Below are 114,146 nucleotides of genomic sequence, written 5' to 3'. Positions count from 1 at the left end.
GTGATCGGGGCGGTGGCCGGGGAGTTGCAGCGCGAGCACGGTGTGGATCTGCGCACCGGGGTCATGGTCACCGCCCTGGAAGGCGACGCCGCGGGCCGGGTGCGGGCCGCCCACCTGTCCGACGGCACCAGCGTCGAGACGGACGTCGTGGTCGTGTCGCTGGGCGCGACCCGCAACACCGAATGGCTGGCCGGATCCGGGCTCGGCGCCGGGCCCCGCGGCATCGCCTGCGACGCGGGCTGCCGCGCCTTCGACTTCCGGGGCATCGTCACCGACGACATCTTCGTCGCCGGTGACGTGGCACGGTCCCCGCACCCGCTGTTCGGCTACCAGTTCCTCTCCCTCGAACACTGGGGCAACGCCGTCACCCAGGCCGAGACCGCCGCGCACAACATGATCAGCGCCAGCTCCGAGCGGCGCCCGCACATCTGGGTGCCCGCCTTCTGGTCGGCGCAGTTCGGCGTGAACATCAAGTCGGTCGGAGTCCCCGGCATGGGCGAGCAGATCATGATCACGCAGGGGTCGCGGGCCGAGCGGCGGTTCGTCGCGGCGTACGGCTACCAGGGCCGGGTCATCGCCGCCGTGAGCTTCGACAACGCGCGGTGGCTGGAGTTCTACCAGCGGCTGATCGAGACGGCCGCGCCCTTCCCGCCGGACTTCGCGACGGTGGACCGCCGCGCCGAGGGACGGGCACCGATGCCGGCCGACTTCCCCGACCCGTCACTGCCGACGCACGGCCCGACCGTGACCCTCAGCGGCTACTCACCGGCCGACCGGCGCCTCGTCTTCACCCCGTCCCGCCACTGACCGCCAGGCCCCGCAAGGCAGCACCCACAGGCAATCACCCACAGGGAATCACCCCAAGGAACCACCCCCCAAGGACCCCGTCATGACGCACGCCTCGCTGCTGCAGAGGATCACCGACTACGCCCATCGCGCCGACCCGTATCCGCTGTACGAGGAGTTGCGCAAGACGCCCGTGCTGCACGAGGAGGAGGGCGGCCCCTACCTCGTCAGTTCGTACTGGGACATCGCCGGGCTGCTCCACGACCCGCGGGTCAGCTCCGACGCCGCCAACCTCGCCGCCGCGGGCGCCGACGTCCTCGGCGGGCCGGACGAGACAGGGCTGCCGCCGAGCTTCATCCGGCTCGACCCTCCGGAGCACGACCGGTTGCGGCGGATCGCCAACCGCCCCTTCGGCCCGCCGCACAGCCCCCGCCTGCTCGACTCCCTGCGCGACGATCTCGCCGAGATCGTCTCGGGGCTGATCGACGGCTTCGGGGACGCGCGCGAGGTCGACCTGGTCGACCAGTTCGCCTACCCCTTCCCGGTGACCGTGATCTGCCGACTGCTCGGCGTGCCCCGCGAGGACGAACCGCGCTTCCGCGCCTGGGTCGACCCGATCGTCGCCAATCTGGACCCGGACACCGAGGCGGGCGAGGCCGAGCGCAGGCGCGCCGCGCAGGAGGCCCGCACCCACCTGGGCATGTACTTGGCCGGACTGGCCGAGCAGCGGCAGCGCGAACCCCGTGACGACATGCTGTCCGCGTTGGTGACGAGCCAAGGCCCGGACGGCCCCATGAGCGTGATGGAGGTGCTCAGTACCGCCGTGCTGTTGCTGATCGCGGGCCATGAGACGACGGTCAACCTGATCACCAACGGCATGCTCACGCTGCTGCGCCATCCCGAGGTCCTGCGCCGACTGCGCGAGGACCCGGACCTCGTCGTACGGATCGTGGAGGAACTGCTGCGCTACGAGCCACCGGTGCAGTTCGTGCCGCAGCGCACCTGCATCGCGGACATCGAGGTCCGCGGGGTCACCATCCCCAAGGGGTCGAGGATCTGGCTGGTCCTCGCCGCGGGCAACCGGGACCCGGAGCGCTTCAAGGACCCCGACCGGTTCGACCCGGACCGCGAGGACATCCAGCACCTCGGCTTCGGCAGCGGCATCCATAGCTGCTTCGGGGCGCCCCTGGCCCGGATGGAGACCCAGATCGCCCTCACCGCGCTGGCCCGCAGGCTCGACAACCCCCGGCTGCTCGAGGACCCGCCCCCGTACCGGCGGAACGCGGTGCTGCGCGGCCCACGCCATCTGCGCGTCGGCTTCGACGGTCTGCGCCCGGAGCGTGCGTAGGAGTCGCGTTCGTAGGAACCGTTCGTAGAAGCAAGAGGCACCCCCAGATGACAAGAGGCACCCCCGGATGAGGAGAGAGAGGTGGGAGACATGGGGCAGGACGTCTCAGGGGCTCGTGTGGTGGTGGGCGTCGACGGATCGCCGTCCTCGCACGCCGCGCTGCACTGGGCCGTGCGCTACGCCGGGCTCATCGGCGCCGCCGTGGACGCGGTGGCCGCATGGGAGCTGCCGGGGATGTACGGCTGGTCGGCGCCGGCCGTGGACGCCGACTTCGACGAGGAGGCCGCGCGGCAGGAACTGGTGCAGGAGTTGAGGGGCGTGCTCGGTGAGCAGGGAGCGGCCTCGGTCAGGGCGCTGCTGGTGCGCGGCCACCCCGCCGATGTGCTCCTGAGAGCGGCGCAGGGGGCCGAGCTGGTCGTCGTGGGGAGCAGGGGGCGGGGCGGGTTCGCGCGGGCCCTGCTCGGCTCCGTCAGCCAGCAGGTCGCCCAGCACGCCCACTGCCCCGTCGTGATCGTCCGCCCCGAGGCGGCGTCGTGACGAGGTTCACGGGCGTGCGCGCGTTGTTCACGGGCGTGCGCGCGGTCAGATCCCGTACGGAGGTCCCTCCGCCGACGGCGGCCCCGGCGGCTCCTCCAGGATGCTCCAGGCGACGGGACCGAGCAGGGCCGCCAGCCGCTGGAAGACATCGAGCAGCAGGTCGTCCACGGTCACCATCCCCACCACCCGGTGCCCGCTGAGGACCGGCAGCCGACGCACCCCCGACCCGCGGAAGGCCCGGTATGCCACATGGACGTCATCGGACACGTTCACCGTGATGACCCGCCGCGACATCAGCGCGTCCACCCGTGCCTCCCGGTCCAGGCCACCGCCCAGGCCGCGGACGGCGAGGTCGCGGTCGGTGACGATGCCCCGCAGCGACTCGCCCTCGACGACCAGCACGGAACCGACCCCGTTCGCGTCCATCTGCCGGGCCGTCTCCGCCAGGGACGTGCCGGGCGGGACGGCGACCGCCGGAGTGCTCATGACCTCCGAGACCTTCACGCGTGGACTCCCAGGGTCTGTTGCGGCATCGTGCGGGGCGTCTTCATCGGGTCCTCCTCGCATCCGGGACACAGCGCACGCGGCGGCCTCGCGCGCGCCCGACCTCACGGTGTTGCGGCGCCCGCGCCCGCCAGGCCCACGACACTCGGAGCCACCGGGAATCACCCCTCGGGAGTCACCCGAAGAGGCCCGAGCCCTCGCCCGCGCCCGCTCCCGTCCGTTCCGAGGGACCATGAGATGAGCAGACCGGTGTCGTACGGCCGAGGAGGCGGTGCGCCGTGATCACACGAGTGCGGATGCCGCACCGGCATCTCACCCGGCCGCCCGAGTCGGGGCCACCACGGGGCGGCCCCAGGCCGTCGAGGCAGCGGCGGCCACGGTCGGGCTGGCCCTGGTGGACCCTGCCGTTGGTCTGGGTGGCCTTCCTCGCCGTCCTGCTGCTCGTCCGCGCTCCGGCGGGGCCCGCGCCCGCGCATCTGACCTACAGCGACTTCGTCGGCAAGGTCGACGTCGGCCAGGTGAAGACCGTCGACATCAACGACAAGGGAGCCGTCAGCGGCACCCTGAAGAACGGTACGAAGTTCACGACGCAGCTCCCGACGGCGCTGGGCACCGGATCGCTCCAGCAGAAGCTCCAGGCCGAGCACGTACAGATCACCGCGTCCCAGGCCAGGAGCGGCGGCAACCCGCTCGTGTCGTTCGTGGTGGCCTTCCTCCCGCTGCTGCTCCTGTTCGGGTTCTTCTGGTGGATCGGCCGCCGGGCCGCGCGCTCGGTGACCGGGGGGCTCAGCGCCATCGGCCGCTCCCGGGCGAAGATCATCGAGGCCGAGCGGCCCACCACCCGGTTCGACGACGTGGCCGGGTACACCGGGGTCAAGCAGGAGATCAGCGAGGTCGTCGACTTCCTGCGCAACCCCGCGCGCTACGCGGCGGCGGGCGCCAAGGGCCCCCGCGGCGTGATCATGGTGGGGCCGCCGGGCACCGGCAAGACCCTCTTCGCGCGTGCCGTCGCCGGGGAGGCCGATGTGCCCTTCCTGTCGGTGACGGGGTCCGCGTTCGTCGAGATGTTCGTCGGCGTGGGCGCGTCCCGCGTGCGGGACCTGTTCGACGACGCCCGCAAGCGCGCGCCGTCCATCATCTTCATCGACGAGATCGACGCCGTGGGTGCCCGTCGCGCGGGCGGCGGGCGGATCGGCGGCAACGACGAACGCGAGCAGACCCTCAACCAGCTCCTGGCCGAGATGGACGGCTTCGACCAGTCCACCGGCATCGTCGTCCTCGCCGCCACCAACCGGCCCGAAGCCCTCGACCCCGCGCTGCTGCGCCCCGGTCGCTTCGACCGCCAGGTCACCGTCCCGCTGCCGAACCAGAGCGAACGCGCCGCCATCCTGCGGGTGCACGCGCGGGGCAAGGTCCTCGCCCCCGACGTCGACCTCGACACCGTCGCACGCGCGACCCCGGGCTTCTCCGGCGCCGACCTCGCCAACCTGGTGAACGAGGGCGCGATCAACGCGGTCCGGGCCGACCGCATCCTGATCGAGCCGCATGACCTCGAGGCCGCCCGCGACCGCGTGCTGCTCGGCCGCCGCGAGGAGTCCAACGCCCTGCTGCCCGAGGAGCGCCACTCGGTCGCCGTCCACGAGTCGGGGCACGCCCTGGTCGCCGCGCTGTGCGAGCACGCCGACCCCGTCGCCAAGGTGAGCGTGCTGCCCGCGGGCGTGTCGCTCGGCGTCACCGAGCAGCTCCCCGAAGCCGAACGCCATCTGTACAGCGAGGCCTATCTGACCGACCTGCTCGCGGTCCGGCTCGGCGGCCGGGCCGCCGAACTGGTCGTCTTCGGCGAGGGGTCCAGCGGTGCCGCCAACGACCTGGCCGGTGCCACCCAGATCGCCACGCGGATGGTCCGGGACTTCGGCCTGTCCGCGGCCCTGGGCCCCGTCGGCTATGCGACCGGCGGCCCGCGCTACCTCGGCGACACCGCGGAGGAGCCCCTCAGACAGCCGTACTCGGAGCAGACCCAGCGGATCATCGACCGGGAGGCCGCGCGCCTGCTGCGGGAGGCCGAGCAGCGGGCGACCGGGCTGATACGCGAGCACCGCCGGGCCCTGGACCGGCTCGCCGAGCTGCTGGTCAGCCGCGAGACCATCGACGGCTCCGCCGTCCTCGACGTGCTGCGGCAGGAGGGGCAGGAGCGGTGCAAGGGTGACGGGAACCTGGGGGAGAGCGCCGCCGACGACATCCGGCCGGTCACTCCGCCCCCCACGCCACGGGCCCGGGTGCCCGGCGAGCGGTACGGCCCCGAGCCCGACCCGGCGGTGGACCGCGAGGAACCCGGCACCGACGGCGGCCCGAGCCCCGACGAGACCCCCTGACAAGAGCCGCTCACGCGGTGTGCGGCACGGTGATCACCGTGCAGTCGGCATGGCGCAGGACGCCCTGGCTCACCGAGCCGAGCAGCATGCCGGTGAAGCCGCCGTGGCCGCGGGTGCCCACCACCAGGCCCAGCGACTGCGTGGCCGCCTCGGTCAGGATCTCCACCGGGTGGCCGCTGACGACCTCTTGACGCAACTCCACGTTCGGGAACCGCGTACTCGGCCCGGCGACGGTCTCGGACAGCATGCGCTCGCATTCCTGCCGCGCCGCCTGCATGTCGAGCGCACCGAGCAGCCGGGGGTGCCACGCGTACACCGCGTACAGCCCCGCGCCGTGCGCGGCGGCCTCCTCGAAGGCGAAGTCGACGGCCGTGGCGGAACGCTCGCTGCCGTCCACGCCCACGACGAAGTACGGGTTCGACGGGGTGATGGGCTCCTCCGATTCGGGCACGACGACCACCGGGCACTGGGCGTGGGTGATCACGGGCAGGGCCACCGAGGCGGAGCCGAACAGCTCCTTCACCCGGCTCAGGTGCCAGGACCCCAGCACCAGGGCCAGGGCGTCCCGGCTCTGCTCCCGCAGGATCCATACCGGGTTCCCCTCCGCCAGCAGCCCGGACACCTCGACCTGCGGCTGCCGGGTCTCCGTGAAGTCCACGGCCGCCTTGAGGACCCGTTCCCCCTCTTCGTGCAGGGCCTGGTTCCAGGCCTCCCAGGAGGGCGGGATCTCCCATCGCCGGAATCCGGCGGTCGGTACGCCCTCGGCGTGGACGAGGCGCAGCGGCACCCGGCGGCGTGCCGCCTCGTCGGCCGCCCAGGCCAGTGCCGAGCGGGTGCCGGGGTCGGCGTCGACTCCGGCCACGATCGGGAGGTTATCAGCCGGCAGGGTCATGGTCTCTCCAGCGGGTCGCCCCCCAGCGGTGGCCGGCGGGAGGGGCCCCGGGCCCGTCCCGTCTCTCTCATGAAAGACCCGTGTCGGCCGGGGTGCCAAGGGGGAGTCCGTCCCGTCCCCGGGTACCCGCACGGGCGTTCCTGTACGTTCGGAGGTCAAGGGCGCCGGTGGGAAGAGGACGTTCGGGTCCCCGCCATGGGCTGTTCGGCCTCGGTCTGGAGGACGTTCGCGCGACTACAGTGATGGCATGCTTACTGTCAGCGTCGGTCTCGGGGCCGAGAAGAGCGAGGTGGCCCGGAGGCGACGGGAAGGAAGCCTGTGCGTGATGAGGAACCGTGATGTCGCCGACCTGATGACGCCCACCGCCGTGAGCGTACGGCCGGGCACGACGTTCAGGGAGATCGCACGTCTCCTCGACCGGTACGGCATCACCGCCGTGCCGGTGGTCGACGACGAGGACCGGCCGATCGGCGTGGTGTCCGAGGCCGACCTGCTGCGCAAGCAGACCTCCTCGTTCGTGGGGAACACCGCCCAGGACCTGATGACGAGCCCCGCCATGGTCGCGGAGCCGGAGTGGAGCGTGGTCCGCGCGGCCCGTGTGATGGAGCACCACAGGATCAAGCGGCTGCCCGTGGTGGACGGCGAGGGCAGGCTGATCGGCGTGATCAGCCGCAGCGACCTCGTCCAGCTCTTCCTGCGCCGGGACCGCGCCATCCAGGAAGAGATCATCGAGGACATCATCGTCCGCACGCTCGGACTCGCGCCCTCCGCACTGACCGTCGAGGTCAACGACGGCCGGGTCACCCTGAGCGGCAGCGTGGAACGCAAGAGCCTGGTTCCCGTCACCGTACGGCTGTGCGAGGGTGTCGACGGCGTGGTGGACGTCGACGCCCGCCTCACCTACGACCAGGACGACACCGCGGACGACAGCGCGGGCGAGACCGCCGCGCACGGCGGGCCCCCGGCGGCCCGCAACGCGTGACACACGCGGGAAGACCGTTCGGACGAACGCCCGGCGCGGGGAGGCCCGATGCGTGAGCAGGTCGGCAGGGGGCGCCGATGACGCCCGCGACACCGGGTCCCGGATTCCGGCCCCGCACCGCGCTCGCCATGTCCCCGGACGCCGCCGCGGCCGTCCTCGACCCGGAGTCGCTCACCGCGCTCGCCGCCCTCTGCGACCTCGTACCGCCGCCCGTCCTCGACGACTTCACCGCGCCACGGGCACGGGCCGTCCTCGCCGAGGTCGACCTGCTGGTCACCGGCTGGGGCTGCCCCCCACTGGACACGGACGTCCTGCGGGCGGCGCCCCGGCTCCGCGCCGTGGTGCACACCGCGGGCAGCGTCCGCGGCCACCTCACCGACGCCTGCTGGGAGCGGGGCATCGAGGTGTCCTCCGCCGCCTCGGCCAACGCACTGCCGGTCGCCGAGTACACCCTCGCGATGATCCTGCTCACCGGCAAGCACGTCCTCGAACGCGCCCGCGCCTACCGCACCACCCGCACCCGCGAGGACTGGCTGCGCACCCCCCGCACCATCGGCAACCACCGCCGCACCGTGGGCATCCTGTCCGCCTCGCTCATCGGCCGCCGCGTCATCGAGCTGCTGCGCCCGTACGACATCGACGTACTCCTCCACGACCCGTACGTCACCGACGCCGAGGCCCGCCGACTCGGCGTCACACGCGTGGAGTTGGCCGAACTGTTCGCACGCGGCGACACCGTCAGCGTGCACACCCCGCTGCTGCCCGCCACCCGCGGACTGGTCAGCCGTTCCCTGATCGAGTCCATGCGCCCCGGCGCCGTACTGATCAACACCGCGCGCGGCGCCGTCGTCGACCAGGACGCGCTCGCCGAGGCCGCCGGGGCGGGCCGCGTCCGGGCCGTCCTCGATGTCACCGATCCCGAAGTGCTGCCGCCCGATCATCCGTTGTGGGACAGCGAGCAGGTGCTCCTCACACCTCACCTGGCCGGTTCCCAGGGCAACGAGTGGCGCCGCCTGACCGACCTCGCCCTCGCCGAGACCGCCCGCTGGGCCTCCGGCGCCGGGTTCCTGCACCCGGTGACGCGCGAACGGCTGCCGTTCCAGGCCTGAGGGCTGTTCGCGATCGGGCCGAGTGGCCGCCCGGTGCCCCGCAATTCGGGTGACCCCGCCGCCTGTCTACGAGGGCGGGGACCGGGCCTGGCCGACGATCGCAAGCGGCCGGGCACCTCTGCCCGATCGCCGTCCACCTCGTCGTCCGCCGGGAATCCGCCGGGAGCCCTTCGTGCACATCCTGCTCGTGGCCAGCGCGTTCAACAGCCTCACCCAGCGCGTCCATGCCGAACTGCGCGACCGGGGCCACACCGTGGCGGTGGAACTGGTGCCCCTCCCGGAGGGCTCGTGGCTCGAGACCGTACGGCGGCACGCCCCGGACCTCCTCCTCGCGCCGATGCTGACGACGGCGATCCCCCGCGAGGTGTGGTCCGCGTACCCGTGCTTCGTCGTCCACCCCGGCCCCGTCGGGGACCGCGGGCCGTCCTCGCTGGACTGGGCGGTCCAGGAGGGGGTGGAGCAATGGGGGGTGACGGTCCTTCAGGCCGAGGAGGAGATGGACGCCGGGGCGGTGTGGGCGTCCGTCGCCTGCGTGGTGCCGCCGGTCGCCAAGAGCGACCTGTACCGAAACGAGATCGCCGACGCGGCGCTCGCGGCCGTCCTGCTGGCCGTGGAGCGCTTCGCCTCCCGGAGCCACACCCCGCTGCCGCAGACCACCGCCCGTACCCGCCCCTACCTCGACCAGCGGGTCCGGCGGATCGACTGGGACGCCGACTCCACCCAGACCGTCGTCCGCAAGCTGCGCGCGGCGGACTCCCGGCCCGGTGTCCTGGACATGCTGTGCGGCGCCGAGTGGTACCTGCACGGCGGCCACCCCGAGGACGGCCTGCGCGGCACCCCGGGACAACTGCTCGCCACCCGGGCCGGGGCGATCTGCCGGGCCACGCGCGACGGCGCGGTCTGGATCCCCGAACTCAGACGCCGACGCACCCCCGGGCAGCCGCCCGAGGTCAAGCTCCCCGCGGTGTCGGCGCTCGGCGACCGGTTGCCCCCGCTGCCGGAACTGCCCGCGCCCCTGGAAGCGGCATGGCCCACCTGGACGGACATCCGGTACCGGGAAGAGGGGAGCGTCGGCTTCCTGTCGTTCTCCTTCCCCGGCGGCGCGATGAGCACCGCGCAGTGCCGACGCCTGCTGGACGCCTACCGGGAGGCATGCGCGCGCCCCACCTCGACGCTGGTCCTGGGCGGCGGGCGGGACTTCTTCTCCAATGGCATCCACCTCAACGTCATCGAGGCCGCCGAGGACCCCGCCGCCGAGTCCTGGACGAACATCAACGCCCTCGACGACCTCGTCGAAGCGGTTCTGAGAACCACCGACCGGCTCGTGATCGCGGCACTGGCGGGCAACGCCGCGGCAGGCGGCGTGATGCTGGCCCTGGCCGCCGACGAGGTCTGGTGCCGCACCGGCTGCGTACTGAACCCGCACTACCGGCTGATGGGCCTGTACGGCTCGGAGTACTGGACGTACACCCTGCCGCGCCGGGTCGGCGCCGCGACGGCGGGGCGCCTGCTGAGCGAGGCCCTGCCGCTGAGCGCTGTCAGCGCCCACCGCATCGGGCTGGTCGACCGCGTGATCGCCTGCGAGCCGCGCGACTTCGCCGCCGAGACCGGCCGTCTGGCGGCCCGGTCGGCAACGCTGCCGGGCACCCGGTCACGGATCGCCGTGAAGAAGGAGCAGCTCGAACTCCAGGAGAGCCGGGAGCCCCTGGCCGCCTTCCGGGAGCGGGAGCTGGCCAGGATGCACCGGACCTTCTTCGACCCCGAGGCCCCGTACCACGCACTGCGCCGCGCCTTCGTCCGCAAGGAGAAGCCCGCCCGTACGCCCGCGCATCTCGTCCTCGCCCCGCCCGCGCGCACGGCGGCGGAGCCGCACCCCGCCGCGCTCCGCGTCACTGGAACGGACCGCGATGGCATCTCGTCGCGGCCGGATGACTGATAGCAAGAAGACAGACAAGCGGCAAGAAGGCGGACAAGCAGCAAGAAGACAGGCAAGCAGCAAGAAGACAGACAGTCGAATTGCCGTTCACATCCCTTACCTCCCCGAGGAGGCGGTCCCATGACAGCGGCCACCCCGCAAGCGGCCAAGGCGAAGGGCGCCCACGGCCAGAGCGGCGACGAGACGCCCACGATCCATATCCTCTGGATCAACGCCGGGTTGAGCTGCGACGGCGACTCGGTGGCGCTGACCGCCGCGATGCAGCCGAGCATCGAACAGATCGCGCTCGGCGTGCTGCCGGGGCTGCCGAAGGTCGCCGTCCACTGGCCCCTGATCGACTTCGAATGCGGCCCGGTCCAGGGCGCGGACACGTTCATCGAGTGGTTCTTCAAGGGGGAGCGCGGCGAGATCGACCCGTTCGTGCTGGTCATCGAGGGGTCCGTACCCAACGAGCAGATCAAGCGCGAGGGCTACTGGTGCGGGTTCGGGGACAACCCCGAGACGGGGCAGCCGATCACGACCAGCGAGTGGATCGACCGGCTCGCGGACAAGGCGGTGGCGGTCGTCTGCGCCGGTACCTGCGCCACGTACGGCGGTATCCACGCCATGGCGGGCAACCCGACCGGCGCGATGGGCGTGCCCGACTACCTCGGCTGGGACTGGCGGTCGAAGGCGGGCATCCCCATCGTCTGCGTCCCGGGCTGCCCGATCCAGCCCGACAACTTCGCCGAGACGCTCACCTATCTCCTCTACCAGGTAGCCGGTTCCGCCCCGATGATCCCGCTGGACGACAAGCTGCGCCCGACCTGGCTGTTCGGGGCCACGGTGCACGAGGGCTGCGACCGCGCGGGCCACTACGAGCAGGGCGTGTTCGCCGAGCGGTACGACGACCCCACCTGTCTGGTCCGGATCGGCTGCTGGGGCCCGGTCGTCAAGTGCAATGTGCCCAAACGGGGTTGGATGAACGGCATCGGCGGCTGCCCGAACGTCGGGGGCATCTGCATCGCGTGCACCATGCCCGGCTTCCCGGACAAGTTCATGCCCTTCATGGACCAGCCGCCGGGCGCCACGCTGTCCACGAACGCGAGCGGCGCCTACGGCGTGCTCATCCGCAAGCTGCGGGCCATCACGCTCGACACGGTGGACAAGGAGCCCAAGTGGCGCCACACCGGGCGCAAGCTCACCACCGGCTACCGGCGCCCTTGGTGACGCCGCCGCACCCCCGACCCGTCCCCACCCTCCCGGACATCCCGCGCGCAGAAGGGCACGAGAGACACGATGACAGCCACGACGAAGGCAGCCCGCGACGGCAGCGGTCTGATGGAGATGTCCTGGGACCCGATCACCCGGATCGTGGGCAGCCTCGGCATCCACACGAAGATCGACTTCAAGCAGAAGCGGGTCGCGGAGTGCTACAGCACTTCGTCCGTCTTCCGCGGCTACAGCGTGTTCATGCGCGGCAAGGACCCCCGCGACGCCCACTTCATCACCAGCCGTATCTGCGGTATCTGCGGTGACAACCACGCCACGTGCTCGGTGTACGCGCAGAACATGGCCTACGGGGTGAAGCCCCCGCACCTGGGTGAGTGGATCATCAACCTCGGCGAGGCCGCGGAGTACATGTTCGACCACAACATCTTCCAGGAGAACCTGGTCGGGGTCGACTACTGCGAGAAGATGGTCAAGGAGACCAACCCCGGCGTCCTCGAACTGGCCGAACGCACCGAGGCCCCGCACGCCGCTGAGCACGGCTACCGCACCATCGCCGACATCATGCGCTCCCTGAACCCCCTCGAAGGCGAGTTCTACCGCGAGGCGTTGCAGGTGAGCCGCTACACCCGGGAGATGTTCTGCCTCATGGAGGGCCGTCATGTGCACCCCTCCACGCTCTACGCGGGCGGTGTCGGCACCGTCGCCTCCGTCCAGTTGTTCACGGACTACCTCAGCCGACTGATGCGGTACGTGGAGTTCATGAAGCGCGTGGTCCCCCTGCACGACGACCTGTTCGACTTCTTCTACGAGGCGCTGCCGGGATACGAGGAGGTCGGCCGGCGCCGGGTGCTGCTCGGCTGCTGGGGAGCGCTCAACGACCCGGAGCACTGCGACTTCACCTACGCCAACATGACCGACTGGGGACGGAAGATGTACGTCACCCCCGGCATCGTCGTGGACGGCGAACTCATCACCACCGATCTCACCGAGATCAACCTCGGTATCCGTATCCTGCTGGGCAGTTCGTACTACCAGGACTGGCAGGGCAAGGAGCAGTTCGTCACCCATGACCCGCTCGGCAACCGGGTCGACCCGCGCCACCCCTGGAACCAGCACACCATCCCGGCACCGCAGAAGCGGAACTTCGACGACAAGTACAGTTGGGTGATGTCGCCGCGCTGGTTCGACGGCAAGGACCATCTCGCCCTGGACACCGGCGGCGGCCCCCTCGCCCGGCTGTGGAGCACCGCGCTGGCCGGTCTTGTCGACACCGGCTATGTGAAGTCCACCGGCCACAGCGTGGTCATCAACCTGCCCCGCACGATGTCGAAGCCGGAGACCACCTTCGAGTGGAAGATCCCGCGCTGGAGCAACGCGCTGGAACGCAACCGCGCCCGCACCTACTTCCAGGCCTACACCGCCGCCCTCGCCCTGTACTTCGCGGAGCAGGGACTGCACGAGGTACGGTCCGGACGCACCCGGACCTGGGAGAAGTTCGAGGTCCCCGACGAGAGCATCGGCGTCGGATTCACCGAGGCGGTACGCGGTGTCCTCTCGCACCACATGGTGATCCGCGACGGGAAGATCGCCAACTACCACCCGTACCCGCCGACCCCGTGGAACGCCAGCGCCAGGGACAGCTTCGGCACCCCCGGCCCGTACGAGGACGCCGTCCAGAACACGCCGATCTTCGAGGAGAACTCCCCGGAGAACTTCAAGGGCATCGACATCATGCGCACCGTCCGCAGCTTCGACCCCTGTCTGCCCTGCGGTGTCCACATGTACGTCGGCGGCGGCAGGACCGTACAGACGATGCACGTCCCCACCGGCCTGAGCGGACTGGCCGGATGAGCGCGGCGAGTTCCGGGAGGAGTCCGGTGGACGCGGTGCGGACCGGTCGGCGCGTCGAGGAGGTGCTCGACCGACTGGCCGCCAGCGGCGACCCGGCCGTCACCGCGGCGGCCGAGGACCTGGTACGGGCCCTCATGGAGTTCTACGGCGCGGGCCTCGCCCGGATCCTCGACCTGCTGCCGCAGGACGCCCCCGTGACCGGCCTGCTCGGCGACGACCTCGTGGCGAGCCTGCTCGTCCTGCACGACCTCCACCCCGAGGACCGCGAGACCCGTGTCGCCCGCGCGCTCGCCACCGTCCGCGGCCACGACCTCGAGGTCGTGGACTTCGACGAGACGACCGGGACCCTGCGCCTGCGGACGGCCCGGGGCGCGGGCTGCGGCTGCGGCGGCGAGGCAGCGGTCCGGCAGGCGGCGGAGGAGGCCCTGGCCTGCTTCGCGCCCGAGGTCACGGTGGTCGAGGTGGAAGCCGGGGAGCGCGAACCCGTCCTGCTCCAGATCGGCACCCGCGCGGCGCCGACGAGGACGCCATGAGCGCCCCTGCCGCACCGTCGCCCGCCGCCGGGCTGCGCAGGTTCCTGGCCGAACGCCCACCCCAGCCCGAACGCTGCGGGCTGTGCGCGGCGGTGGTGGACGAGGCGCGGCACCGGCATCTCGTGGACACCGACCAGCGCCGCCTCGTCTGCGCCTGTCCGCCCTGCTTCCTGCTGATGGACCGGCCGGGCGCCACGGACGGCCGCTTCCGCGCCGTGCCGGACCGCTACCTCACCGACCCCGGCCACCACCTCGACGACCGGGCCTGGGAAGCGCTGCAGATCCCGGTCGGCGTCGTCTTCTTCTTCCGCAACCCCGCGCTCGACCGGCTGGTGGCCCTCTACCCGAGCCCCGCCGGAGCCACCGAGAGCGAACTCGAACCGGAGGCCTGGAGCACGGTCCTCGGCGACAGCCGCCTCGTCGGCCTCCTCGAACCCGACGTGGAGGCCCTGCTGTTGCACCGCGACCCCGCCGGGCGCGTCACCTGCCACCTCGTGCCGATCGACATCTGCTACGAACTCGTCGGCCGTATGCGCCTGTTGTGGCAGGGCTTCGACGGTGGCGCGGAGGCCCGCGCCGCCCTGGACGCGTTCTTCGCCCAGGTCGAGGAGCGCGCCAGACCCGTGGGCGAGGAGGACAGGTCATGACGGAACTGACCTTCTCCTGCACGGGCGTTCGCGCCGACCGCTACGCCGTCGGACCCACCCTCGTGTTCCGGCTGCGCATCACCACGCCCGACGACGACACCCCCGTGCACGCCCTCGCGCTGCGCTGCCAGATCCGTATCGAGCCTGCCCGGCGCGGCTACGAGACGGCCGAGAGCGACGGACTCGTGGACCTGTTCGGCGACCGCTCCCGCTGGGGCAGCACCCTGAAGCCGCTGGAGTTCGCCCAAGTCCCGCTCATGGTTCAGGGGTTCACCGGCCGGACCGAGACCGACCTCGTGGTGCCCTGCACCTACGACCTGGACATCGCCGCCTCCCGCTACCTCGCCGCCCTCGAAGGCGGCGAGGTCCCGCTGCGGATGCTCTTCTCCGGTACGGCGTTCACCGGAGCGGGCGGCTTCCGCGTCGAACCCGTCCCCTGGGACCGGGAGGCGCTCTTCGGGATGCCGGTCGCGATCTGGCGGGAGATGATCGAGCAGCACTTCCCCGGGTGCGGCTGGATCCGGCTGCCCCGCGCCACCATGGACGCCCTGCTGGCCTTCCGCTCGCGGCGAGCGCTGCCCTCCTGGGAGGCGACCGTACGGGCCCTGCTCGACGAGGCGGACCCTCCCGACCCGCCGAGCCCTCGCCGCACCCTCACCGGAAGGACCGCTCCGTGAGCGTGACCGCGTTCGCCCCCGAGACGGAGGCGCGCTTCGCCCACGCGCGGCAGGTGGCCGACGCCGTCCTCTTCGAGGGCTATGTGCTCTACCCCTACCGGGCCTCGTCCGCCAAGAACCGGCTGCGCTGGCAGTTCGGCGTGCTCGTACCGCCCGCCTGGGGCGCCGAGCGCGACGAACACGACTTCCAGCACACCGAGTGCCTGCTGGAGCCCCGCGCGGGCACCACCCTCGCGGTCGAACTGCGCTTCCTGCGCGCCCGCCGCAGGACGGTCCAACAGGTGCGGCCGGGCGGCGGGTTCGAGACCGTCGCCGAACTCCGGTTGCCCGACCGGGTGTTGGTCCCCTGGGACGAAGGCTGTGAGGAGCGCGTCGAGGCCGTCGTGACCATGGACTCGCTCCTGGACGGCGACGGGGTCACGATCCCCTTCACCCGCCCCGCCGGGGAGGAGAGCGAACCCGTACGGGACGAGAACGGCTTCCTGGCCGGGCGAGTGCTGCGCCGCTACGAGCAACTCGACGGCGCGCTGCGGCTGTCGGCCCGCGAACTCGACGGCCCCTACCGGGTCGTACGGCTGAGCGCCGTGGTCGAGAACACCAGCACCTGGACGCCCGCTCAGGACGAGGCCGCGGGCCGGGACGCGGCACTCCCGCGCTCCCTCGTGGCCAGCCATCTGCTGATGGGGCTGAGCACCGGGTCGTTCCTGTCGATGACGGATCCCCCCGAGTGGGCCAAGGCCGCCGTCGCCGCCTGCCGCAACCTGCACACCTGGCCCGTACTGGCCGGTGCGGTCGGTCAGGCGGATCTGATGCTGTCCTCGCCGATCATCCTGGAGGACCATCCGGCCATCGCCCCCGAGAGCCCGGGCGCCCTGTACGACGCCACCGAGATCGACGAGATCCTCGCGCTGCGCACGGCCGCCCTCACCGACGAGGAGAAGCGGGAGGCACGGGGCACCGACGAGCGGGCCGCCGCCGCCGTCGACCTCGCGGAGTCGATGCCCCCGGAGGTCCTGGAGCGCCTGCACGGGGCGGTGCGCGGCCTGCGCGAGGTGACCGGACCCGCGCCCGACGCGCCCCTGCCCGACGAGTACGGACTCCCGCCCACGGACACCCCCTGGTGGGACCCGGCGAGCGAGGCGGGCTTCGACCCGGCACACGACCATGCCGTCGTGGACGGCCGGACCGTCGCCGCCGGAAGCCGAGTTCGGCTCGACCCCGGCCTGCGGCACACCGACGCCCAGGACTTCTTCCTGTGCGGGCGCACCGCGAAGGTCGAGGCCGTGCTGCACGACGTGGACGGAACGGTGCATCTGGCGGTGACCCTGGACGACGACCCGGGCGCCGACATCCGCCGCGAGCAGGGCCGCTTCCTCTACTTCCAGCCCGACGAAGTCACCCTCCTGGAGGACGACGCATGAGCCCACCCGCGAGCGGCGGCGTCCTCGTCGCCGGGATCGGCAACATCTTCCTCGGCGACGACGGCTTCGGCGTGGAGACCGCACGCGCCCTGGCCGCGCGCCCGCGACCCGACCGGGCCGAGGTCGTGGACATCGGGGTACGAGGAGTGCACCTCGCGTACCAACTCCTCGACGGCTACGACACGTTGATCCTGGTGGACACCACCGTACGGGGCGAGGAACCCGGCACCCTCTATGTGCTCGAACCCGACACCGCCGGGACCGGGACACCGGGCGCCCCGCTGGACGGCCACCGGATGACCCCCGACGCCGTCCTCGCCCTGCTGGGCACGCTCTGCGCCCAGACCGGGGGAGAGCCACCGCGGCGCACGCTCGTCGTGGGGTGCGAACCGGCCTCGCTGGACGAGGGCATCGGCCTCAGCCCACAGGTGTCCGCCGCCGTACCCGAGGCCGTCCGACTGATCGAGGAGATGCTGTGGAGCGACGAACCCCCCGAACCCGAGCCGACGTCTGCGGTTCCCGGAACCGCGACCTGAGAAGCCGCGACTTGTTGAGAAGCCGCGACCTGAGGAGCCGCGACGTAACGAGCCGCGACGTAACGAGCCGCGACGTAAGGAGTCGCGCCGCCATCCGTGCCCCCCGGGTCCGCGAAGTGAGGGTGGTGAGGCGAGGCACCCTGTCGAGGAACATCCTCGGCGGTCTGGCAGTCGGTGCCGTGGCCGCCCTCGTCGCGCAGACCATGCCCGACATCCTGCGCTATCTGCGGATCCGCAGGATGTGACGCTCCGCGGGCGCGCGCGACGGCGCCGTGCCGTTGCGACGAACGGCGGACGCGGCCGGACGGCGACGGCGCGCCGGTCCCTCGGCCTCCGGCGCCTCACCTCTAATGGTCGTCGGCGGCTGCGTACCCACGCCCCGCCCCAGACGTCTCGCCGGGACGGAGACCGATGCACGAGATGTCCATCGCACTGGCCGTGGTCGGCCAGGTGGAGGAAGCCGCCGAACGAGCAGGGGACGTCACCGCGGTGCGCTCGGTACGGCTCCAGGTGGGCGAACTGGCCGGTGTCGTCCCCGACGCCCTGTCCTTCTGCTTCGAACTCGCCTGCGCCGGAACGGTGTTGGCGGGCGCCGAGCTGGTCACCGAAGCGGTGCCGGGCCGGGCCCGCTGCGCCCCGTGCGCCCACGAGTGGCTCGTCGGCATGCCGCCCCTGCTGAGCTGCCCGCGCTGCGGCGCGGGCACCACCGACCTGCTGGCGGGCCGTGAACTACAGATCGTCAGCGTGCACTGGGAGGACGGCCCGGCGCACGCGGCCACCCGCGAACCGATCCCCGAGGAGCGCTGAACCATGTGCCGAGTGGTCGACCTCCAGCAGGCCGTACTCGCCAAGAACGAACAGAGCGCGTACACCCTGCGCGCGGAACTGGCGGCTCGCGGCACCGCGGTCGTCAATCTGCTCTCCAGTCCCGGCAGCGGCAAGACCGCCCTGCTGGAACGCGAACTCGTCCTCGCGCGCGAGCGATCCGTGCCGGTCGCCGCGCTGACCGCCGACCTCGCCACGGAGAACGACGCGACGCGGCTGGCGCGTTCGGGCGTTCCGGTCAAGCAGATCCTCACCGACGGGCTGTGCCATCTGGAGGCCGACATGCTCGGCCGCCATCTGGACGGCTGGCCGCCCGGCGCCGCTCGGCTGCTGTTCGTGGAGAACGTCGGCAACCTCGTCTGCCCGGCCTCGTACGACCTCGGGGAGACCCTGCGCGTCGTCCTCGCCTCCGTGACGGAGGGCGAGGACAAGCCGCTGAAGTACCCCACCGCCTTCGGACTCGCCCATCTGGTCGTGGTCACCAAGACCGACATCGCCGAGGCCGTCGCCTTCGACGAGGCGACGTTCCGCGCGAACGTCGAGCAGGTCAACCCCGGGGTGGAGGTGCTGCTGACCTCGGCTCGCGCGGGCGTCGGCGTCGGCGCCCTGCTGGACCGGGCGCTGGCCGCCGCGGACGGCGCCCCCGTGCACACCCCGGTCATGGCCCGACGGCCGCACCGGCACACCCATGACCACGCGGACGGCACCGGCGCCATGGCCCCGTCCGGCTCGTGAGCGGCCCGCCGCCCCCGAGGGCCGTCGCCGCTCCGGCACCCCTGCGCCGCAAGGTCAGCGTCCACGGTGTGGTGCAGGGGGTCGGCTTCCGGCCGTATCTGCACGCTCTCGCCACCGGCCTGGGCCTGAGCGGACAGGTGACGAACACCCCCGAAGGCGTCCTCGCCGAGGTCGAGGGGGACCCCGAGGCGGTCGCCCGGTTCTGCGACCGGATCGCGCTCGACGCGCCACCGCTGGCCCGCGTGGAGGACGTGCGGTACGAGGAGATGCCCGCCACCGGCGACACCGCCTTCACCATCCTCGCCTCCCGCACGGGCGGCCCGGCCGGGACGTCGATCCCGCCGGACACCGCCACCTGCGCCGCGTGCCTGAGCGAACTGGCCGACCCCGCCGACCGGCGCCACCGCCACCCCTTCGTCAACTGCACCCACTGCGGCCCGCGGTTCACGATCGTCACCGGTCTGCCCTACGACCGGCCGCACACCACCATGGCGGGCTTCCCGATGTGCCCCGACTGCGCCCGCGAGTACGCCGATCCGGCCGACCGCCGCTTCCACGCACAGCCGGTCGCCTGCCCGGCCTGCGGCCCCCGGCTCCGACTGCTCCTGCGCCGACCGGACGGCGACGGCCCGCCGCGGCCGGTCGCCACCGCGGATCCGGTCGCCGAGGCCCGCGCGCTGCTGGCGGACGGAGCGATCGTGGCCGTCAAGGGGCTCGGCGGCTATCACCTGGCGTGCGACGCCACCGACCCCGCCGCCGTCGCGTTGCTGCGACACAGGAAGGGGAGAGGGGACAAGCCGTTCGCCGTCATGGCCCGCGGCGTCGACGACATCGAGCACCTGGTCCGGCTCGGCCCGACGGAACGGAGTCTCCTCACCGGCGGCACCCGGCCCATCGTGCTGCTGCGCCGCCGCACCGCGCCGGGGGCCCTGCGGCCCGCCGAGGCCGTCGCCCCCGGCAGCCCCGACCTCGGCGTCATGCTGCCGTACACGCCCCTGCACCATCTCCTCCTCGGTCTCCCCGGGGATGCCGAAGGCCCCCGGCTGCTCGTCATGACCAGTGGCAACGTCTCCGGCGAGCCGCTCGTCACCGACGACGAGGAGGCCCTGTCGAGGCTCGCGCACCTCGCCGACGCCTGGCTCACGCACGACCGGCCGATCCATGTGCCGTGCGACGACTCGGTGGTGCGCGTGTGCGACGGCGAGCCGCTGATCGTGCGCCGTGCCCGTGGCTGGGCGCCGCTGCCGGTGACGCTTCCGGTGTCGGTGCGGGCGGCCCTCGCGGTCGGCGGGGACCTCAAGAGCGTCCTCTGTCTCGGGGAGGGCCGCCGGGCCTGGCTGTCCGCCCACATCGGCGACATGGACGACCTCGCCACCCAGCGGGCCTTCGAGCGGGCCGCGGCCCACCTGGAGTCGATCACCCCGGTGCGGCCGGAGATGCTGGTGGCCGACCGGCATCCCGGCTATCGCTCCGCCCGGTGGGCCGTCCGCAACGCCGCAGGCAGGCCCGTCGTCCAGGTCCAGCATCATCACGCGCATGTCGCCGCCGCGATGGCGGAGAACGGACGAGACGGCAGCCGGCCGGTGATCGGCGTCGCCTTCGACGGCACGGGCTACGGGGACGACGGGGCGGTGTGGGGCGGGGAGGTCCTGCTCGCCGACTACGACGGCTTCACCCGGTTCGGGCATCTCGCGTATGTGCCGCTGCCCGGCAGTGACGCCGCGGTGCAGCGGCCCTACCGCATGGCGCTCGCACACCTGCGGGCGGCCGGGCTCGACCGGTCGGACCGGCTCGCCTGTACGGCCGCCTGCCCGCCCGACGAACTCCGCGTACTGGAACGGCAGTTGGAGCGGAACCTGAACTGTGTGCCCACCTCCAGCATGGGGCGGCTCTTCGACGCCGTGTCCTCGCTCGCGGGCGTGTGCCAGCGCGCCGGGTACGAGGCCCAGGCCGCCGTCGAGCTGGAGGCCGCCGCGCTGCGGGCACCGGCCGACGACACCACGGCCTACGCCTTCGCCCTGCGGCCCGCGCGGCCGGGCGGCGGGCCGGTCCAGGCGGATCCGGCACCGGTGCTCGCGGCCGTCGTCGACGACCTGCGCGCAGGCGTGGGACCGGCCTTGATCGCGGCCCGCTTCCACCGGGCCGTCACCGGCCTCGTCCACCGCCTCTGCGTCCTGGCGCGCGAGCGACACGGCCTCGACACCGTCGCCCTGACCGGCGGTGTCTTCCTCAACTCCCTGCTCTCTTCAGGCTGTTCGCGGGCGCTCGAAGCGGACGGCTTCACCGTGCTGCGCCACCACCTGGTGCCGCCGGGTGACGGCGGTCTGGCGCTCGGCCAGCTCATGGTGGCCGCGCGGGCCGAGGAGAACGGCGAACGTCCCTGATCGACCCCACCCCCACAGCGAGGAGAGGCCCATGTGCCTGGCGGTACCCGGCAGAGTGCTGGAGATCGAGGAACGTGACGGCACCCGGATGGCCACCGTCGACTTCGGCGGTGTGGTCAAGGAGGTGTGCCTGGAGTACCTGCCCGACCTGAAGGTGGGTGAGTACGCCATCGTCCACGTCGGCTTCGCGCTCCAGCGCCTGGACGAGGAGTCGGCGCGGCAGACGCTCGAACTCTTCGAGAACCTCGGCCTGTTGCAGGAGGAGTTCGGCGACCCCTGGGAGCAGGCCGCCGAGGCCGGGGGAGGGCTCCCGCCCGCGGCCGAGGAGGTACGCAAGTGAAGTACATCGACGAGTTCCAGGACCCGGAGCTGGCGCGCCGGCTCCTGGACGACATCCATGCCACGGTGACCCGGCCCTGGGCGCTGATGGAGGTCTGCGGCGGACAGACGCACAGCATCATCCGCCATGGCATCGACCAACTGCTGCCGACGGAGGTGGAGTTGATCCATGGGCCCGGCTGTCCGGTGTGTGTGACCCCGTTGGAGGTCATCGACAAGGCGCTGGAGATCGCCTCCCGCCCGGAGGTGATCTTCTGCTCCTTCGGCGACATGCTCCGGGTGCCCGGCACGGGACGGGACCTGTTCCAGGTGCGCGGGGCGGGCGGCGACGTACGCGTGGTCTACTCGCCGCTGGACGCCCTGCGGCTCGCGCGGCAACACCCCGACCGGCAGGTGGTGTTCTTCGGTATCGGCTTCGAGACGACCGCGCCGCCCAACGCCATGACGGTGTACCAGGCCCGCAAGCTGGGCATCGAGAACTTCAGTCTGCTGGTCTCCCATGTGCGGGTGCCGCCCGCCATCGAGGCGATCATGCGCTCGCCGGACTGCCGGGTCCAGGGCTTCCTGGCGGCCGGGCATGTGTGCAGCGTGATGGGCGTGGGGGAGTACCCCGAGCTGGCCGAGCGCTTCGGTGTCCCGATCGTGGTGACCGGGTTCGAGCCCCTCGACATCCTCGAAGGCGTACGGCGGACCGTGGCCCAACTGGAGCGCGGTGAGCACACCGTCGACAACGCCTACCCCCGTGCCGTACGGCCCGAGGGCAACGCGGCGGCCAAGGCCATGCTGGAGGACGTCTTCGAGGTCACCGACCGTGCCTGGCGCGGGATCGGGGTGATCCCGGACAGCGGCTGGCGGCTGTCCGCCGAGTACCGTGAGTACGATGCCGAGTTCCGCTTCCGGGTGGACGGCATCAAGACCCGTGAACCGGCCGAGTGCCGCAGCGGCGAGGTGCTTCAGGGCCTGCTCAAGCCGCACGAGTGCGAGGCGTTCGGCACCCTCTGCACCCCCCGCACCCCGCTCGGCGCCACCATGGTCTCCAGCGAGGGCGCCTGCGCCGCGTACTACCTCTACCGGCGCCTCGAGACCACCCCGACGCCCCGGGAGGCGAGCCCCGTTGTCTGAGACCACCGATCTGACCGCCTCCCTGGACCCGGCGGCCTGGACCTGTCCGGCTCCGCTGAGCGAGCAGTCCCGTGTCGTCATGGGCCACGGCGGGGGCGGGATGCTCTCCGCGGAACTCGTACGGGACGTCTTCGCGCCCGCGTACGGGGGCGCCGTGCTCGCGCAGGCGGGCGATGCCGCACAACTCGCGCTCGGTGGCGTGCGGTTGGCCTTCTCCACCGACTCCTTCGTGGTACGGCCGCTGTTCTTCCCCGGCGGCAGCATCGGCGATCTCGCCGTCAATGGCACCGTCAACGACCTTGCCATGAGCGGCGCGAGGGCCGCCTATCTCTCCTGCGGATTCATCCTCGAGGAGGGCGTCGGACTGGAGACGGTGAGCCGCGTCGCCGAGGCGCTCGGCGCTGCCGCGCGGGCGGCCGGTGTCGAGGTGGCGACCGGGGACACCAAGGTGGTGGAGGCCGGGCACGGCGACGGTGTCTACGTCAACACGGCCGGAATCGGCCTGATTCCGGCCGGTGTCGACCTGCGACCGCAGCGGGTCGTCCCCGGTGACGTCGTCATCGTCAGCGGTGCCATCGGTGTGCACGGCGTGGCGATCATGAGCGTCCGGGAGGGGCTGGAGTTCGGCGTGGAGATCGAGAGCGACTGCGCGGCCCTCGGCGGACTGGTCGACACCATGCTCGCGGTCACACCGGATCTGCATGTGCTGCGCGACCCCACGCGGGGCGGTCTGGCCGCCGCGCTGAACGAGATCGCCGCCGCCTCGGGCACCGGGGTCGTCATCAGGGAACGCGAGGTCCCCGTCCCGCCGGCCGTCGCCAACGCCTGCGCGGTGCTGGGCCTGGACCCCATGTACGTAGCCAATGAAGGCAAGTTGGTGGCGTTCGTCCCGCGCGAGCACGCCGACGCCGTCCTGGACGCGATGCGGACACACCCTCTGGGAACGGAGGCCCGGATCATCGGCGAGGTGGTGGAGGACCACCCGGGCATGGTGGTGGCCCGCACCGGCCTGGGGGGCACCCGGGTGGTCGACCTGCCGGTGGGGGAGCAACTCCCGCGTATCTGCTGAGCGTTGGATTCCCGTCGGTCAGCGCCAGGAAGAGCCGGGAACAGTCAGGAACAGCCAGGATGGGACCTGTCGTCAGGAAGAGCCCGAGTGGTGACCGTCGGTTTTGGGTACGCCGTAGCACGTTGTGACGGCGGAGCCTATGATCTTGGTCGCATGTCGTTGGCGGGTTCATGCCATGTCAGGTATCTGCCATACATGGCCCTCTTGTCGAGGACATGCCCCTGGTGCATTAGTTGTCGGCGGTGGATGAAACCCCATCCACTGTCGACCGAGAACCAGCGCACGGGTCGACCCCAGCTCGGCAAGCATGGGAGTCACACATTGCGCAGCACATCGAGTCACTCCAGACCAGCCGCGCGGAGAACCTCCGCGCGGCTGGCTGCGTTCACCGCGGCGGCCGTGGCCGTTCTGGGCTTCCCCATGACCCAGGCGGCCGGTGCCGCGGCAGCTCCTCAGGGCACCGCCGCCACCGCGTCGGGCCCCGAGGCGAAACAGGCCGTCGGCAATCACGGCGAGGTCACCGGCACCGTCACCGACGGCTCGGGCAAGGCGCTCGCCGGCGCCTCCGTCGTGGCCGGCTCCTACCGGGCGGTCACCGACGCCCAGGGGCACTACAACCTGACGATCCCGCCCGGTACGTATGACATGGCCGCGTACGCCTACGGCTACAAGGCCAAGAAGGCCCGCGGCGTCGTCGTCGACGCGGACGGTACCGCGACGACCGACTTCGCGCTGGACGCGGTGCCCCACCAGACCGTCACCGGCAAGGTGACCGATGGCTCCGGCCATGGCTGGCCGCTCTACACGAAGATCACCGTCAGCAATGTGCCCGGCGCCCCGATCTTCACCGATCCGTACACCGGCGAGTACAGCGTCGACCTGCCGGAGGGCGACGAGTACACCCTGAACTTCGCCCCCGTGTACCCCGGCTACGAGCCCGTCACCAAGCAGGTGGCCGTGGGTGACGCGGCGCAGGCCGTGAACGTCGCGGCCAAGGCGGACCCCACGTCGGACAAGGCACCCGGTTACGAGATCAAGCGGTCCGGTCCGACCGAGCACTTCGACTCCGCCACCGACGCCCCCGCAGGCTGGAGCGTGGTCAACGCCGACGGCACCACCGGCGGCTGGGAGTTCGGCGACCCGCACAAGCGGGGCAACAAGACCGGCGGCTCGGGCACCTTCGCCATCGTCGACAGCGACCACTACGGCAGCGGCAAGAAGCAGGACAGTTCGCTGATCAGCCCGGTCTTCGACCTGAGTGATAATGACAGCCCCGAGCTGTCCTTCAACACCGACTACAAGAACTTCTCCAACCAGGCCGGCAACATCGACGTCAGCACCGACGGCGGTACGACCTGGACCAACGTCTGGAACCGCACCACCGTCCTGGCCGGCCCGGCTCACGTCGAGGTTCCGCTGACCCAGTACGCCGGGAAGCCCAGCGTGCAGTTGCGGTTCCACTTCACGGCCAGCTACGGCTACTGGTGGCAGCTCGACGACGTGTTCGTCGGCAAGAAGACCTACGAAGCAGTCGACGGCGGTCTGGTGGCCGGTACGGTCAAGGACGCCAACACCGGTGAGGGTGTCGTCGGCGCCACCGTCGTCAACACCGACTCCCCGCAGGACAAGGCCACCACCGCGGCCACCCCGGACGACCCGGCGCTCGGTGGCAGCTTCTACTGGATGTTCACGTCCAAGACGGGTAGCCACAAGTTCACCGCCGCCAAGTCGAAGTACGGCGACGTGGACAAGACGGTGGACGTGGCGGCGGACAGCACCAGCAAGGCCGACTTCAGCCTGAGGGCCGGCAAGCTGACGGTGACCCCCAACTCGGTCGACAAGACGGTCGGCTGGGGCGGGAAGGGTACCCAGGACCTGACGGTGAAGAACACCGGTGGGGCGCCTGCCAGCCTCACTCTGACAGAGCAGCCGGGCGGGTTCACGCAGCAGGTCAAGGGCGGCGCTCCGCTCAACCTGGTCAAGGGCGACTACTCCCCGCTGGCCCTCGGCAAGGGCCAGACCTCGAACGCGGCTCCGGCTGCCGATGCCGCGGGTGACGCCTGGCAGCCGATGCCCAACCTGCCGGGCGCGGTGCAGGACAACATCGGCGCGGTGTTCGGTGGCAAGGTCTACTCCGGCTTCGGCTTCACCGGCAGTGCGGACACCAACGCGCTGTACGCCTACGACCCCGACGGCGGCGCCTGGACCAAGCTGGCCTCCGCGTCCGAAACCCGTGAGGGCAACCCGGCCCACGGCTTCATCGGCGGCAAGCTGTACGTGGTCGGCGGCTGGGGTGCGGGCGGTGACCCCGTCGCCAAGCTGGAGGTCTACGACCCGGCTTCGAACAGTTGGTCCACCAAGGCGCCCTCGCCCAAGCCGTACGCCGGTTCGGGTAGCGCGGTGCTCGGCGGCAAGCTGTACGTCGTCGGCGGCTGCACCAGTAGCTGTGGCACCAAGGACGCCACGGTCTACGACCCGGCCTCCGACAGTTGGTCGAACATCGCCTCCTACCCGGAGCCGATCTCCTGGCAGTCCTGCGGTGGCATCGACGGCAAGCTCTACTGCGCCGGTGGCAACAACGGCACCGCCTCGACCAAGCACTCCTACGTCTACGACCCGGGCACCGACGCCTGGTCGCCCGTCGCCGACCTGCCCGCCGACCTGTGGGGCTCGGCGTACAGCGTGGGCAACGGCATGCTGCTGGTCTCCAGCGGTGTGACCAGCGACAGCACCGCCATCACCAACCAGGGCTACGCCTTCGACCCGGGCACCGGAAGCTGGACCGCCCTGCCGAACGCCAACACCAGCGTCTACCGCACGGGTGGCGCCAGCGGCTTCTACAAGGTCGGCGGCAACCCCGGTGGCAGCTTCACGCCGCCGATCTCCGCCGTCGAGGTGCTGCCCGGCTATGAGCAGGGTGGCGACTCCTCCGACGTCACCTGGCTCTCCACGAGCCAGGAGTCGGTGACGGTCCAGCCCGGCGCGAGCGCGACGGTCACCGTCACGCTGGACGCCTCGGTTCCCGAGATCACCCAGCCCGGTGCCTACACCGCCGCGCTGACCGCCAAGACCGACACCCCGTACGCGAACGACAACATCAACATCACGATGCACGTCAACCCGCCGGCCACCTGGGGCAAGTACACCGGGACCGTGCTGGGCGCCGACGGCAAGGGCGGCACCGCGCCGCTCGCCGGGGCGACGGTCCAGATCGACAGTTGGGCCACCAGCTACACGCTGCGGACCGCCAAGGACGGCACCTTCGCCCTCTGGCTGGACACCCGCAACAACCCGCTCACCGTGATCGTGGCCAAGGACGGCTACCAGCCGACCGTCACCACGGTGAAGATCAAGAAGGGGGTCGCGGTCACCGGCGACTTCACGCTGAAGAAGGCGTAGTGACCCGGTTCCACTGAACACAGCGCGGGCCGGTCCCTCGGGACCGGCCCGTGTCGTATGCCGCGACAGGTGCTACGGGGGCGTGCGGCGCAGGGCCTGGACGACGGCCCAGACGACCGAGACGAGCGGCACGGCGACGATGGCGCCGATCACGCCCGAGACGATGCTGCCCGCGATCACGGAGACACCGACCACGAGAGGGTGCAGCCGGACCGCCCAGCTCATCACGACGGGGTGCAGGACATGGCCCTCGATCTCACCGACGACGACGATCAGCAGCAGCACCGCCCCGGCCGTGAGGGGCCCGCGCCCGGCGAGGGCGACGATGGTGGCCACACCGAGGGCGATGGGCGAGCCGACGAGCGGGATGAACGTGGCGAAGAACTCCAGCAGGGTGAGCGGGAGGGCGAGCGGCACCCGCAGGATGAGCAGGCCGATACCCACGAGGGCGGCGTTGAAGGCGGCCACGATGATGATGCCGCGGGTGTACCCGGCGAACGTCCGCCAGGCCGCGTGCCCCGCCCGGTCCCACACCGGCCGTGCGTCCTGGGGCAGTTGGTCGCGTGCCCAGCGCCACAGCCGTTCGCCCGAGTGGAGGAAGAAGACGGACGCGAAGAGCGCGAGCGCGATACCGGTGATCACCTCGACGACCCGGCCGAGGCCGCTCACCGCGCTGCTGAGGAGGTTCGTGCGGTGCGTGGACAGATAGTGGACGATCTGCTGCTGGAGTTCGGAGAACCTGCCGGGGCTGATCCGGAACGGCGGGCGCTCCAGCCAGTGTTCGATCTGCCGGATGCCGCCGCGGAACTCCCGGGACAGGGTGGCCCACTCGCCGGCCACCGCCTCGGCCACGAGGGCGAGCAGTCCGAGCAGCAGCAACAGGCTGCCGACCAGCGCGACGGCCACCGCGAGGGGACGGGGTGTCCACCGGCTCAGCAGATCGGTGGGCGGGCGCAGCACCGAGGCGATGATGAGCGCGAGGAACAGGGCCACCGCGATGAGCTGGAAGCGGCCGAGGATGGTGAAGACGCCGTAGACGACGGCACCGACGAGGATCAGGCGCCAGGCGTAGGCGGCGGCGACGCGCAGCCAGGGGACCACCGTGTGCCCGGCCGCACCCGAGGCGGGAGCGCGCCGGGGGCGGCGCGGGGAGGGGGACGGCCGGGTGCCGCGCGCCGGGCGCCGCCGCCTCGGTCCGGTGGCCGGACCTGCCGCATCCGCCACCACCACCTCCAGCGTCCGGACCGTCGGTCGTCTCCACAGCGCTGTCGTCTCAGCACAGAGCGTCGTCTTCTCAGCACAGTAGGGGCAAACCGGACAGGGGGCGCGATGAGCGGGCACCGGGAGGAACCTGTGGCACCCGGGGTGAGGGGTCGAGCGGCCGGTCCAGATGAGCGCGGGTCCTCGGTCGCGCGCGGCACCCAGTATCGTGAGGCCCTGAGAAGGTGCCGTCGATCCGCACCTTGACTGCGTGAAGTCGGTCGGAGGAAGCGATGAGCGGGGAAGGGCGCGTGCCGTCGGAGCAGCACCTGCCCAAGTTGCGGCTGGATGAGCTGCTCGACGAGCTGCAGGCCCGTATCGACGCGGCGCGGGGCACCCAGGACCGGGTGCACAACCTCCTGGAGGCCGTGCTGTCGGTCGGCCGGGAGCTGGATCTGCCGCAGGTGCTGCGGAGCATCGTCGAAGCGGCCGTGGTGCTCGTGGACGCGGAGTACGGCGCGCTGGGCGTCATCGGCGACGACCATATGCTCTCGGAGTTCCTCACCGTCGGCATCAGCGAGGACGAGCGCGCCCGGATCGGGGAACTGCCCTGCGGGCACGGCATCCTCGGGGAGCTGATCCGGCACCCGGAGCCGCTGCGGCTCGCCGAGCTCTCGGAGCATCCCGCCTCGTACGGCTTCCCGGCCCACCATCCGCCGATGCGCTCCTTCCTCGGCGTGCCCATCCGGGTGCGCGACCAGGTCTTCGGGAACCTCTACCTCACCGAGAAGCGCAGCGCCGGGGAGTTCGACGCCGAGGACGAGTCGGTGCTCTCCACGCTCGCGGTGGCGGCCGGTGTCGCCATCGAGAACGCCCGGCTCTACGAGGAGGCACGGCTGCGCGAGCGCTGGCTGAGGGCGAGTTCCCAGGTCACCAGCGCCCTGCTGTCGGGAGCGCCGAGCACGGGCGTGCTGGAGATGATCGTGGAGCGGGCGCAGGAGATCGCGTCCGCCGACGTCGGGATGATCGCCGAGCGGGTGCCCGGCGAGGACGTGCTCCAGCCGCTGCTCGCGGTCGGCCTCGGGGCGGAGCGCCGCCGCGGCTTCGTGATGTCCGGGCAGGACGGTTTCGTGGAGGCCGTCCTCGGCACCTCGGAGCCGGTGATCAGCGCCGACATACGCCAGGATTCCCGGATCGACCCGGGCTCGGCCCTGTGGACCGGGCTCGGACCTGTGGTCGGGGTGCCGCTGGGCGCGGGCGGCAAGTCCATCGGGGTGCTGCTGCTCGGGCGCGCGGAGAGCCGTACGCCGTTCACGGACGCCGACTCGGGCCCGCTGCTCGGGTTCGCCGGGCAGGCCGCGCTGGCGCTGGAGCTGGCCGAGCGGCGCCGGGACGCCGAGCAGATCGCGCTCTTGCAGGACCGTGACCGCATCGCCCGCGATCTGCACGACCTCGCGATCCAGCGGCTCTTCGCGGCCGGTATGACCCTGCAGAGCACACAGCGGTTCGTCGACCACCCCGAGGCCGTGGAGCGGCTGTCGCGGACGGTCGACGACCTCGACGAGACCATCAAGATCATCCGGTCCACCATCTTCGGGCTCCGCGCGCACGGCGGCGGCGGCGCCAAGGAGGAGGCCGGGCTGCGGATGCGGGTGTCCCAGGCGGTGACGGCGTCGGCCGGTTCGCTGGGCTTCAGCCCCGCGCTGCGGATCGAGGGGCTGGTGGACACCGATGTCCCCGGCGATGTGGCCGACCATGTGGTCGCCGTGCTCGGCGAGGCGCTGAGCAACGCGGCCCGGCACTCCGGCGCCCACGCGGTGGACGTCCATCTGCTGTGCGCGGACGGCGAGTTGAGGCTCACGGTGGCCGACGACGGCTGCGGGGTGCCGGAGAACGTCGCGCGCAGCGGGCTGCGGAACCTTCAGGAGCGGGCCCTCGGCCTCGGCGGCACGTTCACGCTGGGCGCACGTTGCGAGGGGAACGGGACGCAGTTGGTGTGGTGCGTGCCGGTGGCGTCGGCGGACGACTGACGGCACGGTGACCCCGGCCGGTGCCCGCTTCCTGCGCGGCGCGACGCGGTGACGGGGGCCCCTCGGGGCCGTAACCGAGGCGGAGCACCATCTGGGCGTGACCGGCCCCGCACGACCCGGGCCCGAGGCGAGCGCGCGGGCCGGGCCGGTCCAGCGCCTGGTCCAGCAGCGAGGTCCGCAGGCCGTGGGCCGTGGCCACCAGCAGGACCCGCTGCAGCGCCTGCCCGGCCCGCAGCCAGTCGATCCGCTCGTCGCCCGCGGTGGTCACCACGGCGAGCAGGGGCCGGGCCGTCACCGCGGCCGGATGCCGGTGGGCGGGCCCCGCCCGGGGAGGCGGTCCCGGCAGCCGCGCGGCGTGAGCGGCTCCGGCGGCTGCGGAGCGTATGTGCGGCTCCGCGCCGCCGGGTCGGAGTCCGTCGAGACACGGTGGTCCGCCTCCGAGGCCGGCTCCAGCAGGCGCTCGGTCTCCTCGGGCGTGGGGCGGCTCAGCAGCGCTCCCTCGGCGCGGGCGGCGGCGGCGAGTTCACCGAGCACGGCACGGGGCAGAGGCCTTCCGGAGAACGGGAAGCGGCTGCTGTGCCTGCGCCACAGGGCGTCGTACAGGCCGGGGGCCGGGACGTCCCCGCTGCCGCCGACGATCCGTACGGTGGCCAGCAGATCGGGTTCCTCGGGGCGGGGCAGCAGGCGCGTGACCGGCTCCCAGCCGAAGTGCGCCACCGCCACCCGCAGGTTGAGCACCGCGCAGCCCGCCGCGAGGTGCGGGGCGCGCCCCGCCGGGTCGGACGGGCGCGGCCCGCCGTCCGGCACGGCGCGTATCTCCAGCGTCACGGTGTCCGCGTCGAGCCGGAAGCGCCAGGGCCGCGTGGGGTGGATGCTGGGCGCGGCGACCGCGGCGGAGACCAGGGTCTCCAGGGCAGCGACGTCCAGACGCGCCGAGTTCATCGGGGCTCCTCCCCGCCCCGCGCAGAGGATCCGCGAGGCTGGTCGATGACCACTCCAGCGTCGCGTTCGGGGAGGGGGGACGAGCAGGGGCCATGCGGCCTCTCGCGGACCCTGATGACCCAAGAGGCCCGCACCCTGATGACCCTAAGGGGCCTGGGTCACCCGGACACCGGCGGTTCGAGCTGGGAGGCGAGGACCGCGGCCTGTACCCGGCGCTGGACGCCGAGCTTGGCGAGCAGCCGGGAGATGTGGTTCTTGACGGTCTTCTCCGACAGGTAGAGCTTCTTGCCGATCTCCCGGTTGGTGAGCCCGTCCCCGATCAGCGCCAGGATGTCCCGCTCGCGCGGGGACAGGCTGGCCAGTTCGGGCGCCATCGCCGGCTGCTCGGTGGTGTCCGCGCGCAGCGAGCGCATCAGCCGGGCGGTCGTCGCGGGGTCGAGCATGGACTGCCCGGAGGCGACGGTGCGCACGGCCGAGAGCAGGTCGGAGCCCCTGATCTGCTTGAGTACGTACCCCGAGGCGCCGGCCATGATCGCGTCCAGCAGCGCGTCCTCGTCGTCGAACGACGTCAGCATCAGACAGGCCAGCTCCGGCATCCGGCTGCGCAGCTCACGGCAGACGGTGATGCCGTCGCCGTCCGGGAGACGGACGTCGAGGACGGCGACGTGCGGGCGCACCGCCGGGCCGCGGGCGAGGGCGTGCTCGACCGTGTCGGCGTCGCCCACCACCTGGATGTCGGGTTCGGCGTCGAGCAGATCGGCCAGGCCGCGTCGTACGACCTCATGGTCGTCCAGCAGGAACACCCGAATCGGGTTCTGCTCGGTGAAGGTGCGTGCCTCGGCCATGAGGACCTCTCGTTTCCGGTGGAGACGGACTGCGGACCGCCCGTGCCGCGATCATCACCTGCCGAGGACCGGAGGCACTAGGGCCGACCGGCCCCAACGGTACCTCGGTGCTTCCTCGCAGGTGCTCCCACCTGGGGCTGGTCCCGGCTACGCCGTCCCGGCCGCCTCGTCCGCGAGGTCGAACTCCACGTCCACGACGCCCTCCACGGCGCGCGCCAGCCGCGCGACCACGGGCACCAGGGAGGTGTCCCCGAGGTGGCCGCCGAGCGTCACGACGCCGTCCTCCACGTCGACGCTCACGGCCGAGAGCGGCGCGGGGCAGCAGGAGCCCAGCACCCGCCGGACCTCCTCCGCGATCTCCTCGTCGCCGCGCAGGAACACCTTCAGCAGATCGCCCCGGCTGACGATGCCCTCCAGCATGCCCACGTCGTCCACGACGGGCAGCCGCTTGACCCGGGCGCGCGCCATGGTCCGTGCCGCCTGCGCGAGCGTCGCGTCGGCGCGGACGGTGACCGCCGGGGCGGTCATCAGATCGCCCGCCGTCACCGCGTCGGCCTTGGCGAGCGGGGCGTGGCCGTGCAGCCGGGCGAAGGGGCTGCTGCTCCCGCTGTCCGTCCCGGATTCGGCCGTCCCGGATTCGGCCGTCTCGGATCCGGTCAGGTCGGGCTCGTCGTCGCGGACGCCCTCCTTGGGCAGCAGGTCGGCCTCCGACACGACACCGACGACGCGGCCCTCGCCCTCCAGGACGGGCAGGGCGCTGGCCTTCCAGTCCTGCATCATCCGCACGATCTCCTTGAAGGACGCGCCGCGCCCGATGGCGGCGACCGTGTGGGTCATGACGTCGCTGACGATGAGCGGACCGCCGTGCATGACATCTCCTCGCCGTACGGATCAGCCGTACGAATCAGCCGTACGAATCAGCCCTACGAATCAACCGTCCGCCCTCCGCGTCAGCGCCCGCTGCCGTACGGGGCGTAGAGGTCCAGCAGCCGGGTCCGGGCCGAGTTCAGGCGGTGGGCGACGATCCCGCCCACCCACTGGGCGACCGCGAGGCCGAGGACGGGGTCGTCCTCGCACATCGAGCGGATCGCCGCCCCGTCGAACTCGTACGCTCGTACCGGCGTCGTCGCCTCGGCGCCCATGTGCCAGGCGTGCGGGGCGAACAGCCAGGACCAGCCGACGAGTTCATCGCGGCCGAGGGTCTCGATGACGGCGGCGCGACGGCCGGGCACATGCATGTCGAGATCGACCGTGCCGGTGCGGATGATCCAGAAGCGGTCCGCGCGCCCCCCTTCCTCGAACAGGCGTGCTCCTTGCGGGAAGGACACTTCACGGGCGGTGTGCATCAGCCGCTCGCGGTGCTCGGCGGGCAGCGCGCGCAGCATGCTGGTCGTCGTCGGAGCGTTCATCACAACCTCCTGATGCATCGGGACCCGACGTCTTCAGCGTGTCCCCGCGCCCCGGCACGGGCCATGGGCCACCCGGCCCCTCCTGATGAGTCTGTGCGGCCCTGCACACGGAGCCGTACCGTGAAGGAGGCTCGACCACGGAAGAGCCTGCACACAGGAGGTGCGCCGCATGGTCCGGTACGTCACCGCGGGGGTCGACGAGTCCGACGAGAGTCTCGCCGCCGCCCACTTCGCCGCCAGGGAAGCCATGCGCCGGGGCAGCACGCTGCGGCTCGTGCACGCCTGGCTGCCGCAGCCGAGCCCCGCCCTGGAGGTGGAGCCCACCTGGCGCGCGCTCGCGGAGCAGACCCTCGAACGGGCGGTCCGCAGCGTCCGTGCCGCGCGTCCCGAGCTGCCGCTGGAGGAGGTGCTGACGGGCGACTCCGCGGTCACCGCCCTGCTCGCGGCGGCCGAGGACTCGGAGGTCCTCGTCCTCGGCTCCCGCGGGCTCGGCCCCCTCACGGGGTTCGTGGTCGGCTCGGTGTCCCAGCGCGTCGTCGCCCGGTCCCCGCGCCCGGTGGTGCTCGTCCGCGCCGGGGAGACCCTCGTCGACGAACACCTGCCCGCCCCGGACGGGATCTCCCCCCACGAGATCCCCGAGATCCCGTACCTCGACGTCGTTCTCGGCCTGGACGTCGGGCAGCCCGCCGACGAACCGATCGGGTTCGCCTTCGACGCCGCCCGGCGGCGCGGCACGGTGCTGCGGGTGATCCACGCCCACCGCACGCCGGCCCACGCCGCCGTCGGCCGTACGGGCACGGCGCCCGAACCGGAACCGCTCGCCGAACAGGAACAGACCCTCGTCGCGATGCTGCGCCCCTGGCGCGAGAAGTTCCCCGACGTCCCGGTGACCGAGACCGTCATCGAAGGGCGGCCCGCCGTGGAACTCGTCCACGCCTCCGCCCGCGCCTGCCTCGTCGTCGTGGGGCGCCGGACGGGGGAGGCGCGCCTCGGTGCGCACGTCGGTTCCGTCGTGCACGCCCTGCTGCACCACGCCGAGTGCCCGGTCGCCGTCGTCCCGCACGCCTGACCGGCGGCGGGGCGGCCTCAGGGGGTCATGCCCCCTGGGGCGGGCAGAGCCGGACGCCGGTGACCAGGTCCGGGCGGATCCGGAACGTGTGATCCATGGTCCCGTCCACCCAGGGGCTCAACACCGAACGGAAGTAGGACAGTTCGTCCGGATCGGTCACCGGGAGCGCGTAGCCGGTGACCACGACGCTCCAGCCGAGATGGGTGACCGGGTCGATCGAGTCGGCCTCGTAGGCCACCACGACACCCCGGCCGTCCGTCTCCCGGGCCCGGGAGGTCAGGGCCGCGCCCTCGTGCGTACGGATGACCAGCTCGCCGTCGTGCAGGACATGGTTGACGGGACGGATCGTCGGCAGCGCGTGCCGGGTGAAGACGAGCCTGCCGAGGGACACCTCCCCCAACAGCCGCAGCGCCTCCACGGCGTCGATGCGGACGCTGTGACGGGGCTTCACGGCGGCGTGATCGGGGTTCTCGGTGTGCATGGCAGTCTTCCGTCGGGGCCTTGCCTCAGTAGGTCTCGCGGTCGGGGCGGCTGCCTCGCGCGACGGGCGGAGCGGCCTCCATGGAACGGCGTGTGACCCTGCTCCGGTAGGGCCGAACGGCCCTAAGGCCAGGGACGCACGGACCGTTCCGCGGGTGGCGGGCGCGCAGAAAGATCGTGTCCAGGACCGGCTCCTCGTGCGGCCGTCCCTCCCGCACCCGGCCGACGCCCGTGCCCGCCGGGGCACGGGGACGCCGCGCCCGGCGGCCACCGGCAACCCGGAGGGTCCGTTCCGAGCCGCCGCCCCGCGGGCGCACGGCGGGCGCCTCGGAACGGGCCCCACGTGAAGCCGACGCGCTCGCTGCCCGCCGTCCCCGCCCGTTCCTCTGGAGGACTGAAACCATGCGCATCGTCGTCGCTCTCGGCGGCAACGCCCTGCTGCACCGGGGCGAGCGCCCCGACGCGGAGGTGCAGCGGTCGAACATCGACCGGGTGTCCACCGCCCTCGCGGCACTGGCTCGTGATCACGAGATCGTCATCACCCACGGCAACGGCCCGCAGATCGGTCTGCTGGCCGTCGAGAGCGCCGCCGACCCCACGCTGCGCGCCCCCTACCCGCTGGACCTGCTCGGCGCGCAGACCGAGGGCCTCATCGGCTCCCTGCTCGTCCGCACCCTGCACAACGCGCTGCCGCAGCGCCGGGTCGCCGCGCTCGTCACCCACACCGTCGTCCGGGCGGACGATCCCGCCTTCCGCCGGCCGTCGAAGTTCGTCGGCCAGGTGTACTCCCCGGAACTCGCCCGGTCGCTCGCGCGTCGGCACGGTTGGCACATCGCGCGTGACACCACGGGCTGGCGGCGCGTCGTCGCCTCGCCCGCGCCCGAACTGGTCCTGGAGACCGAGACCATCCGCGACCTGCTCACCGCGGGCACGCTGGTCGTCTGCGCCGGCGGCGGCGGTGTGCCCGTCGTCGCCGACCCCGTCACCGGCGCGCTGAGCGGCGCGCAGGCCGTCATCGACAAGGACCTCACCGCGGCGCTGCTCGCCGAGGACCTGAAGGCGGACTTCCTGCTCATCCTCACCGACGTCCCCTACGTCTACGAGGGCTACCGCACCCCGGACCAGCGGCCCGTCATCGACATCACCCCCACCGAACTGCGCGGCGGCCGGTTCCCGGACGGCTCGATGGGCCCCAAGACGCAGGCCGCGGCGCAGTTCGTCGAGCGCACCGGGGGCCTCGCCGCGATCGGCGCCCTCGACGCGGCGTACGACATCGTCCACGGCAGATCGGGCACGCTCGTACGGCCCGAACTGCCGGTCGGCTGAACGTCGGAAGGCCGACGTACGCCCCGTATGGCAGGCTCGGACACCTGCCGTGCCCGATGAGCACCGTCGACGACTTGTGGAGTCATCATGGCCAAGGCCGAACACCACCGCGGCACCGCACTGACCGACGAGGAACTGCGCGCCCTCGACGCCCACTGGCGGGCCGCGAACTACCTGGCCGCCGGGCAGATCTACCTGTTGTCCAACCCGCTGCTGACCGAGCCGCTGCGGCCCGAGCACATCAAGCCGCGGCTGCTGGGCCACTGGGGCACCTCACCCGGGCTCAACCTCGTGTACACCCACCTCAACCGGGTCATCAAGACGCGAGGCCTCGACGCACTGTGCGTCTGGGGCCCCGGACACGGCGGGCCGTCCGTGCTCGCCAACTCCTGGCTGGAGGGCAGCTACAGCGAGACGTATCCGGACATCACGCGCGACGCGCAGGGGATGGCCGGACTGTTCCGGCAGTTCTCGTTCCCCGGCGGCGTCCCGAGCCATGTCGCGCCGGAGGTCCCGGGTTCCATCCACGAGGGCGGTGAACTCGGCTACTCCCTCACCCATGCCTACGGCGCCGCCCTCGACAACCCCGATCTGGTGGTCGCCTGTGTGATCGGCGACGGCGAGGCGGAGACCGGACCGCTGGCCGCCTCCTGGCACTCGAACAAGTTCCTCGACCCGGTCCACGACGGCGCGGTCCTGCCGATCCTCCACCTCAACGGATACAAGATCGCCAACCCGACCGTGCTCGCCCGCCTCCCCGAGCCCGAACTCGACGCGCTGCTACGGGGATACGGCCATGTGCCCCTCCATGTCACGGGCGACGACCCCGCCCAGGTCCACCGGGCCATGGCGGAGGCCCTCGACACCGCGCTGGACCGCATCGCCCTGCTGCAACGCACCGCGCGCGAAGGGGAGATGAAGGGCCGCGCGCCCTGGCCGATGATCGTGCTGCGCACCCCGAAGGGCTGGACCGGCCCGGCGGAGGTGGACGGCAAGCCGGTCGAGGGCACCTGGCGCGCGCATCAGGTGCCGCTGCCGGGGGTGCGCGAAAACCCCGAGCATCTGCGGCAGTTGGAGGCGTGGCTGCGCTCGTACCGGCCCGAGGAACTCTTCGACGCCGAGGGCCGCCCCCGCCCCGAGGTCCTGGCCTGCGTTCCCGCGGGTGCCAAGCGGCTGGGTGCCACCCCGCACGCCAACGGCGGCCTGCTCGTCCGCGATCTGCCCATCCCGTCCCTGGACACCTGCGCGGTGCCCGTCGACAAGCCCGGCGCCACCCTCCACGAGCCCACCCGAGTCCTCGGCGACCTCCTCGAACAGATCATGCGGGACACCGCGGTCCGGCGGGACTTCCGCCTGGTCGGTCCGGACGAGACCGCCTCCAACCGGCTCCAGGCCGTCTTCGACGCCAGTGGCAAGGCCTGGCAGGCGGAGACCCTGCCGGTCGACGAACACCTCGACCGGCACGGCCGGGTGATGGAGATCCTCTCCGAACACCTCTGCCAGGGCTGGCTGGAAGGCTATCTGCTCACCGGCCGCCACGGGCTGTTCTCCTGCTACGAGGCGTTCGTCCACATCGTCGACTCGATGGTGAACCAGCACATCAAGTGGCTGAAGACATCGAGGGAGCTGCCCTGGCGCGCGCCTGTCGCCTCCCTCAACTACCTGCTGACGTCGCATGTGTGGCGCCAGGACCACAACGGCTTCTCCCACCAGGACCCCGGCTTCGTCGACCACGTCCTCAACAAGAGCCCCGAGGTCGTCCGTGTCTATCTGCCGCCGGACGCCAACACGCTGCTGTCCGTGGCCGATCACGCCCTGCGCAGCCGGGACTACGTCAATGTGATCGTGGCCGGGAAGCAGCCGTGCTTCGACTGGCTCTCGATGGACCAGGCCCGCGTGCACTGCGCGCGCGGCGCCGGGATCTGGGAATGGGCGAGCAGCGAGAACGGCGGCGAGCCGGACGTGGTGCTGGCCTGCGCGGGCGACGTACCGACCCAAGAGGTACTCGCCGCCGCGCAGTTGCTGCGTCGCCACCTTCCCTCCCTCGCGGTCCGTGTGGTCAACGTGGTCGACATGACCCGGCTGCTGCCGCGCGAGGAACACCCGCACGGCATGACGGACTTCGAGTACGACGGCCTCTTCACCACCGACAAGCCGGTCATCTTCGCGTACCACGGCTACCCGTGGCTGGTCCACCGCCTCGCCTACCGCCGCACCGGTCACGAGCATCTGCATGTGCGCGGCTACAAGGAGTCCGGCACCACGACCACGCCGTTCGACATGGTGGTCCGCAACGACCTCGACCGCTATCGGCTGGTGATGGACGTCATCGACCGCGTACCCGGCCTGGCCGTGCGCGCCGCGGACGTACGCCAGCGGATGGTCGACGCCCGCACCCGCCACCACGCGTGGATCCGCGAGCACGGGACGGACATGCCGGAGGTGGCGGACTGGTCCTGGGGCGCGTGACGCGCATTCCACACCTTCAAGTCCCGCACACCTTGGGGAAGTTCATACCTTGAGGCTGAACCACGTCGTCTTCCCGTCGTCCGTGGGACGTACGCCCCAGTCGTCGGCCAGCGCGCGGACGAGGAGCAGGCCACGCCCCGACTCCTCGTCCTCGGCCGCGAGGCGCGGCTCGGGCAGATGGGGGCTGTGGTCGCTGACCTCGACGGTGAGATCGGTGTCGGTACGGCACACATGCAGACCGATCGGGCCCTGCGCGTGCCGCACGGCGTTGGTGAGGATCTCGGAGAGCAGCAGCCGCGTGTCGTCCTTCACGGCCGCGCACTCCCAGGCGTCGAGCGTCCGGTCGAGGAAGGCACGGCCCGCCGGTACGGACTCCGCCGCCGCGGGCAGCTCCGTGCCGGCCGTGGCCAGCGGGGCGGCGGGCAACTGCGTCAGCAGGAGCGTGACATCGTCGTGCCCGTCGGCGTCCGGCAGCAGGGTCGCGAGGACATGGTCGGCCACCGCCTCCAGGTCGGGGGCCGCGGTGGCGAGCCGGTCGAGGGTGGTGACGAGCTGGGTCACCTGGTCCTCTATGTCGCTGCCCGGGGTCTCGACCAGACCGTCCGTGTAGAGCACGAGGGTGGCGCCCCGTGCGATCGTGGTGCGGCGCTGCTCGTAGATCACACCGCCGACGCCGAGGGGCGCGTTCACCGGAGCGGGGAGCGTGCGGGCGCCCTCACCGGGGACGGCGACGAGCGCGGGCAGATGTCCGGCGGAGCAGATCGTCACCTCTCCCGCGTCGGCCGCGATGATCAGATAGCAGCAGGTCACCAACTGGTCCGGGACCTCCAGATCGGCGACGACGGTGTCCAGGGCCTGCATCAACTGACGTGGCTGCAACCCCGTCTTGGCCAACGCGTGCGAGGCGGAACGGAGTTGGCCCATGACGGCCGCCGCCTCCAGCCCGCGGCCCATCACATCGCCGATCAGTACGCCGACCCGCCCCGCGCCCAGCGGGATCAGATCGAACCAGTCGCCGCCCACCCCGGCACCCTGGGTCGCGGGCAGATAGCGGCTGGCGGTGGCGAGGCCGGGGATGGCGGGCGGTGTGCCCATCAGGCTGCGCTGCAGGGTGAGAGCTATGTGCCGCTGCTGCTCGTACAGCTTCGTCAGCTCCGCCTCGGCGCGCTTGCGGTCGCTGATGTCCCGGACGATCGCGCACGCCCCGATGACCTCACCGTCCGGAGCGCGGGTCGGCCACAGGGTCACATCGACGTCCAGCAGTTCACCGGAACGAGTGACGCGCAGTGTCTCGAAGTGCTCGACCTTCTCACCCTGGCGCAGCCGCTCCAGCAACGCGGTGATCTCGTCCCCCCGGTCGGGCGGCGCCAGGATCGCCACATGGCGCCCCAGCGCTTCCTCCGCGGTGAACTCGTACAGCCGCTGGGCCGCCGCGTTCCAGTACGTGATGCGGCCGTCGAGGGTCTTGGCGAGGATCGCGTCCTGCGAGGACTCGACCAGCGCGGCCAGCTCGTTGATCCGCTCCTCGGCCGCCTTGCGTTCGCTGACGTCGCGTACGGCGGCGGAGACGAGGAGGCCGTCGGAGGTCTCCAGGGGGCTGAGGCTGATCTCGACGGGGAACTCGGTGCCGTCCTTGCGTAACCCGTACAGGTCGAGTCCGGCGCCCATGGGCCGTACCTGCTGGTTGAGGGCGTACGCGGCCCGGTGGTCGGTGTGGTGGGCGCGGAAGCGGCCGGGGACGAGGAGTTCGACGGGGTGGCCGAGGAGTTCGTCGCGCCGGTAGCCGAAGAGCGCTTCGGTCTGGGCGTTGACGAGCCGGATCGTGCCGGTGTCGTCGACGATGACCATGGCGTCGGGTGCCGCCTCCAGCAGCCCGCGAAACCTTTCCTCAGCGGCGCCCGGACCGCCCACGCCGATCGGGGCACCACACCGGCACCTCTGCTGTCCCACCACGTGGGTGGGACAGGGCACTGTTTCGGCCACGTCGCTCACTTCCCCTCCCGCCCCCCGGCTCACCGACAAGACGCGCCATCTCAGCGCAACCGAGGTGCCCGCGCAAGGGGAACGTCGGTTTGATACCCCACATCGCCCGAACCTGTCCGCCCACGGCGAGCGGAGTGATCGCTACGGTTCCGTCTCAGTCCCGCGTACGGCCGGCCGCCGTCAGCCAGGTCACGATCCGGCCGATGTCGTCCCGGGTGACGATGCCGATCAGCCGCCCCTCGGCGTCGAGGACGAGCGCCCTGCGGTCCGTGCTCGCGTCCAGGCGCGGCAGCAGGTCCATGACCATGTCGTCGGGGCCGGTCGTCTCGACCTCGGACAGCGGGCGCATCACGTCCCCGATCGTGGTCATCGCACGCGCTTGCGGGGGCACGCGGTTGATCAGCTCGACGGTCACCAGCCCCGCCACCCGGCCGTCGGCCGACTCCACGGGGAACGCGGGGTGCCGGTAGCGGCCGTACGGGGCTTCGGCCAGGAACTGGGCGACGGTCACCGCGGCCGGGAGACTGACCGGGGAGTGCGTCATGACCCGGCTGACGGGGATGCCGTGCAGGACGCCCCGCAGTTCCGCCTGACGGGCCTCGGCCGTCGCGGCGGCGATGAGGAACCAGCCCACCAGAGCCGCCCACAGCCCCGAGAGACTGCCGCCGAGGAGCACGGCCGCGAGCCCGGCGGCCACCATGAGCCAGCCCAGCGCCCGCCCCGCGGCCGAGGCGCCACGGGTCGCCCGCAGCCGGTCGCCGCTGCGATGCCACAGGAACGAGCGCAGGATCCGACCGCCGTCGAGCGGAGCCGCGGGCAGCGCGTTGAAGACGGCCAGCAGGATGTTGATCCCGGCGAGCCAGGCCACGGCCTCCACCACCAGACCCGGCACGCGCAGGGCGTCAAGACCCACCGCGAGACCGGTGAACGCCCCGCCCAGCACCAGGCTGGTGAGCGGACCCACCGCGGCGATCCGCAGCTCCGCGCCCGGCGTCGGCGCCTCGTTGCGCAGCCGGGCGGCACCGCCCAGCATCCACAGCGTGATGCCGTCGACCTGCACGTCGTTGCGGCGCGCGACGATCGCGTGCGCGAGTTCATGGGCGAGCAGCGAGGCGAGGAACACCAGCGAGGTCAGCACGGCCAGCGCCCAGTAGGCCGCGGTCGACTGACCGGGGTGGGCCAGCGGGAAGCGCCCGCGCGCCAGCCCGAGGGCGATCAGCACGACGATGACCAGCACGCTCCAGTGCACACCCACGCGCACACCGGCGATCCGCCCGAGGGACACCGTCTCGTTCACCGCACGCCCCGCCTTCCGTCTTCCGGTGCCGCGCCGACAGAGCCGTACCCTCGTGGTCCCGCGCGTGCGGGCACGCCGGTACGGCGACACGCGCCCCGCTCTCCCATTGCACCGCGCCCCGGTGCCGCCCGCCCGTCGTTCGCCGTTCGCCCCGAGGGCGGGCGTACCGGCCCTGGACCCCGTCCGGCCGGGCGATGGGGGCCGACCGGCCCAAGCGCGCCACCGGGTGCTCGGACAAGCTGGACCGTGCAGGGCAATCCCGGCGTCGCGCCGAAGGCCCGGCCCCACCGGCGTTCGGCGGCACACCGCAAGCGAAGCCCGGGGAATCCGGGGCCCACGGGGAGAGGAAGGGGAGACCGTCATGAAGGGCTATGTCTTCCACGGCCCCGGACAGTCCGCCTGGCAGGACGTCCCCGACGCCACGATCGAGGAACCCACCGACGCGATCGTGCGCGTCGACGTCGTCACCCTCTGCGGTACGGACCTGCACATCCTCAAGGGCGACGTGCCCGACGTGCGCCCCGGCACCGTCCTCGGGCACGAGGCGGTCGGTGAGATCGTCGAGACCGGCCGGGAGGTGCACGGCGTCCAGCCGGGCGACCGCGTCCTCGTCTCCTGCATCACCGCCTGCGGTCGCTGCTCTCCCTGCCGGGAGCGTGCGTACAGCCAGTGCCGCGGTGGCGGGGGCTGGACCCTCGGCCATCTGATCGACGGCACCCAGGCCGAGTACGTCCGTGTCCCCTTCGCCGACCTCTCCGTCCACCCGCTGCCCGGTGCCCTGGACGCCAAGGACGCCGTGCTGCTCGCGGACATCTTCCCCACCGCCTACGAGGTCGGGGTGCTCAACGGGCGGGTGCGGCCCGGGGACTTCGTCGTCGTGGTGGGGGCGGGCCCCGTCGGGCTCGCGGCGATCGCCACGGCCCGGCTGCTCTCCCCGCGGCACATCCTCGCCGTGGACCTGGCCGCGCCCCGGCTGGAGGCCGCCAAGCGACTCGGCGCCGACGCCGTGGCCGACGTCCGGGAGGCCCCCGAGGAGCTGGTCCGCGACCTCACGGACGGGCTCGGCGCGGACGTGGTCATCGAGGCGGTCGGCGCACCCGAGAGCTTCGACCTGTGCACGCGCATGGTGCGCCCCGGCGGGCATCTGGCCAACGTCGGCGTGCACGGCAAGCCTGTCACCCTCCATCTGGAGGACCTGTGGAGCAGGAACCTGACGCTCACCACCGGGCTGGTCGACACCTCCTCCACCCCCACGCTGCTGCGGATGGCGGCCACCGGCCGACTGCCCACCGCCCCGCTGGTCACCCACACCTTCCCGCTGGACCGGATGGAGGAGGCGTACGACGTCTTCGCCCATGCCGCCGAGACCGGCGCGCTCAAGGTGGTCCTGGGCGGCGAGCAGCACGAACTCGTCGCGGTTCAGCCCGCGTAACCGACGGAAGACGGACTGGCACATGTACCCGAACGACGGATTCCGCGAACTCGAACGCGCCGAGTGCCTGCGCCTGTTGGCGAAGGTCCCCGTCGGCCGTATCGTCCACACCCGTCAGGCCCTGCCCGCGGTCGTGCCGCTGAACTTCCGTCTGGACGACGACGGTTCGGTGGTGGTGCGCATCTCGGCGCGCTCGGAGCTGGTGCGCGCGATCGACGGTTCGGTGGTCGCCTTCGAGGCGGACGAGATCGATGCGGGCGCGCAGTCCGGCTGGAGCGTGGTCGTCACGGGTGCCGCCGCGGTGGTGACCGACCCGGCCGCCTGCGAGCGACTGGCCCGGACCGGCCCGCAGTCCTGGGCGCCCTCACCGCAGGAGGTCTTCGTACGCATCCGGCCCGAGTTGGTGACGGGTCGTCAACTCGTGGGCGGGCGAACCCTGTACGGGGTGGATCTGCCCTCCTGAGTCGCGCGCGGGCAGCGACCGGGATCAGCGCCGCCCCAGATCGAAGTCGGGAGGGAACCTGCTCAGGACCCAGATGGTGATGAGGTCCAGGGCCATCACGCTGATCGACCACAGTGGATAGTGCGGGATGAACATGAACTGGGTGATCAGGCTCACCGCCGCCGCGGCCACACCGGCACCCCGGCCCCATGCCTTGCCGGTCAGGACGCCGAGCCCCGCGACGATCAGCGCGACACCGACCACGAGATGGATCCAGCCCCAGGCCGTCAGGTCGAAGCGGTACTCGTACGGGGGTGTCCCGCCGTACAGGGTGTCGCGTGCGACGGCGGAGACGCCCTGGAGGAGGCTGAGCACACCGCTCAACTCCAGCATGAACCCGGCGAACCGGTACACCCCGTGCACCCGACCGGGGTCGGCGGGCGCCGGTCCCGGTCGCGCCCTGCCTGGCGTCTCTGTCATGCCGTCACCTTCCTGAACCGTGCGGCCCTCGCCGCACACCGCTGTGCCGGCCGCGCTGCGCCGACAGACACAGGCGCGGATCCAGCCTTGCCCGGCTCCCCTCGCGCCGCGACCTCACGAACCCGTCCGGGTGATGTGGCCGCGGGACGCCCGGCGGCCCGCCGGATCAGTAGCGTTGGGCCTTGACGAGACGGGGCGTCAGCGGCGGTTCGGCGGGTTGGCGGGTGAACGCGACGGGCTGCGCCTTGTGGCCGGGCGCGAGGTTCTCCGCACCGACGAACTGCGTCTCCAGCACCCGGCCGTCCGCGTTCTCGAAGTCGATCTGCACGGCGTAACTGGCCTTGTGGTGGGTCTTGTTCATGATGGTGACCAGCACGGCGAGCACGCCCCCGGTCTGGGACTTGGGCAGCCCCTTCATGCTGACGTCGGCGTGCGCGTTCCCCCCGCCGTGCACATGCGAGAGTTCCTTCTTGGCGGCTGCGGCGGCGTGGGCCGACTGGGCGGACACCGACGCCTCGAACTCCGAGGCGCGGGCCTCGGCGGAAGAGGCTCTCGCCTTCGCGGAGGAGATCGCGGCGGACGCGGAGGAGGCCAGGGCGGAAGGCACTTCCCCGGTGAACGATGCCGTGTTCGGGGGAGTGGGCCGCTCGGTGGGCGAAGGGGCTTGACCGCCATGGGCGCACCCGGTCAGCACAACGGCCGCAAGAGTGCAGACCACAGCGGCCGACAGCGGAGCGCCAGGGCCTGTACGGCGAGGTGCCGTGCCGGGCGTCGCGACGCGGGCGGGCAACTCCGTGCAGGCCCCAGGGCTCGGTGGGGGAGTGCGGACCGAGGAACGGCAGGGCATGGGCTCTCTTCCTTCGGGCAGGGGCACGTTCGAGACCAATCGTCGGTGCTGTGCCGCCACCCCGCGACTCGACCGCCGTCACTCTCGGGAGGTGGTTCGAGCGGTCCTCGACAGGAGGGCGCGCGGCCGTCGTACGCCCGGCCCAGGGCCGATCGGCCGCACATCGGGACCTGCGGGCCCTGCTGTCACCGCCCCCGGAACAGCACAGTGAGGGTGTCATCGAAGGAGGCCCGCTCATGTCCCCTGCCGTCGCCGTCGGTCTGGACGGTTCGCCCGAGAGCCTCGCCGCGGTCGACTGGGCCGCTCGTGAAGCGCTGCTCAGCCGAGCGGAGTTGAGAATCGTGCACGCCGGGGACCAACCCCCGTACGACCACGAGTCGGTCCCCCGGCCCGCACACATGCTGCTCGACGTCCGGGACTCGCTGATGGATCGTCACCCCGGCCTCCCGGTCGCCGTCCACCAGGTCCCCGGACCGGCCGCCTCGGCCCTGTCGGCCGTCGCGGACGAGGCCCGGCTGATGGTGCTCGGCACACGCGGGCCGGGCCGGGCGGCCGGGCTGCTGCTCGGTTCCGTGGCCCGCGCCGTGGTGGCCCGCGCCCAGCACCCCGTCGTCCTCGTACGCGCCGGATTCGCCGCCACGGACGAGCACATGGCCGATCCGCTCGACGCCGCCGCACCGCACGACGACGTCGTCGTCGGGCTCGACCTGCGCGATCCGCACGACGCGGTCCTCCGGTTCGCGTTCGACGCGGCCTCCCGCCGGGCCGTTCCCCTGCGCGTCGTCCAGGGCCGCAGGCACCCGGCGGACCGGGTCACCGTCACCGCCCTGCGCGTCTGGCGGGAGAAGTTCCCCGACGTCGAGGTCATCGAACAGTGTGTGATCGGCACGGCGGGCTCGCATCTGGCGGACGCCTCCCACGACGCCTCACTCGTCGTCGTGGGCCGCAGAAGGCGCCCGGCGCCGGTCGGCCCGCACATCGGCCCCGTGACGCACGCGGTCCTGCGCCACGCGGTGGCGCCGGTCGTGGTGGTCCCGCACGAGTGACCTGCGACCCCGGGGGCAGCGGGGCTACGCTTGCCGGACGCGGCCTGTTCGAACGAGAGCCGGTCGGAACGCGAGGCGGGGCCACTCGGCCCAAGCTTCCGCCCGGCCGATGCCCCCACGCTGGCTTCCTGAGCACCCGTTCCACACCGCACCTGTCCCCCTCTGAGCCCCACCGGAGGACACACCATGCAGCGCACCCCCCACCTCGTCGGCGATGTCATGACCAGTGAGGTCGTCGCGCTCCGCCGCACCGCGACGTTCAAGGACATCGTCAGGGCCATGCGGCAGCGGAAGGTCAGTGCCGTGCCCGTCCTGGCGGAGGACAACCGGGTCGTCGGGGTCGTCTCCGAGGCCGACCTGCTCCGCAAGGAGGAGTTCCGCGACATCGAGGACGCCGATCTGCCCCGGACCCGGGTCCGCTCGACCGAGCGCCTCACCGCCGAGTATCTGGAGCGCCTCGCCCACCTCGCCAAGGCCGACGCCGTGACCGCCGGGGAGTTGATGAGCGCGCCGGCCGTCACCGTCCGTGCCGACGCGACCGTGGCCCAGGCCGCCCGCACCATGGCCCGCGCCCAGGTCAAGCGGCTGCCCGTCGTCGGCGACGACGACGCGCTGCTGGGCATCGTCAGCCGCGTCGACCTGCTCAAGGTGTTCCTGCGGGACGACGAGGACATCGCCGAGGAGATCCGGTACGACATCGTCGCCTCCCTCGTCCCCGCCCCGCTGGAGCCGGTCCGGGTGGAGGTGCGCGACGGCGTCGTGAAGCTCACCGGTCGGGTCCGGGACACCTCCCTCGTGCCCGTCGTCACCCGCCTGGTGCGAGGCGTCGAGGGCGTGGTGGACGTGGACTGCGCGCTCATGGGACCGCCCCGCCGCCCGGACCTCGATCCCGACCTCGAGGAAAGGTGACGACCGATGAGGACGACACCTCGGAGGACGGGGGCGATACGGCTGTGGCGGTGGCGAGCCAATCCGCTGAAGCGCCGCAGTGACCGTGTGGAGGGATGGATCATCCTCACCACCTGGCTCGTCGCTCTCCTGACCGGGGTGCTCGGTGGCCTCGCGACGACGGTGGCGGTGGAACACGGGCTGGCCGCCCGCCGCGCCGGGACGCACCGGGTGACGGCCGCGCTCACCCAGGACGCGACGGCCTCCGCACAGGCGGGGGCCGTCCACACCGACGGCGGTGCGTGGGCGAAGGTGCGCTGGAAGGCCCCGGACGGCTCCCCGCGCACGGCCGTGACCCGGGTCGACGCCGATCTGAAGGCGGGTGCCCCGGTCACCCTGTGGACGGACCGTTCCGGCGAGATGGTTCCCCGCCCGGCCACCGCGGAGCAGACCCGGACCGAGGCGAGGCTGGTCGGCGCGCTGGTCGGGCTCAGCGCCGCGGGCGGTGTGCTGGTCTGCGGGCGGCTGGTCCGCGCGCGCCTGGAACGGCAGCGCATGGCGGACTGGGACCACGAGTGGGAGCTGGTCGAGCCGAGGTGGCGCCGGACGCCCGGCTGACACCTGTCGGCGCGGTTCACCCTTCGCCGGTCGGCGAGATATGGCAGTCCACGTCCACCACGCCCTCCACACCCCGTACGAGGCGGATGGTCACCGGGATCAGGGCGGCCTCCCGGATCGTGCCGGTGAGGGTGACGACGCCCTCGGTGACGATGATGTGGACCGGCTCCACGGGCGCGGGGAAGAGGACGTCCACGATCTCGCGCCGCACCTCGTCCGCGATCTCCTTGTCCGGCCGCAGGAACACCTTGAGCAGATCCGCGCGGCTGACGACGCCCTCCAGCATGTCCTGGTCGTCGACCACCGGAAGCCGTTTCACCTTGCGCTGGGCCATGATGCGGGCGGCCTGGGCGAGGGTGCTGTGGGCGTGGACGGTGATCGCGGGTGCGGACATCAGGTCCCCCGCCGTGAGCGCACCGGCCTTCGCCAGGTCCGACATGCGCCGAAGCTGGGTGTGCCGGTCCGGGTCGCTGTCGCGGAACTCCTCCTTGGGCAGCAGATCGGCCTCGGAGACGACCCCGACCACCCGGCCCTCGCCCTCCAGTACCGGAAGGGCGCTGACCTGCCACTGCTCCATCAGCCGGACGATGTCCTTGAACAGGGCGTCACGGCCGACGGCGACCGCGGTACGCGTCATCACGTCGCTCACGAGGTGCGGGGTGCCGGGCACGGTCTCCTCCACGGGGGTCGAAGGCGTACGGCGGGACGACGACCGGCGGGGGCCGGCGCCGGGACACGGTCAGGCCGTGTCACCGCTGCCGTAAGGGGCGTACAGGTCGAGCAGCCGGGTACGGGCCGCCTGCAGCCGGTGCGCCACCACGGCCCCCACCCACAGGGCGATCGCACGGCCGAACTCCGGGTTCTGCGCGCACAACTCCCGTACGGCCACCGCGTCGAACTCGTACGCCCGCACCGGACTCGTGGCCTCGGCGCCGAGTTGCCACACATAGGGCTTGAAGTGCCAGGACCAGCCGACCAGTTCGTCATGCCCGAGGGTGTCGATGACGGCGGCCCGGCGGCCGGGCACATGCAGGTCCAGGGCCACGGTCCCGGTCCGTACGATCCAGAACCGGTCGGCACGCCACCCCTCCTCGAACAAGCGGCTGCCCGCCTCGAAGGAGACCTCGCGGGCGATCCTCATCAGCCGCTCGCGGTGCTCGGCCGGGAGAGCCGCGGTCATGGTCGTGACAGACGCCATCGCTCGTGTCCCTTCGTACGAGGACGCGGTGTCGAGCCCGCGTCGCCGCACGGCGGGAAGGGCCCCATCCGCTTCTCGCGGATCCCGATTGCGCGGTGCGCGGCCGTGGGCCGCTTCCCCGCGCCAGTTCCGGGTCCTTCCCGTCACCTCCAGCACACCACGCGAACGCCCGAACCACCAGCCGATCCACCCCCACGCTCCCGTAGGGCACCGCTCGCCCCGCATGGGCCGAAGGTCCCCGCCAGGGGCCGAACCGCCCCTCCTGCCACCCCGCCACGGATGCGACGGTGAAGACGGACCACGATGGTGAAGACGGACCGCGACCGTGAAGACGGATCACGACCGTGAAGACGGATCCGATCGACTTCCCGCCCTGCGAAAGGCGGTGGACGGCATGGAGCTGCCCCTGGTCGTGGGTGTCGACGGATCGGGCTTCGGCCTCATGGCGGTCGACTGGGCGGTGGACGAGGCGGCCCGGCACGGTCTCCCGCTCCGGCTGGTGCACGCCTCCCTGTGGGAACGCTACGAAGGCGCCACCGCGTCGAGCGACCCGCAACCCGCCACCGAGAAGGACATGGCGGAGAAGATCGTCGCCTCCGCCGCGGAACGCGCCCGCCGCCGCGACCCCGCCGTCCGGCTGAGCACGGACATCCTCCCCGAGGAAGCGGTGACCGCCCTCCTGCGCGAAGGCAGCCGCGCCTTCGCCCTGGTGACCGGCACCCGGGGCCGCAGCGAACTGACCGGACTGCTCCTCGGCTCGGTGAGCCTGGCCGTGGCCGCCCGCGCCCCCTGCCCCGTGATCGTCGTGCGCGGCGACCGGACGGGCCTGGCCGGTGACCACGATCGGATCCTGCTGGGCGCCGGGGAGCCCGACACCGGCGGCGAGGCGGTGCGCTTCGCCTTCCGCGAGGCCGAGGTACGCAAGTGCGTCCTCGACGTCGTACGGGCCTGGCACCGCCCCGCCTACGAGAGCACCGATCTCGCCGTGTCCACGGCGGAAGCGGCACACCGGCACGAGCAGGAGGCGGCCGACCACCTCGACGCCCTGCTCCGGCAGGCGATGACGGACCACCCCACGGTCCGGGTACGCCCCGCCACGGCCGAAGGGCCCACCCGTACCGTGCTGGTGAAGCGCTCGGCCGCCGCCGACCTCGTCGTCATCGGGTCCCGGCCGGTCCACAGCCACCTCGGCCTCCGGCTCGGCCGGGTGGGCCACACGCTGCTGCATCACGCGCAGTGCCCGGTCGCGGTCGTACCCCAAGGGGAGTGACCATGGTGCGGCAGGCGCCGGAGCCGTCGCGGACGGCCCCGGAGAACTGCTCATGGGAGGAACGCCTCAGTGACGGTCTGGACCTGGCAGTACGAGGGCTACAACCCCCTGGACGAACGCGTGCGGGAATCCTTGTGCGTGCTGGGCAACGGCTATCTGGCCACCCGCGGGGCGCTGCCCGAGTGCACCGCCGACGACGTGCACCACCCGGGCACCTATGTGGCCGGCTGCTACAACCGCCTCACCTCACGCGTGGCCGGACGCCAGGTGGAGAACGAGGACATGGTCAACCTCCCGAACTGGCTTCCGCTCCGCTTCCGCCTCGCCGGACAGGAGTGGCTCACCCCGGACACCCAGGCCGTGCTCGACCACCGGCAGGTGCTGCATCTGTCCTCAGGGATGCTGGAGCGCCGCACGCGCTACGGGCTCGGCGGGGGCCGGGCGCTGTCCGTACGCCAACTGCGCATCGCGCACATGGCCGACCCGCATCTCGCCGCCCTGCGCACCGAGCTCACGGCCGAGGGCTTCGACGGCGTCCTGGAGGTCGAGGCCGCCCTCGACGGGGGAGTGGCCAACACCGGCGTGGCCCGCTACCGGGACCTGGCGGGCCGCCATCTGGTCCACGTCCACAGCGGCACCACGGCCCCGGACACGGTGTGGCTGCGCTGCCGCACCCGTACCTCCGACATCCGGATCGGCCTGGCCTCCCGGCTGACCGCCGACGCGCCCGTCACCAGCGAGCACCCGCACCCGCGCGCCGTCCAGCGGGTGAGCCTCGACCTGGCCGCGGGCCGGACCGCCACCGTCGACAAGGTCGTCGCCCTGCACACCTCCCGCGACCCCGCGATCAGCGACCCCCTGTGCGCCGCGATCGCCCGGGTCGCCGAAGCGCCCGGCTTCGACGCGCTCCTGGTGCCCCACCGCACCGCCTGGGACCAGCTCTGGCGCCGCACCGGCCTGGACGTCTCCGGGGAGGCGGGCCGCATCCTGCGGCTGCACCTCTTCCATGTGCTCCAGACCCTCTCGCCGCACACCGCCGACCTCGACGTGGGCGTACCCGCCCGAGGACTGCACGGCGAGGCCTACCGCGGCCATGTCTTCTGGGACGAACTGTTCGTGCTGCCCTACCTCAACCTGCACTTCCCCGAGGTCTCCCGCGCCCTGCTCCACTACCGCCACCGGCGCCTGGAACGCGCCCGCGCCGCGGCACGCGCGATCGGCCGACGCGGGGCGCTCTACCCCTGGCAGAGCGGCAGCGACGGCCGCGAGGAGACCCAGGAACTGCACCTCAACCCCCGCTCCGGACGCTGGCTGCCCGACAACTCCCGCCTCCAGCGGCACGTCGGCTCGGCCGTGGCGTACAACGTGTGGCAGTACAGCGAGGCCAGCGGCGACGCCGAGTTCCTGCACACCAAGGGGGCCGAGATGCTCCTGCAGATCGCCCGCTTCTGGGCGGACTCGGCGACCTGGGACGAGAACCTCTCCCGGCACCGCATCCGGGGCGTGGTCGGCCCCGACGAGTACCACGACGCCTACCCCGACGCGCGCGAGCCCGGCCTCGACGACAACACGTACACCAACGTGACCGCCGCCTGGGTGCTCACCCGGACCCTGGACGTGCTGCGCACCCTCCCCGAACCCCGACGCCGCGAACTCGTCGAACGCACCGAGCTGGACGAGGGCGAACTCGAACGCTGGGAGGAGGTCTCCCGCACCCTCCACGTCCCCTTCCACGACGGGGTCATCAGCCAGTTCGACGGCTACGGCGACCTCGCCGAGCTGGACTGGGACGGCTACCGCGAGCGCTACGGCGACATCCGGCGCCTGGACCGGATCCTGGAGGCGGAGGGCGACACCGTCAACCGCTACCAGGCCTCCAAGCAGGCCGACGTCCTGATGCTGGGCTATCTCTTCCCGCCGGACGAACTCCGGTTCCTCTTCGGCCGGTTGGGGCACTCACTGGACGACGACACCTGGCGGCGCACCGTCGACTACTACCTGTCCCGCACCAGCCACGGGTCCACGCTCAGCGGCCTCGTCCACAGTTGGGTCCTGGCCCGCGCCCGACGCACGGGCGCCTGGGAGTTCTTCCAGGAGGCGCTGCGCGGCGACATCGCCGACCTCCAGGGCGGCACCACCGGCGAGGGCATCCACCTCGGCGCGATGGCCGGCACTCTCGACCTCGTCCAGCGCGGACTGACCGGCCTGGAGACCCGCGACGGTACGCTCCGGCTCGACCCCGCGCCGCTGCCGGAACTGTCGTCGTACGGGTTCGCCATCCGCTACCAGGGCCACTGGGGCGTACGGCTGACGCTGGAGCACGGCTCGCTCCAGATCGCGGTGCCGTCCTCCGACCGTTCCCCCATCGACATCCGTATGGCGGACCGCGCGGTGCCTCTGGAGCCGGGGGAGACCTGTCTGCTGCTGCTCCGGGACTGAAGGGCTCCGAGGGCCTGAGGGGTACGGCGACGGGGTGCGGCGATGGGGTAGGGCGACGGGGTGCGGCGATGGGCCGGACGGTCCCCCGGCGAGGCTCGTCAGCCCATGCCCTCCGCGTGCCCCGGCGCCATGCTGGGAGGGGAACGAAGAGCACGGGAGGTGGACGTGGAAGCCAAGCTGTCGCCCGTCGTCGCCGGTGTCGACGGATCCGCCGAGAGCCTGTCAGCCGCCGAGTGGGCGGCGCGCGAGGCGCTGCGCCGAGGCCGTCCGCTGCTCCTGGTGCACGCCTTCCGCCGCCATCCCCGGCAGCAGGCGGACGCGTCCGAGAACGGTGCCCCGCCGCGCGACGTCCTGCGCGCGGCGGCCGAACACCTCCGCCGCGCCTGCCCCGGCGTCCGCGTGGCGGACGAGCCGGTCGAGGGCCCGGCCCCCGAGGCCCTGCTGCGGGCCGCCGAAGACGCGGAGCTGCTGGTGGTGGGCTCACGCGGGCTCAGCGGCATCAAGGGCTTGCTGGTGGGCTCGGTCGCCCTCGCCGTGGTGGCCGACGCGACACGGCCCGTCGTCCTCGTACGCGCGGGGGAGCAGACCGAGGACGAACCGGCGGACGGCACAGGCCCGCCCACCGGCTGCCCGGACGTCGTGCTCGGCATCGATGTCGCGGACCCGTGCGACGAGGTCATCGAGTTCGCCTTCGAGGCCGCCCGGCTCCGCAAGGCCCGGCTGCGGGTCCTGTACGCCTGGCACGCGCCGTCCCCGTTCGGCCTCGGTAACGGTGACATCGGCCTGGTGAGCGGCGCCGAGCGGGCGGCGGAGTGGCTGCGCTTCCTGTCCGCCGTGCTCCACCCCTGGCGGGAGAAGTACCCGCGCGTGGAGGTCCTGGAGTCGGTGCTCGCGGACAAGCCGTCCACGGGGCTCGTACGGGCCGCGTCGTCGGCGAGTCTGCTGGTCGTGGGCCGCCGACGACGGCTGACCGCGCGGGCCGACGGCTCGCACACCGGCCCCATCACCCACGCGGTGATCCGCCGCGCCGGCTGCCCGGTGGCCGTCGTCCCGCACGCGTGAGTCAGGCTGTCGCGCGGCCGTCAGGGTGTGGCGGGACCCGCCATCTCCACGATGTCGTCGGAGGCGACGTCATGCAGCCGGATGGCGAGATCCTCCAGCGCGCGGCTGACGGCGAGTTCGTCCCCGATCTCGGGGATCGGCCGGTCGACCGGATTGCGCCGGGCCTCGCCTCTGCCGGTGACGGTCGACGTGTCGCGCGTAGTCAGCACGGCGCGCGCGTGGGTGTCGTCGCCTTCCTCGGTGATGTAGATCTGCACGGTCCAGTTCTTGGCTTCCATCGTGATCACTTCCGTGCGCCGCAGGAGCCGTTTCCTGTCTCTCAGCGTGCACCCGTCCCCGGAGCCGGACCAGCCGGGCCGCCGCGCGACTCCCGCCCGGGGACGTCACTCGAACCGTGACGTGTCGCCCGCCCCCCTGCGGACGATCTCGGCCTCGCCGCCGGAGAAGTCGATGACCGTCGTCGGCTCGGTGCCGCAGTCGCCCGAGTCGATCACGGCGTCCACGAGGTGGTCGAGCCGCTCCTTGATCTCCCAGCCCTGTGTCATCGGCTCCTCCTCACCCGGCAGGAGCAGCGTGCTGGACAGAAGCGGTTCGCCGAGTTCGGCGAGCAGCGCCTGCGCCACGACGTGGTCGGGGATGCGGACGCCGACCGTCTTCTTCTTCGGGTGGAGCAGCTTGCGCGGCACCTCGCGGGTCGCGGGGAGGATGAACGTGTAGCTGCCGGGGGTCGACGCCTTGATCGCGCGGAACACGTCGTTGTCGAAGTACACGAACTGGCCGAGCTGGGCGAAGTCCCGGCACACCAGCGTGAAGTGGTGGCGGTCGTCGAGATCGCGGATCGCGCGGATGCGTTCCATGCCGTCGCGGCTGCCGAGGCGGCAGCCCAGCGCGAAGCAGGAGTCCGTCGGATAGACCACGAGCGCGCCGTCCCGGATGCTCTGGGCGACGTGGCCGATCGTGCGCGGCTGGGGGTTGTCGGGGTGAACGTCGAAGTACTTCGCCATCCGCCGAGTGTCGATCACGGGGGACCGCACTGTCCACGCGACGGGGCCCGGAGCACGCGTACGGGGCAGCGGGGCGCGGCGGCTGTGGCATGGCTGTGGCTATGTCTATGGCTATGTCTATGGCCTGTGGCTAGGCGTTCGCCGTGGCCGGCTCCGGATACCCGGTCAGCGCCTCCCACCAGTCGCCCGCGAGGGCGACCGCCGCGGGCGGCAGGACACGCGGGAGGGCGCGTGCGTCGCACAGGCTGGGTACGGGCATCACCGGGACGAGCGGGGCGCGGTCGGCGACGCGGGCCCGTTGCGAGAACCAGATGATCTTGCCCCCGGTACCGGCGGCGCAGCAGCCCCAGCCGTTGCTCAGCGCCGCGATCTGCGTCAGACAGCCCTTCGGCGCGGAGTGCGGCCGGATGTCCGGCTCGCTGTCCTGGATCGCGGTGATGAGGTGCTGACCGTTCCACCACATCTCGAGCGTGGTGTTCTTGTCCTCCGCGTGTTCGTCGATCGTGCGCAGCAGCGCTTCGGCGCACTGGCAGACGGGCTCGGCGAGCGTCTCGATGTCCCAGTAGCGGAGGTGGGCGGCGAGGATCCGCCCGATCTGCCCGATACGCTCCGGACTCACCTCTACATCGAGGTGGTAGTAGCAGGGTGCTGCGTTCTTCATCGTCGTTGGCTCCTCACCGGCAAGCTCGCGCTTCGCATCGCCCTTCCGGGCCTCTCGTCGCCCTTCTCGGCCGAGCCCATGCACGAAGCGTGAGCGGTCAGCGCTTCTGAGTCAGTACCAGGGTGCGAGTGCTACTCCATTCGTGCAACACGAGCCACATGCACCTCATTTGGTTCATATCTGAACAGGACGCTGCGTGTCGCTGCGTGCACCATGAGTGAAGGTTCGCGCGTGTCGTCACGGATCGGTACTGGTCCGTGCACGGCCTTCCCCTGCCTTCCGCCGTGGCCCCGCGAACCGTCCGGGACGGGCTTGGACCGAGTGAGTGGCAAGCGAGTGGGAGGTGACCGGCGTGACCCTGATCGGACGCATCCCGATCCTGGACGTCCGCCCCGCCGTCGACGGAGGCAGGCGCCCGGCCAAGGCGGTCGAGGGGGAGACCTTCCAGGTCACCGCGACGGTCTTCGGCGAGGGCCAGGAGATCGGCGCCAATGTCGTCCTGCTGGACCCGCGAGGACGCCCCGGCCCCTGGACACCGATGCGCGAACTGGAGCCCGGCACCGACCGCTTCGGCGCCGAGGTGACACCGGGGTCGGTCGGCAGATGGACGTACCGGGTGGAGGCGTGGAGCGATCCGGTCGCCACCTGGCGGCAGCACGCACGCATCAAGATCCCCGCGCGGATCGAGGTCGCACTCGTCCTGGAGGAGGGTGCGGACCTCTACGAACAGGCCGCGGCGGGGGTGCCCGACGGGCCGCGAAGAGAGGTCGTACGGGCGGCCGTTCGCGCCCTGCGTGACGAGTCCCGGCCGCCGCTCGCCCGTCTCGCCGCCGCGCTGTCCACGGAGGTGGGGGAGGTGCTGTCCCGGTATCCGCTACGGGAGCAGGTCTCGTCGTCGGACGCGCTGCCGCTGCTGGTGGAGCGGGAGCGGGCACTCGTCGGAGCCTGGTACGAGTTCTTTCCGCGGTCGGAGGGAACGCCGGAGCAACCGCACGGGACGTTCCGGTCGGCGGCGCGGCGGTTGCCGGCGATCGCGGAGATGGGCTTCGACGTCGTGTATCTGCCGCCGGTGCATCCGATCGGGGTGTCGTTCCGCAAGGGGCGGAACAACGCGTTGGTGGCGGAGGCGGGGGACGTGGGAGTGCCGTGGGCCGTGGGTTCGCCGGAGGGCGGACATGACGCCGTGCACCCGGAGTTGGGGTCGTTGGAGGACTTCGACCACTTCGTGGAGCGGGCGCGGAGCGCGGGGCTCGAGGTGGCGTTGGACTTCGCGTTGCAGTGTTCGCCGGATCATCCCTGGGTGCTGAAGCACCCGGAGTGGTTCCGGCAACGGGCGGACGGGTCGGTGGCGTTCGCGGAGAATCCGCCGAAGAAGTACCAGGACATCTATCCGGTGTTCTTCGACGCGGACATGGACGGGCTGGTGGCGGAGACGCTGCGGGTGCTGCGGTTCTGGATGGAGCGGGGGGTACGGATCTTCCGGGTGGACAATCCGCATACGAAACCGGTGGTGTTCTGGGAGCGGGTGCTGGGGGAGATCGGCCGGACGGACCCCGATGTGGTGTTCCTGGCGGAGGCGTTCACCCGTCCGGCGATGCTGCGCACGCTGGCGCAGATCGGGTTCCAGCAGTCGTACACCTACTTCACCTGGCGGAACACGAGGCGGGAACTCATCGAGTACATGCGAGAGTTGACGGGGGAGTCGGCGGCGTATCTGCGCCCGAACCTCTTCGTGAACACCCCCGACATCCTGCCCGCCTACCTCCAGGACGGGGGCCGGGCGGCGTTCGAGGTACGGGCGGTGCTGGCGGCGACGCTGTCGCCGTCGTGGGGGATGTACTCGGGGTACGAGCTGTGCGAGAACGAGGCGTTGGAGCCGGGCGGGGAGGAGTACGCGGACTCGGAGAAGTACCAACTGCGGCCCCGCGACTGGGAAGCCGCCGGGCGCGAGGGCCGCAGCATCGCCCCGTTGATCGCGCGGCTGAACGCGATCCGCCGGGAGCATCCGGCCCTGCGCAGACTGCGGAATCTGCATTTCCATGACGCGGACAACGACGCGGTGATCGTCTACTCGAAGTGCTCGGGTGCGGATGTGGTGGTGGTCGTGGTGAACCTGGATCCCCACCACACCCAGGAGGCGACGCTCTCGTTGGACATGCCGCGGCTGGGCCTGGACTGGAAGGACTGCGTGCCGGTGCGCGACGAACTCACGGGCGCCGTCCACCAGTGGGGCCGGTCCGCGTATGTGCGTCTGTGTCCGGGCAGCGGCCCGGCGCATGTGCTGACGGTCGTCCGACCGCCGTCCGCGCCCACGTCCTTGTCGTCACCGTCGATCGGAGGGTCACCCACACGATGATCGTCAACGAGCCCGTCCCGGACACCTTCGAGGACACCCCCGCCGTCGACCGTGACCCGCAGTGGTTCAAACGGGCCGTCTTCTACGAGGTCCTGGTCCGTTCCTTCCACGACAGCAACGGCGACGGCGTCGGCGACCTCAAAGGGCTGACCGACAAGCTGGACTACCTGCAATGGCTCGGTGTGGACTGCCTGTGGCTGCCCCCGTTCTTCACCTCGCCCCTGCGCGACGGCGGTTACGACGTCGCCGACCACACCGCCGTCCTGCCGGAGTTCGGGGATCTCGCGGACTTCGTGGAGTTCGTGGACTCCGCGCACGCCCGCGGTATGCGCGTGATCATCGACTTCGTCATGAACCACACCAGCGATCAGCACCCTTGGTTCACGGCCTCCCGTACCGACCCCGACGGCCCCTACGGCGACTACTACGTCTGGGCGGACGACGACAAGCAGTACTCCGACGCGCGGATCATCTTCGTCGACACCGAGGCGTCCAACTGGACCTTCGACCCGGTGCGCCAGCAGTACTACTGGCACCGCTTCTTCTCCCACCAGCCCGACCTGAACTACGAGAACCCGGCTGTGCAGGAAGAGATCCTCGCCGCCCTCAGGTTCTGGCTCGACCTCGGTATCGACGGCTTCCGTCTGGACGCCGTCCCCTACCTCTACCAGCAGGAGGGCACCAACTGCGAGAACCTCCCCGCCACCCATGAGTTCCTGAAACGAGTGCGCAAGGAGATCGACGCCCACTACCCCGACACGGTCCTGCTGGCCGAGGCCAACCAGTGGCCCGAGGACGTCGTCGACTACTTCGGTGACTATCCGAGCGGCGGCGACGAATGCCATATGGCGTTCCACTTCCCCGTCATGCCCCGCATCTTCATGGCCGTGCGCCGCGAATCGCGCTACCCCGTCTCGGAGATCCTCGCCAAGACCCCCGCCATTCCCACCAATTGCCAGTGGGGCATCTTCCTGCGCAACCACGACGAACTCACGCTGGAGATGGTCACCGACGAAGAACGCGACTACATGTGGGCCGAGTACGCCAAGGACCCCCGTATGCGCGCGAACATCGGGATCCGCCGCAGGCTGGCTCCGCTGCTGGACAACGACCGCAACCAGATCGAGCTGTTCACCGCGCTGCTGCTGTCCCTGCCGGGCTCCCCGATCCTCTACTACGGCGACGAGATCGGTATGGGCGACAACATCTGGCTCGGCGACCGCGACGCGGTACGCACCCCGATGCAGTGGACCCCCGACCGCAACGCGGGCTTCTCCTCCTGCGATCCCGGCCGCCTGTACCTTCCCACGATCATGGATCCGGTCCACGGTTACCAGGTGACCAACGTGGAAGCGTCGATGTCCTCCCCGTCCTCCCTGCTGCACTGGACCCGCCGTCTGATCCAGATCCGCAAGCAGAACCCGGCGTTCGGGCTCGGTTCGTACACGGAACTGCCCTCCTCCAATCCGGCCGTCCTCGCCTTCGTCCGCGAACATGGCGACGACGTGGTGCTGTGCGTCCACAACTTCTCCCGGTTCGCCCAGCCCACCGAACTGGACCTCGGCCGCTTCACCGGCCTGCACCCCGTCGAACTCATCGGCCAGGTCCGCTTCCCCGCCATCGGTGAACTCCCCTATCTCCTCACCCTCGCAGGCCACGGCTTCTACTGGTTCCGCCTTCGCACACACGTCCCCAAGGCCACCAAGGTGAACTTGTTCGTGGGCGGTTGATCCATCGCCGCTGATCCGTCGGCCGCCACGGAAAGGACGCGACGCCATGCCGACGACCGAGACCGCAACGCTCCGCCAGGACAGCAGCATCAGCGCACTGTTGCTGCCCTGGCTCCCCGGTGTGCTGCGCGCATGGCTGCCGCGGCAGCGCTGGTTCGCCGGCAAGGGCCGCCCCGTCACGGATGTGGCGCTGCTGTCGGTGACCGAACTCGCCCCGGGCTGCCTGCACATACTGATACGCGCCGACTACGCCGAGCAGCCGGGGGTCCGTGCTCCGGACACCGATCCGGCGCACGACTGCTACCAACTCCTCCTCGGCATGGGAGAGTCGGTTCCCTCCCGGCTCTCTCCCGCCGTCCTCGGACGCGTGAGCGAGGGGCCGTTGGCCGGACTCCTGGTGTACGACGCCCTTTTGGACCCGCGTCTGGCGTCCTTGCTGCTGGAGCGGTTGCGCACCCCGGGCACCGTGGGCGCGCTGCGCTTCGAACGCGACCGGAGGACGACGATCCCCACCGGACTCGCTCCGCGTCTCATCGAGGCCGAGCAGTCCAACTCCTCGCTGGTGTACGGAGACAGCTACATCCTGAAGGTCTTCCGCCGGATACGCCCCGGCATCAACCCCGACCTGGAGGTGCCCTGGGCCCTGGCCCGGCAGGACTGCACCCGCGTCCTCGCCCCGGTGGCCTGGTTCCGCACCTCGAACCCGTGGGCCGCGACGCTCGGTGTGCTCCAGCCCTTCCTGCGCGGTGCCGCCGACGGATGGACCCAGGCGCTCGACGCGCTCGCGTCCGGGCGGGAGTTCACCGAAGAGGCGTACGAGATGGGGCAGGCCACCGCCGAGGTGCATCTCGCGCTCGCCGCCGCGTTCCCCGTCGCGTCACAGAGCGCGTCCGAGAACGGGCCCCTCGCCGCCGCCATGGCCGAGCGCCTCCGCGACGCCATCCACGCCGTACCCGAACTGCTGCCGTACGCGGCGGGGTTGCGCTCCGCCTTCACGGAGCCGGCCGCGCTCGACGCACCCCGACCCGCACAGCGCATCCACGGCGACCTGCACCTGGGCCAAGTGCTGCGGGCCGAACGGCAATGGCACGTCATCGACTTCGAGGGCGAACCGGCCCGCCCGCTGCCCGAACGGCGGCGCGTCCAGTCCCCGGTACGCGATGTCGCGGGCATGCTCCGCTCCTTCGACTACGCGGCCCACGCGCGAAAGCCATGGCGCCCCGAGTGGGCCCTGCGGTGCCGCGAGGCGTACTGCGCGGGCTACGCCGTACAAGCGGGCTGGGACCCGCGGGCGGAAGCCGCGTCGCTGCGCGCGTACGAGACGGACCGCGCCGTGTACGAGGTCCTGTACGAAGCCCGCCACCGCCCCGACTGGCTGCCCGTGCCGATGGCGGCGATCGCACGCCTCGCCGAACGCCCCGGCCTGAGGAGACCGACACCGTGACCCCTCCCACCGCCACCCGACCGCCTCTCGTCTCAGCACAGTTGGGCGAGAACACGGCACCGGCACCCGCGCCCCCCGCGGACCGCGAGCGACTGCTGGCGGGCGGCCACCACGACCCGCACGCGGTGCTGGGCGCGCACCTCGTACCGGGTGGTGTGGCCTTCCGCGTCCTGCGCCCGTGCGCCCTCTCGGTGACGGTCGTCATGGACGACGCCTGGTCCGAACTGCACGACGACGGCGACGGCTTCTTCTCCGTGCTGCTGCCGCTGCGGGACATACCCGAGTACCGCCTGCTGGTGGCGTACGAGGGCACCGTGCTGGAGACCGAGGACCCCTACCGCTTCCTGCCCGCGCTCGGCGAACTGGACCTACATCTCATCGGGGAGGGCCGCCACGAGGAGCTGTGGCAGGCGCTCGGCGCCCACCCGATGACACACCAGGGCGTACCCGGCACCCGCTTCACCGTCTGGGCCCCGAACGCACAAGGGGTCAGGATCTGCGGGGACTTCTGCCACTGGGACGGCACGGGCTGTCCGATGCGTTCGCTCGGTTCGAGCGGGGTGTGGGAGCTGTTCGTGCCCGGCGTCGGGGACGGCGCACTGTACAAGTTCGACATCACCTGCCCCGACGGTACGCACACCGTCCGCGCGGACCCCATGGCCCGTCGCACCGAGGTCCCCCCGGCCACCGCGTCGATCGTGACGAGCTCGTCGTACACATGGGGCGACGGTGACTGGATGGCGCGGCGCGGCGAGCTGCCCGTGCACGAGGCGCCGTTCTCCGTCTACGAGGTCCACCTCCCCTCCTGGCGCCCTGGTCTGACATACCGTCAACTGGCCGACGAGCTCCCGGCGTACGTGCGCGACCTCGGCTTCACACACGTGGAGCTGATGCCGGTGGCCGAGCACCCCTTCGGCGGCTCCTGGGGCTACCAGATCACCGGGTTCTACGCCCCCACCGCCCGCCTGGGCACCCCCGACGACTTCAGACACCTCATCGACCGGCTCCACCAGAGCGGGATCGGTGTCCTCATGGACTGGGTCCCGGCTCACTTCCCCCGCGACGAGTGGGCCCTGGCCAGGTTCGACGGCCGACCCCTGTACGAACACCCCGACCCCCGGCGCGCCGCCCACCCCGACTGGGGCACCCTCGAGTTCGACTACGGCCGACGCGAGGTGCGCAACTTCCTGATCGCCAACGCCCTGTACTGGTGCGAGGAGTTCCATGTCGACGGCCTGCGCGTGGACGCCGTCGCCTCCATGCTCTACCTCGACTACTCCCGCCCGAGCGGCGAGTGGACCCCGAACCAGCACGGCGGCAACGAGAACCTCGACGCCGTCGCCTTCCTGCGAGAGCTGAACGCCACCGTCTACCGCCGTCACCCCGACATCGTCACCCTCGCCGAGGAGTCCACCGCGTGGGACGGCGTCACCCGCCCCACCCACCATCAGGGCCTCGGCTTCGGCCTGAAATGGAACATGGGCTGGATGCACGACACCCTCGTCTACCTCTCGAAGGACCCCGTACACCGCAGACACCACCACGACGAGCTGACCTTCTCCATGGTGTACGCGTACAGCGAGAACTACCTGCTGCCCCTCTCCCACGACGAGGTCGTCCACGGCAAGCGGTCACTGGTCGCCAAGATGCCCGGCGACTGGTGGCAGCAACGTGCCACCCTGCGCGCCTACCTCGCCTGTACGTGGGCCCACCCCGGCAAGCAACTCCTGTTCATGGGACAGGAGTTCGCCCAGCCCACCGAATGGTCCGAAGCCCATGGCCCCGACTGGCACCTCCTCGACCCCGCCCATGGAGCCGAACCCGACCACCGCGGCATCCGCGACCTCGTCCGCACCCTCAACACCCACTACCGCGCACGGCCCGCCCTGTGGCAACGCGACACCCACCCCACCGGCTTCCGCTGGGTGGCGGTCGACGCGGCGGACGACAACGTCCTCGCCTTCCTCCGCTTCGACGCACAGGGCACACCCTTGCTGGCCGTCTCGAACTTCTCCCCGGTCGTCCGCCACGACTACCGCCTCGACGTCCCCACGTCCGTCCCCGCCTGGCACGAACTCCTCAACACCGACGCCGCCCCCTACGGCGGCAGCGGCATCCGCAACCCCGGCCCACTGAGGCCGGACGACCGGCAGGGGCACCTCCACCTCACCCTCCCGCCCCTCGCCACCCTCTGGCTGTGTCCCGCACGGCCGTCACACCCCGACGCCGCGGGACCCCCCTGAGTCACGCACGCAAGGAAGCTGTTTGGTGCCGTGAATGCCGGGAATGGGCCCTTCAGTGCTTCGGACAGGAGGCACGTCCGTGGGAGCTGGCCCCACCAGAGCCCGGGTGTGTCCTGTGTGTCCGGTGGTGCGCGCTCCCATGGTGACGGTCCAGTCAACCTGCTGAGGGGCAGCACATGCGCACCACGGCAAGAGCGAAGCAACACCCGCACGACGACGCCCCCGACACCACGGAGGCCTTCTCACGGCTCCGCGGCCTGTGCGAGGGCGCGGAGCGGCAGGCCCTGCGCGACGAGATCGTCCGGTCATGGCTCCCCATGGCCGAGCGCATCGCCCGGCGCTACCGGGGCCGGGGCGAGGCGGTCGAGGATCTGTGCCAGGTCGCGGCCCTGGGCCTCGTCAAGGCGGTCGACCGCTATGAGCCGTCGCGGGGGTACGCCTTCGAGAGCTATGCCATCCCCACCATCACCGGTGAGATCAAGCGGCACTTCCGTGACCACATGTGGGTCCTGCATGTGCCCCGCCGCGTCCAGGACCTGCGGAACCACGTGCGTACGGCCGCCAAGGAGATCGCGCACGCGACCCCGGGGCACAGTCCCACCGTCGCCGAGATCGCCGAGCACACACAGCTCAGCGAGGACGACGTCCGCGTCGGCCTGGAGGCCATGGACAGCTTCACCGCGCTGTCCCTGGACGCCGAAGTGGCGGGAAGCGACGACGGATACGCGCTCGGTGACGCACTGGGCGAGTCCGACTCCGGCTACGACCTGATCGTCGACCGCGAGGCCGTCAAGCCCTGTCTGCGTTCCCTGCCCGAGCGTGAGCGCACCATCCTCTACCTGCGCTACTTCCGCGGTATGACCCAGAGCCGCATAGCCAGTCGGCTCGGCATCTCGCAGATGCATGTGTCGCGGCTGCTCAGCGGGTGTTGCGCGCGGATGCGCGAGGAGGCGCTCACCGACTTCGGCTGAGCGCGGTACGGGGAGCGGGCGGTTCGGGGAGTGGAAGGGGCACGCATGCGGCCGTCCAGGCCGGTCTTCAGCCGGACGGCCGTCTGCGGTGGGCTCACTGCCGAACCCTCCCGGGAACGGTTGGGCCAGTGCGCCGTCGCCTTCCGGAGTATCCGCGTGAGGGCATTTGAAACGCTGTCAGCGGGGAGGAGGGTGGTCCGGAAGCCGGGTCGGGCCGTACCGGTCGAGCGTGTCCTCCAGGATGACGCGGAGGTCGTACGGCAGATCACCCTGGTGCCCCCAGACGAGCATCATCTCCGCCACGTTGCGCAGCTTGATGTTCGCGCGCTGTGAGACCTCCCGGAGCACCTCCCACCCCTGGTCCGGGGTCACATGTCCGAGCGCCATGAGCATGCCGATCGCCTGGTCCACGACCGCGTGCGAGGTGACCGCCTCCTTGAGCTGGGCGACCTCCTCCTCCAACTGGAAGATCCGCTCCGCCTCCCGGCCGGTGGGGTCGGGCTCGGGCTCACTGCTCCCCGGACGGGCGTTCACGGTCATCGTCCCTCCGGGGTGATCGGGATGGCGGGGTGTCGGGATATGGCGTGGTGGCCGGTGAGGGCCGGGCGGTGATCGGCGAGGGCTGGGCTTCGCCTCCATCGTCACCACTCGCGCAGGGGAGTGCGAGCCGGGGGAGGGCGCGCGGGACGCACCCGCTGTGCCGATGCATGCCCCGGAAGGGTCACCAAGACGAGCGCGCGCCCTTGCCCAGCCGGTGCAATGGACGCGTGACCGCGCCCCCGGACGACTGCCTGGCCCGCAACGAGTGGCTCTGCGGCGCGTATCTGCGCACCCGCCGCCACATCGTCCTCGACGCGGTGCTCCAGCATCTTCAGCTCACCACCGCGTCCGTGCTGATCGGGCTCGTGCTAGCGGTCCCGCTGGCCCTGCTGGCCCGCCGCTGGGGCTGGGCCGCCGGTCCCGTCCTCGCCAGCACCACGGTCCTCTACACGATCCCGTCCCTGGCGATGTTCTCGTTGCTCCTGCCCCTGTACGGGCTGTCGGCCACCCTCGTCGTCGCCGGTCTCGTGCTCTACTCGCTCACCCTGCTCGTCAGGAACATCCTCGCCGGGCTGCGCGCCGTCCCCGAGGAGACCCGGCAGGCCGCGCGGGGCATGGGGTACGGGCCGATCCGGCTGCTGCTCACCGTCGAACTGCCGCTCGCGCTGCCCGCCGCCATGGCCGGCCTGCGCATCGCCACCGTCTCGGCGATCTCCCTGGTCACGGTCGGGGCGATCGTCGGCTTCGGCGGGCTCGGGAACCTGATCTACGCCGGGATGAACACGTACTTCAAGGCGCAAGTACTGACGGCGTCCGTGCTGTGCGTGGTGATCGCGGTGGCGGCCGACCTGCTGCTGCTCGGTGTGCAGCGGCTGATCACGCCCTGGACGAGGGCCGCGCGCGGATGACGACTCTGGTCGACGCCTGGGCCTGGCTCGGCGACCCCGCGCACTGGGCGGGGGACGACGGCATCCGGCACCGGCTGCTGCAACATCTCGCCCTCACCGTCGTCTGCCTGGCGCTGAGCTGCGCGATCGCGCTGCCGGTCGCCCTCGTCCTCGGCCACCTCGGCAAGGGCGGCGCGCTCGCCGTCAACCTCTCCAACGCGGGCCGGGCCGTGCCCACCTTCGCCGTGCTCGTGCTACTGCTGCTCACCCCGCTCGGCCGGTGGGGCGAGGGCCCGACCGTGGTGGCCCTCGTCCTGTTCGCCGTGCCACCGCTGCTGACCAACGCGTACGTGGGCATGCGCGAGGTCGACCGCGGTGTGGTGCGCGCGGCGCGGGGGATGGGGATGACCGGTCGGCAGACGCTGTGGCGCGTCGAGGTGCCCTTGTCGCTTCCGATGATCCTGAACGGGGTACGGATCGCCGCGGTCCAACTCGTCGCGACCGCCACCATCGCCGCGCTGGCGGGCGGCGGCGGACTGGGCCGGATCATCACCGCGGGCTTCAACCTGGCCAGTACGCCCCAAGTCGTCGCCGGGGCCGTGCTCGTGGCCGGGTTCGCACTGGTCGTCGAGGGGATCTTCGAGGCCGTGGAACGCCTGGCGCCGCATCGGCGACGGGGGCCGTGATGCGACGGTACGCGGCGGTCGTCTCCCTGTTCCTGCTCGCCGGTTGCACCACCGGCCCCTCCCTGGAGACCCGTGGCGAGGTCACCGCGCCACCCGGCGACAGCGGCCGACTGACGGTGGGATCGGCAGGGTTCACCGAGAGCGACCTGCTCGCCCATATGTACGCGCTGCTGTTGCGCCAGGCCGGATACCGGACGTCCGTGCTGACCGTCGCCAATCGCGAACTGTACGAACCGGCTCTGGAATCAGGGCAGATCGACGTCGTCGCCGAGTACGCGGCCACCTTCGCGGACTGGCTCGCGGCCAAGAACGACGGCCCCGACGCCGCGACCGTAGGATCCCCCGACCTCGCCACCACCATGAAGGCCCTGCGGAAGCTGGCCGCGCCCCGCGGGCTCACCGTGCTCGACCCCGGCCGGGCGGAGGACCGCAACGCCTTCGCCGTGACACGGGAGTTCGCCCGCCGGCACCACGTGAGGACCCTGAGCGACCTCGGCAGGTCGGACCTTCGGGTACGGCTGGCGGCAGGCGACGAATGTGTCCGACGGCCGTCCTGCGCACCGGGGTTGAAGAAGACCTACGGCATCCGCGTCACGGGGGTGGACCCCAAGGGCGTCGGCACCACCCAGGCCAAGCGCGCCGTCCAGAGCGGACGGGACCAGATGCTGCTCACCACCACGACGGACGCCACCTTGGACGAGTTCGGCCTCGTCCCGCTCGCCGACGACAAGCACCTCCAGAACGCCGACTACGTCGTCCCGGTCGTCAACCGCTCCCGCGCGGGCGACGCACGCGTCGCCAAGACGCTCGACGCCCTCAACACCACTCTCCGCACAGGGGACTTGGCGTCGATGAACCGGCAGGTGGACAGTTGGCGGCGACTGCCGGAGGACGTGGCCCGCACCTATCTGAAGGACAAGGGCCTGCTGAGGTGAGAACGCCGGATATGAAAACGCCGGCCCCATTCCGGTGAGCCGGCGTTTCCCGGTGGTGGATGGCGCTGTCACCACTCGTCGTAGTAGTCGTAGTCGTCGTCGTAGTGATGGCCGCGGCCGTAGTCATGGACCACCCGGAAGCTGCCCACGACACCGTCCTCGCCGAACAGCCCACCGTACGCACCCTTGTGGACCCGGTTGGCCGCTACGCCGAAGGTCTCGCCGTGAGGGCCGACCGTGGCGACCGGGCCGCCGTTGTCGCAGGTGAACCCGCGGAAGACCTCCACGGTCTTCTTGCTGTCGTTGAAGACGCTGAAGCTGGTGGACCCCAGCCCGCTGACCGCGGTGATACAGCCGTCCACATGGGCGGAGTAGCTCCGCTCGTTGAAGTAGATCCTCTCCCTCCTGTGCCTGTGACGGCGACCCTCGTCGTCGTGGCCGTCATGTCTGTCGCGGCCTTCATGGCCGCGCCCTTCGTGTCCGCCGCGGCCTCCATGGCCTCCGCGGTCGCCGCCCTCTCCGCCGCGGCCACCCTCACCGCGACCTCGATCGCCTCCTTCGCCGCCGCGGCCTCCTCGGCCACCTCCTTCCTCTCTCTTGCCGCCCACGCTCTCGACACCGGGGTGGGCGGGGGCTGCCTTCTGGGCGGGCGGAGCGGCCGGCAGAGCGGGAGGGGCGGCCTGGGCGTGCGGCGCGGCCTGGTGGGCAGGCGGGGCAGCCGGATGGACGGGCGGCGCGGCCTGGGCGGGTCTGTCGTTCTCGCTCGTCGCGTAGGTGATGCCGGTGGTGGTCAGGACCGCAGCGCCTATGACGGCGGCGGCCACAAGCTTGTGCCTGGGCATATCACTTCTCTCTGTCTCAGAGACGCCGGCCGAGCAGCCGATCTGCGACGAACGTACTTAAGGCCCTATGTGCTGTCATATCGGGTATGGCCACGGTGTGATGTCGAGGGACCGGACGGGTGCAAACACATCACTGCTCGCATGACACCGCCCCGATACCGCGTCGGTGAGACCGCCTCAGCTCACGCCTTCGCCACCGAGTCGAACGACACCTGCCCTCGCGCGACACCCCGCGCGTCCGCGTCGACCGAACGGCGCAGTGCCTCGTGCAGCGTGGCCGGGGTCAGCACGCCGAGGAAGTGCGCCCCGTCCAGGACCGCCACCCAGCCCGCGTCCTGCTGGAGCATCAGCCCGAACGCCTGCCTGAGCGGGGCGCCCACCGGCACCCAGGCATCCATCCGGCGGGCGTGATCGCCTACCGAGCCCCCCGTGCCGAGCGCGTCGATGCCGACCCAGCCGTGCAGATCACCCGCGGTGTCCAGCACCACCGCCCAGCGTGCCCCCTGGGCGCGCAGCCGGGCCGCCGCCCGGTCGGCGGGTTCGTCGGGCCGTGCGAGCGGTGGCTGTTCCAGGTCGCCCGGCTCGACGGCGGTCACCGACAACCGCTTCAGCCCGCGGTCCGCCCCCACGAACTCGGCGACGTACGGCGTGGCGGGGGCACCGAGCACCGCACCGGGCGTGTCGAGCTGCTCGCCGCGCCCCGGCCCGTACACCGCGATCCGGTCACCGAGCCGTACCGCCTCCTCGATGTCATGCGTGACCAGCAACACCGTCTTGCGGACGGCCGCCTGCATCCGCAGGAACTCGTCCTGCAACTGCTCGCGCACCACCGGGTCGACGGCCCCGAACGGTTCGTCCATCAGCAGGACCGGCGGATCGGCGGCCAACGCCCGTGCCACACCGACGCGTTGGCGCTGCCCGCCCGACAACTGGTCGGGGTAGCGCGGCCCGTACGTCGTCGGGTCCAGGCCCACCAGATCGAGCAGCTCGGCGGCCCGCGCCCGTGCCCGCGCCCTCGTCCAGCCGAGCAGGAGCGGCACGGTCGCCGTGTTGTCGAGGACGGTACGGTGCGGGAACAGGCCCACCTGCTGGATCACATAGCCGATCCGCCGCCGCAGCCGCACCGGATCGACGGTCGCGACATCCTCGCCGTCCACGAACACACGGCCCGAGGTCGGTTCGACGAGCCGGTTGACCATCATCATCGTGGTCGTCTTGCCGCAGCCGGACGGCCCGACCAGCGTGACCAGTTCACCCTCGGCGACCTCGAACGACAGCTCGTCCACGGCCGCCGTGCCGTCCGGATACCGCTTGGTGACCCGCTCGAACCGGATCACGCCGACCTCGCGGGACCGCTACGCCAGGACATCGGGCTCGTCCCGGCCGTTCACCAGCACCACTTCGAGAGTGCGTGGTCCATGCACCCCCTCGACCCGGTCCAGTTCGATGTCGCTGGTCGCCGAAGGGCCGGAGATCCAGGTCGACGGGCGTACCGGGTCGAGGCGTTCCAGGGCGTGGGGCACGGAGGAGACGACCTGCTCCGGAACACGTACGACACAGATGTGGTGGTCCGGGACCAGGGTGATACGGCGGCGGCCCTGATCGGGGCCGCCGTCCAGCACGAGTGTGCCGGTCTCGGCGACGGCCACCGCGCAGCCGGTGACCACGCTGTCCACCTGGTCCAGGTCGTACGGGGTGTCCTCGGCCCGGTCCGGCACCTGCTCCGCGGCGCTCTCCGCGAGCCATCCCGCATCCAGGCCCATCGGTACGACCACGGTGCGCGCGCCCCGCTCGGCGAGCAACTCGGCGATCTTCGCCGCCAGTTCACCTTCGGTGCAGCGGTGCACGAGCGCCCGGTAGTCCGCCAGGTTCTCCGCGAGCAGCGTCACGTTCTCCTCGGCCGTGCGCGCGCCGTGCTCCCGCTGGTACTCCCGGCGCACGGCCCGCTCGTACGGAGGTTCGTCGTCCCGTACGTCCGCCAGTGCCCGTCGCACCCGGCCCAGGATCACATCCCTGCTGCTCACTTGGCCTCCTCTCCGCCGTGGCCGCGCTGCCACCAGTCCCTGAACGGCTCCGCGGGCACCGTCGGCAGGTCCCGGCTCGCGCTCCACGCCCGGCCCGGTCCCGGCAGGGTCCGCGGATGGAAGCGGCGCGAACGCGACGCCAGCCGCTGGCCCGTACGCAGCACCCCCGGGTGCCCGAAGGCCCACTGGGCCGCCCGCATCGCCGCCCGCTCGGCGGCATGGCCCTTCGCGGGCTTCAGGACGACCTTGTTGCCCGCCCGGGTCACCGGCCCGCCCTGCACGACCCGCTCCCGCAGATGTACGAGCACCTCGGGGATGTCGATGGCCACCGGGCACACCTCGTAGCAGGCGCCGCACAGCGAGGACGCGTACGGCAAGGAGGCATCGATCTCGCTCTGCGTGCCCCGCAGTTGGGGAGTGAGGATGGCGCCGATGGGGCCCGGGTAGACCGAGCCGTAGGCATGGCCGCCCGCCCGCTCGTACACCGGGCAGACGTTGAGACACGCCGAGCAGCGGATGCAGCGCAGCGCCTGGCGGCCGACCTGGTCGGCGAGCGCGTCGGTGCGGCCGTTGTCCAGCAGCACCAGATGGAAGACGCTCGGCCCGTCCCCGTCCGTGATGCCGGTCCAGGTCGAGGTGTACGGGTTCATGCGCTCGGCGGTCGAGGAGCGGGGGAGTGTCTGCAGGAACACCTCCAGGTCCCGCCAGGTCGGCACGATCTTCTCGATGCCGACGACCGAGATCAGTGTCTCGGGGAGGGTGAGGCACATCCGCCCGTTGCCCTCCGACTCGACCACCACCAGCGTGCCCGACTCGGCGACCATGAAGTTGGCGCCGGAGATCCCGACCTTCGCGCGCAGGAACTTCTCCCGCAGATGCAGCCGGGACGCCTCGGCGAGTTCCGCGGGCGAGTCGGACAGCCCCTGCGGGGCCGGGCGGCCCCAACGACCCATCTCGGAGCGGAAGATGTCCCGGATCTCGCCGCGATTGCGGTGGATCGCCGGGACCAGGATGTGCGAGGGGCGGTCCTTGCCCAACTGCACGATCAGCTCGGCGAGATCGGTCTCGTACGCCCGGATGCCCTCCGCCTCCAGCGCCTCGTTGAGCCCGATCTCCTGCGTGGCCATCGACTTGACCTTGACGACCTCCGACTCGCCGGTGTCCCGCACGAGTTCGACGACGATCCGGTTCGCCTCGTCCGCGTCGGCGGCCCAGTGGACCGTGCCGCCCGCCGCCGTCACCGACTCCTCCAACTGCTCCAGACAGCGGTCGAGATGACGGAGCGTATGGTCCTTGATCCGCCGCCCCGCCTCCCGCAGCTCGGCCCAGTCGGACAGCTCGTCGACCGCCTTGGCGCGCTTGGCGCGGATGGTGTGGGTGGCGTGGCGCAGATTGCCGCGCAGGGTCTGGTTGCCGACCACCTCGTGCGCGGCCTTCGGGAACGCCGGCATCCCGACGAACATCCCGCTCATGCGATCCGTCCCTTCACCTTCATTCGGGCGACGATGTTCACCGCGGCGGCTCCTGCTCCGTGCTCGCCAGGATCTCCGCGATGTGCACCGGCCGCATCCCGACGCGCAGCCGCGCCATCGTCCCGCCGAGGTGCATCAGACACGCGTTGTCGGCCGCGCACAGCACCTCGGCGCCCGTGGACTCGGCGTTGCGCACCTTGTCCACCCCCATGGCCGCCGAGACGTCCGGGTTCTTCACGGCGAAGGTGCCCCCGAAGCCGCAGCACTCGTCGGCACCCGGCAACTCGACCAGCTCCAGTCCCCGTACGGCTTCGAGCAGCCGCCGGGGCCGGTCCCCGAGCCCCAGGCTGCGCAGCCCGTGGCAGGTGGGGTGGTAGGTCACCCGGTGCGGGTAGTACGCGCCGACGTCCGTCGCCCCGAGCACGTCCACCAGGAACTCCGTCAGCTCGTAGGTCTTCGGGATCACGGGCGCCAACCGGGTCGCGAGGGTGTCCCCGCGCCCCTCGGCCCGTGCCCGCGCGCCCAGCCGCGGATACAGCTCCCGCACCATCGCCCCGCAGGAGCCGGACGGCGTCACGATCGCGTCGTACTCCCGGAAGACGTCGGCGTACCGCAGGGCCAGCGGCTCGGCCTCGTGCCGATAGCCCGTGTTGTAGTGGGCCTGCCCGCAACAGGTCTGGCCCGGCGGGAAGTCGACCTCGACGCCCAGCCTGGTCAGCAGCCTCACCACCGCGCGCCCCGTGTCCGGATAGAGCGTGTCGTTGACACAGGTCAGGAACAGAGCGACACGCATCGCGGCTCCTCGTGAGCTGGTGGTCGGTCATCAGGTGCGGTTCGGGTGCGGGTATCAGGTTCGGGTGCGGGCATCAGGTTCAGGCGCGGGCATCAGGTGAGTGCAGGGTTGACTACTGCTCTGTGGGGGGCGTGCGTAAAACCGGTTTCGCTCGATCGTGTGATCATCATCTTCCGGCCGGGTGTCCGCAAGGGGCCGGGCCGGTGCCTCCCCGGACGCGGACGCCGCACCCCCCATGTGCTGAACTGGGACGCGACCCGCCGTCCGCCCGTCCCGGGAGCCCAGTTGAGCCACACCTACCGCCAGCCCGGAGTCGTCCTCACCGACCGCCGCTTCACCGTGCCCCTCGACCACGACGACCCTGCCGGGGAGACGATCGAGCTGTACGCGCGCGAGGTCGTCGCGGGCGACAAGGCGGACGACGACCTGCCCTGGCTGCTCTACCTCCAGGGCGGGCCCGGATTCGGCGCGCACCGCTTCGTCGGCAAGCAGGCCTGGCTCGGCCGCGCCCTTCAGGAGTACCGGGTCCTCCTGCTCGACCAGCGCGGCACCGGCGCCTCCACCCCCGCCAACCGGCAGACGCTCCCGCTGCGCGGCGGCCCCCGCGCCCAGGCCGACTATCTGACACACTTCCGCGCGGACTCCATCGTCCGCGACTGCGAGGCCATCCGCTCCGGGCTCACCGGCGGCGCCCCCTGGACCGTCCTCGGTCAGAGCTTCGGCGGGTTCTGCACCGTCAACTACCTCTCCACCGCCCCCGAGGGCCTGCACACCGCCCTGATCACCGGCGGCCTGCCCTCCCTCGACGCCCACGCGGACGACGTGTACCGCGCCGCGTACCCGCGCATCGAGCGCAAGGTGGCCGCCCACTACGCCCGCTACCCGCAGGACGTCGAACGCGCGCGCCGTATCGCCGAGTACCTGCTCCAGCACGAGCCCGTGCTCGCGAACGGCTACCGGCTCACCGTCGAGGCGTTCCAGTCCCTCGGCATCCTCCTCGGCAGCGGCGACGGCAGCCACCGCCTCCACTTCCTGCTCGAGGACGCCTTCGTCCGCACCCCGCAGGGCCTCGCGCTCTCCGACGCGTTCCAGGAGCAGGTGCAGACCCTGCTCTCGTACGCGGCCAACCCGCTGTACGCGCTCGTCCACGAGCCGATCTACGGCCAGGACGAGCGCCCCACCGCCTGGTCGGCGGAGCGCGTACGCGCGGAGTTCCCGCAGTTCGACGCGGCGAAGACGCTGACCGGCGACGGACCCGTGCTGTTCACGGGCGAGACGGTGCACCCCTGGATGTTCGACACCGACCCGGCGCTGCGCCCACTGCGCGAGACCGCGGACCTGCTCGCCGAACGCACCGACTGGACACCGCTGTACGACCGCACCCGGCTCGCCGCCAACGAGGTACCGGTGGCCGCGGCGGTCTACCACGACGACATGTACGTCGACACGGCCCACGCCCTCGAGACGGCCCGCGCGATCCGCGGCCTGCGCACCTGGGTCACCGACGAGTTCGAGCACGACGGGGTCCGCGCGGGAGGCCCGCGCGTCCTGGACCGGCTGCTGGCGTTGGTCCGCGACGAGGTCTGACGGCGCGAAGGAGGGCCGGACGGCGAGGGGTTAGGGTGATGTCATGGACACAGCCCCTGCCGACCGGCCCGAACTGCGCGCCGACTGCGGCCGTTGCTTCGCCCTGTGCTGCGTCGCGCTGCCCTTCGCCGCCTCCGCGGACTTCGCGATCGACAAGGCCGCGGGCACGCCCTGCCGCAACCTCCGGGACGACTTCCGGTGCGGTGTGCACACCGAGTTGCGCCCGCGCGGCTTCTCCGGCTGCACGGTCTTCGACTGCTTCGGCGCCGGACAGCAGGTCTCCCAGGTCACCTTCGGCGGACAGGACTGGCGCTCGGGCGACCGGGAGCACGCCCGGCGCATGTTCGACGTCTTCCCCGTGATGCGCGGACTCCATGAACTGCTCTGGTATCTGACCGAGGCGCTCACCCTGCCCGACGCCCGCCCGGTCCACGCCGACCTGCGCCGCATGCGGGAGAAGACCGAGCGGCTCACGCTGCGCACCCCGGACGAACTGCGCGCACTGGACTTGGACGCGCATCGCCAGGAGGTCAATGTGCTGTTGCTGCGCACCAGCGAGCTGGTACGGGCCCCGGTCGGGCGGCGGAAGAAGGACCGGCGGGGCGCCGACCTCATCGGCGCCCGGCTCAAGGGGGCCGACCTGCGCGGTGCCAGTCTGCGCGGCGCCTGCCTCATAGCCGCCGACCTCACGGGCGCCGACCTGCGCCGCGCGGATCTGACAGGCGCCGACCTGCGTGACGCGAACCTCACCGACGCCGATCTGTCGGACGCGGTCTTCGTGACCCAGCCCCAGATCAACGCGGCTCGCGGCACCGCGGGCACCCGACTCCCGGCCACCGTCACCTGCCCCGGCCACTGGACGACGTAGCCCCGACGACGCGTCCCGCCGAGCCGCATCGCTCGGTCATCGTCAGGAACGGTGCTTCCGGCCCGGGAGCAGCCTCCGCAACCGGGCGAGCAGAGAGCGCCGCGCATGCTCCCCCAGTCGACTCAGAAGCGGAACCTGCTGGCGGTGCCGCTGCCCGCCGCGGTCCAGCTCCTCGAGCAGCCGCCGTGAGCGGTGCTCGATGTCCATCTCGTCCAGGATGCGGTTGACCTCGGCCAGAAGGGCGCCGTGGAACTGCCACTGGCGCACATCCCGCTGGACCTCCGCCAACAGCAGCTCGGCCAGCGTGTCACGGGTCGCGCACGCCGTGGCCAGTTCCTCGGCGAGCCGGGCCTCCGCGGACTCGGCGCTGCGGCTGACATCGGTGGTGACGAGCACGGCGAAGCTCACCACCGCATCGCCGATCTCCGAGAGCAACCGCTCCAGCGTGGTCCCGACCCGCGGCGAGAGCAGCGGCTCGGCGCCGCGTTCCTTGGCCAGATCGGCAAGGCTCCGGGCGATGACCCGCAGTACCACCGTGACGATCTCCAGCGTGTCGAGCCCGGTCCGCAGCACGATCCGGTGCAGCAGCCCTTCGCGGACCCGGGGGTTGAGCTTCAGACTGTCCTCGGCCTGCCGCAGCGCCGCGTCCACCACGATGATGTCGTGGTCGAGCCGACGCGCCTCGTACAGCCGTGCCGTCGCCTCCGACACGGGCGTACGCCCCGCGGCCTGCTCTCCGATGCGCAGCGTCAGTTGCCGTACCTGGCGCGCCAGCCCCTCGATGGACGCGCCTGCCGCGCTCACCCACACGGGGGGCGCGAAGAACAGATTGGTGCCGAGGCCGACCACCGCGCCGATCAGGGTCTCCAGGACCCGCGCCCAGGCCGTGCTGCCCACCTGGGTCACCCCGAGGACCAGCATGGCGCTGATCGCCACCTCGGGCACGAACTCACTGACCCGTACGAGATGTCCGACGGCCAGCGAGGCCAGGATGATCAGGGCCAGGCTCCACCAGGTCAGACCCACCAGGATGCTGAAGCCGATGGCGATGACGACACCGGCCACCACCGAGTTCACCCGGCGCACGCTCGTGGTGATCGTGGAGTAGAGCGTCACCTGGACCACGAGCAGGGCGGTCAACGGAGCGGTGAGCGGCGCCCGCTCGGGACTGAGATGCAGCGCGATCACATACGCGAGGGTCGCGGCAGCGGTCGAGCGGACCGCCTGGACCACCTCGGGTTCCTGGCCCCACTTCCCGATCCTGGCGGCCGTCCGCGCCCAGCCCTCACGTAGGTCTCGCATCCCTAGGGCCATTCCCTTCCGGGCGGGCATCGAGCGTAGGCCGGAGGGATGGACCCGGACGCGAGGACCGGGAGCCCGGGGGCAGACCCCCGGGCCGGACCTCGGGGCTTCCCCCGTGCCACCGGGAGGAGAGCAGGATGGTTCCACCGTCCGCCGTACGCGAGTCTCGGATCATGCAACGGCAACGAACCGTACTCGTATCGGCCCTGCTCATCAGCCTGGCGACCGTGGCGGCAGGCGCGCCTCCGGTCGCGGCGGCGACCCCGGCGCACGCGACCGCGGACGCCTCCGACGGCCCGGTCGTGAGCGCCATCGAACGAGGCGCCCACCCCTTGCGCACCGTCGAACCGGGCGGCGACACCGCCGATCTGCGCCCCCTGGACCGCATGATCGGTGACGCCCGCGTCGTCGGCCTGGGCGAGGCCACCCACAGCTCCCATGACTTCTTCGCTCTCAAGGAACGCGTCTTCCGCCATCTGGTCGAGACCAAGGGCTTCCGTACCTTCGCCCTGGAGGCCCCCTGGAGTACAGGGCTGCGCCTCAACGACTATGTGGTGCACGGCAAGGGCGACCCGCGACGGATCATGCGGGAGGAGTTCCAGCGGGACTATCTGTGGTGGAACAACACCGACTACCTCGCGCTCATCGAATGGATGCGCGCCTACAACCTCCGGCATCCCGACGACCCGGTGCAGTTCATGGGCGACGACACGGCCTGGGCGGGTCCCGAACTCTATGACGCGGTCACGGACTATGTGGGCCGCACCCACCCCGAACTGAGCGCCCGCTTCGAGGAGCTGTACCGGGGCCTGCGTCCCACCGTCGCGACGGGGGCGTATATAGAGCAGTACATGAACAAGCCCCTGGAGGAACGCCAGGAGATGGCAGACCGCACGGGCGAGGCGCTGCGGCTGCTGCAGCGGCAGTCGCCGGGCGCGGACCGGGAGACGTACGAGTGGGCCGTGCAGAACGCGACGGTCCTCGACCAGACCGCCCGGCAGTACGCCTTCGACTTCGACACGCCCGCGGGGATCGCCGGGTGCATGCGCTACCGGGACTCGGTGATGGCGGCCAACGTGGTGTGGTGGCAGCGGCACACCGGCTCCAAGGTGCTGCTGTCCGCGCATGACGCCCACGTCGGATACCAGCCGTACCGGCCCGACAAGTACCCGAAGATGCAGGGCGCCTTCCTGCGCGACAGCCTCGGCTCCGACTATGTCAGCGTGGGGACCACCTTCGACCGGGGGTCCTTCAACGCCACCGGTCCGGACGGTGCCATCCACCGCTGGACGCTGGGGCCCGCCGGGCCGGCCAGCAACGAGGCGACCCTCGACCGGGTCCGGTACCGGGACTACGTCGTCGATCTGCGTACGGTCGGCTCACCCGCCCGTGCGTGGCTGGCGCAGCCCCGGCCGACCCGCGCCATCGGCACCGAATACCCGGACGGCCCGGACGACATGGCGCTCGTCGGCCAGTACGACGTCCTCGTCCATCTGCACCGCGTGGAGGCGGCCCGACTTCGGGACCGGTAGCGGCGAGACCGGCGACCGCGGGGCTGCGCCCCTGAGTGTCAGGCGGACAGCTTGTCGAGGAAGGCGGACAGATTGCCCATCATGCGGGCGATCTGTTCGTCCATGGTGAGGCTCTCCTCGAAACGGCCGCCGGCCTCGGGCTTCTTCTTCCCCCGTATGTAGAGGGGGCAGGAGAGATCCGTGCACATGTAGATGCCGACCGAATTGCCCTCGCGCCCGGCCGCGCCCGCCTTGCGGGCCGTCATCAGCGAGACGCCGCTGCCCGGATGGGTGGTCAGACAGAGCGAGCACAGACTGCGGTGCAGGAAGCCGCGCTGCGAGGCCGGGAAGCGCAGGGCGACGCCGACGAGCCGGTCCGCGCGCTCGGTGACGAGATAGCTGCGGTCGGGCGCCCCCGGATCCCGCCAGCCGAGGAAGTCCAGGTCGTCCCAGGGGCGTTCGTCGAGATCGCGAGGGATCGACAGGCGTTTCGCCTCTCCCTTCGAGCAGTTGATGAAGGAGGTACGGATGTCCTGCTCGGACAGCGGTCTCATGACAAGTCCTTCGTGAGGATCGAGACGGAGCCTGGATCGAGACGGAGCGGAGCCCGGATCGAGGCGGAACCTGGAGGGGCCGGCGCCCAGAGGGGTTAGAACCTAGAGGGGCTAGCCATATGGCTAACCTACTCGGCCTCATCGGAGCAGGGCCAACGAATTTGCCCTTGTCGATCGGTTCCGGCCGTAGCTAATATTCCAACATGTCTTGGGGAAATGACTCGCTGGTCTCGCTGCGTGCCCTCGCCAATCCCTTGCGTATCCGCATCGTGTCCCTGCTGACCGGCGCCGCCATGTCGGCGACGGAGGTGGCCGAGGAACTCGGGCTCGCCCACGCTTCCGCGAGTTACCACCTGCGGCAGTTGGCCGCCGCGGGCTTCCTCAAGCGCGTCGAGGAGGATGCGGACCGGCCGGGCCGGTCGCGGCGAGGACGGTCGAACATCCGCTATCGCTACGACCCCACCAGCGTCGAGCGGTTGGACCGCTCCAGTGGTCAACGACTGCTGCAGGAAGCGCTGTTGACCGACCTTCGGCGACGTCTCGACGCGATGACGCGCCAACGCTACAGCGCCGATGCCGAGGTCTGGCTTCCGCAGGAGGACTGGGCGAAGGTCCGCGACCTGGTCGCTCAGGCGGTGGAGGTGTTGCAGGGCAGCGCCCGGCCGCCGCGAACGGAGGGGACCGTGCACGTCAGTCTCACGGCGCTGCTGTTCGAACTTCCCGACGGCCGTGAGTGACAGAGCACGGCTGCCTCGGCATCACCATCCCACCCGTCACCGAGGAGCGCTCATGCCCCCACTCTCCTTACCCGGCATACCGTCGGCCGAACTGACCTCCTACGCCGACCTCGTCATGAACGTCGCGGCACCGGTCACCCACGACGACCTCGTCCTGATCAACGCCGAGATCGAGCACGCACCCCTGGCGCGGGCACTCACCGAAGCCGCCTATGCGCGCGGCGCCCGATACGTGGACATCTGGTACTTCGACCCGTACGCCAAGCGCTCCCGGATCCGCCACGCGGACCCGGAGACCCTGCACGAGGTACCCTCCTGGCTCGACCATCGCCATGACGCGCTCGGCGCGCGGAAGGGGGTGATGATCACCATCCGCGGGGAGGCCGACCCCGATGTCCTCGCCGATCTCGACCCCGCGTCGGCCGGTCTGGACCGCATGCCCAACCTGTTCTCCCGGTACCGACTGCAACGCGACAACCTCGTCTGCTGGTCGGCCGTCGTCTGCCCGACCCCGTCATGGTCCCGGCATGTCTGGGGGGAGGAAGACGTGCCACGGCTGTGGCACCACCTCAAGCACTTCCTCCGGCTGGACCAGCCCGACCCCAGCGCCGTCTGGCGCGAGCGACTCGCCGAACTCCGTACCCGGGCCGACCGACTGAACGAACTGTGCCTGGACACCGTGCACTTCGCAGGGCCAGGGACGGATCTGACCATCGGTCTCATCCCTCGCGCGAGCTGGACGCCCGTGGGCTTCGAAGCCGCCGACGGCCGCTTCTTCGTGCCCAACCTGCCGTCCGAGGAGGTGTTCACCACGCCGGACCGCCGACGCGTCGAGGGCACGGTGCGCGCCACCCGCCCGCTGGCCGTCGCCGGATCGGTGGTCCAGGACCTGGAGTTGACGTTCACCGACGGCGTGGTCAGTGACGTACGGGCCCGTGCCGGTGCGGACGTCGTACGAGCCCACCAGGCCACCGACGCGGGCGGCGCGCGGCTCGGCGAGGTCGCGCTCGTGGACGGCTCGTCACCGATCGGCCGGTCCGGGGTCACCTTCATGGAGACCCTGCTGGACGAGAACGCGACCTGCCATCTGGCCTGGGGATTCGGGCTTCCTCAGGCGCTTCCCGGCGCATCGGACCTCAGCGGCGAGGACCTTGACGCGCTGGGCGTGAACTCCTCGTCCGTCCATACCGACTTCATGGTCGGCGGACCCGAGGTCACCGTGACGGGCAGAGACCGAAACGGCCGCCGTGTGGTCATCCTCGAGGAGGACGAGTGGCGGCTGTGACCGGGGCGTCCGGGCGTCCGGCTCAGGCGGACCAGGGGACGCGGCAGATGTGAGGTGCCATGCCCTCCGGGCACAGCGAATGGAGCACCGCCTTGCGGATGGCCCGCCACGTCTTCAAGGAGCACTCCAAGTCGACGCGCAGCTCCACTGGTTGCCGCGCACCGCTGCTCTGGCCGGGATGTTCCACGGCCCACTGCTCGGCCAGGTGGTCGTACGCGTCGGCCGTCGTCAACTCGCCTCCGCAAAGGGTGACTTGGACCGACTTCCGGACGACACGGGCGCTGTGCGAGCCCACCGCCTCCGCCACGAGCCCGCTGACCCACGCCAGCCCCTGCTCGTCCGCGTACAGGCCGAACCTCAGGGTGCGTGTCCGCATGGCGCCGACTCCTCGTGTTCTTCCGCGTGATCATCCGCTGTCGCGGTGCCTCGCATCGTAGCTCCGGGCGTTGTCAGACCCTCGCTCTAAGGTGGCGGCCATGGAGATCACAAGCGCGCCGCAGGTAAGGCTCGAGCCCTGGGCGGAGGGCGACTTCTGGCTGCTGCGCAGGACCAACAGCCCCGAGATGACCGAGCATGTGGGCGGTCCGGAGACGGAGGAGCAGCTCGTCTCACGGCATCAGCGCTACCTCACCCCGGAGGCCGGGCAGATGTACCGGGTCACGCTGGCCGACACCGGCGAGACGGTCGGGTCCATCGGGTTCTGGGAGCGCGTCTGGCAGGGCGCGACCGTGTGGGAGACCGGGTGGGGAGTGCTGCCCGAGTTCCAGGGGCGGGGCCTTGCCGCGCAGGCGGCCCGTGCCGTGACGGAGGCGGCGCGGGCGGCCCGTACGCACCGCTGGCTGCACGCCTTCCCGAGCACGGACCACCCCGCCTCGAACGCGGTCTGCCGCAAGGCGGGCTTCCGGCTGCTCGGACCGGTGCGGTTCGAGTACCCGAAGGGGCACTGGATGGAGTCCAACGACTGGCGGACGGACCTGGAGCCGGGCCGGGGCTGAACGGCACGTCCCGCGACCGAACGGCACACCGCGCGGGCGCGGCCCACAGGGCTACGCGCCCTCCGTCGGCCGGTCCGCGAGGGCCTCCACCTCCGCCTCCAGCTCGCTGCGCACCCGGTCGTGCGCCTTCGCGTACGCGGTGATCTCGGCCTGGACATCGCGGTCGAGATCCCGCCAGGCGCGGAACGCGGTCTCGTACGTATCGGTCTGCTGCCTGGTCCACGGGGTGGTGGCGGGCGGGCCGTATGTCTCGCGAAGCTCGGCGGCTTTCGTGTACGCCTCACTCGCCGCGCGCTGCATCTCCACGAGTTCGTCCAAGGTCGTCGCCACGGCCGGGATACTAGGCGGGCACGCGCGGGCCCGGTTCCGCGACCCGCGCGACAGTGAGGGAGATCGACCGGTCGGCCCTGAAGCACGCCCGCATCGGGCGCGCCGTCGATTTCGGTGACGCAATTCGCGCTCGCGCCTTCGGGGATCTCCTCGAACGCCTCAACTCCACTATTTCCACGTGAAGTTGATTCAATTCTTCAGTATTCGGCATTCGGTATTCGGCAGGAGCGAGCGGGCGGTATCAGGGTGTGCGCGATCGTCTCGCTCACTCCGGCCGGTCGAGGCGCCCGGAGGGCCCCTGTACAGCGCTTCCTTGTCCGGGGCCGGGAGACCGACGCGACACGGCGACCCCGCTGTTGGACCATATTAGTGAATTGTTAGCGTGAATACGCCATGCGAGGCACACCTCTCCCTCCACGGCCGAGCTCGACACAACCTGCGAGCCGATATCAGACGAAGGAGCGAGCCCAAAGTGAAGGCTGCACGCTACTACGACCGCGGTGACATTCGTATCGAAGACATCCCGGAGCCCACTGTCGAACCGGGCACGGTCGGTATCGACGTCGCGTTCTGCGGAATCTGCGGCACCGACCTGCACGAGTACCTCGACGGACCGATCTTCGTCCCGCCGGCCGGCCACCCGCACCCGGTCTCGGGCGAGTCCGCCCCCGTGACGCTCGGCCACGAGATGTCCGGTGTCGTGTACGCGGTGGGCGAGGGCGTCGAGGACCTGAAGCCGGGCGACCGCGTCGTCGTCGAGCCGTACATCCTGCGCCCCGACGTCGACACCAGCGAGAACAACCCGACCTACCACATCTCGACCGACATGAACTTCATCGGGCTGGCCGGCCGCGGCGGCGGGCTCTCGGAGAAGATCGTCGTCGAGCGCCGGTGGGTCCACCCGGTCGGGGACGTCCCACTGGACCAGGCGGCCCTCATCGAGCCGCTGTCGGTCGCGTACCACGCGTTCCAGCGCTCGGGCGCGAAGGCGGGCGACTTCGCCCTCGTCGGCGGCGCCGGCCCCATCGGCCTGCTCACCTGCGCCGTGCTCAAGGCGATGGGCGTCGAGGTCGCGGTCAGCGAGCTCAGCTCGCTGCGTCGGCAGAAGGCCCTGGACACGAAGGTCGCCGACCATGTCATCGACCCCGCCGTGACCGATGTCGTCGAGGAGGTCAAGCACCTCACCGGCGGCAAGGGCGCGGACGTCGCGTTCGAGGCCACGTCCGTCAACGTCGTCCTCGACACGCTGTTCGACGCCATCAAGCCGGGCGGCGTCATCACCGTCATCTCCATCTGGGGCAAGCCGGCGTCGATCGACATGCAGAAGCTCGTCCTCAAGGAGGTCGACCTGCGCGGCACGATCGCCTACGTCAACTCCCACCCGCAGACCATCAAGCTCGTGCAGGAGGGGCGCGTCGACCTGGCGCCGTTCATCACCAAGACGATCGCGCTGAACGAACTCGTCACCGAGGGCTTCGAGACCCTGATCCACCACAACGAGACGGCCGTCAAGATCCTGGTGGACCCCCGCCTCTGACCCCTGACGGTCCTCCGGGACGCGCCCTCACCGGGCACTCCGCCGAAGGCCGGGTGAAGGCCGAGCGAAGAGCCGAAGACACCCGCACGGGCCCGTAAGGGGCCCGTGCTGCGCTCGCGGGCCCCGTGGTCCTGGCGAAGAATGAGGGGCACGCCGTGGCCTGCCCACCGGGCGCCAGGGTCCCGGCGCTCGGGCCGACCCCGCGAGCCCGGCCCGAGCCCGCCGAGGAGGCCCCATGTCCCTGGCAGACCGGCTGCGCCGTTGGCCCGTACGGCGCCAGTTCACCGGAGACGACCGCACCGGACGGGGCGCCGCGGTGACGTCCTCGCGCACAGAGCGGCTGCGACCGCGCACGGACACCGCCGAACGGGTGGTGTCCTCCGTCTGTCCCTACTGCGCGGTCGGCTGCGCCCAGCAGGTGTACGTCAAGGACGAGAAGGTCGTCCAGATCGAGGGCGACCCGCGTTCCCCGGTCAGCCGGGGCCGACTGTGCCCCAAGGGCTCCGCGACCCTCCAGCTCACCACCGGCCCGGCCCGCCGCCACCAGGTCCTCTACCGCCGCCCCCACGGCACGGACTGGGAGCCCCTCGACCTGGAGACGGCGATGGACATGGTCGCCGACCGGGTGATCCGCACCCGCCGCGAGACCTGGGAGTGGGAGCGCGACGGCCTGCGCACCGCCCGCACGATGGGCATCGCCAGCCTCGGCGGCGCGACCCTCGACAACGAGGAGAACTACCTCATCAAGAAGCTGCTGACCGGCCTCGGCGTGGTCCAGGTGGAGAACCAGGCCCGGGTCTGCCACAGCTCCACGGTGGCCGGTCTCGGCACCTCCTTCGGGCGTGGCGGCGCCACCACCTTCATGCAGGACCTCCAGCACTCCGACTGCATCGTCATCCAGGGCTCCAACTACGCCGAGTGCCATCCGGTGGGGTTCCAGTGGGTGATGGAGGCCAAGGCGCGCGGCGCCCGCATCATCCATGTCGACCCGCGCTACACCCGTACGAGCGCGCTCGCCGACCTGCACGTCCCGATCCGCGCGGGCTCGGACATCGCCTTCCTCGGCGGGATCATCAACCATGTCCTCACCGAGGAGAAGGACTTCCGCGAGTACGTCCTCAACTACACCAACGCGGCCACGTTGGTGAGCGAGGACTTCCGGGACACCGAGGACCTCGACGGTGTCTTCTCCGGGCTCGACGAGGAGAAGCGGCACTACGATCCGCACAGTTGGCAGTACGAGGGCGTGGAGGTCCAGCAGCCGACCGGTGACATCGACGCGCAGTACGAGGAGCGCGTGCACCACATCGGCGGACCCGAGGCCCACGGCTCCGGCGGCGCCCCCACCGGCCACCACGCGCCGACCGACCCGACGCTCCAACATCCGCGCTGCGTCTACCAGATCCTCAAACGGCACTACGCCCGCTACACCCCCGAGATGGTCGAGGAGATCTGCGGGGTGCCGCGCGAGACCTTCCTGCGGGTGTGTGCGGACCTGACCGCCAACTCGGGTCGGGAGCGCACGAGTTCGTTCGTGTACGCGGTCGGCTGGACCCAGCACACCACCGGCGCGCAGTTCATCCGCGCGGCGAGCGTGCTGCAACTGCTGCTCGGCAACATCGGCCGCCCCGGCGGCGGCATCCAGGCGCTGCGGGGCCACGCCTCCATCCAGGGCTCCAGCGACATCCCGACGCTCTTCAACCTCCTGCCCGGATACCTCCCGATGCCGCACGCGCACACCCATATGAGCCTGGACGACCTGGTCGCGGTGAGCAGTACCGAGAAGGGCTTCTGGGCGCACATGCGGGCGTACTTCGTCAGCCTGCTGAAGGCCTACTACGGCGACGCGGCCACCGCCGAGAACGACTTCTGCTTCGACCACCTGCCGCGGCTGACCGGCTCCCACTCGACGTACGACACTGTGCTGGCCCAGCTCGACGGTGTCTGCAAGGGCTACTTCCTGATGGGGGAGAACCCGGCCGTGGGATCGGCCAACACCCGCCTCCAGCGCCTCGGGATGGCCAAGCTCGACTGGCTGGTGGTGCGCGACTTCTCGCTCATCGAGTCCGCGACCTGGTGGCAGGACGGCCCGGAGATCGAGAGCGGCGAACTGCGCACCGAGGACATCGGCACCGAGGTGTTCTTCTTCCCGGCCGCCGCGCACACCGAGAAGTCCGGCTCGTTCACCAACACCAACCGCTGGGTGCAGTGGCACTACCAGGCCGTCGAACCCGAGGGCGATGCCCGCAGCGACCTGTGGTTCATGTACCACCTCGGCCGCCGGATCAAGGAGCGGCTGGCCGGCTCCACCGACCCGATGGACCGGCCGGTCCTCGACCTGACCTGGGACTACCCGGTCAGCGGGCCGCTTCGGGAACCCGTCGCGGACGCCGTCCTCGCGGAGATCAACGGGCATGGCCCGAACGGCGAACCGCTCGGCGCCTACACCGAGTTGAAGGACGACGGCTCCACGGACTGCGGTTGCTGGATCTACTGCGGGATCTACGCGGACGGCGTCAACCAGGCCGCCCGCAAGAAGCCGCACACCGCACAGGACTGGGTGGCCGCCGAGTGGGCCTGGGCCTGGCCCGCCAACCGCCGCATCCTCTACAACCGCGCCTCCGCCGCCCCCGACGGCACCCCCTGGACTGAACGCAAGAAGTACCTGTGGTGGGACCCGGACGAGGGGAGGTGGACCGGCTACGACGTCCCCGACTTCGTACCGGACCGCGCCCCGGACCATGTCCCCGACCCGGACGCGACCGGACCCGACGCGCTGCGCGGCGACGACCCGTTCATCATGCAGGCCGACGGCAAGGGCTGGCTGTTCACGCCCGCGGGCCTGGAGGACGGCCCGCTGCCCACGCACTACGAGCCCCAGGACTCCCCGTTCCCCAACGCCCTCTATCCGTCCACCCCGCGCAGCCCCGTACGGCATCTGATGCCTCACGAGGGCAACCGCTACCACCCGAGCGGCGACGAGGCGGGCGCCGAGGTGTTCCCGTACGTGGTCACCACACACCGGCTGACCGAGCACTTCACGGCGGGCGGGATGAGCCGGTGGTCGGAGTATCTTTCCGAACTCCAGCCGGAGTTCTTCTGCGAGGTCTCGCCCGCGCTCGCCCGGGAACGCGGCCTGGAGCACGGCGGTTGGGCCACGATCGTCACGGCGCGGGGTGCGGTCGAGGCGCGGGTGCTGGTGACCGAACGGATCCGCCCCCTACGGGTGCAGGGCCGTACGGTCCATCAGATCGGACTGCCCTTCCACTGGGGCCCCAACGGCCTGTCCACCGGGGACGCGGCCAACGAACTCGTCGCCATGGCCCTCGATCCCAATGTCCACATCCAGGAGGACAAGGCGCTCACCGCCGACGTCCGGCCGGGCCGCAGGCCCCGCGGCCCTGACCTGCCGCGGCTGGTCGCCGACTACCGCAGACGGGCCGGGATCACCGAGACGACCGGGACGGAGACCAGGACATGAGCGAGGAACGGGTCGGCTTCTTCACCGACACCTCCGTCTGCATCGGCTGCAAGGCGTGCGAGGTGGCCTGCAAGGAGTGGAACGCGCTTCCCGAGGACGGGTTGTCCCTGACCGGCATGTCGTACGACAACACGCAGGCGCTCGGCGCGTCCACCTGGCGGCACGTCGCCTTCATCGAGCAACTCCCGTCAGGAGATGGGCAGTCGGCGGCCGACGGCGACGGTCGGATGCGCTGGCTGATGTCCTCCGACGTGTGCAAGCACTGCACTCACGCCGCCTGCCTCGACGTCTGCCCGACGGGCTCGCTGTTCCGTACCGAGTTCGGCACGGTGGTCGTGCAGGAGGACATCTGCAACGGCTGCGGCTACTGCGTGCCCGCCTGCCCGTACGGCGTCATCGAGCAACGCCCCGCCGACGGACGGGCGTTCAAGTGCACCATGTGCTACGACCGGCTCGGCACGGGCCTGGAGCCCGCCTGTGCGAAGGCATGCCCCACGGACTCCATCCAGTTCGGCCCGCTGGACGAGCTGCGGGAGCGGGCCGCGCTGCGCGTCGACCAGTTGCACGAGGCCGGGGTCGCCGACGCCCGGCTGTACGGCCACGATCTGGCGGACGGGGTCGGCGGCGACGGCGCGTTCTTCCTGCTCCTCGACGAACCCGAGGTGTACGGCCTGCCCCCGGACCCCGTCGTCACCACCCGCGACCTGCCGACGATGTGGCGCCACGCGGGCGCCGCGGCCCTCTCCGTACTGGGCGGCCTCGCGCTGTCGTTCGCGATGGCGGGCAGGGGCGCGAAGGCCGGACGAAGCGTGAGGGCGGGACGGGGCGCGCTGGTCGGCTGGGGCGTGACGGTGGGACGGGGTGCGATGGCCGGATGGGGTGTGACGGCGGGAAGAGGCGCGATGGTGGGCAGAGGCGCGACGGTCGGACGGGGCGCGATGGTGGGCCGGGCCGCGATGGCGGGAAGGAGGCGGCGATGACCCGCACCGAGAGCGGCCCGGCCCCGAAGGGCGGGAGACGACGGGGAGACCAACCCATGGTCCCGCGCGCCGACTTCGACTCCTACTACGGGCGGCCCGTCATCAAGGCGCCGTCCTGGGGAGCCGTGGACATCGCCGGGTACTTCTTCCTCGGCGGGCTCGCCGGAGCCGGTTCGACGCTCGCGGCGGGCGCCCATCTCACCGGCCGCCCCCGCACGGCGACGGCGATGAAGGTGTCCTCCCTCGCCGCCGTCTCACTGTCCGCCGCCGCGCTCATCCATGACCTGGGCAGGCCGTCCCGCTTCGCGAACATGCTCAGGGTCCTCAAGCCGACCTCGCCGATGAGCGTCGGCTCATGGCTGCTGTCCGGCTACGGCCCGGCGGCGGGCGTGGCCGCGGCGAGCGCCGTGACCGGGCGGCTGCCGCGCACGGGCGCCCTGGCCACCGGAGCGGCGGCGCTGCTCGGCCCGGCCGTCGCCTCGTACACGGGCGTCCTCGCCGCGGACACGGCCGTGCCCGCCTGGCACGGCGCCCACCGTGAACTGCCCCATCTCTTCGCGGCATCCGCGACGGCCGCCGCCGCGGGCATGGCCCTGGCCGTCGGCCCGACGCGGGAGAACGGCCCCGCCCGGTACGCGGCCGGGCTGGCCGCGCTCGCCGACCTGGCGAGCGCCACGGCCGCCGAGCGGAGTCTCGGCATGGTCGCCGAGACCTGGCGGCAGGGACGCGCGGGCTTCCTGCTGCGGACGGCCCGGGTCCTGACCGTCTCCGGCGCCGTGGGCGCCGCGGTCCTCGGCGGGCGCCGCCCCGCGGCGATCGCCTCCGGCCTGGCGCTGCTCGCCGGTTCGGCCTGCACACGCTTCGGGGTCTTCGCGGCCGGGATCGCCTCGGCGAAGGACCCGCGGTACACGGTGCTGCCGCAGCGGGAGAGGGCCGAGGCGCGGGCGGACACCGGCCCCGGCGGGTGATGACGTCCGAGGTAATCGACCGCCGTCCCGGCGCGCGACAGGATGGAGACATCCCCAGCAGCCGATGGCGAGAGGACCTTCCCATGCCGTACTTCGAGAGCCCGACCGATGGCACCCGCCTCCACTTCGTCGACTACGGTCCGGCCGACGGTCCCGTGATGGTCTTCGTGAACAGCGCGTACTTCTCCACCGAGATGTGGGAGTACCAGACGCTGCCCCTCGCTGCCGAGGGATACCGCTGCGTCGGGCTCGACCGGCGCGGCCACGGGCGCTCCGACGACGTGTGGGGCGGCTTCGACCTGGACACGCTCGCCGACGACGTGCAGGGCCTGATCGAGCACCTGGACCTGCGGGACCTCACCTTCGTCGCGCACTCGGTCGGCACAGCCGAGACCGTGCGGTGCCTGACCCGGCACGGCTCCGCGCGAGTGGCCCGCGTCGTCCTGGTCGGCGGCATGGTGCCCGGTGTCGTGCGCTCGGAGCGGAACCCGGACGGGTGGGCCCCGGAGGCCGCCCAGGCGGGCAACGCCGCCTTCCAGCACGACCGCGCGGCCTTCTTCGCCGACGGCGCCCGTGACTTCTTCGCCCTGGACCGGCCCGGCAACGAGCTCTCGGACGCCTATGTGCAGTACATGGTCCGGCTCTGCCACGCCTCCACGGCCCGCGCCGGCACCGCGCTCGGCCAGGTCATCGCCGCCCTCGACGTCAGCGAGGAACTCACCGCGATCGACCTGCCCGTCCTCGTCGTCCACGGCACCCATGACACCTCCGCGCCCTTCGAACTGACCGGCAGCCGCAGCGCCGCGCTCCTGCCGAACAGCGTGCTCAAGGTGTACGAGAACGCCGGCCACGGCCTCTTCGCCACCCACGCCAAGCAACTCAACGCCGATCTGCGGAAGTTCATGGCCGAGGCGTGAGACGACGGGGACCGGCCGCAGGCGTGCCCACCCTCCGCAGCAGGTCCACTGTCGGCGGCAGCGGACCGGTGTCCTCCAGGGAGTCTCTCTCGGGCGCTGTCACCCGGCCGGGCGAACCGGGCGGGCGGGGTTCCGCGCCCTTCCCCGCGGCCGGACCGGCCCGCCCGAACGCTCCGTCCGGCCGCTGCGTCACCCCGAAGCGCAATACGCTCGAGACATGACCGAAAGCGCGAGCCCCCACATCTCTCACCCCCGGGTCATGGTGCTGGGGGTACAGCCCGCCAAGCCGCCCTTCCGGATCGTCGAGATCGACGGCGAGATGGTCGCCAAGGCGCGGTCACTGGCCGAGGTCCTGGAGGTCGCGGCCGAATGCGGCATCACGATCCATGACGCCGACGACCCCGACGTGGTCCGCTGGGTGGGCGGCGACAGCCTGACCTGGGAGCCGCACTAGACACCTGCCTGCCGGGCGCTAGCTGCCGGTCGGCTCCAGGACGAAGACGGGGATCTCACGGTCGGTCTTCTTCTGGTAGTCGGCGTACGGCGGATAGGCGGCCACCGCCCGCTCCCACCACACCGCCTTCTCCTCGCCCGTGACCTCGCGGGCAGTCATCTCCCGGGGCGCGGGTCCGTCCTGCAGCTCCACGGTGGGGTGCTTGGTGATGTTGTAGTACCAGACGGGGTGCTTGGGCGCGCCGCCCTGCGAGGCCACCACGGCGTAGCTGCCCTCGTGCTCGACCCGCATCAGCGGCGTCTTGCGGATCTTGCCGCTCTTCGCGCCCAGGGTGGTCAGGATGATCACCGGGAGCCCCGTGTCCCGGAGCGTCGTCCCCTTGGTGCCGCCGGAGCTCTCGTACAGCTCGACCTGGTCGCGTACCCACTGTTCCGGACTGGGTTCGTACTCACCCTCAAGAGGCATGGCATCCGTCCCATCGTCGTGTACGGCTGTTGTCTCGTCCGTCCCGCCACGGCCCCGTAACTCCGGGTGCGGGACCACACGTTCCAGGATTCAACACCAGCCGCCCCGCGATTCATCCCACCCCGCACCCGGCGCGCGCCGTCCGCGCGCGCCGTCCGTGCGCGCCGCCTCGCGCGCCGGGCCGGGACCGGCCAAGTGCCCTCCGCGCCCGTGCACCGTTTCCCGCCACCCGGGCCGGGTGGCATCCCGGGTGGTGTCCGCGCGAGAGGCGCCTGCGCGGGCAAGCGAATTACCATGGTCGGGCCGGGTGCGCGTGACGCGTCCCGGGCATGTGCTGTCGGCATGAACCCCTCTGCCGACAAGATGTTTCGGCCATAGACGGCATCCGGTGGATCCGGCTGGACGTCGGGTGGCCCTGTAGGTGCCTCAGGCATCTAATGGTGATCGGCAAGAGCGAATCTTCGCGAGCGAGGTCATCCATGACGAAACCCGCCCCCACCGTGTCAGAACCCGTCGCGTTCCCCCAGGACCGCACCTGCCCCTACCACCCGCCCACCGCCTACGACCCCCTGCGCGAGGGGCGGCCCCTGACCCGGGTCACCCTGTACGACGGACGCGACGTCTGGGTGGTCACCGGGCTCACCGAGGCCCGCGCGCTGCTGGCCGACCCGCGCCTGTCCTCCGACCGGACCCACCCCCACTTCCCGATGATCACCGAGCGCTTCGCCGCCATCCGCGAGCGCGACCGCAGGATCGCCCTCGTCGGCCGGGACGACCCCGAGCACCACAGCGAACGCCGCATGCTGGTCCCGAGCTTCACCCTCAAGCGCGCCACCGCGCTGCGCCCGCAGATCCAGGAGACCGTCGACCGGCTCCTCGACGCCATGGAGGCCGCGGGCCCGCCCGCAGAACTGGTCGGCGCCTTCGCGCTGCCCGTGCCGTCGATGGTGATCTGCTCGCTGCTCGGCGTGCCCTACGCCGACCACGAGTTCTTCGAGGAACAGTCCCGTCGGCTGCTGCGCGGCCCGACCGCGGCCGACACCCAGGACGCCCGCGACCGCCTGGAGGCCTACTTCGGCGACCTGATCGACCGCAAGCGCGCGGAGCCGGGGGAGGGCCTGCTCGACGAGCTGATCCAGGAGCAGTTGCACGACGGGGCGCTGGACCGGGACGAGCTGATCTCCCTCGCCGTGATCCTGCTGGTCGCCGGGCACGAGACGACGGCCAACATGATCTCGCTGGGCACCTTCACCCTGCTCAGGCACCCCGAGCAGCTCGCCGAACTGCGTACCGACCCGAGCCTGATGTCCGCCGCGGTCGAGGAGCTGCTGCGCTTCCTGTCGATCGCCGACGGGCTGGTGCGGGTCGCCACCGAGGACATCGAGATCGCGGGGACGACGATCCGGGCCGGGGAGGGCGTCCTGTTCTCCACGTCCGTCATCAACCGCGACACCGCCGTCTTCCCCGAGCCGGACACCCTGGACTGGCACCGTTCGGCCCGCCACCACGTCGCCTTCGGGTTCGGCGTCCACCAGTGCCTCGGCCAGAACCTGGCACGGACCGAGCTGGAGATCGCGCTGCGCTCCCTCTTCGCACGGCTGCCGGGCCTGCGGCTGGCCGCCCCGGCGGACGAGATCCCCTTCAAACCGGGCGACACGATCCAGGGGATGCTGGAACTCCCCGTGACCTGGTAAGAGGCTGCGACCATGACTCGCGACATCACCATCACCATCGACAAGGACGTATGCGTCGGAGCGGGCCAGTGCGCCCTCACCGCGCCGGGCGTCTTCACCCAGGACGACGACGGCTACAGCGAAGTGCTGCCCGGCAAGGAGAACGGCGGCGGTGACCCGTTGCTGCGGGAGGCCGTGCGCGCCTGCCCGGTCAGCGCCATCTCGCTCTCCGAACAAGGAGGATGACGGAGACCCGGCGACGGGACGGATGCCCGGCGGCGAGCTGGTCCGGCCAGCCCGCCGCCGGGCTCTGTGTTCCGGGCGCGGGGCCGCTTCAGGGATCGTTCAGTAGGGTGCGCTCGTGACCGAACACGCCACGAAACCCTTCCTGTACGTCGTCGTCTGTGCCGCGGGCGTCGCGCGGGACGTCGGCGAGCTGATCGACGCCGCGCTGGAGCGGAACTGGGAGGTCGGCGTCATCGCCACCCCGCTCGCCCTCCGCTTCTTCGACACCGACGAGGTCGAGGAGCGCACAGGCCATCCGATCCGGTCCGCCTGGCGCGCTCCGGGCGACCCGCGACCGTTCCCCGACCCCGACGCGGTCATCGTGGCCCCGGCCACCTTCAACACCGTCAACAAGTGGGCCGCGGGCATCGCCGACACCCTCGCGCTGGGCACCCTGTGCGAGGCGTACGGGCTCGGTGTCCCGATCGCCGTCCTGCCCTGCGTGAGCGAGGCGCTGACCGCCCACCCCGCCTACCGGGCGAGTGTCGAACGGCTCAGCGGCATGGGCGTCCGGTTCGGCGACCCGCACTCCGGAGAGGCGGGCGAGCCGGGCACCCGCCCGGAGTTCGACTGGGTGCGCGCCCTGGACCTGGTCACATCAGGCACCTGAACCGCCGCTGTCACCGGCCGAGCTGCGGCAACGAGAAAGCGACCGTGCGTCGGGCTACCCTGTCGAAAGTTTCGAGAAGGTCGCCAACGGGCTTGTGAGCAGGGTCTCCTGACGGCGCGTCAGCTCGTTGCTGCGCTCTTCGGTGGTGCGGTGCTCTGCCGTACCACCAGATGCGTCGCGAGTTCGATCCGCAGGGCCGTCCTGCCGGGGTCGTGGGGGCGCAGCAGCATGCGGGCCGCCTCCTCGGCCATCTGGCGCAGCGGCTGGTGGACCGTGGTCAGTCCGGGGCTCGACCACTGGGCGAGCGGGACGTCGTCGTACCCGATGACCGACAGGTCCTCCGGCACGCTCAGGCCCTTCACCCGCGCCGCCTCCAGCACGCCGAGCGCCTGGAGGTCGCTTCCGGCGAAGACGGCGGTCGGCCGGTCCGGGCGCTCCAGCAGCTCCATGGCATGGGTGAAGCCGCCCTGCACATGGAAGTCGCCGAAGCGCACAAGGTCCGGGTCGACCTCCAGACCGGCCATCGCCAGCGCCGAGCGGTAGCCGTCGAGGCGGGCGAGCGAGCACATCATGTCCTCCGGGCCCGTGATGATGGCGATGCGCTCGTGGTGGTGGTCGGTGAGATGGCGCGTGGCCGCGAGGCCACCGGCCCAGTTCGCGGAGCCCACGGAGGGCACGTCCGGATCCGGGTCACCGGCCGGGTCGACGATGACGAACGGGATGGCCCGTGACCGCAGTTGCTTCTTCACCTTGTCCGGCAGAGCGGAGAAGACCAGGACCACGCCCAGCGGGCGGCGTCGCAGCACCCCCTCGATCCAGTCGGGCGCGGGAGCGTGCCGGGTGCCGCTCTCGGTGAGGACCACGCTCGCCCTGTTCTCCTTCGCGACGTTCTCCACACCGCGGATGAGTTCCATCGCCCAGATGCTGTCCAGTTCGTGGAAGACCAGCTCGATGAGCGGGGACTGGGGTGCTCCCTGGGCCCGGCGGCGATAACCGTGGGTGTCGAGGAGTTCTTCGACTCTGCCGCGGGTCGCCTCGGAGACATCGGAGCGTCCGTTGAGGACTTTCGAAACCGTCGACAGGGACACGCCGGCCTGCTCGGCTATGGCGGCCAGGGTCACCCGGCCCTCGACTTCGTCGTTTCCACGCATGTCCGAAGGATAGGTCACGAGCCGCCGGTAACGGTTTGGTCGCGCGTCTGCACGCCCGTTGACCCCGTGGAGTGCCGCCCCTACTGTCCGACAGCAGCGACTTTCGGCAGTGGTGTCGAAAATTTCGAAAGGTATGCGATGAAGATACGCGCGCGGTTGCCCCGTCTGCTCGCCGGTGGCGTGACGCTCGGCCTGACGCTGAGCCTTTCGGCCTGCGGGGGCGGAAGCGGCGGCGGGTCCTCGAACGACGGGAAGATCCATGTGCTCGTCTACGGGGACACCAACAACAAGGTCGAGAAGCAGATCGTCGAGACCTTCAACAAGACGTCGGACGTCAAGGCGGTCCTCGACACCATCCCCGGCGCCGACTACCAGCAGAAGCTCCAGACGATCATCAGCACGCCGCAGGCCCCGGACGTCTTCTTCAACTGGGGTGGCGGCAGCATCAAGCCGTTCGTCAAGGCCGACCTGCTGATGCCGCTGGACGACTTCATCAAGGACGACCCGGGCCTGAAGTCCAACTTCCTGCCGTCGGTGTTCAACAACGCGACCGTCGACGGCAAGCCGTACGGCATCCCGATGCGCGGCACCCAGCCGGTCATGCTGTTCCACAACAAGAAGGTGCTCGACGACGCGGGGGTGCAGCCGCCCCGGACCTGGGACGAACTGCTCGACGCGGTCAAGAAGTTGAAGGCCAAGGGGGTCACCCCGATCGCCCTCGGCGCCGGCGACCAGTGGCCGACGCTGATGTGGTTCGAGTACCTCTACGACCGGGTCGCGGGCCCCGAGCTGTTCCAGAAGGCCCTCGGCGGTGACAAGAGCGCCTGGGAGAGCCCGGAGAGCAAGAAGGCGCTCGGCATGATCAAGCAGCTCGTCGACGCGGGCGCCTTCGGCTCCAACTTCGACTCCGTGAAGTACACGAACGGCGCCTCTCCCGCGCTGGTGGCCCGCGGCAAGGCCGGGTTCGAGCTGATGGGGTCGTGGTACTACTCCCAACAGCAGGACGGTGACAAGGACTTCGCGGCCAAGGGCCTCGGCTACACCGCCTTCCCGTCCGTCCAGGGCGGCAAGGGTGACCCGACCGACATCGTCGGCAACACCAACAACTACTACTCGGTGCTGAAGAAGACGAAGCACCCCGAGGCCGTCGCCAAGTTCCTGAAGCTCATGTACTCCGACGAGTTCGTCAAGGCGCAGTTGGGCCTCGGCAACCTGCCGACCACCACCAACACCGAGAAGTTCCTGGACGGTTCGACCAACCCCGCCTACTCGCACTTCCAGTACGACCTGGTGAAGAAGGCCCCCTCGTTCCAGCTCTCCTGGGACCAGGCCTACCCGCCCGCCGCCATGACGCCCATCTACCAGGCCGTGCAGCAGTTCTTCAACGGCCAGACGGATGCGGGCGGGTTCATCAAGGCCATGCAGGCCCTCCCCACCGAATGATCCCTGATGACCACACAGTTGACGCGTAATCAGCCCGCCGCCGGGTCCCGTGGGACGGCCCGGCGGGGGTCGGACAGCTCCTCCGCCGCCCGGGTCGGGCGCCCCGGCTTCGGCTGGGCGCTCCCCGCCACGGTGTTCTTCGCGCTCTTCGCCATCGTCCCGCTGATCATGGTGGCGGTGCTGTCCTTCATGAGCTGGGACGGCCTCGGCTCACCCGAGTTCGTCGGGATGGACAACTGGTCCCGGATCCTCGACGACCCGGTGATGATCAAGAGCGTCTGGCTGACCTTGCTGGTCACCGTGCTGGGCGTGGCCATCCAGACCCCGCTGAGCATCCTGCTGGGCGTCTGGGCCGCGGGGCAGCAGCGCAACCGCGCGGTGCTGTCGGTGATCTACTTCATCCCGCTGCTGCTGTCCGCCACCGCCGTGTCGGTGCTGTGGCGGGCGCTGCTCGACCCGAACTTCGGCATCCCGGCCCAGGCCACCTGGCTGTTCGGCGACGGCAACCTGTTCGGCAAGCAGGCCACCGCGATCGGCGTACTGGCGTTCGTGAGCACCTGGCAGTTCACCCCGTTCCACACGCTGATCTACCAGGGAGCCGCCCGCGCCATCCCTCACGTGCTGTACCAGGCGGCCGAGATCGACGGGGCGGGGCGCTACCGCCAGTTCTTCCACATCACCCTGCCGCAACTGCGCAACTCGGTCATCACCTCGATGATCCTGATGATCGTCGGCGGGCTCACGACGTTCGAGACCGTCCTCATCCTGACCCAGGGCGGGCCGGGGACGGACACGACGATCAGCGCGTACTACATGTACCAAAAGGCGTTCAAGGGCTTCGACTTCGGCGCCGGAGCCGCCATCGCCCTGGTCCTGGTCGTCGCGGCGACGGTCATCTCACTGATCGTCGTCCGCGTGTCCGGCTACGACAAGATGCGCAGCTCCATGGAGGGTCTGTCATGAGGCGACGCCCCAACTACCTGGCCGGCGTGGGCTCGTTGGTCTGGCTCTTCCTCGTCGGCCTGCCGCTGTACGTGATGCTCGTGGCGACGGTGCAGTCACAGTCCGACTACTCCCGGAACGGTCCGCTGTCCTTCCCGCGCAGCATCACGTTCGACAACTTCACGCAAGCCTTCGACGCGGGCTTCGGCCAGTACTTCCTCAACACGCTGATCGTCACCGCGTGCGTGGTCGGTGTGGTGCTGCTGCTCGTTCCGCCGCTGGCCTACGCGATCGTCCGCAGCCGCTCGCGGGTCACCACCCAGCTCTTCCGGTTGTTCCTGCTGGGACTCGCCATTCCGGCGCAGGCCGTGATCGTCCCGATGTTCTATCTGATCAGCAAGGCCGGTCTGTACGACAACCTCCTCGGGGTCGTCCTGCCGACCGCCGCGTTCTGTCTGCCGATGTCGGCGCTGATCCTCAGCGGCGCGATGCGGGACATCTCCCCGGAGCTGTTCGAGGCCATGGCCATGGACGGTGCCACGCCCCGGCGGATGTTCTTCCAACTGGTGCTCCCGCTCTCGCGGGGCGGACTGTCCACGATCGTGGTGTTCTCCGCGCTCCAGGCATGGAACGGCTTCCTGTTCCCCCTGGTCCTGACCCAGTCGGAGTCCACCAAGCTGATCACCCTGGGCCTCTACAACTTCCAAACCGCACATGGCATGAACGTCCCCGGACTGCTGGCAGCCGTGGTGTTGTCCATGGTGCCCGTCCTGCTCGTCTACCTGTTCGCCCGTCGCGCCCTGGTTCAGGGACTCATGGGCGTCGGAGGAAAGTGACCGCCAACGTGGCAGTTGAGATCACCCCCGAAACCCCCGTCTGGAACGACCCCCGTCAGGACACGGACACCCGGGTGTCCGCCCTGATCGAGGCCATGACCCTCGAGGAGAAGATCGGCCAGCTCTACGGTGTCTGGGTCGGCGCGTCCGACGACGGGGGCGAAGTGGCCCCCCACCAGCACGACATGGAGGAGGCCGTCGACCTCGACGCCCTTCTGCCCACCGGCCTCGGCCAGTTGACCCGCCCCTTCGGCACCGCCCCCGTCGACCCCGCGCTCGGCGCGCTCTCCCTCCTGCGCACCCAGGCACGCATCGCCTCCGCGAACCGCTTCGGCGTCCCGGCCGTCGCCCACGAGGAGTGCCTGGCGGGCTTCGCGGCCTGGAAGGCCACCGCCTACCCCGTGCCGCTGTCCTGGGGCGCCACCTTCGATCCCGGCCTGATCCGCCGCATGGCCGCCGCCATCGGCCACGACATGCGCTCGGTCGGCGTGCACCAGGGCCTCGCCCCGGTGCTCGACGTGGTCCGCGACGCCCGCTGGGGCCGGGTCGAGGAGACCATCGGCGAGGACCCCTACCTCGTCGGCAGCATCGCCACCGCCTACGTCCAGGGACTTCAGTCAGCGGGGGTCGGCGCCACGCTCAAGCACTTCGTCGGCTACGCGGCCTCGCGCGCCGGACGCAACCTCGCCCCCGTGAGCGCGGGCCCCCGCGAGCGCGCCGACATCCTGCTCCCGCCCTTCGAGATGGCCGTGCGCGAGGGCGGCGCCCGCTCCGTCATGAGCGCCTACAACGACGTCGACGGCATCCCGGCGGCGGCCGACGAGGAGCTGCTGACCGGTCTGCTGCGCGACACCTGGGGCTTCGACGGCACCGTCGTGGCCGACTACTTCGGCATCGCGTTCCTGCACACCCTGCACGGCGTCGCGGGCGACTGGGCCGACGCCGCGAAGGCCGCGCTCAGCGCCGGAGTCGACGTCGAACTGCCGGGCGTCAAGACGTTCGGCGCCCCGCTCGTCGAGGCCGTCACCACCGGCCGGGTACCGGAAGCCCTCATCGACCGCGCCCTGCGCCGAGTGCTCGCCGACAAGGCCCGCCTCGGTCTGCTGGACGCCGACTGGAGCCCCGTCCCGCCCGCGCTCGCCGACGCCGACCTGGACGACCCGGACGCACTGCGCGGCACCGTGGACCTCGACACCCCGCAGAACCGGGACCTGGCCCGCGAAGTCGCCGAGCAGGCGGTGGTCCTGCTCTCCAACGACGGCACACTGCCGCTCGCGCGACCGCGCCGTATCGCGCTGGTCGGCCCCAACGCCGAGGCACCGACGGCCGTCCTCGGCTGCTACTCCTTCCCCCTGCACGTCGGGGTCCACCACCCACGGGTCCCGCTCGGCATCGACCTGCCCACCCTGCGCGACGCCGTGGCACGCGAGTTCCCCGACGCCGAGATCACCGTGGCGCGCGGTACCGGCGTCGACGACGGCGACACCTCCGGCATCGAGGAGGCCGTCCGCGCGGCCGGTGACGCCGATGTCGTCCTCGCGGTCCTGGGCGACCGCGCGGGACTGTTCGGACGCGGCACCAGCGGCGAGGGCTGCGACGCCGGCTCAATGGCCCTGCCCGGAGCCCAGCAGCACCTGCTCGACGCCCTCCTGGACACGGGCACCCCGGTGGTGACCGTGCTGCTCGCCGGACGGCCGTACGCGCTCGGGCGCGCCGTGGACGAGGCCGCCGCGATCGTGCAGTCCTTCTTCCCGGGCGTCGAGGGCACCCCGGCGCTCGCTGGGGTGCTCAGCGGCCGGACCAACCCCTCCGGACGGCTTCCCGTCAGCGTGCCGCGCGGCCCGGACGCCCAGCCCGCCACGTATCTCGGTGCCCGGCTCGCCCAGGCCAGTGATGTGTCCACCGTCGACCCGACCCCGGCCTTCGGCTTCGGGCACGGGCTGTCGTACACCTCCTTCGTCTGGAGCGACCTCGTCGTCGAGGAGGAGGAGACGGGTACGGACGGCGCGTTCCGTCTGGCGTTCACCGTGCGCAACACGGGGGAGCGGCAGGGCAGCGAGGTCGTGCAGCTCTATCTGCACGACCCGGTCGCCTCGGTCGTGCAGCCGGTGCAGCGCCTCATCGGCTACACGCGGGTGCCGCTGGCCCCCGGCGAGGCGCGGCGGGTGCGGGTGACGGTGCCCGCCGACCTCGCCTCCTTCACCGGCCGCGACGGGCGGCGCGTGGTCGAACCGGGTGCGCTGGAACTGCGCGTGGCCGCCTCCAGCGCGGAACCCCGGCTGACCGCGACGCTCACCCTGACCGGTCCCGAGCGGCAGGTGGACCACACCCGGCGGCTCCACGCCGTCTTCACCCAGGAGCCCCACTCGGCCGAGTGAGACCCGAGCGATACTCGGGCGAGACCCGAGTGAGCCAACGACGGCCCGGACCGGCCCGACCGGTCCGGGCCGTCGCCGTACGTCAGCGGTCCCCCGCCCGGCGGTCCCCCGACCGCCCACCCAGACTTGACAACCCCCCACTCAAGTTTTATTCAGGCTAGTAAGGCAGTCAGCCACCAAGCCTCCACCCCACAGCCCACGAGGGCGTCCCGCCGGGCCGTGTCCGGCATCGCGGACGACGAGGAGGGAGAAGCCCCCATGGCACGTCCGGTCGGAATCGACCTCGGTACCACGAACTCGGTGGTCTCGGTCCTGGAAGGCGGCGAACCCACCGTCATCACCAACACCGAAGGCGCCCGCACCACACCGTCGGTCGTGGCCTTCGCCAAGAGTGGCGAGGTGCTCGTCGGCGAGGTCGCCAAGCGGCAGGCGGTGACCAACGTCGACCGCACCGCGCGCTCCGTCAAGCGGCACATGGGCGACGCGTCCTGGCGCTTCCCGGACACCGGCGACATCGACGGCAAGACGTACACCGCGCAGGAGATCTCCGCGCGCGTGCTCCAGAAGCTGAAGCGGGACGCCGAGGCCTATCTGGGCGAGGACGTCACCGACGCGGTGATCACCGTGCCCGCGTACTTCGACGACGCCCAGCGGCAGTCCACCAAGGAGGCCGGGGAGATCGCCGGACTGAACGTCCTGCGCATCATCAACGAGCCGACGGCCGCCGCCCTCGCCTACGGGCTCGACCGCGGCGACGAGCAGACCGTCCTCGTCTTCGACCTCGGCGGCGGCACCTTCGACGTGTCCCTGCTGGACATCGGTGAGGGCGTCATCGAGGTGAAGGCCACCAACGGCGACACCCATCTCGGCGGTGACGACTGGGACCAGCGCGTCGTCGACCATCTGGTCAAGCAGTTCAAGAACGCCTACGGCATCGACCTGTCCAAGGACAAGATGGCGGTGCAGCGGCTGCGCGAGGCCGCCGAGAAGGCCAAGATCGAGCTGTCCTCCGCCACCGAGACCACCATCAACCTGCCGTACATCACGGCCTCCGCCGAGGGCCCGCTGCACCTGGACGAGAAGCTGACCCGCGCCCAGTTCCAGCAGTTGACGGCGGACCTCCTGGAGCGCTGCAAGGAGCCGTTCCACCAGGCCATCAAGGACGCCGGGATCAAGCTGTCCGGCATCGACCACGTGATCCTCGTCGGCGGCTCGACCCGGATGCCCGCGGTGACCGACCTGGTCCGCGAGCTGACCGGCAAGGAGGCCAACAAGGGCGTGAACCCGGACGAGGTCGTGGCGGTCGGTGCCTCGCTCCAGGCGGGTGTCCTCAAGGGTGAGGTCAAGGACGTCCTGCTCCTCGACGTCACGCCGCTGTCCCTCGGTATCGAGACCAAGGGCGGCATCATGACCAAGCTGATCGAGCGCAACACCACGATCCCGACCAAGCGGTCCGAGATCTTCACCACGGCCGAGGACAACCAGCCGTCCGTGCAGATCCAGGTCTTCCAGGGCGAGCGCGAGATCGCGGCGTACAACAAGAAGCTCGGGATGTTCGAGCTGACCGGTCTGCCGCCGGCCCCGCGCGGTGTCCCGCAGATCGAGGTGTCCTTCGACATCGACGCCAACGGCATCATGCACGTGACGGCGAAGGACCTCGGCACGGGCAAGGAGCAGAAGATGACCGTCACCGGCGGCTCCGCCCTGCCCAAGAACGACATCGACCGCATGGTCCGCGAGGCCGAGGCGCACGCGGAGGAGGACCACCGCCGCCGCGAGGCCGCCGAGGTCCGCAACCAGGCCGAACAGCTCGTCTACCAGACCGAGAAGCTCATCAGGGACAACGAGGACAAGGTCCCGGCCGACGCGAAGAGCGAGACGGAGAGCGCGCTGGCCGAGCTGAAGGAGAAGCTCAAGGGCGAGGACACAACGGAGATCCGTACGGCCACGGAGAGGGCAGCCGCCGCGGCCCAGAAGATCGGCAGCGCCATGTACGAGCGGGCGCGCGCCGAGAGCGCCACGACAGCGGAGCAGGCCACCCCCACCGAAGGCGGAGGCGGCCAGGACGAGGACGAGGTCGTGGACGCCGAGGTCGTGGACGACGACGACACACCACGGGCGGGCTGACCATGGACCGGAGCCGGCCGCAGAGCGCGGAGTTGCGCCGTCTGCTCGACGAGCGCACCGCCGACCTGCAGCGGGTGAAGGCCGAGTACGACAACTACCGCAAGCAGGTACGGCGCGACCGCATGGCGGTGCGCGAGATCGCCGCGGAGAACGTCCTGCGCGCGCTGCTGCCCGTGCTGGACGCGGTCGAGGCGGCGCGTCGCCAGGGCGACATGTCCCCTGGCCTGAAGGCCCTCGCGGACGTCCTGGAGACCCAACTGGGCTCCGTGGGACTGCGGACCTTCGGCGAGGAGGGCGAGCCCTTCGACCCGCACCGGCACGAGGCCGTCACCCATGTCGTCGCCCCGCACGCCGACCGTGCGCTCTGCACCGAGATCCTCAGCCACGGATACCAGGTGGGGGAGCGGCTGTTGCGGCCCGCGCGCGTCACGGTCACCGGCCCGCCACCGCCCCCCGCCGACGTGTCGGCCACGGACGGCCCCACGTCGACGGACGGGCCCACACCGTTGGGCGGGTCTACGTCGAAGGGTGGGTTGACGCCGTTGGCGGAGTGAGGTCGATGCCGTCGTCGACCAGCACGGCCGCGCCGTCGAAGCGCCCCGCCTTCAGATCGGCCAGGGCGCGCTGCGCCTGGGACAGCGGATAGGGGTGCGTCGTCGCCCGTACGCCGTAGCGCGCCGCGAGGTCCAGGAACTCCTGGCCGTTCTCGCGTGTGTTCGAGGTGACGCTGCGCAGTTCCTTCTCGTAGAACAGCTCGCTCTCGTAGCGCAGCACCGGGACGTCGCTGAGATGGATGCCCGCGACCGCCAGGACACCGCCCCGGTCCAGCGCCCGCAGTGCCACCGGTACGAGGTCACCGACCGGCGCGAACAGGATCGCCCCGTCCAGCGGCTCCGGCGGCGCGTCATAGGCGCCGCCCGCCGACGCGCACCCGAGAGCCAGCGCGAGCCGCTGTGCAGCCTCGTCACGCGTGAGGACATGCACGGTCGCGCCCTGGGCCAGCGCGACCTGCGCGCACAGATGGGCGCTGCCGCCGAACCCGTACAGCCCGAGGCGCCCGCCCGGTGGCAGCGACGTCCGCAGCAGCGCGCGGTAACCGATGATGCCCGCGCACAGCAGGGGCGCGAGCGCCACGTCGGCCACGCCCGCGGGCAGCGGGTAGGCGAAGGCGGCCGGGACGGTCGTGTACTGCGCGTACCCGCCGTCCGCGTCCCAGCCGGTGTACTCGGAGCGCGGGCACAGGTTCTCCGCCCCGCGGAGGCAGTACCGGCACGTGCCGTCCGTACGGCGCAGCCACGCGCCGCCCACGCGCTCGCCGACCGCCCAGTCGCGCACGGCCGCTCCCACCCCGGCCACCACGCCCACGATCTCGTGTCCGGGCGTCACCCCGGGCCGCCGCACCGGCAGGTCGCCCTCGGTGACATGCAGATCCGTACGGCACACACCGCACGCCCGCACCCGTACCAGCAGTTCGTCGGGGCCCGGCACCGGGTCCGGCCGCTCCACGAACCGCAGTGGCTCCCGCTCGACGGGACCCGGCCGGTCCAGCACCCATGCGCGCATCGCCCGCTCCGTTCCGTCCGGGACCGAGACCTGTTCCGGTGACTCGTTCCAGTGTCGGACAGGACCGCCGCTCGGCGCGCGACGCGGCGCGGCCGTGGCTAGCGTGAGGAGCGAAGAGCCCCGACCGGCGAGACCGGCGAGACGGAGAGGGTCGAAGGCCATGGCGGTACCACCCGAGGGAATGCCCTGCTGGGTCGACGCGATGTTCACCGATGTCGAGGGGGCCAAGAAGTTCTACGGGCATGTCCTCGGCTGGACGTTCGGCGAGGCCTCGTCCCAGTACGGCAACTACACGCAGGCGTACGCCGACGGCAAGGCGGTCGCCGCCGTCGTCCCGCCCATGCCCGGCCAGGAGGGCCAGTCCGCCTGGTGCCTGTACTTCGCCACCGCCGACGCCGTCGCCGCGGCGCGGACGATCGAGGAGCACGGCGGCGACGTGCTCATGGAGCCGATGCAGGTCGGCGACTTCGGCACGCTGGCACTGGCCCGCGACCCCGGCGGAACCGTCTTCGGTGTGTGGCAGGCGCACGCCCACGAGGGCTTCGAGGCGCGGGCCGTGCCCGGAGCGTACTGCTGGGCCGAGGTGTTCACCCGCGAGCCCGAGAAGGCGGACGCGTTCTTCCCGGCCGTCTTCCCGTACCGCGTCAAGCAGATCCTGGACCAGTCGATCGACTTCCGCCTCTACGAACTCGACGGGAACCCGGTGCTCGGGCGGATGCGGATGACGGGCGACTTCCCGCCCGAGGTGCCCTCGTACATCAACGTGTACTTCAGCGTCGCCGACTGCGACGCGGCCGTCGAGCAGGCGGTCACGCACGGCGGCGTCCTGAGGTACGGGCCGATGACCAGCCCGTTCGGCCGGTTCGCCGCGCTGAGCGATCCGCAGGGCGCCGCCTTCTCGGTCATCGACATCACGACCGCTCGGGGCGAGACACCGAAGGCCGTCGACGTGCCCTGAGCGGGCCGATGGGGAATTCGGGCGGTGGCCGGGAGCGTGGCATGATCGTGGCATGCCTGAACGTGTTGTGGCCGCCTGCGACGGGGCGTCGAAGGGAAACCCGGGACCCGCCGGATGGGCCTGGGTCGTCGCCGACGACGCGGAGACCCCCAGCCGCTGGGAGGCCGGTCCGCTGGGCCGGACGACCAACAACGTGGCCGAACTCACCGCCCTGGAACGCCTGTTGACGGCGGTCGACCCGGATGTCCCGCTGGAGATCCGGATGGACTCCCAGTACGCGATGAAGGCCGTCACGACCTGGCTGCCCGGCTGGAAGCGCAAGGGCTGGAAGACCGCCTCCGGCAAGCCCGTCGCCAACCAGGAACTGGTCGCGCGGATCGACGGTCTGCTCGACGGCCGCCAGGTCGAGTTCCGCTACGTCCCGGCCCACCAGGCCGACGGCGACCGCCTCAACGACTTCGCGGACCGCGCCGCCAGCCAGGCGGCCACGGTCCAGGAAGCGGCGGGCAGCGCGTACGGGTCTCCGGAGCCGCTGCCCTCGTCGCGACCGGCGGTTCCGGCTGCCCGCCGTGGCACGGCCCCCGCCAAGCGCGCCTCCGGCAGCCGCACGATCAAGGCGAAGTTCCCGGGCCGCTGCGTCTGCGGACGGTCGTACGCGGCGGGCGAGTCGATCGCCAAGAACACCCAGGGCTGGGGCCACCCGGAGTGCCGCACGGCCGCCGACTGACTCCCGGCGGGCGGGGCGCCTCGGGTCAGGGCACGCGGGCCACGCCCACGTAGATGGAGGACTCCTCCGCCTGCGGGGCGGGCGTGTCCGTGTCCTGGTGCCAGGCGGGGGCGGTCACCAGACCGGGGTCCACGAGGTCGAGCCCGGCGAAGAAGCGCAGGACCTCCGCATGGCTGCGCAGCGCCAGCCTGATCCCGCCCTTGCCGTAGTCCCCGGTCGCCCGGCCCGCAAGTTCCGGGTGGAAGTCGCCGGTGCCGTGGGTCAGGACGAGATGGCTGCCGGACGGCAGGGCGTCGACCAGGGTGCGGACGATCCCGTCGGCGTCCTCGTCGTCGGGGATGAAGTGCAGCAGCGCGATGAGGGACAGGGCGAGCGGCCTGCCGAAGTCGAGGAACGCGCGTGCGTGCGCGAGGACCTCCGCGGGGCGGCGGACATCCGCCTGGATGTAGTCCGTGGCCCCTTCCGGCGTACTGACCAGCAGTGCTTCCGCGTGGCGCAGCACGATGGGGTCGTTGTCGGTGTAGGCGACCCGGCACCGAGGGTTCACGCCCTGCACGATCTGGTGGAGGTTCGGCTCGGTGGGGATACCGGTGCCGACGTCCAGGAACTGGTCGATGCCGCGTCCGGCCAGCCAGCGCATCGCGCGGTGCATGAAGGCACGGTTCAGCCGCGCGTCCCGGAAGGCGTTCTCCGGTAACCGGGCCGCCATCTCCTCGTCGACCGCGTAGTGGTCCTTGCCGCCCAGCAGACAGTCGTAGACGCGCGCCGGATGCGGCTTGCCGGTGTCGACGCGAACGTCGGGGGTGCCCTGTGCCATGTCGTTGCTCCCGTACCGAGGGGTGTGGTGCGTGCCGATGGTGGGTGGTGCGTGCGGGAGCAAGCAAACCGTTCGTGCACGGGCGGCACAAGGCCGATGCCCCGGCAGACCTGCCCCACCTGCCTCACCGGCCCGCCCCCCAGGAAGGAAATACGACCAAGTCTTTGCCTTGGATCTCCCGGATCCAGAAGGTGAATGACCATTCACCTGGGTAGGGTGAATCGTCATTCACCCGCGATTCACCCCTGCCTCTGGAGCGCCCATGGCCCCGATACCCGTACCGCCGGACCGATCCACCACCCCCGACGAGCCGGTCGACCGGCCAGGGGTGCGGGAGCGGGCGGCGGTCCCGGTACTGGCCTTCGGCGGCATCCTCATGGCCGTCATGCAGACGGTCGTCGTCCCGCTGCTGCCCGATCTGCCCCGGCTGACCGGCGCCTCGGCGGGCGCCGTCTCCTGGATGGTGACCGCCACACTGCTGTCCGGCGCCGTACTCACCCCGGTGCTCGGGCGCGCCGGTGACATGTACGGCAAGCGGCGGGTGCTGCTGGCCGCCCTCGGGCTGATGACGCTGGGCTCGGTGCTCTGCGCCCTCTCGTCCGACATCGGCGTGCTCATCACGGCGCGCGCCCTGCAGGGCGCGGCAGCCGCGGTCGTCCCGCTCTCGATCAGCATCCTGCGGGACGAACTGCCGCCCGAGCGCACCGGATCCGCGGTCGCGCTCATGAGTTCCACCGTCGGCATCGGGGCGGCGCTCGGCCTGCCGCTGGCCGCGCTCGTGATCCAGTACGCGACCTGGCACACCATGTTCTGGGTGACCAGCGGTCTCGGTGCCGTCGGCCTGCTGCTCGCCTGGTGGGCGGTCCGCGAGTCGCCCGTGCGCGCCCCCGGCCGCTTCGACGTCCTCGGCGCGCTGGGCCTGGCCGCCGGCCTCGTCAGCCTGCTGCTGGCCGTGTCGCAGGGCGGCCAGTGGGGGTGGGGGAGCCCTCGCATCCTGGGCCTGTTCGTGGCCTGCGTGCTGATCCTGACCCTGTGGTCCGTGCAGCAGGTGCGCGCCGAGCGGCCCCTGGTCGATCTGCGCCTGGCGTCCCGCCCGCGCGTCGCGCTGCCCCATATCGCCGCCCTGCTGGTCGGCTTCGGCTTCTACGCCAACTCCCTGGTGACGGCCCAGCTCGTCCAGGCGCCCAAGGCCACCGGGTACGGGCTCGGCCTGTCCATCGTGGGCAGCGGACTGTGCCTGCTTCCCGGCGGTGTGACCATGCTGCTGTTCTCGCCGCTCTCGGCCCGTATCTCGGCGTCCCGCGGCCCGCGCGTCACCCTCGCGCTGGGGGCCGCCGTCCTGGCGCTCGGCTATGCCGTCCGGATCGCCGACAGCCGCGACCTGTGGATGGTCATCGTGGGCGCGTCGATCGTGGCGACCGGCACCACCCTCGCCTACTCGGCGCTGCCCACGCTGATCCTGGGCGCGGTACCGGCCGGGCAGACCGCGTCCGCGAACGGCGTCAACGTCCTGATGCGCACGATCGGTCAGGCCGTCTGCAGCGCCGCCGTCGCCGCGATCCTGGTCCACCACACGAGTCTCGTCGGGGGCACCCCCGTGCCCACGCTCCACGGCTATCTGCTGACGTTCGCGATGGCGGGTACGGTCGCCCTGGTGGCCTGTGCCGCCGCCCTCACCATCCCCAAGGACCGTGCCTCGGGTGGCACCCGTCGCGCCAGTGTTCGTACGGAAGCCGCGCGCGACGAGGCGCTGGAAGGAGCGTGACCCCATGACCACCCCGTCCGTCACCGCCCCCGCGGGCCACCCTGCGGAGCCGGACCGCTCGACCGGGGCGGGACCGGGGCCCGGGGCAGCCGAGGCGCCCCGCGGCCCCGCCCGCCGTGACGCCGAGGCGACCAAGGCCGCGATCCTGCGGGCCGTGCGCCACCTCCACGCCCGGCACGCGCAGGCGGACATCACGCTGAAGGCGGTCGCCGAGCGGGCCGGGGTCAGCGCGCCCCTGATCCTGAAGTACTTCGGCAACAAGGACACGCTCTTCGCCCAGGTCATGTCCTTCGAGGAGGACGCCGTGGCGCTGCTGGACGCACCGCTCGCGGACCTCGGCCGCCACATGGTCCGCCATGTTCTGGTGAGTCAGACCGAGCAGGGCGCCGACCCCGTCCTGCGTATCGTGTTCGCGCCCCTGCACCGCGAGCGGGGCGAGACGCTGCGCACCAACTTCCGCGCCCAGGTCGGCGATCGCCTCGCCGCCCGGCTGAGCGGCCCGGACGCGGGCCTGCGCGCGGAACTGGCGGTGAGTGCCCTGCTGGGCCTGAGCGTGATGTTCGGCATCGTGCGCGGCCCTCATGTGCGTACCGCCGACATCGAGGACATCGTCGAACGCTACGGTCCGCTCGTCCAGGCCCAACTGACCTCCTGAGCCGGGCCGTTCACCGGTGGTGAGGGCCCTTCGCGGTCAGTTCTCCTTCTGCGGGGTCAGCTCGCTGGGCCGGACGACCACGAACCCCTCACCCTCCAGCTTGAGTTGGACGGCCTCGCCCGAACCACCGCGCAGCATCGAGCCGATGGACTGCGACCGGCTCAACGAGGTGTGCAGCGCGGCCGTCCAGCCCACCACCGCGTCGGTGTCGACGTACACGGGCTGCTGGGGCGAGACGGGGATGACCAGCGGCGAACCCTCGCAGATCAGCCCCAGTTCGCCCTGCCCGCTGAAGACGCTGTTGAACAGTCCGCCGCCGGTCATCCCGGCGCCCTTCACCGTGCGGATCTGGTACGACAGGGAGGCGTCGAAGCACAGGACGTTGCGGCCGTTGACGGTGAACTCGTCACCCGGCTCGATCTCCACGATGAAGCAGTTCTGCGCCTCGTGCGCGAACCAGGCCTCGCCCTGCCCGCGTACGGTCATGAGCGGTAGCCCCTCACCCGTGACCGCCCGCTTGAGCATCCCGCCCACGCCCTGACCCTTGCGCTCGAACCGGAGGCTGCCGCGGTAGGCGACCATCGCCCCCTGCCGCGCGAGCATCTCACCGTTCACGACATAGCGAATGGACTTGGCGTTCTGTATCGACATACCCGGCGCGATGGCCGGCTGGACCATGTGTTCATGGGAGAACAGGTACCCCTTCATGGGGGCATCCTGCTCCTGGAGGGTGGCCCGTGCCAAGATCACCGATGTACGGATACGGCAACGACGCGGCCCGCGCGCCGCGTTGGTGTGGACGCACAAGGGCCGCCGCGCCGGGGTGGCGCGGCGGCCCTTGTCCGTGGGAACGGGTTCAGCCCCTGATCTCGCTCCAGGCCTGTACCCAGTCGGAATACGGCACGCACTTGACGTTCGTCCGACCGTCGAGGCACTGCTCGATCGGCGTCGTCCAGAACGCGATGTCCTTCCAGTAACTCTCGTCCATGGCGTGGAAGGTGTCACAGAAGGTCGGGTCGCTGGTCTCGTCGCAGGACTTGATGTTGGCCGGAGCCTCACCGAAGTACTCGGCGATCTGCGCGTTGACCTTCGGCGAGATGACCCAGTTCATCCACTTGTAGGCGCAGTTGGGGTGCTTCGCCTTGGCGGAGATCATCCAGGTGTCGGACCAGCCGGTCGCACCCTCCTGGGGCAGCACGGCCTTCACCTTGGCGCCCTCGCTGGCGGCGAGGTTGGCGATGACCTGCCACGTGGTGCCGACCACGGAGTCACCGCTCTTGAAGGCGGAGACCTCCTTGAGGTAGTCACCCCAGTACTCACCGACGTTCGGACGCTGCTTCTTGAGCAGGTCCACGGCCGCGTCGAACTGCTGCTGGTCGAGCGCGTACGGGTTGCGGATGTGCAGCCCCGGCTTCGTCTCGCTCAGATAGAGCGCCGCGTCCGCGATGTAGATCGGGGAGTCGTACGCCGTGACATGGCCCTTGTGCTTCGAGGCGTCGTCGAAGACCGCGGACCAGGAGGTCGGGGCGGGCGAGACCTCCTGCGTGTTGTACATGAGCAGGTTGGCGCCACGGCCGTGCGGAATGCCGTACATGGTGCCGTTGTAGGAGTTCCAGTCCTGTTTCTTCAGACCGAAGAACACGTCCTTGTAGTTGGGTACCAGGTCCGTGTTCACCGGCGCCGCCTCACCGGAGGCGATGAGCCGGAGGGAGGCGTCACCCGACGCCGAAGCGGCGTCGTAGGCACCGGACTTCATCAGCTTGACCATCTCGTCCGAGCTGGCCGCCACCTTGGAGTTGACCCGGCAGCCCGTCTGCTTCTCGAACGGGGTGACCCAGTCGACCTTCGGGTCCGTGGAGCCGTCCTCCACATAGCCCGCCCAGTTGATCAGGTTGACCTGTCCTTCGGGCGTGCCGAGCTTCGACTGCGCCTTCAGGTCCGGGGGGTTGAAGCCGTTGGACGAGCTGGAGTCGCTCGAGTCGGCGAATAACCCGCAGCCGCTCACGAGCAGAAGGGAGCAGACGGCGGCTGTCGCTCTGAACGACTTGGTGAACAACGATCTGCTGAACAAGGAAATCTCCACGACGGGGGGGAGTGGGGGACGGTGCGGGGGGTGACAGTGGGGGAACGGGGGGAGTCGGGGACGGGGGCTGCGGGGACGGTGCTGCGACGGGGGGCGGGGGACGGGCAGGCCACCACGCGGACGACGGGCGCGGAGCTGGTCCGCGAACGGCACCGGTGGCGGGATGGTGCGGTGACCAGGGCGACTCCGGACGCCGTGGATCGCAGTGGCGTACTCGGACGATGCTCCAGGCCGGCGGGCAGGCCAAACAGCCCGCCCAGAAGTCCGCCTGGGTGACAGGGTGCTGCCTCCGGCGGACGGCGTGGCCAACACCTTACGGAGCGTCGCTATTTGGATCAACTTTGAGCATCCCTTGGGCAGTTGACCTGGGGGGCAACGTGCGACGCGGTAAAGAGGCCGTATACGGTCGCCGTCATGTCCGACTCCCCGCGGCAGCCCGGCTTCCTGCCCTGTCTCACCCCCCCCCCCGCCCCGACGGCCCCCGGCACGGCCGTGGGAGAGGGGAGCAGCCGCCTCGCGGGCGCGGGAACGGCGACGCTCGACCCGGTCACCGAAGCCGCCGTGGCGGCCCAGGTGCGCTCCACCCTGGAGGCCGTCTTCGACGCCGTCGCCCGCACCCGGGCCGATGTCGCCGCCTTGCTCACGCGGGTCGCAGCCCAGGGCCGCCGCCCGGCGACCGCCGACCTCGCCGCGCTGCGCCCCGGACTCCATCTCCACCTGGCCCGGCAGGAGTTGGTCTCCGGCGTCGGCTTCGTCGCCGCACCGGGACTGCTCGGTGACGTACCGGCCTGGCTGGAGTGGTGGCAGACCAGCTCCAGTGGTGGCGTACGGCCGCTGCTGCCCGACCTCGACCCGCGGCAGTCCGCCTACTCCGACTACACGCACTGGGACTGGTTCACCCTGCCCCGCGACACCGGACACCGCGCGGTCGCGGGCCCGTACGTCGACTACCTGTGCTCGGAGGAGTACAGCCTCACCCTGTCCGCGCCGGTCCACATCGAGGGCCGGTTCGCCGGGGTCACCGCGGCGGACGTGTACCTGCGGCACTTCGAGGCGGCCGTGATGCCGCTGCTCCGCGCGCTGCCGGAACCGGCCCATCTCGTCAACGCCCGTGGCCGGGTGGCCGCGTCCGCCGACCCGGCCCATCTGGTCGGCTCGCTCACCAAGGGCCCCGACTTCGGCGCGCTGCTCGCCGCGGGCCGCCCCGGCCACCATGGCCGACTGCGCCTGGTCCCGTGCGACGGCATCCCCCTGGTCCTCGTCATGACAGAGCGCTGAACCGGGCCGACCCCGACAGCCAACAGCCAGGATCAATTCCCCCAAGGGGTAATTTCCGCCAAATGGGGTTACTTTCATGACATGAATACGGCGAGCTTGGAACTACTGGCTGTCTCCAGTCAGCAGCTAGGCGTGTTCGCCGCCTTCATCGGCGGCATGTTCGTCTCGGCTGCGCTGATCTGGGCCGTGCGGCTCGGAATGTCCATCCGGGACCGGGAGTTGCCCCCGCCCGATCCGGAGGAGCAGCCCCATCTGCCCCCGACCGGACCGGTCCATGAGACGCGGGAGGTCAGGGAGCCCGACGAAGTGCCCCACGCGACACAGGAGAGCGAGCGGCTGATGCCGTACGAACTCCACCACGCGCCCAGCAGGCGGGGTGAGCACCAGGAGCGCAAGCGCTGGCACCCCGGCTCCAGCGGCTCCTTCGGCAGCGGTGGACCGGGACACGTCTGACCGGAAGCGGGGGGTGCGCCGAGCGCCGGGCTCACGGCAGATCGGCCGCGGCGTCCTCCGGCGCGAGATCCGGACGCAGCCGCAGCCAGGACGGGTGCCTGAGCCGACCGGACCGGGTGCGCGAGACATAGCGGACCTCGCCCACCAGCCTGGGCAGCACCCAGTGCACCTCCGGCATCCGTGGTTCGGGGTCGAAGGGGCACGTGTGCGACTCCGTGGCCAGCAGCAGCCGACCGAGTTCGGCGCGCTCGTTCTCGCTCCAGCCCGTCCCCACACGGCCGACGTACCGCAGTCGCCCCGCCTCCCGCTGCCCCACCAGCAGCGCTCCGGGCAGTCCCGACAGTCGTCCGCGCCCCGGAAGCCAGCCGCCGACGATCACATCCACGGTCTGCGCGTTGCGGATCTTGATCCAGGAGCGGGAGCGCACCCCCGGCTCGTACACCGAGTCGACCTTCTTGCACACCAGCCCCTCCAGGCCGTTGTCCCGCGTCGCCTGGAGCGCCTGCGCGCCATGCCCGACGAGAGCGCCCGGCGTCGACCAGTAGGGCCCCGTCAGCGCGAGCCCCTCCAGCGCCTGCCTCCTGCGCAGATACGGGAGCGCGGTGAGGCGGTGCCGCAGGAACATCACGTCGAACAGCACGAGATGGACGGGTGTCTGCGTCGCCCGGCGCGCCGCCAGTGCGGGGGACCGGGCGAGCCCCATGCGGGACTGCAGCCGCTGGAAGTCACCCCGGCCCCGCTCGTCGAGCGCCACCACCTCCCCGTCCAGGATCGCGGGCACCCCGCCCAGGGCCCCGCCCAGAGGGTGCAGCTCGGGGTAGGCGTTCGTGATGACCTCGCCCGAGCGGGCACGCAGTTCCACGGTGCCGTCGCCGGGCAGATAGACCACCACGCGCTGGCCGTCCTGCTTCGTCTCGTACGCCCACCGCTCGTCCTGCCCGGCGGGCGGCAGCGTGCCGGGGGTCGCGAGCATGGGGGCGATCAGCGGCAGTCTCACGGGTCGGTTCTCCGCTCGGGCAGGTTCATGACTGGTTCATGGCTGGTTCAGGACTGCTTCAGGGCTGCTTCAGAGACAGGTTCATGGCAGGTGCAGCGCGGGCGATGTGATGTGTGCCACGTGCATCATCTTCGTCCTCGCACGCCCGGAAGGATCGTGGCTGCGCACGGCTTGATCAATGATCAAGCAAGGCAAAACTCTGTTCACGGAACGTTCCGCGTATTTGACACTTTGTCGCGCGCACGGATAGGAATCAGACGCGAAGCGGAGGTGGAGTGTGCGCGAGCCCCATGTGATCGGCGACTGGCAGGAATGCGCGGACGCGCATGCCGGTCTGCGTGTCCGCGTGCACGGCCTGGAAAGGGTGGAGCCGCCGCACGGGCGCGACGACGCCGCGGAAGGGTTGATCTATTTCCGCTTCCGGGTGACGGTGGAAAACCGCATGGTGAACGCCGTCGGCATCCATCTCGAAGACGGTCAGGTCGATGTCCGCACGGGCTCCGACGGCGAGAGCGCATTTCTCGACTGGCGCAACTCGCAATTCATCGAGGGCTTCGATCTCTATCCACTGCGCCGCGCCACGGCCGTCCTGTACGCCGCCGCCCCGGAATCCTGTCTGCATCTCATCGATATTCAGGTGCAGGTGAAGGCGGACGACGAATGGGCCGACCGGTATCTGTGGTCCGGAGACATGACCGCGACCTACGGCCTGCCCGGCACAGGCGGCGCCCGAGCCGACGGACTGGCCGAGCATCTGGCCGGACAGATCGGCGTCTTCCTGCGCGAGCAGGCGGAACGCGGACGCGGCTGAGCGCCCGTACTTCCCGTCCTTCGCCCGTACTTCTCGTACGTCCTGCC

Annotated in this window: 105 protein-coding genes (1 of these 105 running past the window's edge); 70 read left to right on the top strand and 35 right to left on the bottom strand. The window is 71.3% G+C overall.

Annotated elements, in window-relative coordinates; all coding sequences use genetic code 11:
* The 3 genes from NGF19_RS15920 to NGF19_RS15910 form a co-directional block, all read left to right on the top strand.
* Positions 1-807, top strand: partial view of an NAD(P)/FAD-dependent oxidoreductase gene (locus NGF19_RS15920; RefSeq protein ID WP_252425562.1) — the 3' portion only. Its footprint begins 588 nt before the window's first position; 807 of the gene's 1,395 nt are visible here — the last part of the coding sequence; the start codon falls outside the window, past its left edge; it ends in the stop codon at positions 805-807.
* 82 nt (positions 808-889) lie between these two features.
* Positions 890-2,134 carry a cytochrome P450 gene (locus NGF19_RS15915; RefSeq protein ID WP_252425560.1) on the top strand — a complete coding sequence of 415 codons (1,245 nt, stop codon included), beginning with the start codon at positions 890-892 and terminating at the stop codon, positions 2,132-2,134.
* A 90-nt stretch (positions 2,135-2,224) separates the two neighbouring features.
* The gene (locus NGF19_RS15910; RefSeq protein ID WP_252425559.1) at positions 2,225-2,671 is read left to right on the top strand and encodes a universal stress protein; all 447 of its coding nucleotides are present in this window, start codon (positions 2,225-2,227) and stop codon (positions 2,669-2,671) included.
* Positions 2,672-2,716: 45 nt separating this feature from the next.
* Here NGF19_RS15910 and NGF19_RS15905 read toward each other — a convergent pair whose 3' ends face one another.
* On the bottom strand, positions 2,717-3,157 hold the full coding sequence (locus NGF19_RS15905; RefSeq protein ID WP_252425558.1) for a CBS domain-containing protein: 441 nt from the start codon (positions 3,155-3,157) through the stop codon (positions 2,717-2,719).
* A 296-nt stretch (positions 3,158-3,453) separates the two neighbouring features.
* On the opposite strand from NGF19_RS15905, the gene ftsH reads away from it, so the two are divergent.
* Entirely contained in the window at positions 3,454-5,547 is a 2,094-nt protein-coding gene (gene ftsH, locus NGF19_RS15900; protein WP_252425557.1) for an ATP-dependent zinc metalloprotease FtsH, read from the top strand.
* A gap of 10 nt (positions 5,548-5,557) precedes the next feature.
* On the opposite strand, the gene NGF19_RS15895 is transcribed toward ftsH, so the two are convergent.
* Positions 5,558-6,439, bottom strand: a complete 882-nt coding sequence (locus NGF19_RS15895; protein WP_252425556.1) for a universal stress protein — start codon at positions 6,437-6,439, stop codon at positions 5,558-5,560.
* Between the two features lie 325 nt (positions 6,440-6,764).
* On the opposite strand from NGF19_RS15895, the gene NGF19_RS15890 reads away from it, so the two are divergent.
* The 18 genes from NGF19_RS15890 (at position 6,765) to NGF19_RS15810 (ending at position 27,216) form a co-directional block, all read left to right on the top strand.
* Positions 6,765-7,421 (top strand): CBS domain-containing protein, encoded by a 657-nt coding sequence (locus NGF19_RS15890; RefSeq protein WP_252425616.1) that lies wholly within the window; start codon positions 6,765-6,767, stop codon positions 7,419-7,421.
* 77 nt (positions 7,422-7,498) lie between these two features.
* Positions 7,499-8,530, top strand: a complete 1,032-nt coding sequence (locus tag NGF19_RS15885) for a hydroxyacid dehydrogenase (RefSeq protein ID WP_252425555.1) — start codon at positions 7,499-7,501, stop codon at positions 8,528-8,530.
* 172 nt (positions 8,531-8,702) lie between these two features.
* Positions 8,703-10,466, top strand: coding sequence for an enoyl-CoA hydratase-related protein (locus NGF19_RS15880; RefSeq protein ID WP_252425554.1), 1,764 nt, complete (start codon positions 8,703-8,705; stop codon positions 10,464-10,466).
* A gap of 120 nt (positions 10,467-10,586) precedes the next feature.
* Complete coding sequence (locus tag NGF19_RS15875; protein ID WP_252425553.1) at positions 10,587-11,675, top strand: NADH-quinone oxidoreductase subunit B family protein; 1,089 nt, start codon at positions 10,587-10,589, stop codon at positions 11,673-11,675.
* A gap of 69 nt (positions 11,676-11,744) precedes the next feature.
* A complete protein-coding gene (locus NGF19_RS15870; RefSeq protein WP_252425552.1) occupies positions 11,745-13,529 on the top strand; it encodes a nickel-dependent hydrogenase large subunit in 1,785 nt (594 codons plus the stop codon).
* The gene (locus NGF19_RS15865; RefSeq protein WP_252425551.1) at positions 13,526-14,062 is read left to right on the top strand and encodes a NifU-related iron-sulfur-binding protein; all 537 of its coding nucleotides are present in this window, start codon (positions 13,526-13,528) and stop codon (positions 14,060-14,062) included. Before NGF19_RS15870 ends, NGF19_RS15865 begins: the two co-directional genes overlap by 4 nt.
* The gene (locus NGF19_RS15860) at positions 14,059-14,709 is read left to right on the top strand and encodes a DUF5947 family protein (protein WP_252425550.1); all 651 of its coding nucleotides are present in this window, start codon (positions 14,059-14,061) and stop codon (positions 14,707-14,709) included. Before NGF19_RS15865 ends, NGF19_RS15860 begins: the two co-directional genes overlap by 4 nt.
* Positions 14,706-15,386: a DUF6084 family protein gene (locus tag NGF19_RS15855; protein WP_252425549.1), complete on the top strand. Its 681-nt coding sequence runs from the start codon at positions 14,706-14,708 to the stop codon at positions 15,384-15,386. The genes NGF19_RS15860 and NGF19_RS15855 overlap by 4 nt, the downstream gene beginning before the upstream one ends.
* Positions 15,383-16,807: a hypothetical protein gene (locus tag NGF19_RS15850; protein ID WP_252425548.1), complete on the top strand. Its 1,425-nt coding sequence runs from the start codon at positions 15,383-15,385 to the stop codon at positions 16,805-16,807. The genes NGF19_RS15855 and NGF19_RS15850 overlap by 4 nt, the downstream gene beginning before the upstream one ends.
* The gene (locus NGF19_RS15845; protein ID WP_252425547.1) at positions 16,804-17,343 is read left to right on the top strand and encodes a hydrogenase maturation protease; all 540 of its coding nucleotides are present in this window, start codon (positions 16,804-16,806) and stop codon (positions 17,341-17,343) included. The genes NGF19_RS15850 and NGF19_RS15845 overlap by 4 nt, the downstream gene beginning before the upstream one ends.
* A 125-nt stretch (positions 17,344-17,468) precedes the next feature.
* The gene (locus tag NGF19_RS31125) at positions 17,469-17,588 is read left to right on the top strand and encodes a DUF6893 family small protein (RefSeq protein WP_372505663.1); all 120 of its coding nucleotides are present in this window, start codon (positions 17,469-17,471) and stop codon (positions 17,586-17,588) included.
* Between the two features lie 166 nt (positions 17,589-17,754).
* Positions 17,755-18,150, top strand: a complete 396-nt coding sequence (locus tag NGF19_RS15840) for a hydrogenase maturation nickel metallochaperone HypA/HybF (protein WP_252425546.1) — start codon at positions 17,755-17,757, stop codon at positions 18,148-18,150.
* 3 nt (positions 18,151-18,153) lie between these two features.
* Positions 18,154-18,903, top strand: a complete 750-nt coding sequence (hypB, locus tag NGF19_RS15835; RefSeq protein WP_252425545.1) for a hydrogenase nickel incorporation protein HypB — start codon at positions 18,154-18,156, stop codon at positions 18,901-18,903.
* Positions 18,900-21,287 (top strand): carbamoyltransferase HypF, encoded by a 2,388-nt coding sequence (gene hypF, locus NGF19_RS15830; protein WP_252425544.1) that lies wholly within the window; start codon positions 18,900-18,902, stop codon positions 21,285-21,287. The genes hypB and hypF overlap by 4 nt, the downstream gene beginning before the upstream one ends.
* A gap of 31 nt (positions 21,288-21,318) precedes the next feature.
* A complete protein-coding gene (locus NGF19_RS15825; RefSeq protein WP_252425543.1) occupies positions 21,319-21,627 on the top strand; it encodes a HypC/HybG/HupF family hydrogenase formation chaperone in 309 nt (102 codons plus the stop codon).
* Positions 21,624-22,748: a hydrogenase formation protein HypD gene (gene hypD / locus NGF19_RS15820; protein ID WP_252425542.1), complete on the top strand. Its 1,125-nt coding sequence runs from the start codon at positions 21,624-21,626 to the stop codon at positions 22,746-22,748. The genes NGF19_RS15825 and hypD overlap by 4 nt, the downstream gene beginning before the upstream one ends.
* Complete coding sequence (hypE, locus tag NGF19_RS15815; RefSeq protein ID WP_252425541.1) at positions 22,741-23,817, top strand: hydrogenase expression/formation protein HypE; 1,077 nt, start codon at positions 22,741-22,743, stop codon at positions 23,815-23,817. The genes hypD and hypE overlap by 8 nt, the downstream gene beginning before the upstream one ends.
* Before the next feature lie 399 nt (positions 23,818-24,216).
* Positions 24,217-27,216 carry a carboxypeptidase regulatory-like domain-containing protein gene (locus NGF19_RS15810; protein ID WP_252425540.1) on the top strand — a complete coding sequence of 1,000 codons (3,000 nt, stop codon included), beginning with the start codon at positions 24,217-24,219 and terminating at the stop codon, positions 27,214-27,216.
* 72 nt (positions 27,217-27,288) lie between these two features.
* On the opposite strand, the gene NGF19_RS15805 is transcribed toward NGF19_RS15810, so the two are convergent.
* On the bottom strand, positions 27,289-28,446 hold the full coding sequence (locus NGF19_RS15805; protein WP_372505662.1) for an AI-2E family transporter: 1,158 nt from the start codon (positions 28,444-28,446) through the stop codon (positions 27,289-27,291).
* A gap of 263 nt (positions 28,447-28,709) precedes the next feature.
* Here NGF19_RS15805 and NGF19_RS15800 point away from each other — a divergent pair, with 263 nt between their 5' ends.
* On the top strand, positions 28,710-30,446 hold the full coding sequence (locus NGF19_RS15800) for a sensor histidine kinase (protein ID WP_252425539.1): 1,737 nt from the start codon (positions 28,710-28,712) through the stop codon (positions 30,444-30,446).
* Here the strand turns inward: NGF19_RS15800 and NGF19_RS30980 are convergent.
* From NGF19_RS30980 to NGF19_RS15780, 5 genes are all read right to left on the bottom strand, one after another.
* Positions 30,370-30,741, bottom strand: coding sequence for a hypothetical protein (locus tag NGF19_RS30980; RefSeq protein WP_308288489.1), 372 nt, complete (start codon positions 30,739-30,741; stop codon positions 30,370-30,372). The genes NGF19_RS15800 and NGF19_RS30980 overlap by 77 nt on opposite strands.
* Positions 30,738-31,388: a hypothetical protein gene (locus tag NGF19_RS30975; protein WP_308288488.1), complete on the bottom strand. Its 651-nt coding sequence runs from the start codon at positions 31,386-31,388 to the stop codon at positions 30,738-30,740. The genes NGF19_RS30980 and NGF19_RS30975 overlap by 4 nt, the downstream gene beginning before the upstream one ends.
* 158 nt (positions 31,389-31,546) lie before the next feature.
* Entirely contained in the window at positions 31,547-32,233 is a 687-nt protein-coding gene (locus NGF19_RS15790) for a response regulator (RefSeq protein ID WP_252425538.1), read from the bottom strand.
* Between the two features lie 147 nt (positions 32,234-32,380).
* On the bottom strand, positions 32,381-33,103 hold the full coding sequence (locus NGF19_RS15785) for a CBS domain-containing protein (RefSeq protein ID WP_252425537.1): 723 nt from the start codon (positions 33,101-33,103) through the stop codon (positions 32,381-32,383).
* A gap of 80 nt (positions 33,104-33,183) precedes the next feature.
* The gene (locus NGF19_RS15780) at positions 33,184-33,642 is read right to left on the bottom strand and encodes a cyclic nucleotide-binding domain-containing protein (protein ID WP_252425536.1); all 459 of its coding nucleotides are present in this window, start codon (positions 33,640-33,642) and stop codon (positions 33,184-33,186) included.
* Positions 33,643-33,811: 169 nt separating this feature from the next.
* On the opposite strand from NGF19_RS15780, the gene NGF19_RS15775 reads away from it, so the two are divergent.
* Positions 33,812-34,711 carry a universal stress protein gene (locus tag NGF19_RS15775; protein ID WP_252425535.1) on the top strand — a complete coding sequence of 300 codons (900 nt, stop codon included), beginning with the start codon at positions 33,812-33,814 and terminating at the stop codon, positions 34,709-34,711.
* 25 nt (positions 34,712-34,736) lie between these two features.
* Here the strand turns inward: NGF19_RS15775 and NGF19_RS15770 are convergent, their stop codons facing one another.
* Positions 34,737-35,192, bottom strand: coding sequence for a pyridoxamine 5'-phosphate oxidase family protein (locus NGF19_RS15770; RefSeq protein ID WP_252425534.1), 456 nt, complete (start codon positions 35,190-35,192; stop codon positions 34,737-34,739).
* 401 nt (positions 35,193-35,593) lie between these two features.
* Between NGF19_RS15770 and NGF19_RS15765 the strand changes: the two genes are divergently transcribed.
* The gene (locus tag NGF19_RS15765; protein WP_252425533.1) at positions 35,594-36,517 is read left to right on the top strand and encodes a carbamate kinase; all 924 of its coding nucleotides are present in this window, start codon (positions 35,594-35,596) and stop codon (positions 36,515-36,517) included.
* A gap of 87 nt (positions 36,518-36,604) precedes the next feature.
* A complete protein-coding gene (locus NGF19_RS15760) occupies positions 36,605-38,986 on the top strand; it encodes a phosphoketolase family protein (RefSeq protein WP_252425532.1) in 2,382 nt (793 codons plus the stop codon).
* 42 nt (positions 38,987-39,028) lie between these two features.
* Here the strand turns inward: NGF19_RS15760 and NGF19_RS15755 are convergent, their stop codons facing one another.
* Positions 39,029-40,897, bottom strand: coding sequence for a PAS domain S-box protein (locus NGF19_RS15755; protein WP_252425531.1), 1,869 nt, complete (start codon positions 40,895-40,897; stop codon positions 39,029-39,031).
* Between the two features lie 226 nt (positions 40,898-41,123).
* On the bottom strand, positions 41,124-42,266 hold the full coding sequence (locus NGF19_RS15750; protein ID WP_252425530.1) for a site-2 protease family protein: 1,143 nt from the start codon (positions 42,264-42,266) through the stop codon (positions 41,124-41,126).
* Between the two features lie 361 nt (positions 42,267-42,627).
* Between NGF19_RS15750 and NGF19_RS15745 the strand changes: the two genes are divergently transcribed.
* Both NGF19_RS15745 and NGF19_RS15740 read left to right on the top strand, forming a co-directional pair.
* Positions 42,628-43,698, top strand: a complete 1,071-nt coding sequence (locus NGF19_RS15745; protein WP_252425529.1) for an alcohol dehydrogenase catalytic domain-containing protein — start codon at positions 42,628-42,630, stop codon at positions 43,696-43,698.
* A 22-nt stretch (positions 43,699-43,720) separates the two neighbouring features.
* Positions 43,721-44,161 carry a pyridoxamine 5'-phosphate oxidase family protein gene (locus NGF19_RS15740; RefSeq protein WP_252425528.1) on the top strand — a complete coding sequence of 147 codons (441 nt, stop codon included), beginning with the start codon at positions 43,721-43,723 and terminating at the stop codon, positions 44,159-44,161.
* Between the two features lie 24 nt (positions 44,162-44,185).
* On the opposite strand, the gene NGF19_RS15735 is transcribed toward NGF19_RS15740, so the two are convergent.
* Positions 44,186-44,620 (bottom strand): DUF7144 family membrane protein, encoded by a 435-nt coding sequence (locus NGF19_RS15735; RefSeq protein WP_252425527.1) that lies wholly within the window; start codon positions 44,618-44,620, stop codon positions 44,186-44,188.
* Positions 44,621-44,786: 166 nt separating this feature from the next.
* Positions 44,787-45,227 (bottom strand): hypothetical protein, encoded by a 441-nt coding sequence (locus tag NGF19_RS15730; RefSeq protein WP_252425526.1) that lies wholly within the window; start codon positions 45,225-45,227, stop codon positions 44,787-44,789.
* Positions 45,228-45,703: 476 nt separating this feature from the next.
* Between NGF19_RS15730 and NGF19_RS15725 the strand changes: the two genes are divergently transcribed.
* From NGF19_RS15725 to NGF19_RS15715, 3 genes are all read left to right on the top strand, one after another.
* Positions 45,704-46,513 carry a universal stress protein gene (locus NGF19_RS15725; protein ID WP_252425525.1) on the top strand — a complete coding sequence of 270 codons (810 nt, stop codon included), beginning with the start codon at positions 45,704-45,706 and terminating at the stop codon, positions 46,511-46,513.
* A 186-nt stretch (positions 46,514-46,699) separates the two neighbouring features.
* Positions 46,700-47,422 (top strand): CBS domain-containing protein, encoded by a 723-nt coding sequence (locus NGF19_RS15720; RefSeq protein WP_252425524.1) that lies wholly within the window; start codon positions 46,700-46,702, stop codon positions 47,420-47,422.
* Between the two features lie 6 nt (positions 47,423-47,428).
* Positions 47,429-48,019 carry an Rv1733c family protein gene (locus NGF19_RS15715; RefSeq protein ID WP_252425523.1) on the top strand — a complete coding sequence of 197 codons (591 nt, stop codon included), beginning with the start codon at positions 47,429-47,431 and terminating at the stop codon, positions 48,017-48,019.
* A gap of 16 nt (positions 48,020-48,035) precedes the next feature.
* Here the strand turns inward: NGF19_RS15715 and NGF19_RS15710 are convergent, their stop codons facing one another.
* Positions 48,036-48,656, bottom strand: coding sequence for a CBS domain-containing protein (locus tag NGF19_RS15710; protein ID WP_289735095.1), 621 nt, complete (start codon positions 48,654-48,656; stop codon positions 48,036-48,038).
* Between the two features lie 102 nt (positions 48,657-48,758).
* The gene (locus tag NGF19_RS15705) at positions 48,759-49,217 is read right to left on the bottom strand and encodes a Crp/Fnr family transcriptional regulator (RefSeq protein ID WP_252425521.1); all 459 of its coding nucleotides are present in this window, start codon (positions 49,215-49,217) and stop codon (positions 48,759-48,761) included.
* Between the two features lie 394 nt (positions 49,218-49,611).
* Between NGF19_RS15705 and NGF19_RS15700 the strand changes: the two genes are divergently transcribed.
* The 3 genes from NGF19_RS15700 to NGF19_RS15690 all read left to right on the top strand — a co-directional run bounded on the left by NGF19_RS15700 (position 49,612) and on the right by NGF19_RS15690 (position 53,988).
* Complete coding sequence (locus NGF19_RS15700) at positions 49,612-50,487, top strand: universal stress protein (RefSeq protein ID WP_252425520.1); 876 nt, start codon at positions 49,612-49,614, stop codon at positions 50,485-50,487.
* A 69-nt stretch (positions 50,488-50,556) separates the two neighbouring features.
* Positions 50,557-52,926, top strand: a complete 2,370-nt coding sequence (locus tag NGF19_RS15695) for a glycoside hydrolase family 65 protein (protein WP_252425519.1) — start codon at positions 50,557-50,559, stop codon at positions 52,924-52,926.
* Positions 52,927-53,091: 165 nt separating this feature from the next.
* The gene (locus NGF19_RS15690) at positions 53,092-53,988 is read left to right on the top strand and encodes a universal stress protein (RefSeq protein WP_252425518.1); all 897 of its coding nucleotides are present in this window, start codon (positions 53,092-53,094) and stop codon (positions 53,986-53,988) included.
* A gap of 20 nt (positions 53,989-54,008) precedes the next feature.
* Here NGF19_RS15690 and NGF19_RS15685 read toward each other — a convergent pair whose 3' ends face one another.
* From NGF19_RS15685 to NGF19_RS15675, 3 genes are all read right to left on the bottom strand, one after another.
* A complete protein-coding gene (locus NGF19_RS15685) occupies positions 54,009-54,266 on the bottom strand; it encodes a DUF1876 domain-containing protein (protein WP_252425517.1) in 258 nt (85 codons plus the stop codon).
* A 105-nt stretch (positions 54,267-54,371) separates the two neighbouring features.
* On the bottom strand, positions 54,372-54,992 hold the full coding sequence (locus tag NGF19_RS15680; RefSeq protein ID WP_252425516.1) for an L-threonylcarbamoyladenylate synthase: 621 nt from the start codon (positions 54,990-54,992) through the stop codon (positions 54,372-54,374).
* 130 nt (positions 54,993-55,122) lie between these two features.
* A complete protein-coding gene (locus NGF19_RS15675; RefSeq protein WP_252425515.1) occupies positions 55,123-55,653 on the bottom strand; it encodes a pep a2 in 531 nt (176 codons plus the stop codon).
* Between the two features lie 352 nt (positions 55,654-56,005).
* On the opposite strand from NGF19_RS15675, the gene NGF19_RS15670 reads away from it, so the two are divergent.
* The 5 genes from NGF19_RS15670 (at position 56,006) to NGF19_RS15650 (ending at position 64,397) form a co-directional block, all read left to right on the top strand.
* On the top strand, positions 56,006-58,009 hold the full coding sequence (locus tag NGF19_RS15670) for an alpha-1,4-glucan--maltose-1-phosphate maltosyltransferase (RefSeq protein ID WP_308288487.1): 2,004 nt from the start codon (positions 56,006-56,008) through the stop codon (positions 58,007-58,009).
* Positions 58,006-59,739 carry a maltose alpha-D-glucosyltransferase gene (treS, locus tag NGF19_RS15665; RefSeq protein WP_252425514.1) on the top strand — a complete coding sequence of 578 codons (1,734 nt, stop codon included), beginning with the start codon at positions 58,006-58,008 and terminating at the stop codon, positions 59,737-59,739. Before NGF19_RS15670 ends, treS begins: the two co-directional genes overlap by 4 nt.
* A 46-nt stretch (positions 59,740-59,785) precedes the next feature.
* Positions 59,786-61,183, top strand: a complete 1,398-nt coding sequence (locus tag NGF19_RS15660; protein WP_252425513.1) for a maltokinase N-terminal cap-like domain-containing protein — start codon at positions 59,786-59,788, stop codon at positions 61,181-61,183.
* On the top strand, positions 61,180-63,426 hold the full coding sequence (gene glgB, locus NGF19_RS15655) for a 1,4-alpha-glucan branching enzyme (RefSeq protein ID WP_252425512.1): 2,247 nt from the start codon (positions 61,180-61,182) through the stop codon (positions 63,424-63,426). Before NGF19_RS15660 ends, glgB begins: the two co-directional genes overlap by 4 nt.
* 176 nt (positions 63,427-63,602) lie before the next feature.
* A complete protein-coding gene (locus NGF19_RS15650) occupies positions 63,603-64,397 on the top strand; it encodes a SigB/SigF/SigG family RNA polymerase sigma factor (RefSeq protein ID WP_252425511.1) in 795 nt (264 codons plus the stop codon).
* Positions 64,398-64,574: 177 nt separating this feature from the next.
* On the opposite strand, the gene NGF19_RS15645 is transcribed toward NGF19_RS15650, so the two are convergent.
* A complete protein-coding gene (locus tag NGF19_RS15645; protein WP_252425510.1) occupies positions 64,575-64,937 on the bottom strand; it encodes an ANTAR domain-containing protein in 363 nt (120 codons plus the stop codon).
* A 227-nt stretch (positions 64,938-65,164) separates the two neighbouring features.
* On the opposite strand from NGF19_RS15645, the gene NGF19_RS15640 reads away from it, so the two are divergent.
* Genes NGF19_RS15640 through NGF19_RS15630 form a run of 3 tightly spaced genes read left to right on the top strand, consistent with a single transcriptional unit; the run spans position 65,165 to position 67,445 of the window.
* Positions 65,165-65,845, top strand: a complete 681-nt coding sequence (locus NGF19_RS15640; RefSeq protein WP_252425509.1) for an ABC transporter permease — start codon at positions 65,165-65,167, stop codon at positions 65,843-65,845.
* Positions 65,842-66,510 carry an ABC transporter permease gene (locus NGF19_RS15635; protein ID WP_252425508.1) on the top strand — a complete coding sequence of 223 codons (669 nt, stop codon included), beginning with the start codon at positions 65,842-65,844 and terminating at the stop codon, positions 66,508-66,510. Before NGF19_RS15640 ends, NGF19_RS15635 begins: the two co-directional genes overlap by 4 nt.
* The gene (locus tag NGF19_RS15630; protein ID WP_252425507.1) at positions 66,510-67,445 is read left to right on the top strand and encodes an ABC transporter substrate-binding protein; all 936 of its coding nucleotides are present in this window, start codon (positions 66,510-66,512) and stop codon (positions 67,443-67,445) included. The genes NGF19_RS15635 and NGF19_RS15630 overlap by 1 nt, the downstream gene beginning before the upstream one ends.
* A gap of 68 nt (positions 67,446-67,513) precedes the next feature.
* Here NGF19_RS15630 and NGF19_RS15625 read toward each other — a convergent pair whose 3' ends face one another.
* From NGF19_RS15625 to NGF19_RS15605, 5 genes are all read right to left on the bottom strand, one after another.
* A complete protein-coding gene (locus NGF19_RS15625) occupies positions 67,514-68,287 on the bottom strand; it encodes a hypothetical protein (RefSeq protein WP_252425506.1) in 774 nt (257 codons plus the stop codon).
* A gap of 182 nt (positions 68,288-68,469) precedes the next feature.
* Positions 68,470-69,624, bottom strand: coding sequence for an ABC transporter ATP-binding protein (locus NGF19_RS15620; RefSeq protein WP_252425505.1), 1,155 nt, complete (start codon positions 69,622-69,624; stop codon positions 68,470-68,472).
* Between the two features lie 18 nt (positions 69,625-69,642).
* Positions 69,643-70,311 carry a LutC/YkgG family protein gene (locus tag NGF19_RS15615; RefSeq protein ID WP_252425504.1) on the bottom strand — a complete coding sequence of 223 codons (669 nt, stop codon included), beginning with the start codon at positions 70,309-70,311 and terminating at the stop codon, positions 69,643-69,645.
* Positions 70,308-71,783: a lactate utilization protein B gene (locus NGF19_RS15610; protein WP_252425503.1), complete on the bottom strand. Its 1,476-nt coding sequence runs from the start codon at positions 71,781-71,783 to the stop codon at positions 70,308-70,310. Before NGF19_RS15610 ends, NGF19_RS15615 begins: the two co-directional genes overlap by 4 nt.
* 37 nt (positions 71,784-71,820) lie before the next feature.
* Positions 71,821-72,576 (bottom strand): (Fe-S)-binding protein, encoded by a 756-nt coding sequence (locus NGF19_RS15605; RefSeq protein ID WP_252425502.1) that lies wholly within the window; start codon positions 72,574-72,576, stop codon positions 71,821-71,823.
* Positions 72,577-72,861: 285 nt separating this feature from the next.
* On the opposite strand from NGF19_RS15605, the gene NGF19_RS15600 reads away from it, so the two are divergent.
* Together NGF19_RS15600 and NGF19_RS15595 are read left to right on the top strand one after the other, a co-directional pair.
* The gene (locus tag NGF19_RS15600) at positions 72,862-74,163 is read left to right on the top strand and encodes an alpha/beta fold hydrolase (RefSeq protein WP_252425613.1); all 1,302 of its coding nucleotides are present in this window, start codon (positions 72,862-72,864) and stop codon (positions 74,161-74,163) included.
* A 43-nt stretch (positions 74,164-74,206) separates the two neighbouring features.
* Positions 74,207-75,031, top strand: coding sequence for a pentapeptide repeat-containing protein (locus NGF19_RS15595; protein WP_252425501.1), 825 nt, complete (start codon positions 74,207-74,209; stop codon positions 75,029-75,031).
* 42 nt (positions 75,032-75,073) lie between these two features.
* Here NGF19_RS15595 and NGF19_RS15590 read toward each other — a convergent pair whose 3' ends face one another.
* Positions 75,074-76,333: an FUSC family protein gene (locus tag NGF19_RS15590; protein WP_252425500.1), complete on the bottom strand. Its 1,260-nt coding sequence runs from the start codon at positions 76,331-76,333 to the stop codon at positions 75,074-75,076.
* Positions 76,334-76,506: 173 nt separating this feature from the next.
* On the opposite strand from NGF19_RS15590, the gene NGF19_RS15585 reads away from it, so the two are divergent.
* Complete coding sequence (locus tag NGF19_RS15585; RefSeq protein WP_252425499.1) at positions 76,507-77,865, top strand: erythromycin esterase family protein; 1,359 nt, start codon at positions 76,507-76,509, stop codon at positions 77,863-77,865.
* Between the two features lie 38 nt (positions 77,866-77,903).
* Here the strand turns inward: NGF19_RS15585 and NGF19_RS15580 are convergent, their stop codons facing one another.
* Entirely contained in the window at positions 77,904-78,398 is a 495-nt protein-coding gene (locus tag NGF19_RS15580; RefSeq protein WP_252425498.1) for an FBP domain-containing protein, read from the bottom strand.
* A gap of 203 nt (positions 78,399-78,601) precedes the next feature.
* On the opposite strand from NGF19_RS15580, the gene NGF19_RS15575 reads away from it, so the two are divergent.
* Both NGF19_RS15575 and NGF19_RS15570 read left to right on the top strand, forming a co-directional pair.
* Entirely contained in the window at positions 78,602-79,135 is a 534-nt protein-coding gene (locus NGF19_RS15575) for an ArsR/SmtB family transcription factor (protein ID WP_252425497.1), read from the top strand.
* A 52-nt stretch (positions 79,136-79,187) separates the two neighbouring features.
* Positions 79,188-80,420, top strand: coding sequence for an aminopeptidase (locus NGF19_RS15570; RefSeq protein WP_252425496.1), 1,233 nt, complete (start codon positions 79,188-79,190; stop codon positions 80,418-80,420).
* 22 nt (positions 80,421-80,442) lie between these two features.
* On the opposite strand, the gene NGF19_RS15565 is transcribed toward NGF19_RS15570, so the two are convergent.
* Positions 80,443-80,796, bottom strand: coding sequence for a hypothetical protein (locus NGF19_RS15565; RefSeq protein ID WP_252425495.1), 354 nt, complete (start codon positions 80,794-80,796; stop codon positions 80,443-80,445).
* Between the two features lie 100 nt (positions 80,797-80,896).
* On the opposite strand from NGF19_RS15565, the gene NGF19_RS15560 reads away from it, so the two are divergent.
* The gene (locus NGF19_RS15560) at positions 80,897-81,415 is read left to right on the top strand and encodes a GNAT family N-acetyltransferase (protein ID WP_252425494.1); all 519 of its coding nucleotides are present in this window, start codon (positions 80,897-80,899) and stop codon (positions 81,413-81,415) included.
* A 51-nt stretch (positions 81,416-81,466) separates the two neighbouring features.
* On the opposite strand, the gene NGF19_RS15555 is transcribed toward NGF19_RS15560, so the two are convergent.
* On the bottom strand, positions 81,467-81,745 hold the full coding sequence (locus NGF19_RS15555; RefSeq protein WP_252425493.1) for a hypothetical protein: 279 nt from the start codon (positions 81,743-81,745) through the stop codon (positions 81,467-81,469).
* Positions 81,746-82,217: 472 nt separating this feature from the next.
* On the opposite strand from NGF19_RS15555, the gene NGF19_RS15550 reads away from it, so the two are divergent.
* The 6 genes from NGF19_RS15550 (at position 82,218) to NGF19_RS15525 (ending at position 90,082) form a co-directional block, all read left to right on the top strand.
* Positions 82,218-83,282: a 2,3-butanediol dehydrogenase gene (locus NGF19_RS15550; RefSeq protein ID WP_252425492.1), complete on the top strand. Its 1,065-nt coding sequence runs from the start codon at positions 82,218-82,220 to the stop codon at positions 83,280-83,282.
* A gap of 235 nt (positions 83,283-83,517) precedes the next feature.
* Positions 83,518-86,763, top strand: a complete 3,246-nt coding sequence (gene fdh, locus NGF19_RS15545) for a formate dehydrogenase (RefSeq protein WP_252425491.1) — start codon at positions 83,518-83,520, stop codon at positions 86,761-86,763.
* Positions 86,760-87,743, top strand: a complete 984-nt coding sequence (locus tag NGF19_RS15540; RefSeq protein WP_372505661.1) for a 4Fe-4S dicluster domain-containing protein — start codon at positions 86,760-86,762, stop codon at positions 87,741-87,743. Before fdh ends, NGF19_RS15540 begins: the two co-directional genes overlap by 4 nt.
* 56 nt (positions 87,744-87,799) lie before the next feature.
* Entirely contained in the window at positions 87,800-88,711 is a 912-nt protein-coding gene (gene nrfD / locus NGF19_RS15535) for an NrfD/PsrC family molybdoenzyme membrane anchor subunit (RefSeq protein ID WP_372505665.1), read from the top strand.
* Between the two features lie 83 nt (positions 88,712-88,794).
* The gene (locus NGF19_RS15530; RefSeq protein ID WP_252425489.1) at positions 88,795-89,628 is read left to right on the top strand and encodes an alpha/beta fold hydrolase; all 834 of its coding nucleotides are present in this window, start codon (positions 88,795-88,797) and stop codon (positions 89,626-89,628) included.
* A gap of 217 nt (positions 89,629-89,845) precedes the next feature.
* Positions 89,846-90,082 carry a hypothetical protein gene (locus tag NGF19_RS15525; RefSeq protein ID WP_252425488.1) on the top strand — a complete coding sequence of 79 codons (237 nt, stop codon included), beginning with the start codon at positions 89,846-89,848 and terminating at the stop codon, positions 90,080-90,082.
* Positions 90,083-90,100: 18 nt separating this feature from the next.
* Here NGF19_RS15525 and NGF19_RS15520 read toward each other — a convergent pair whose 3' ends face one another.
* Complete coding sequence (locus NGF19_RS15520; protein ID WP_252425487.1) at positions 90,101-90,547, bottom strand: nitroreductase family deazaflavin-dependent oxidoreductase; 447 nt, start codon at positions 90,545-90,547, stop codon at positions 90,101-90,103.
* A gap of 479 nt (positions 90,548-91,026) precedes the next feature.
* On the opposite strand from NGF19_RS15520, the gene NGF19_RS15515 reads away from it, so the two are divergent.
* From NGF19_RS15515 to NGF19_RS15505, 3 genes are all read left to right on the top strand, one after another.
* Entirely contained in the window at positions 91,027-92,241 is a 1,215-nt protein-coding gene (locus NGF19_RS15515; protein ID WP_252425486.1) for a cytochrome P450, read from the top strand.
* Positions 92,242-92,253: 12 nt separating this feature from the next.
* On the top strand, positions 92,254-92,466 hold the full coding sequence (locus tag NGF19_RS15510) for a ferredoxin (RefSeq protein WP_252425485.1): 213 nt from the start codon (positions 92,254-92,256) through the stop codon (positions 92,464-92,466).
* A gap of 115 nt (positions 92,467-92,581) precedes the next feature.
* The gene (locus tag NGF19_RS15505; RefSeq protein WP_252425484.1) at positions 92,582-93,115 is read left to right on the top strand and encodes a flavoprotein; all 534 of its coding nucleotides are present in this window, start codon (positions 92,582-92,584) and stop codon (positions 93,113-93,115) included.
* Between the two features lie 119 nt (positions 93,116-93,234).
* On the opposite strand, the gene NGF19_RS15500 is transcribed toward NGF19_RS15505, so the two are convergent.
* The gene (locus NGF19_RS15500; protein ID WP_252425483.1) at positions 93,235-94,266 is read right to left on the bottom strand and encodes a LacI family DNA-binding transcriptional regulator; all 1,032 of its coding nucleotides are present in this window, start codon (positions 94,264-94,266) and stop codon (positions 93,235-93,237) included.
* Between the two features lie 138 nt (positions 94,267-94,404).
* Here NGF19_RS15500 and NGF19_RS15495 point away from each other — a divergent pair, with 138 nt between their 5' ends.
* From NGF19_RS15495 to grpE, 6 genes are all read left to right on the top strand, one after another.
* Positions 94,405-95,709, top strand: a complete 1,305-nt coding sequence (locus tag NGF19_RS15495) for an ABC transporter substrate-binding protein (RefSeq protein WP_252425482.1) — start codon at positions 94,405-94,407, stop codon at positions 95,707-95,709.
* A 6-nt stretch (positions 95,710-95,715) separates the two neighbouring features.
* Positions 95,716-96,672 carry a carbohydrate ABC transporter permease gene (locus NGF19_RS15490; protein WP_252425481.1) on the top strand — a complete coding sequence of 319 codons (957 nt, stop codon included), beginning with the start codon at positions 95,716-95,718 and terminating at the stop codon, positions 96,670-96,672.
* The gene (locus tag NGF19_RS15485) at positions 96,669-97,487 is read left to right on the top strand and encodes a carbohydrate ABC transporter permease (protein WP_252425480.1); all 819 of its coding nucleotides are present in this window, start codon (positions 96,669-96,671) and stop codon (positions 97,485-97,487) included. Before NGF19_RS15490 ends, NGF19_RS15485 begins: the two co-directional genes overlap by 4 nt.
* A complete protein-coding gene (locus NGF19_RS15480; protein ID WP_252425479.1) occupies positions 97,484-99,865 on the top strand; it encodes a beta-xylosidase/alpha-l-arabinosidase in 2,382 nt (793 codons plus the stop codon). Before NGF19_RS15485 ends, NGF19_RS15480 begins: the two co-directional genes overlap by 4 nt.
* Before the next feature lie 258 nt (positions 99,866-100,123).
* The gene (gene dnaK, locus NGF19_RS15475) at positions 100,124-101,992 is read left to right on the top strand and encodes a molecular chaperone DnaK (RefSeq protein WP_252425478.1); all 1,869 of its coding nucleotides are present in this window, start codon (positions 100,124-100,126) and stop codon (positions 101,990-101,992) included.
* A gap of 2 nt (positions 101,993-101,994) precedes the next feature.
* Complete coding sequence (grpE, locus tag NGF19_RS15470) at positions 101,995-102,546, top strand: nucleotide exchange factor GrpE (protein WP_252425477.1); 552 nt, start codon at positions 101,995-101,997, stop codon at positions 102,544-102,546.
* Here grpE and NGF19_RS15465 read toward each other — a convergent pair.
* Positions 102,509-103,555: a zinc-binding alcohol dehydrogenase family protein gene (locus tag NGF19_RS15465; protein WP_252425476.1), complete on the bottom strand. Its 1,047-nt coding sequence runs from the start codon at positions 103,553-103,555 to the stop codon at positions 102,509-102,511. The two genes, grpE and NGF19_RS15465, sit on opposite strands and share 38 nt — an antisense overlap.
* Before the next feature lie 160 nt (positions 103,556-103,715).
* Here NGF19_RS15465 and NGF19_RS15460 point away from each other — a divergent pair, with 160 nt between their 5' ends.
* Together NGF19_RS15460 and NGF19_RS15455 are read left to right on the top strand one after the other, a co-directional pair.
* Positions 103,716-104,513 (top strand): VOC family protein, encoded by a 798-nt coding sequence (locus NGF19_RS15460; RefSeq protein ID WP_252425475.1) that lies wholly within the window; start codon positions 103,716-103,718, stop codon positions 104,511-104,513.
* A 52-nt stretch (positions 104,514-104,565) separates the two neighbouring features.
* Entirely contained in the window at positions 104,566-105,240 is a 675-nt protein-coding gene (locus tag NGF19_RS15455; RefSeq protein ID WP_252425474.1) for a ribonuclease H family protein, read from the top strand.
* A 25-nt stretch (positions 105,241-105,265) separates the two neighbouring features.
* On the opposite strand, the gene NGF19_RS15450 is transcribed toward NGF19_RS15455, so the two are convergent.
* Complete coding sequence (locus NGF19_RS15450) at positions 105,266-106,057, bottom strand: SAM-dependent methyltransferase (RefSeq protein WP_252425473.1); 792 nt, start codon at positions 106,055-106,057, stop codon at positions 105,266-105,268.
* 262 nt (positions 106,058-106,319) lie between these two features.
* Between NGF19_RS15450 and NGF19_RS15445 the strand changes: the two genes are divergently transcribed.
* Positions 106,320-107,822, top strand: a complete 1,503-nt coding sequence (locus tag NGF19_RS15445; protein ID WP_252425472.1) for an MFS transporter — start codon at positions 106,320-106,322, stop codon at positions 107,820-107,822.
* Positions 107,823-107,826: 4 nt separating this feature from the next.
* On the top strand, positions 107,827-108,477 hold the full coding sequence (locus tag NGF19_RS15440; RefSeq protein ID WP_252425471.1) for a TetR/AcrR family transcriptional regulator: 651 nt from the start codon (positions 107,827-107,829) through the stop codon (positions 108,475-108,477).
* Positions 108,478-108,513: 36 nt separating this feature from the next.
* On the opposite strand, the gene NGF19_RS15435 is transcribed toward NGF19_RS15440, so the two are convergent.
* Positions 108,514-109,185, bottom strand: coding sequence for an AIM24 family protein (locus NGF19_RS15435; RefSeq protein WP_252425470.1), 672 nt, complete (start codon positions 109,183-109,185; stop codon positions 108,514-108,516).
* A gap of 148 nt (positions 109,186-109,333) precedes the next feature.
* Positions 109,334-110,548, bottom strand: a complete 1,215-nt coding sequence (locus NGF19_RS15430) for an ABC transporter substrate-binding protein (protein ID WP_252425469.1) — start codon at positions 110,546-110,548, stop codon at positions 109,334-109,336.
* 426 nt (positions 110,549-110,974) lie between these two features.
* Here NGF19_RS15430 and NGF19_RS15425 point away from each other — a divergent pair, with 426 nt between their 5' ends.
* Positions 110,975-111,838 carry a cache domain-containing protein gene (locus NGF19_RS15425; RefSeq protein WP_252425468.1) on the top strand — a complete coding sequence of 288 codons (864 nt, stop codon included), beginning with the start codon at positions 110,975-110,977 and terminating at the stop codon, positions 111,836-111,838.
* An 81-nt stretch (positions 111,839-111,919) separates the two neighbouring features.
* Entirely contained in the window at positions 111,920-112,291 is a 372-nt protein-coding gene (locus tag NGF19_RS15420; RefSeq protein ID WP_252425467.1) for a DUF6479 family protein, read from the top strand.
* A gap of 31 nt (positions 112,292-112,322) precedes the next feature.
* Here NGF19_RS15420 and ligD read toward each other — a convergent pair whose 3' ends face one another.
* On the bottom strand, positions 112,323-113,288 hold the full coding sequence (ligD, locus tag NGF19_RS15415) for a non-homologous end-joining DNA ligase (RefSeq protein ID WP_252425466.1): 966 nt from the start codon (positions 113,286-113,288) through the stop codon (positions 112,323-112,325).
* 277 nt (positions 113,289-113,565) lie between these two features.
* Here ligD and NGF19_RS15410 point away from each other — a divergent pair, with 277 nt between their 5' ends.
* Positions 113,566-114,099: a hypothetical protein gene (locus tag NGF19_RS15410; RefSeq protein ID WP_252425465.1), complete on the top strand. Its 534-nt coding sequence runs from the start codon at positions 113,566-113,568 to the stop codon at positions 114,097-114,099.
* Positions 114,100-114,146 lie beyond the last annotated feature (47 nt).

The sequence above is a fragment of the Streptomyces macrolidinus genome, from assembly GCF_023887685.1.
In the GTDB taxonomy this organism is placed as follows: Bacteria; Actinomycetota; Actinomycetes; order Streptomycetales; family Streptomycetaceae; genus Streptomyces; species Streptomyces macrolidinus.
Note: the sequence above shows the minus strand (reverse complement) of the source record. Positions and strands in the feature narration are given on the sequence as shown.

Excerpts from the sequence above, each read along its gene's own strand:
- NGF19_RS15915 (WP_252425560.1), top strand. The coding sequence starts at position 890 with ATGACGCACGCCTCGCTGCTGCAGAGGATCACCGACTACGCCCATCGC.
- NGF19_RS15910 (WP_252425559.1), top strand. The coding sequence starts at position 2,225 with ATGGGGCAGGACGTCTCAGGGGCTCGTGTGGTGGTGGGCGTCGACGGA.
- NGF19_RS15905 (WP_252425558.1), bottom strand. The coding sequence starts at position 3,157 with ATGAGCACTCCGGCGGTCGCCGTCCCGCCCGGCACGTCCCTGGCGGAG.
- NGF19_RS15895 (WP_252425556.1), bottom strand. The coding sequence starts at position 6,439 with ATGACCCTGCCGGCTGATAACCTCCCGATCGTGGCCGGAGTCGACGCC.
- NGF19_RS15890 (WP_252425616.1), top strand. The coding sequence starts at position 6,765 with ATGAGGAACCGTGATGTCGCCGACCTGATGACGCCCACCGCCGTGAGC.
- NGF19_RS15885 (WP_252425555.1), top strand. The coding sequence starts at position 7,499 with ATGACGCCCGCGACACCGGGTCCCGGATTCCGGCCCCGCACCGCGCTC.
- NGF19_RS15875 (WP_252425553.1), top strand. The coding sequence starts at position 10,587 with ATGACAGCGGCCACCCCGCAAGCGGCCAAGGCGAAGGGCGCCCACGGC.
- NGF19_RS15870 (WP_252425552.1), top strand. The coding sequence starts at position 11,745 with ATGACAGCCACGACGAAGGCAGCCCGCGACGGCAGCGGTCTGATGGAG.
- NGF19_RS15865 (WP_252425551.1), top strand. The coding sequence starts at position 13,526 with ATGAGCGCGGCGAGTTCCGGGAGGAGTCCGGTGGACGCGGTGCGGACC.
- NGF19_RS15860 (WP_252425550.1), top strand. The coding sequence starts at position 14,059 with ATGAGCGCCCCTGCCGCACCGTCGCCCGCCGCCGGGCTGCGCAGGTTC.
- NGF19_RS15855 (WP_252425549.1), top strand. The coding sequence starts at position 14,706 with ATGACGGAACTGACCTTCTCCTGCACGGGCGTTCGCGCCGACCGCTAC.
- NGF19_RS15845 (WP_252425547.1), top strand. The coding sequence starts at position 16,804 with ATGAGCCCACCCGCGAGCGGCGGCGTCCTCGTCGCCGGGATCGGCAAC.
- NGF19_RS15840 (WP_252425546.1), top strand. The coding sequence starts at position 17,755 with ATGCACGAGATGTCCATCGCACTGGCCGTGGTCGGCCAGGTGGAGGAA.
- hypB (WP_252425545.1), top strand. The coding sequence starts at position 18,154 with ATGTGCCGAGTGGTCGACCTCCAGCAGGCCGTACTCGCCAAGAACGAA.
- NGF19_RS15825 (WP_252425543.1), top strand. The coding sequence starts at position 21,319 with ATGTGCCTGGCGGTACCCGGCAGAGTGCTGGAGATCGAGGAACGTGAC.
- NGF19_RS15800 (WP_252425539.1), top strand. The coding sequence starts at position 28,710 with ATGAGCGGGGAAGGGCGCGTGCCGTCGGAGCAGCACCTGCCCAAGTTG.
- NGF19_RS30975 (WP_308288488.1), bottom strand. The coding sequence starts at position 31,388 with ATGAACTCGGCGCGTCTGGACGTCGCTGCCCTGGAGACCCTGGTCTCC.
- NGF19_RS15790 (WP_252425538.1), bottom strand. The coding sequence starts at position 32,233 with ATGGCCGAGGCACGCACCTTCACCGAGCAGAACCCGATTCGGGTGTTC.
- NGF19_RS15785 (WP_252425537.1), bottom strand. The coding sequence starts at position 33,103 with ATGCACGGCGGTCCGCTCATCGTCAGCGACGTCATGACCCACACGGTC.
- NGF19_RS15780 (WP_252425536.1), bottom strand. The coding sequence starts at position 33,642 with ATGAACGCTCCGACGACGACCAGCATGCTGCGCGCGCTGCCCGCCGAG.
- NGF19_RS15775 (WP_252425535.1), top strand. The coding sequence starts at position 33,812 with ATGGTCCGGTACGTCACCGCGGGGGTCGACGAGTCCGACGAGAGTCTC.
- NGF19_RS15770 (WP_252425534.1), bottom strand. The coding sequence starts at position 35,192 with ATGCACACCGAGAACCCCGATCACGCCGCCGTGAAGCCCCGTCACAGC.
- NGF19_RS15765 (WP_252425533.1), top strand. The coding sequence starts at position 35,594 with ATGCGCATCGTCGTCGCTCTCGGCGGCAACGCCCTGCTGCACCGGGGC.
- NGF19_RS15760 (WP_252425532.1), top strand. The coding sequence starts at position 36,605 with ATGGCCAAGGCCGAACACCACCGCGGCACCGCACTGACCGACGAGGAA.
- NGF19_RS15745 (WP_252425529.1), top strand. The coding sequence starts at position 42,628 with ATGAAGGGCTATGTCTTCCACGGCCCCGGACAGTCCGCCTGGCAGGAC.
- NGF19_RS15740 (WP_252425528.1), top strand. The coding sequence starts at position 43,721 with ATGTACCCGAACGACGGATTCCGCGAACTCGAACGCGCCGAGTGCCTG.
- NGF19_RS15735 (WP_252425527.1), bottom strand. The coding sequence starts at position 44,620 with ATGACAGAGACGCCAGGCAGGGCGCGACCGGGACCGGCGCCCGCCGAC.
- NGF19_RS15725 (WP_252425525.1), top strand. The coding sequence starts at position 45,704 with ATGTCCCCTGCCGTCGCCGTCGGTCTGGACGGTTCGCCCGAGAGCCTC.
- NGF19_RS15720 (WP_252425524.1), top strand. The coding sequence starts at position 46,700 with ATGCAGCGCACCCCCCACCTCGTCGGCGATGTCATGACCAGTGAGGTC.
- NGF19_RS15715 (WP_252425523.1), top strand. The coding sequence starts at position 47,429 with ATGAGGACGACACCTCGGAGGACGGGGGCGATACGGCTGTGGCGGTGG.
- NGF19_RS15710 (WP_289735095.1), bottom strand. The coding sequence starts at position 48,656 with ATGACGCGTACCGCGGTCGCCGTCGGCCGTGACGCCCTGTTCAAGGAC.
- NGF19_RS15705 (WP_252425521.1), bottom strand. The coding sequence starts at position 49,217 with ATGGCGTCTGTCACGACCATGACCGCGGCTCTCCCGGCCGAGCACCGC.
- NGF19_RS15700 (WP_252425520.1), top strand. The coding sequence starts at position 49,612 with ATGGAGCTGCCCCTGGTCGTGGGTGTCGACGGATCGGGCTTCGGCCTC.
- NGF19_RS15685 (WP_252425517.1), bottom strand. The coding sequence starts at position 54,266 with ATGGAAGCCAAGAACTGGACCGTGCAGATCTACATCACCGAGGAAGGC.
- NGF19_RS15680 (WP_252425516.1), bottom strand. The coding sequence starts at position 54,992 with ATGGCGAAGTACTTCGACGTTCACCCCGACAACCCCCAGCCGCGCACG.
- NGF19_RS15675 (WP_252425515.1), bottom strand. The coding sequence starts at position 55,653 with ATGAAGAACGCAGCACCCTGCTACTACCACCTCGATGTAGAGGTGAGT.
- treS (WP_252425514.1), top strand. The coding sequence starts at position 58,006 with ATGATCGTCAACGAGCCCGTCCCGGACACCTTCGAGGACACCCCCGCC.
- NGF19_RS15660 (WP_252425513.1), top strand. The coding sequence starts at position 59,786 with ATGCCGACGACCGAGACCGCAACGCTCCGCCAGGACAGCAGCATCAGC.
- NGF19_RS15650 (WP_252425511.1), top strand. The coding sequence starts at position 63,603 with ATGCGCACCACGGCAAGAGCGAAGCAACACCCGCACGACGACGCCCCC.
- NGF19_RS15645 (WP_252425510.1), bottom strand. The coding sequence starts at position 64,937 with ATGACCGTGAACGCCCGTCCGGGGAGCAGTGAGCCCGAGCCCGACCCC.
- NGF19_RS15635 (WP_252425508.1), top strand. The coding sequence starts at position 65,842 with ATGACGACTCTGGTCGACGCCTGGGCCTGGCTCGGCGACCCCGCGCAC.
- NGF19_RS15630 (WP_252425507.1), top strand. The coding sequence starts at position 66,510 with ATGCGACGGTACGCGGCGGTCGTCTCCCTGTTCCTGCTCGCCGGTTGC.
- NGF19_RS15625 (WP_252425506.1), bottom strand. The coding sequence starts at position 68,287 with ATGCCCAGGCACAAGCTTGTGGCCGCCGCCGTCATAGGCGCTGCGGTC.
- NGF19_RS15610 (WP_252425503.1), bottom strand. The coding sequence starts at position 71,783 with ATGAGCGGGATGTTCGTCGGGATGCCGGCGTTCCCGAAGGCCGCGCAC.
- NGF19_RS15605 (WP_252425502.1), bottom strand. The coding sequence starts at position 72,576 with ATGCGTGTCGCTCTGTTCCTGACCTGTGTCAACGACACGCTCTATCCG.
- NGF19_RS15595 (WP_252425501.1), top strand. The coding sequence starts at position 74,207 with ATGGACACAGCCCCTGCCGACCGGCCCGAACTGCGCGCCGACTGCGGC.
- NGF19_RS15590 (WP_252425500.1), bottom strand. The coding sequence starts at position 76,333 with ATGCGAGACCTACGTGAGGGCTGGGCGCGGACGGCCGCCAGGATCGGG.
- NGF19_RS15585 (WP_252425499.1), top strand. The coding sequence starts at position 76,507 with ATGCAACGGCAACGAACCGTACTCGTATCGGCCCTGCTCATCAGCCTG.
- NGF19_RS15580 (WP_252425498.1), bottom strand. The coding sequence starts at position 78,398 with ATGAGACCGCTGTCCGAGCAGGACATCCGTACCTCCTTCATCAACTGC.
- NGF19_RS15575 (WP_252425497.1), top strand. The coding sequence starts at position 78,602 with ATGTCTTGGGGAAATGACTCGCTGGTCTCGCTGCGTGCCCTCGCCAAT.
- NGF19_RS15570 (WP_252425496.1), top strand. The coding sequence starts at position 79,188 with ATGCCCCCACTCTCCTTACCCGGCATACCGTCGGCCGAACTGACCTCC.
- NGF19_RS15565 (WP_252425495.1), bottom strand. The coding sequence starts at position 80,796 with ATGCGGACACGCACCCTGAGGTTCGGCCTGTACGCGGACGAGCAGGGG.
- NGF19_RS15560 (WP_252425494.1), top strand. The coding sequence starts at position 80,897 with ATGGAGATCACAAGCGCGCCGCAGGTAAGGCTCGAGCCCTGGGCGGAG.
- fdh (WP_252425491.1), top strand. The coding sequence starts at position 83,518 with ATGTCCCTGGCAGACCGGCTGCGCCGTTGGCCCGTACGGCGCCAGTTC.
- NGF19_RS15540 (WP_372505661.1), top strand. The coding sequence starts at position 86,760 with ATGAGCGAGGAACGGGTCGGCTTCTTCACCGACACCTCCGTCTGCATC.
- nrfD (WP_372505665.1), top strand. The coding sequence starts at position 87,800 with ATGGTCCCGCGCGCCGACTTCGACTCCTACTACGGGCGGCCCGTCATC.
- NGF19_RS15530 (WP_252425489.1), top strand. The coding sequence starts at position 88,795 with ATGCCGTACTTCGAGAGCCCGACCGATGGCACCCGCCTCCACTTCGTC.
- NGF19_RS15525 (WP_252425488.1), top strand. The coding sequence starts at position 89,846 with ATGACCGAAAGCGCGAGCCCCCACATCTCTCACCCCCGGGTCATGGTG.
- NGF19_RS15520 (WP_252425487.1), bottom strand. The coding sequence starts at position 90,547 with ATGCCTCTTGAGGGTGAGTACGAACCCAGTCCGGAACAGTGGGTACGC.
- NGF19_RS15515 (WP_252425486.1), top strand. The coding sequence starts at position 91,027 with ATGACGAAACCCGCCCCCACCGTGTCAGAACCCGTCGCGTTCCCCCAG.
- NGF19_RS15510 (WP_252425485.1), top strand. The coding sequence starts at position 92,254 with ATGACTCGCGACATCACCATCACCATCGACAAGGACGTATGCGTCGGA.
- NGF19_RS15500 (WP_252425483.1), bottom strand. The coding sequence starts at position 94,266 with ATGCGTGGAAACGACGAAGTCGAGGGCCGGGTGACCCTGGCCGCCATA.
- NGF19_RS15495 (WP_252425482.1), top strand. The coding sequence starts at position 94,405 with ATGAAGATACGCGCGCGGTTGCCCCGTCTGCTCGCCGGTGGCGTGACG.
- NGF19_RS15490 (WP_252425481.1), top strand. The coding sequence starts at position 95,716 with ATGACCACACAGTTGACGCGTAATCAGCCCGCCGCCGGGTCCCGTGGG.
- NGF19_RS15485 (WP_252425480.1), top strand. The coding sequence starts at position 96,669 with ATGAGGCGACGCCCCAACTACCTGGCCGGCGTGGGCTCGTTGGTCTGG.
- dnaK (WP_252425478.1), top strand. The coding sequence starts at position 100,124 with ATGGCACGTCCGGTCGGAATCGACCTCGGTACCACGAACTCGGTGGTC.
- grpE (WP_252425477.1), top strand. The coding sequence starts at position 101,995 with ATGGACCGGAGCCGGCCGCAGAGCGCGGAGTTGCGCCGTCTGCTCGAC.
- NGF19_RS15465 (WP_252425476.1), bottom strand. The coding sequence starts at position 103,555 with ATGCGCGCATGGGTGCTGGACCGGCCGGGTCCCGTCGAGCGGGAGCCA.
- NGF19_RS15460 (WP_252425475.1), top strand. The coding sequence starts at position 103,716 with ATGGCGGTACCACCCGAGGGAATGCCCTGCTGGGTCGACGCGATGTTC.
- NGF19_RS15455 (WP_252425474.1), top strand. The coding sequence starts at position 104,566 with ATGCCTGAACGTGTTGTGGCCGCCTGCGACGGGGCGTCGAAGGGAAAC.
- NGF19_RS15450 (WP_252425473.1), bottom strand. The coding sequence starts at position 106,057 with ATGGCACAGGGCACCCCCGACGTTCGCGTCGACACCGGCAAGCCGCAT.
- NGF19_RS15445 (WP_252425472.1), top strand. The coding sequence starts at position 106,320 with ATGGCCCCGATACCCGTACCGCCGGACCGATCCACCACCCCCGACGAG.
- NGF19_RS15440 (WP_252425471.1), top strand. The coding sequence starts at position 107,827 with ATGACCACCCCGTCCGTCACCGCCCCCGCGGGCCACCCTGCGGAGCCG.
- NGF19_RS15435 (WP_252425470.1), bottom strand. The coding sequence starts at position 109,185 with ATGAAGGGGTACCTGTTCTCCCATGAACACATGGTCCAGCCGGCCATC.
- NGF19_RS15425 (WP_252425468.1), top strand. The coding sequence starts at position 110,975 with ATGTCCGACTCCCCGCGGCAGCCCGGCTTCCTGCCCTGTCTCACCCCC.
- NGF19_RS15420 (WP_252425467.1), top strand. The coding sequence starts at position 111,920 with ATGAATACGGCGAGCTTGGAACTACTGGCTGTCTCCAGTCAGCAGCTA.